Origin of the sequence: Brenneria izbisi (assembly GCF_025840185.1) — a bacterium.
In the GTDB taxonomy this organism is placed as follows: domain Bacteria; phylum Pseudomonadota; class Gammaproteobacteria; order Enterobacterales; family Enterobacteriaceae; genus Brenneria; species Brenneria izbisi.
The window spans coordinates 1-115,343 of record NZ_JAMPJU010000005.1 but is presented as its reverse complement, the minus strand read 5'-3'; the positions used below and the strand labels follow the sequence as shown (position 1 = coordinate 115,343).

Genomic DNA, 115,343 nt, shown 5'->3' with positions numbered 1-115,343 from the left:
ATCTCACCTTCACGTTCGATCAGCGCATCTGCCAGTGCAAGGGCCATGGCGGTGTCGTCGGTATATTCCGCCGTATTGAAATAACAGGCGGCAATATTTTCTTCAGGACCCGGTAAAAACCGATCAATCCAGCCGAAGCGAGCTTTAATGCGTGAACGCGGCCATAATTCCGATGGCATTCCCATTGCATCACCCAACATTTGTCCGTATAGCGCGCCGGTGATACGGCTCTTTTTATTGAATGGCATGGTACGTCCTTAATGAGATGCAATCATCTCGTCCCCGTAATCGATTTGCGTATAGCGTAACATCAAATAATACCAATGTAATACCTTTGCGCGGGTCTTTTGAGCTTCCTTCGATGTCCGGGGAAGGGCTGCGATATTTAATCGACCAGAATCACTTTTCTGTTTCCTGATAACGGAAGCAGTCGACGGTATGGTCGTTCACCAACCCTGCCGCCTGCATAAAAGCGTAGCAAATAGTGGAGCCGATAAACTTGAAGCCGCGCTTTTTCAGCGCTTTTGACATGGCATCCGAGGTGGCGGTTTTAGCCGGAACATCGGCAAGCGACGCGGGACGATGGATCTGCGGCTGATGATCGACAAACGACCAGATGAAATGCGAGAAGCTCTCTCCCTGATTTTCCAGTTCCAGCCAGGCGCGGGCGTTGGTGATGATGGCTTCGATTTTTCCGCGATGACGGATGATGCCGCGATCCTGTAGCAGCAGGGCGACGTCGTCCCCGGTCATGCGGGCAACGCGTTCAGGATTGAACTGATGAAAACAGCGACGGTAATTTTCCCGTTTTTTCAAGACGGTAATCCAGGATAGCCCAGCCTGCTGGCCTTCCAGACAAAGTAATTCGAACAGCGCCTGGCTGTCCGTACAGGGTTTGCCCCACTCATTATCATGATAGTTCTGATAGAGAGCATCCTGAGTCACCCAGCCACAACGCTTCATCTTGTTTTCCTATCATGCAATGGCCTGTCGGCAGGTTGTTATTTGGCAGTGTTGTTGTTATTGATAGTGACGTTGCCAACCATATGGCGCGATCATGACATTTGAAGTGCTGTATAAGCAACCAGCTTTTTATATTACGGATCACAGATATCATGCTGCCAACGTGAGCGTATTAAGCTGCCTTGCAAAAACGATAACGTATGACTGATTGGGGAACGGGGAATGGCGGTTGAGTGGGTTTTGGCCTATCTGATGTTAGGCGCGGTAGTGGGTTTTATGGCCGGATTATTGGGGATTGGCGGGGGCGGCATCATGGTGCCGATACTCACCGCGATGTTTGCGGCGCAAGGCGTGCAGAATACGCATCTGGTGCATATGGCGCTGGGAACCTCAATGGCGGCGATTGTGGTGACGGCGATCTCCAGTCTGCGCACGCATCACCAGCATCAGGCGGTGCTCTGGCCTGTCGTCTGGCGAATTACGCCGGCTATCCTGCTCGGTACGTTCGCCGCCACCTGGCTGGCGACGCTGTTGCCGACGCGGGCGCTGGCGATATTTTTCTCCTGTTTCATGGCCTACGTTTCCCTGCAAATGGTGTTGAACATGAAGCCCAAGCCGCAGCGTCAGTTGCCCGGCACGGCGGGAATGTCGCTGGCTGGCCTGGCGATCGGCGGCATTTCCGCGCTGGTGGCGATTGGCGGCGGTTCGCTGACGGTGCCGTTTCTTACCTGGTGCAACGTGCGTATTCAACAGGCGATAGGCACCTCGGCGGCGGTTGGGTTGCCTATCGCGTTGTCCGGGGCGTTGGGATATATGATCAACGGCTGGTCGACGACCGGACTGCCAGCATACTCGGTGGGCTATGTCTCGCTGCCGGCGGTCGTGTTGATTTCCGCCGTCAGCTATTTCACTGCTCCGGTCGGGGCGCGACTGGCGCATCGTCTGCCGGTGGCGACCCTGAAAAAAGCGTTTGCGGCCTTGCTGTTGCTGTTAAGCCTGAAGATGTTGCATACCGTGTTTATGGGGTAAAGCTTGCGGGCGTAATGCTAGTGGGCGTAATTAAGTGCGGGCAACCCTTGCCCGCATGAAAAATCATCACCGATATGAACTTGTTGCCGCATTCTGGCTGTATATCTTGCACTCAGAGGGTATACTGGCGCATTCATTGTAAACCCACTTGTATCGCGTGCGAATCCAACATGCAAAAGTTTGATACCAAGACCTTCCAGGGCCTGATCCTGACATTACAGGATTACTGGGCGCGCCAGGGCTGTACCATTGTCCAACCGTTGGACATGGAAGTCGGCGCCGGCACTTCACATCCGATGACCTGTCTGCGGGCGCTCGGCCCAGAGCCGATGGCTGCCGCTTATGTGCAACCTTCGCGCCGTCCTACCGATGGCCGTTACGGTGAAAACCCGAACCGCCTGCAACACTACTACCAGTTTCAGGTCGTGATTAAGCCATCGCCCGATAACATTCAGGAACTCTATCTCGGCTCCCTGAAAGAGTTGGGGATGGACCCGACCATCCATGACATCCGTTTCGTGGAAGACAACTGGGAAAACCCGACGCTGGGCGCCTGGGGGCTGGGCTGGGAAGTGTGGCTGAACGGCATGGAAGTGACGCAGTTCACCTACTTTCAGCAGGTCGGCGGTCTGGAGTGTAAACCGGTTACCGGTGAGATTACTTACGGTCTGGAACGTCTGGCGATGTACATTCAGGGCGTGGACAGCGTTTACGATCTGGTCTGGAGCGACGGCCCGCTGGGTAAAACCACTTACGGCGATGTGTTTCATCAGAATGAAGTCGAGCAATCGACCTATAACTTCGAATACGCCGATGTCGATTTCCTGTTTAGCTGTTTTGAACAATATGAAAAAGAGGCGCAGCATCTGCTGGCGCTGGAAAAACCGCTGCCTTTACCGGCTTACGAACGCATTTTGAAAGCGGCGCACAGCTTTAACCTGCTGGATGCGCGTAAAGCGATTTCCGTTACCGAGCGTCAGCGCTACATCCTGCGTATTCGTACCCTGACCAAAGCGGTAGCGGAAGCCTATTACGCTTCCCGCGAGGCGCTGGGCTTCCCCCTGTGCAATAAAAACGTGTGCAATAAGAAAGAGAGCTAAGAGGCAGCCATGACTGACAAGACTTTTCTGGTGGAAATCGGCACGGAAGAACTACCGCCGAAGGCTCTTCGTAATCTGGCGGAATCTTTTGCCGCCCACTTTACCGCCGAACTGGATGCAGCCGGATTGACGCACGGTGAAGTGCGCTGGTTCGCCGCGCCGCGCCGTCTGGCGCTGAAAGTGGCGGCGTTGAGCGCCTCGCAACCTGACCGAGAAATAGAAAAACGCGGCCCGGCGATAGCGCAGGCGTTCGACGCCGATGGCAAACCGACCAAAGCGGCCGAAGGTTGGGCGCGTGGTTGCGGCATCACGGTTTCTCAGGCTGAGCGTCTGACAACCGATAAAGGCGAGTGGTTGCTCTACCGCGCGCAGGTTAAAGGCGAGCGGGCGCAGGCATTGCTGACCGGAATGGTGAACGCGGCGCTGGCGAAGCTGCCGGTGCCGAAACTGATGCGCTGGGGCGACAAGGAAACACAGTTTGTGCGTCCGGTGCATACGGTGACCCTGCTGCTGGGCGACGAACTGATCCCCGGTCAGGTGTTGGGCATTGAGTCCGCCCGCACTATCCGTGGTCACCGTTTTATGGGTGAAGCGCAATTCACGATCGATACTGCCGATCAGTATCCTGACATTTTGCTGGCGCGCGGCAAAGTCATGGCGGATTACGAACAACGTAAAGCCAAAATCAAGGCCGATGCAGAAGAAGCGGCGCGCAAGATTGGCGGTAATGCCGATCTGAGCGACAGTCTGCTGGAAGAAGTCGCCTCGCTGGTGGAATGGCCGGTGGTGCTGACGGCGAAATTTGAAGAAAAATTCCTCGCGGTGCCGTCCGAAGCGCTGGTGTATACCATGAAGGGCGACCAGAAATATTTCCCGGTCTATGACCCTAGCGGCAAGCTGCTGCCAAACTTCATTTTTGTCGCCAACATCGAATCCAGCGATCCGCAACAGATTATCTCCGGTAATGAAAAAGTCGTGCGTCCGCGTCTGGCGGATGCTGAATTCTTCTTCAACACCGATCGTAAAAAGCGTCTGGAAGATCATCTGCCGCGTCTGGAAACCGTCCTGTTCCAGCAACAACTGGGGACGCTGCGCGATAAAACCGATCGCATTCAGGCGCTGGCAGGTTGGGTCGCCGCGCGGATTGGTGCGGATGTGGAGCACGCCGCCCGCGCCGGTTTGCTGTCCAAGTGCGACCTGATGACCAACATGGTGTTTGAATTCACCGACACCCAAGGCGTGATGGGGATGCACTATGCGCGTCACGATGGCGAGCCGGAAGAGGTGGCCGTCGCGTTGAACGAACAGTATCAACCACGTTTTGCCGGTGATGCTCTGCCGTCTTCTTCCGTGGCCTGCGCGTTGGCGATCGCCGACAAAATGGATACGCTGGCCGGGATTTTTGGCATTGGTCAGCATCCGAAAGGCGACAAAGATCCGTTTGCCTTGCGCCGTGCGGCGTTGGGGGTATTGCGTATCATCGTCGAGAAGCGTTTGCCGCTGGATTTACAGACGCTGACGGAACAAGCCGCGCGTCTGTACGGCGACAAGCTGACCAACGCCAAGGTGGTGGATGATGTGATTGAGTTTATGCTCGGTCGTTTCCGCGCCTGGTATCAGGAAGAAGGTCACAGCGTGGATACCATTCAGGCGGTATTGGCGCGTCGTCCGACCCGTCCGGCGGATTTTGACGCCAGAGTGAAGGCGGTCAGTCACTTCCGCACGTTGGAAGCGGCGGCGGCGCTGGCGGCGGCCAACAAGCGGGTTTCCAATATTCTGGCGAAGTCCAGCGATACGCTGAAAGAGAATGTGGATGCGTCCGTATTGAAAGATCCGGCGGAAATCACGCTGGCGACGCATGTGGTGGTGCTGACGGATAAACTTCAACCGCTGTTTGCCGCCGGCCAATATCAGGAAGCGTTAGCGGAACTGGCTTCCCTGCGCGAACCGGTTGACGCGTTCTTCGATCAGGTGATGGTGATGGCGGAAGATGAGCAACTGCGGATTAACCGTCTGACGTTGCTCAGCAAATTGCGGGAATTGTTCTTGCAGGTTGCGGATATTTCGCTGCTACAGTAAGCGCTTCGCGCTCCCTCTTCAGAATGAAGGGGGAGCTTCATCGTTCCGCTGTTATTAAATAAGATGGGTTGGCGCGCTAGGGTTTTGATTAAAAGAAATCAGAAGGAGATTAAATCCAATCTGTGTTCGTCTGCTTGAATTCGTTAATTTAATGATGTTGCAAAATAATGATGGAAATTTATTTAACCGGCAAGGAAATAAACCTCTGCCCAGCGATGTTATCACTCCCTGAGTGTATTATTGCTACATTAACACAGGGGTATAAATTAAATATCATTATATTAACTAAAAATAACAGTTAGTATTTCATTTCTTCAACAATGCGATAATTCTTTTTCTGTATATCAATCATTACTGTCTGATCTAATACCTATTCTGAATTAACCTGCGCTTTTTTATGCTATTTCATGTTTTGTGAAATAGAATAAAGATCACAATATTCAACCAATAGTGCTCTTATACTGAAAATAGTTTCCACTTGTGAGCAATGCCCGATAACGGATTATTGAGATAAATAAAGTTAATTATTTATTCAGCGCCTGTTGATTCAATTGCAGAGAGAGGGCTTTTTATTGTTTGCGCAGAAAAAAAGAGAATAAAATAATAATCACAGAATACTGCGCTGATAACATCGTTACACTCTGTCTGCTGTAATACGCTTCATAAAATTTATTTTTATTTTATTACAGGGGATTATTATGACTTCAATTAACTTTTCCATTCCGCGTGATATTACCTACGGTGAAAATGCGCTGCAACGGCTCGCCACTCTGCGCGGACGCAAGGCGGTGATCGTGACCGGCGGTAGTTCAATGAAAAGGCATGGTTTTCTGGCGCGTACCGAGCAACTGCTCAATCAGGCCGGGATTTCGTGTCTGATTATCGACAATGTTGAACCTAATCCTTCGCTTGCCACAGTACAACGTGGGGCGCAAGCGATGCTGGCATTTGAACCGGATTGGATCGTGGCGCTCGGCGGCGGTTCCGCCATTGATGCGGCAAAAATCATGTGGTGTTTCTATGAGCATCCGCATCTGACGCTGGAAGCTGTTTTACCGGTCGGTTCCATGCCAGCGCTGCGTAACAAAGCCAAATTTGTCGCCATTCCTTCCACCAGCGGTTCCGCGTCGGAAATTACCGCTTTTTCGGTGATTACCGATACCGAAAGCCATATTAAATATCCTGTCGTGGCAGCCGATATGGTGCCGGATATCGCGATCCTCGACCCGGCAATCCCGGCGACCTGCCCGCCGTGCATCACCGCCTATTCGGGCATGGATGTACTGACTCATGCGCTGGAAGCCTATGTGTCCAAGACCGCCACATCGTTTACCGACCCTTATGCGCTGGAAGCGATTCGGCTGGTTTTTGAGAATCTGGAAACCGCGTATCTGTCGCCGGATAATATGCAGGCGCGTTATCACATGCATAATGCGTCGGCGCTGGCAGGCATTGCTTTTACCAACGCGTCGCTGGGGATTATCCATTCGCTGGCGCATAAACTGGGCGGTGAGTTCGGCGTCACACATGGGTTGGCCAACGCCATTTTGTTGCCTTACGTCATCCAATATAACCGCCACTGGACTAATAAATATCAGCAGATCGAAAAGCGTTTAGGCATCCTTAATCTGGCCGCTGCCGTGCGGGATCTGAGCCGGCGGTTGAACATTCCCGACACCTTGCGGCAATGTGATGAAGTGGATTTCTGCGAAGAAAAATTCATCCAGGTTCTCGATCGGATGAGCAGCAATGCGCTGGCTGATCCCTGTACTTTAACCAACCCCGGTAATCCGCAGATGGAAGATATGCGGGAACTGTATACCGTCGCGTATTACGGGAAATAATTGCTCACGGGTAAAATAGCCGGAAATGGTTATGTCCAAATCAACGGCGATCATCCTGCTGGGTGATCGCCGTTTTGACTTGTGCGCGCTAATCCCGCCGGGCCATCCGGCATCTTGCGGTGCTGTCGCCCGCCATATTCTGACGTTAAGTGAACGGCAACCCGGCACAGGTGATGTGATCCGACTATGCTTAATCGTAACGGGCCGAACATTGAGCATGTAAAACAGGAGCATGGAATGAGGGAAGTGATGGAATATCGCAAACGCTGGCTGTGGCCGGTTTTGATATTTTTTATGGCGTTACAAATGGCAGGGTGCGGCGATAGCGAGTCTGATCAACGCAAAGCCTTTACGGACTTCGTACAAAATGTCCAATTGCAACCAGATGGCAAATTACCTGCGCTGACGGAAGAGCAAAAGAAGAACTTCGGGCCATTTGTTAACGATTACGCGATTCTGACGACATTTTCCCAGCAGTTTACTCAGTCTGTGACAGACAGTCTGACGCCAATGTTGGCGCAGGTTTCTCAAATCAGAGTACCCAGGGATTATTTGTCTCAGCGTGACGCGCTGCGGCAATCCATTGGCGCCATCAATATGCTGGGGCAGCACGTCCAGGCGGCAAAAGCGCAGGCGGATAATGCCCGCCGTGCGCTTAAACAACCGCAAGAATTACAGGTTGGTTACGATCGGTTATATCAGCGCGTGGTGACGCAGCCGACTAACACATTGTTGCCGATTATCCCTAACGCGATCGCCTTTGCCCAGAACCTGATACAAGTGGGAGATTATTTGCAGGCGCAAGGCGATCAAGTGATTTTCAACGGCGACTCGGTTCAATTTTATACGCCGCAACAGGTCGCTCAGTACAACGGTATGGTATTAGGATTACCCGCGCAGCAGCAGAACCTGTTGAACGCGCTTAAGTCACTGGGGGGCGCCGTCACGCCGTAAGCGCGACAGGGGAACCGCCGCTGAAGCGAAATTTATTGTGATGCTTATCACATAAATGACACAAAGTTACCGAGTGAAAGTGTGACGTTAGTCACAAAATTAAGTCGGTCGCACACGCAAATCGCATTATATTTGCGGTGTTTAATGTTTTTTTGTGAAGTAAGTCACCCATTTGTGGCGATGATGTCGGGTGATTGTGTGATTTTTGTCACGTTTAAGCCGTGGTGTTGCGGTACGACAACGGCGTGTTAGAGTCCGCGCTGTATACAGCAATGCTGATGGGGACACGCATGTGATCAACCCGTCACATCATCTCACGATAATTATCACGCGCTCTTATTGTCAGCGCGTCTCAATAGGGGTGTGTTTTTATGCTTTCTCCAGATTTTAAGGTCAAAGTGCAAAACTTTGGCCGCTTTCTGAGCAATATGGTAATGCCCAATATTGGCGCATTCATTGCCTGGGGTATTATTACCGCACTGTTTATTCCTACGGGTTGGATACCTAACGAGACGCTGGCGAAGCTCGTCGGCCCGATGATCACCTATCTGCTGCCGTTGCTGATCGGTTATACCGGCGGTCGTCTGGTGTTTGGCGAGCGCGGCGGCGTAGTCGGCGCTATCACCACTATGGGGGTAATCGCCGGGACAGATATCCCCATGTTCCTGGGCGCCATGATTGTCGGACCGCTGGGCGGTTGGACCATCAAGCGTTTCGACAAGATGGTCGACGGCAAAATCAAAAGCGGTTTTGAAATGCTGGTCAACAACTTCTCCGCCGGTATTATCGGCATGTTGTTGGCGATCCTGGCGTTTCTGGCGATTGGCCCGCTGGTTGAAATCTTCTCTCAGGCACTGGCGGCTGGCGTTAACGTCATGGTGCAAAACAACCTGCTGCCGTTTACGTCCATTTTTGTCGAACCGGCAAAAATTCTGTTCCTGAACAACGCCATTAACCACGGCATTTTCTCGCCGCTGGGTATTCAGCAGGCCACCGAAACCGGGAAATCCATTTTCTTCCTGATTGAAGCCAACCCTGGTCCGGGCATGGGCGTGCTGATGGCTTATATGTTCTTTGGCCGCGGCAATGCGAAAGAGTCTGCGCCGGGTGCGGCGATCATCCATTTCCTCGGCGGGATCCATGAAATCTATTTCCCTTATGTCCTGATGAATCCGCGTCTGATTATTGCGGTGATCCTGGGCGGAATGACCGGCGTGTTCACTCTGGGCGTACTGGACGGCGGTCTGGTTTCTCCGGCCTCTCCGGGTTCTATTCTGGCGGTGCTGGCGATGACGCCGAAAGGCGCGTATTTCGCTAATATTGTAGCGATTACGGCGGCATTTGCCGTGTCTTTCCTGGTTTCGGTAATTTTGCTCAAGAGCATGAAACAAAAGAACGAAGATGATCTGAGCGAAGCTACTCGCCGTATGCAGGACATGAAAGCCACGGCCAAAGGGCAGAGCGGCGTGAGTACGGGCGTCAGCGGCGATATGAGCACCGTGCGTAAAATCATCGTCGCATGTGATGCCGGTATGGGCTCCAGCGCGATGGGCGCAGGGGTGCTGCGCAAGAAAGTGCAGGATGCCGGGCTGACCAACATCTCTGTGACCAACAGCGCGATAAACAACCTGCCGGATGATGTCGATCTGGTGATTACCCACCGCGACCTGACTGAGCGCGCCATGCGTCATGCGCCGCAGGCTCAGCACATTTCGCTGACCAATTTCCTCGACAGCAACCTGTACAACGATCTGGCGGCGCGTCTGGTCGCCGCGCAGGGCAAGGACGACGCGCCGATGGCTGCGTCGGTCACCACCGCCTCGACCGCCGAACCGTCAAACCTGTTCCAACTGAGCGCCAGTAATGTTTTCCTCAATCAACAGGCGACCGACAAAGAGCAGGCGATTCGTTTCGCGGGTGAGCAACTGGTTAAGGGCGGCTATGTCGATCCGGAATATGTCGATGCCATGCTGGAGCGTGAGAAACTGACTTCCACCTACCTGGGAGAATCCATCGCCGTGCCGCACGGTACGATTGAAGCGAAAGATCGGGTGCTGAAAACCGGCGTGGTTTTCTGCCAGTATCCTGATGGCGTGCGTTTTGGCGATGAAGACGATGAGGTGGCGCGTCTGGTCATTGGCATTGCCGCTCGCAACAATGAACATATCCAGGTGATAACCAGCCTGACCAATGCGCTTGATGATGACGCGGTGATTGAACGTCTCGCGCATACCCAGGACGTGCAGGCGGTACTTGACCTGCTGTCCGGTAAAAAGAACGCCTGATTATACCCGTCAGCTTTCAAGTTGCGGATGCGTTGGCTTTGTTACTCGCCCCAGTCACTTACTTGCTTAAGTTGCTGGGGATTTACCCGATTGCCGCCTTGCCGCCCCTTGAATTCTATTGGGTGTATACGCTGCCGCCGTCTCCGGGCAGCCTCTTTTTATCTTTTCGTTTTTAAGGTTGAAGCATGATGAAAGCATTACATTTCGGCGCCGGTAATATTGGCCGGGGATTCATTGGCAAACTGTTGGCCGATGCCAATATCGAACTGACGTTCGCGGACGTCAGCCAGCCGCTTCTGGATGCCTTGAATAGTCGCAAAAGTTATCAGGTGCGGATTGTGGGAGAGCAAACGCATCTGGATACCGTGAGCAACGTCAGTGCGGTGCATAGCGGCAGCCCGCAAGCCGTTGCGCTGATTGCTGATGTTGATCTGGTCACCACCGCCGTCGGGCCGCAGGTTCTGGAAAAAATCGCCGGGACGATCGCCCAGGGATTGGTGAAACGTCATGCGAACGGCAATACAAAACCGCTTAACATTATCGCCTGTGAAAATATGGTGCGCGGCACCAGCCAGCTTAAGCAACACGTGGTGAAATTGTTGCCGGAAGCACAGCTTGCCTGGGTCGATGAACATGTCGGATTTGTGGATTCCGCCGTTGACCGCATTGTTCCGCCTTCCGAAGCCGGCAGTGATGATGTGCTGGCTGTCACGGTGGAAACCTTCAGTGAATGGATTGTTGATCAAACCCAGTTCTGTGGTGAACCGCCGGTCATTCCGGGCATGGAACTGACCGATAACCTGATGGCGTTTGTTGAACGCAAGCTGTTTACGCTCAACACCGGCCATGCCATTACCGCTTATCTGGGACAACAGGCTCGCCATCAGACCATTCGTGATGCGATCCTTGACCCGGAAATTCGTGCCGTGGTCAAGGGCGCGATGGAAGAGAGCGGCGCGGTTCTGATCAAACGCTACGGTTTTGATGCCGGCAAGCACGCCGCGTATATCAATAAAATCCTCAGTCGATTTGAAAACCCCTATTTGCACGATGATGTCGAGCGTGTGGGGCGTCAACCGCTGCGTAAGCTGAGCGCGGGCGATCGCCTGATCAAACCATTGCTGGGGACGCTGGAATATCAATTACCGCATGACAACCTGATTATTGGTATCGCGGCGGCGATGCGTTATCGCAGCGAACAGGATCCACAGGCGCAGGAACTGGCTGAATGGTTGCAGAATCTTGGCCCGCAGGCGGCGCTGGCGCAGATTTCCGGTCTGGATGCCAACAGCGAGGTTGTCGCGCAAGCCGTGAATGTGTATAACGCCATGCAATAATTGATGCGGCTGGTTCACGTTATGTCAGCCTCTGAATGCTGACATACGTTGATCAGGCGTGTTATCTGCGTGAATGAGGGGCTTTCCCATCAATGTCATCGGGTTAAAAGATGTCTGTGTGCGGGTTGAAGGTATGAGATGTGACGATGGAAGAAACACAGGCGTTTGAAAACCGGGTGCTTGAAGCCTTGAATTCAGGCACAACGGTGCGTAGCTTTATGCTCAAGGCCGTTGATCTGCTGGCCGAGGCTGTCAGTATCCTGATGTCGCAGGTGTTTCGCAAAGATGACTACGCCGTGAAATATGCGGTTGAACCCTTAATGACGGGAACCGGGCCGCTGAGTGATCTTTCTGTGCGTCTCAAGCTGATTTATGGTCTGGGTATGATCAGCCGTAAAGAGTATGAGGACGCCGAATTGCTGATGGCGCTGGGTGAGGAACTCACCCATGATGAGCATGAATATCATTTTACGGATGATGAAATCCTTGGGCCGATTGGCGAATTGCATTGCGTCAGCGCGCTGCCTTCCTTGCCTGCGCTACCGCCAGGCGGCGAGTCGGCGGACCCATTGTTGGTCAGCATGCGCCAGCAGCGCTATCAGCAGATGGTGCGCTCGACGCTGGTGTTGTCGCTCACCGAACTGATTGCCCAAATTAGTTTGAAAAAGGCTTTTTGAATCGAATTTCTCTACGCTCGTCCACTGCACTGACAAGACCTTTGGTGTATGCTTACGCCCCGCATGATCCTCCCGTTAAACAGGTTTATACGTTATGAAAGAGCAGGAAAAAGCAGAGATTAAACGCCTTAGCGATCAACTGGATGCGTTGAATCGTAAGCAGGATGCGTTGCTGACGCAGGGCGATGCCGAAGCGATAGCCGTTAATCAGGCGGCAAGCGAGAAGCTGGCGGCGGAAATCGAACGCCTGCGCAATGTACGGGTGCAGAAACTCAGTCAGGAAGCGCAAAAACTGTCGCGTCTACCTTTCAGCCGGGCTATCACCAAAAAAGAACAGGCCAATATGGGCGCGTTGAAGAAAAGCGTGCGCGGGTTGGTAGTGGTGCATCCTATGACGGCGCTGGGGCGTGAAATGGGGCTGAAAGAGATGACGGGCTACGCGCCGAAGCCCTTTTAAGCCGTTTGTGCCGTGGCCGCAAGGCGCGCGCAGCCCCAACGAGCTACGCGCGGCGCTCAACGCGGCGGGTTAGTGTTTATAACCCAGTTGCGTTGGCGATTGGGACGAAGCGATGGCTGCGGGCGTTGATTCATCCCGCATATTGGATAAACGGAACACGGAAACCGCCTGTTTGAGCAATGTCGCCTGTTCTTCCAGCGAGCTGGCGGCGGCGGCGGATTGTTCCACCAGGGCGGCGTTTTGCTGGGTGGTGCTGTCCATTTCCACAATCGCCTGATTAACCTGTTCAATACCGCGGCTCTGCTCATCGGACGCCGTGGCAATTTCCCCCATAATGTCATGCACCTGCGTAACTGACGTCACGATGTCATCCATGGTTTTACCCGCATTGCCGACCAGCACGGCCCCTTGCGATACCTGACGGACGGATTCGGCGATCAGGGTGTCGATTTCTTTCGCTGCCTGTGAACTTCGTTGCGCCAGATTGCGAACTTCGCTGGCTACCACGGCGAATCCTCGTCCCTGCTCACCGGCGCGAGCGGCTTCGACCGCAGCATTGAGCGCCAGAATATTAGTCTGGAAAGCGATGCTGTTAATGACAGAAGTAATTTCTGCAATGCGTTTTGAACTGTGCTCAATGTCATTCATGGTTTTCACCACGTTGTGGACTTGCTCGCCGCCTTGTTTTGCGGTTTGGGACGCGCTGATGACCAGCTTATTGGCCTGATGCGCGTTATCGGCGTTCTGTTTCACCGTGGCCGTGAGTTCTTCCATGCTGGCCGCCGTCTGTTCGACCGCCGCTGCCTGTTCCTCGGTACGTGAAGACAGATCGGTATTGCCGGCGACGATTTCGCCTGATGCGGTTGAAATCTGGCTGACGCCGAGACGGATTTCATCGATCATGTTATGCAGATTGTCGTTCATTTTCGCCATGCTGCTCATCAATTGGCCTAGTTCATCGCTGCGGGCGGTTTTAATGGACATGGAGAGATCGCCGGTGGCGATACGTTCAGCCATATCCAGCGTTTGATGCAATGGCGATGTAATTTGCCGGGAAATAAACCAGGAAATCAGCAAACCAAGCACCAGCGTAATCAGTGCGGTTATACCCAGTTGGATTTCGGAAATGCGGATGTCCTTCTGAGTCGATTGCAGTTGGCTGCTGAGCAATGTTTCGACGGCGTCGTTCATTTGGTTGGCGGTGGCGCCAATCTGCTGGGCCAACGCCATTTCTTCCTGATAGGCGGGCAGATAGGCCAGCGCTTGTTCTTCATAGGCATTCATGATGCTAAGCACCGGATTCAGCGTCGCCTGTTGCTCGGCAGGCAGACTTTGATACAAAGTGGTCAGCGATGTTTGCGCATCATTGATGGCGTTTTTCAGCTTTTCTTCCGCCTCGTTATCGCGAGAGAGGAGAAGGCCGCGCACTTGATAGCGAACTTCGGCCAGTTTATGAGTGAGATCGGCGGCCAGTAACTGCTGCGCAAAATTATCGCTGTCAGCTTTTAGTTGATCATCAAGCTGTTTTAGGTATTTATTACTTTCCGATAGATTCCAGCTTTCTCTGATGTCATCTTTTTTATTGATGGCTGCAATGTAGCCCGCCTGCATTTTCTGATATTCGGCAATGGTGGTCGTGATTTGAGAAAGCGTCGCGATGTCATGTTCACTCCAACGCCATTGATTTGCCTCCGCCACCAAATTTTTCATATTATTAATGTGCAGAATATTTTTCTCAATATGTTCAGGTTGGTAGCTCGCGCTGTAGAGCGCCCGATAATATTTCGCCTGGTTAATTTCATCACTGATATTATTGCTGAAATTAACTTTATCAATGCTTTGTTTTAACGCTTCAATCTGCATGATGCCTGCACCGGCAATGATCATCGTCATCATTAAGATCAAGCAGAAACCTAACCCTAATTTCTTACCTACTTTGATATTCTCAAATTTTATTGCCATTCCGTTTCTACCACGCTCTTAAGATTTGAACTATTCATCAATAATATCTGCAATTTGCGAGTGGTATTGGCACCATGAGATGACCATTTATAAAAAGATATCCTCACAAAAATCACACGATAAAACTCCAAGTGAGTTATCGGCAATTCATATATAAACTTTATATTCACGTGATAATTAAATAGTTAAAGAAGAAAGGTAAGAGGGAATGGGTGACATTTCTTAATAAAAAACCGGAATAACAGTAAGTTATCCCGGTTTATTTCATCACGGATATATTCCCTTCCCTTGCCGCTCGCTATCTTCAGCACCCCGGAAACGATGGAAAGATCTCCGCGCTAGTAGCGAAAAGATTATTTTTTCGCTTGTGCAAAGCGGCTGGTCGCTTCGTCCCAATTCACCACGTTCCAGAAGGCTTTGATGTAATCCGGGCGGCGGTTCTGATATTTCAGATAGTAGGCGTGTTCCCATACATCCAGACCAATGATCGGGTAGCCGGAGGCGCCAGAAATCGCTTCACCCATCAACGGGCTGTCCTGATTTGCGGTGGAAACCACGGCCAGTTTGCCGTCATCTTTCAACACCAGCCAGGCCCAGCCTGAGCCGAAACGGGTGGCGGCAGCCTGTTCAAATTTTTCTTTGAAAGCGTCAACGCTGCCAAAATCGCGCTCGATTGCGGCTTTCAGGTCGCCTGTCAGCGTCGTACCCAGCTTCAGACCTTTCCAGAACAGGCTGTGGTTGGCGTGACCGCCAGCGTTGTTGCGCAGAACGGTTTTTTTCTCTGTCGGCACTTTATCCAGTTGAGCGATCAGTTCTTCAGCAGACAGACTGGCAAGTTCAGGCAGGGACTCCAACGCTGCATTTGCGTTATTGACGTAAGTCTGGTGATGTTTGGTGTGATGGATTTCCATCGTTTGCTTGTCGAAGTGAGGTTCCAGCGCGTCATAAGCATAAGGCAGGGATGGCAGTGAATAACTCATGTTTAGCATCTCCATGGTTGTAGTACTAATGATTGTAGTACTAAAAAGTGGTCGTACCGAAAAAGCGTGGCCGTACCGCAAGGACACCGTAGTACGCCATATTCTGGTACATTTTACGGCGCTCTCTTTTGTTAGCTCCGCGTAAGCATTAGGTTCATTATAGTTAATTAAATGATATTGAAAATGATTATTCTCATGTCGGCATCAGAAACGACTCGCTTTTAGTCCGGTATAACAAGCGCTTATGTCATTATCTCTTCGGTTAAAAACAAATTGGTCTAAGATGCCAAAGCGCTTCTTCTGGATGCTCGTAACCTATTTCATACCACCGCTGTTTCAAACATCTTCTCCTTCAAACAATCGCTGCGGGTGAGAGTAAATGGTTGCGCGGCCCGGACGACAGAAGCCCACCAACGTCAGATTACAGCGTTCGGCAACCTCTACGGCCAGCGACGTGGCGGCGGATACCGCAAACAGGATCTCCACGCCGCACATGGCGGATTTCTGCACCATTTCATAACTCGCCCGGCTGGAAACCAGCACCGCTCCTTGCCGCCAGGGTTGTTTCGCCCGCATGCCGAGCAGTTTATCCAACGCCACATGGCGACCTACATCTTCACAGCCGCCTTGCAAGGCGCCATCCGGCGTTATCCAGGCGGCGGCGTGCGTACAGCCGGTTAGTTGTCCTACTTGCTGCACGTTTTTGAGTTGCGCCAGCGCGCTGTCAAGGCGGCTGAGCGAGAATGTCTGAGTGAACGGCAGCGGCGTGACGGGTTTGCCAATCTCAGATAGCTGCTCCACGCCGCAGACGCCGCAGCCTGTACGTCCATCCATCGCCCGGCGGCGTGCTTTCAGTCCGGCAAAACGACGGCTCGATAGCTCTATTTGTACTTCGACGCCGTTGCATACTGGTTGAACGTCTATCCCGTAGATATCCTGTGGCGACGCAATGATGCCTTCCGACAGCGAGAACCCCAGCGCGAATGCCGCCAAATCCTTTGGCGACGCCATCATAACGACATGTGAAATACCGTTGTAGACCAGCGCAACCGGCACCTCCTCCGCCAGCCAATCGTTTTGCGGCAGCGACAGGGCGTTCTGATGGCGCACGCTGCGTTGTGCTGCTCCGGCAGGGGCGGTAACCGCTTGTGGATGAGGGTTTTTCACCTGCAATACCCGTAAGTTGATAACCATAAATCGTGGATAGCATTATTTCACCACCGCCTGATGGATGCGAGTTTTTCTCCGCGAACGGTGAGCGTCCCCGCAATGCCATGTATTTCCGTGGCGAAACGAATAATAAATTGTGCGTCAACTCGAAGAGTTGTCATTCTCTCCGGTTTTTTCCTGTCAGAAATGCGGATCCCTGTATACGATTTATCCATGCTCTGTTATTCAGCGACGTTTTCATATTGGCTCTATTTTCACTGCGGCCCGACCGCGCATCGAGACAGCGAAAAGGAGACTGAAATGGTACAAGACACTTCCACAGGCCGGTTGAGCGCCGGCGAGTACGGATCTCTGAATCTGAAAACGCGCTATGACAACTTTATCGGCGGCGCCTGGGTGCCGCCCGACAGCGGTCAGTATTTTGTCAACCTGACGCCCATCACCGGCCAGCCTTTATGTGAAGTGGCCAGTTCGACATCCCGTGACGTGGATCACGCGCTGGATGCCGCCCACAAAGCTAAAGCGGAATGGGGGGGGATGTCCGTGCAGGATCGGTCGTTAATTCTCAACCGCATTGCGGATCGAATGGAGCAGAACCTAGACCTGCTGGCGAATATGGAAACCTGGGATAACGGCAAGCCGATTCGTGAAACCAGCGGCGCGGACGTTCCGCTGGCTATCGACCATTTTCGCTATTTCGCCGCCTGTATTCGCGCCCAGGAGGGGGCGATCAGTGAGATTGATGGCGATACTGTCGCTTATCATTTCCACGAACCGCTCGGCGTGGTGGGACAGATTATTCCCTGGAATTTCCCGCTGTTGATGGCTTGCTGGAAAATGGCGCCAGCGCTGGCCGCAGGAAATTGTATCGTCTTGAAACCCGCCAAGTTGACGCCAATGTCGGTACTGCTGTTGATGGAGCTGATTCAGGATATCTTGCCGCCGGGGGTGGTTAACGTGGTTAACGGTTCAGGCAGCGAGATCGGTGAGTATCTGGCGACCTCGAAGCGTATCGCTAAAGTGGCGTTTACCGGTTCAACGGAAGTGGGTCAGCAAATCATGGGCTATGCCGCTCAGAACGTGACGCCGGTAACGCTGGAACTGGGCGGCAAATCGCCGAACATTTTCTTTGCTGATGTGATGGATAAAGAAGACAGCTTTTTTGACAAGGCGTTGGAGGGGTTCACGTTGTTTGCCTTCAATCAGGGCGAGGTGTGTACCTGTCCGAGTCGGGCGCTGGTGCAGGAGTCGATTTACGAGCGCTTTATGGAACGAGCGATCAAACGTGTTGAATCTATCCGCATCGGCCATCCTCTGGACAGTAATACCATGATGGGCGCGCAGGTATCTTCCGGTCAGTTGGATACCATTCTGAACTATATCGATATCGGCAAGAAAGAAGGGGCGCGCGTCCTGACCGGTGGTCGCCGTAAGGAAATGCCGGCAGATCTGGCGCAGGGTTATTATCTGGAACCCACGATTCTGTTTGGTAAAAATAGCATGCGCGTTTTCCAGGAGGAGATTTTCGGACCGGTGCTGGCGGTAACGACCTTTAAAACCATGGATGATGCGTTGGAGATAGCCAACGACACCGAGTATGGCCTGGGCGCGGGCGTATGGAGCCGCAACGGGAATGTGGCGTACCGTATGGGACGTGGCATCCAGGCCGGACGCGTCTGGACCAACTGCTATCACGCGTATCCGGCGCATGCAGCGTTTGGCGGCTATAAACAATCGGGTATTGGGCGTGAAAACCACAAAATGATGCTGGAACATTACCAACAGACCAAGTGCCTGTTAGTCAGCTATTCCGACAAACCAATGGGCTTGTTCTGATGTCGGCGTGACGATATTGTGTTTCTCACCGGGCCGTTACACGTTAACGGCCTTTTTATGTTGGTTGCGCCGCTTGTCTCGGATTAGCCTGATTGTTGATTGTACCGACGTGGAACAGGCACTACTCTGTTGAATAGACGTCATATTTTAAGAGGTTGTGCATGACCGACAAGATCGGCTGGATTGATAATTTGCGGGCTGTGGCCTGTATGATGGTCGTTCTCATTCATAGCACTACCTATCCGATTACCGCCGGTGGGATGCCGGGTGAAGCGCATTGGGATGTGGCAAATATACTGAACTCGGCTTCACGGGTTGGCGTGCCGCTATTTTTTATGATTTCCGGTTATCTGTTTTTTGGCGAACGCAACGCCCAGAAAAAACATTTTCTGAGAATAAGTCTGTGTATCCTGTTTTATAGCGCGGTTGCCTTGATTTATATCTCGACGCTGACGCCGATTAATGGTTTGAACGCGTTGCGTTTTGCGTTACAGAAACCCATTTTTTATCACTTATGGTTCTTTTATGCCATTGTCGTGATTTATTTGTGTTCTCCATTGATTAATATCAAACCGGTTTCAGGTAAGTATTTGTTGGTATTTATCGTACTGTTGGCGGTAATTGCCAATCCGAATACCGGACGCGTTGAATTTTTCGGGAGCAGGCTATTGCCGGTCAATCTCTATATTTACGGCGATACCTTTTATTACCTGCTGTATGCCATGCTCGGACGTGCTTTGGGAATGTTGGAGATTCCACGTAAAGCCGTGCTTGCCGCCATACCGCTCTTTATTTTCTGCGTTGTGATGGTGGCGCTGGGAACCCTGTACCACACTTTGCGAAATGATAGCTTTACTCAGACTTTCTATCTTTATAGCGGACCGCTGGTATTTCTGGCCGCAATCAGTCTGTTGGTGATATTCAAACATTATTTCAATCATCGGGTGCTGCCGGGTTTTGCTTTGATATCGCGTCATTCATTAGCTATTTATGGCTTTCACGCGCTGATTATTCACTATATGCGCACCAACGGTCTGGATTTCTCCTCTCGCCCAGTGTTGGATATTTTCTATATTTTTACCGTTGCGTTATTGGGCAGTTTGTTGTTGTCGATAGCGGTACAGAAATTGGATACGCGGCGTCTGGTTTCCTGAAGCGTTGGCAGGACAACATGGCGCGGCATAGGCCGCGCCAGAGATAGGTTCAGGCTGGCACGCGCCAGTGATCGTAATCAATATGTTCAACCTGGAAGTTGGCGTTTTCCTTATCGCCCGTCAGACGGCTGGCGATGGTGAAAGCGAAATCGAACGCCACACCCAGTCCTTTACCGCTGATCAGGTTGCCATCTTCCACAACTTTTTCATTTACGTAGATGCCGTCGGTGACATCCAGCCATAATTCGCCTGAACAGACATAGCGACGGCCTTTTAGCAGCTTATTGCCGCCCAGTACGCGGGCTGCGGCGGAACAGATGGGGCAAATCAACTTGTTGGCTTCATCGTGGCGACGGATGAAATCCACCACCATTGGGTTTGCTGCCAGATTAACCGTTCCCTGTGGGCCGCCAGGAATGATCACGGCATCGAACAGAACATCCCTGCTTTTTTCCAGCAAGGCATCGGCAAATATACGAATATTGTGATAACTGCGCAGTTCCAGCCTGTCATGACAAGACAGCATGGTAACTTCCACATTCATGCGGTGCAGTACATCGATCACCATAATCGCTTCTGCTTCTTCAAACCCAGGAGCCAGCAGAATAGCGACTTTCTTAGACATAATCTCTCCAGCATCAGGTGAAGGAATCCATTAACCGGGAGAGGATAGCAAAGATTAATAATAAAATTGAAACAATGTTTTATTATTGAGGTTGAGGTCGCGTAAAGTAATTTTACCGCTTAGTCCACCTAAGAAATCGCGTTATACTCGTTAACTTGGGCCGATGATTGACCACGAATTTTTTTGCATAAAATACCACGGTGCTCTTCCGGTACCGGCAAAAAGATGTTTAAATTATCACTCACTTATTTTGCATAAATATGCATTTATGAGCGTGCTGATTCTGACGATAGTCCCGGCCAATTCGTTTTGCGAAACGGCAAAGGTATCACCTCTCATCAATGTATTGCGTAACATAATGGTGTGGCTGCTAAGCTTCTAACCATAGATCTTTCGAGCAGGGATTACATTTATGACAACGATTCTCAAGCATCTTCCGGTTGGTCAGCGTATTGGTATTGCGTTTTCAGGTGGTCTGGATACCAGTGCTGCGCTGCTCTGGATGCGTCAAAAAGGCGCGGTTCCTTATGCGTATACCGCGAATCTGGGACAGCCGGACGAGGATGACTACGACGAGATCCCTCGCCGCGCTATGGAATACGGCGCTGAAAATGCCCGTTTGATCGACTGCCGCAAGCAGCTTGTCGCCGAAGGGATTGCCGCCATTCAGTGTGGCGCTTTCCACAATACCACGGCGGGCGTGACCTATTTCAACACCACGCCGTTGGGACGCGCGGTGACCGGTACAATGCTGGTTGCCGCCATGAAAGAGGACGGCGTTAATATCTGGGGTGACGGCAGTACCTATAAGGGTAACGACATTGAGCGTTTCTATCGTTATGGTTTGCTGACCAATGCCGAATTGAAAATCTACAAGCCGTGGCTGGATACCGATTTCATTGACGAGCTTGGTGGCCGTCAGGAAATGTCCGAGTTCATGGCTCAGGCTGGTTTCGGTTACAAAATGTCAGCGGAAAAAGCCTATTCCACCGATTCAAATATTCTGGGGGCGACGCATGAAGCCAAGGATCTGGAATATCTGAATTCCAGCGTCAAAATCGTTAACCCGATCATGGGCGTTAAATTCTGGGACGAAAACGTTAAAATCGCGGCGGAAGAAGTTACTATCCGTTTTGAGCGCGGCCACCCGGTTGCCTTAAATGGCAAAACCTTTGCCGATGACGTCGAACTGATGCTGGCAGCAAATCGTATCGGCGGACGCCACGGTCTTGGCATGAGCGATCAGATTGAAAACCGAATTATTGAAGCGAAAAGCCGTGGCATCTATGAAGCGCCGGGCATGGCATTACTGCACATTGCTTACGAGCGTCTGGTGACGGGCATTCATAACGAAGACACCATTGAGCAATACCATGCAAATGGCCGTCAGTTGGGCCGCTTCCTGTATCAGGGCCGTTGGTTTGATTCGCAGGCGTTGATGTTGCGCGATGCTTCTCAGCGTTGGATTGCCAGCGCCATTACGGGTGAAGTCACGCTGGAACTGCGGCGTGGTAACGACTACTCCATCATGAATACCGTTTCCGACAATTTGACCTATAAGCCGGAACGTTTGACGATGGAAAAAGGTGATTCTGTATTCTCGCCTGACGACCGTATCGGTCAGTTGACCATGCGTAATCTGGATATCACCGATACGCGTGAAAAACTGTTCAACTATGTTGAAACCGGTCTGCTGTCGGCTTCCGCCAGCGCGGGTCTGCCGCAGGTTGGGCAGTTGCAGGATAAGTCTGATAAGTAACTGGTGATTAAAGTCTTGCAGAGAACCCGGAGCCGCTTGTCGCCTCCGGGTTTTTTTGTGCTGATGCCCGACCGAGTTTGAAATGCGCCAGCACGTAGTCTGGGGCGTACCTGCAATTCGCCTATAGTGTTGTTTTTTCTCACGGATTGTGGGGTTGCATCTGTACAACCGATGGCAAAAGGGACAAAATATAAAAGCGATAATCAACGGTAATAATCATTTTAAAACGCCAACAATGATGTTGAGTGGTTTGATCATTCTTGATATCTAGCAATAAATTTTTAATGGAGGAAAAATGTTAGAGATATTTGATGTGAGTTATTCGCTGTTGTCAGAAGAAAAATCCGAAGAACTATTTACCCTTAGAAAAGAGACATTTAAGGATCGCCTTAACTGGGCTGTACAGTGTACGGATGGCATGGAGTTTGATCAGTATGATAATAATAACACAACGTACCTTTTTGGTATAAAAGATGATTTTGTTATTTGCAGTCTGAGGTTTATTGAAACAAAATACCCTAATATGATTACCGGAACATTTTTCTCTTATTTTGAAAAAATAAATATTCCTGAAGGTAATTACATTGAATCAAGTCGGTTTTTTGTGGATAAAGAAAGAGCGAGAAATATCCTGGGCAATAACTATCCAATCAGTTCCATGCTTTTTTTATCAATGATTAATTATTCCAGAAAAAATGGTTATGAAGGCATATACACCATTGTCAGCCATCCGATGTTAACAATATTAAAACGCTCAGGCTGGAAAATATCTGTTGTTGAACAAGGCATGTCGGAAAAAAATGAAAGAGTCTATTTATTGTTTCTACCCGTTGATGATGAGAATCAGGAGATCTTAACCCGACGTATTAGTCGTAGCAGTATGGTTGTGAATGATGAATTGAAGCAATGGCCATTGCGACTTTCAGTTTCTAATGCACTGGCTTGATAAGGTGAAGTTCTATACCAAGCCTTATAGCGTGCTTGGCGTTTAACACACCGAGTTTTTTTATAACATTGCCGATATGAAATTTTACTGTGCTGGTTTTAATGCCCAGGATCAGCGCTACCTCTTGGTAGGTCTTACCCATGCTGGCCCAGTATAAAATTTCATTCTCTCGTGGAGAAAACATTATTTTATCATTTAATGTGTTTTCTTCACTATTCTTAGCCATCTCTTTACAAAGAGAGATGGTTTTTTCATAAGCAGTGATAAGCAACATCTGTAATGTGTCTTTTTCTTCTTCAATAATATTTTTCATACTTTCAACCTCTGGTCCATTCATGATTATGGACAACGTGACGAGATTATTACTATTGTCGTGAAGAACAAAGGTGTACCCATGAGTGACATTATATTTTTTTGATAAATTGAATATTTTTGAAAGTTTTATTCTTGCTTTAATAATCAGGCTTTCTTCCCAAAAAAAAGGGGATATTTTATTAAAGGCGGCAAAAATGACGGGGTCAATTTGCTGATAATTGTTTTCTTTATATATATTTACCCATTCATCTGGATAGTTGGTGGTTATTATTATCTCGGAGGGGTTTTTCTTATTCAGAATCATATAGGAAAATTTTATACCTTTATAAGGCATCAAATGTTCCTCAAAAAACTTTTTTGTTACCCTGCTTATAATTTCATTGTTGGAAAATAATAAAGACATATAATGACCTCTATTCGAAGGTTCAACATCCTTGTGGGGATAAAGTATATACTCATGCTTATGCCTAAGTCTAACGTTGATTTCCTGATGAAGTTATCTGTCATTTTCAAACAGAAATCACATTATGAAAAATAGATGAATGATTTTTCATAAAAAGGGGAGTGTGTATCTTCTCCCCGCTTAATGCCAGCGTCCCCAGATAACGATTAAGGCCAATGCGGTGATACACCAGCAAGCCAAAGCGCCGACCAATGAATAGGATAATTTTGTCACGCCACTTAAATACCAGAGAGACACAAGGTAGGCAAAATAAGGAATGATAGCCCACATGCCGAACAATATCGTGGTGCGCAATGCCGCGACATTGCGCTCAGTCGCAACAATGTAGTGGGCAATCAAGGCAAATGTAGGGAAGAGCGGAACCAACCCGGCAATATAATAATTTTTTGTCTTTGATAAATACCCGATGAGCAAAACCACAACCGCGCCTATCACTGCTTTAAAAACCAAGCCCATTTCGTTCCCCTGACATGATCCTTCTGGCGATATCCCATCATGAATAGGCTGATCTGTAAACCTTTAAAACAGGTCTTCCTCACTGATGACTTTGCGACTACCTGCTTATGTACAGATTACCACTATGTAGGCGGGGCGGTGTAATTCAAATACATCACCCCTCTTTAATATGGTGAGCATGAAAGCAATAATCATCGACCGATCAACATTGGTCGCGGAAATTCCATGCATATTTTTTATAAATAACAGATTTGCTGATTTTTATATAACGCTTTTGCAATGGCATTCCTGCAAATGAAATTTCTTCTGGATGAATAATGAGTGTTAATGTGTTCCGGCTTTATTGTGTTTTTAATTCATTTCGACTTGAAGTGATTTTTTTTAATTAGCCTGCTATGGGCGAATCTCGTTATTTATTATTAAAGTCAATGCTATTTTTTGATGCTGTTAGTGGTCTATTGTTATGATTTTTATAGGTATTTGTCGGATGGTGTAAATGCCTTGAAAGATAATTAGATGTTCGCTTCTCTTTGGAATAGATGCACTAAGGAACTTCTCTTCCATTTTTCCTACATAGAACTGGCCGGTTATTTTGGCCAAAAAGTTTATATTTAACTTATTAGCTAACAAAAGGACTTTTCTATGAGTGCTAAGTTACGTTTATTGGGTGCAATGATTGGAGTTGGCGCGCTATTGGCAAGTGCTGGCGCCAGCGCTGTGTCAGACCAGTATATTTCCGTTACGTCATCAAAAGAAGCGAAATACAAATACTCTGTCTATGCCGATCTTTATGACGGACAAGGTAACTTCGTCTATCACTGGCAGAATACGGGTAAAAAACCGGGATCTTCACTGCGCTGGAATTATACCGATGGCGGCGACGGTGGTTGGCTGCATATTTGGATCGACCCATCGCCTGCTCAAAGGGCTTCTTTTTTGACATTGCCACTGGGCGTTAATCATTGCTATGAAATTACTGCGCCTGTCGTCGGAACCATTTCGATGGTTAATGAAAAGCCCTGTTGAATAGTGAGCGATATCTTATCGCGGCAGATTATCCACCTATATAACATTTAAATGTTGGTTGAAGGCCCGGATTAATGGTTGAGCTTAATGATATTCGCCATGGTTATGGTGACGTGAACGTACTGAATAATCTTTCATTACGTGTGGCGTCTGGTGAAACCTGCGCTATTTTAGGTTCCTCTGGTAGCGGTAAAAGCACGCTACTAAGTATTCTCGGATTATTGGAACCGTTAGTGACCGGAGAGTACTGTTTGGATGGCGAGAATATGATGTCTTGTACATCGCATCAGCGCGCCGCATTACGTAACCGCAAACTGGGGTTTGTTTTTCAGCATTTCCATCTGCTACCGCGACTTAATGCATTAGATAACGTGGCCTTGCCGCTGTTGTATCGAGCTATGCCATTGGCAGTGTCCCGTCATCGGGCCGCTGCCGTTCTTGAATCCTTGGGTATGACGCCCTGGTTGCACTCTTATCCGGCCATGCTATCCGGCGGACAACGACAGCGGGTGGCTATCGCCCGTGCATTGGTGGGTGAGCCCTCTTTACTGCTTGCCGATGAGCCAACCGGCAATCTTGATACGAATACCGCGCACGACATTATGTCTCTTTTGCTGGAATTGAACCGCCGGAAGGGGTTAACCATGGTGATGGTGACTCATGATGAACATCTGGCCGAATGTCTGCATCAGCGGTGGCATATGCGTGGCGGAAAGCTCATTGAGGCGCGGTAAAAAAAATGACGCGATTTCAACAGTTAATCGAAGCATGCCGTAATCTATACGCGTTTCGTCAGCGCGCTACGCTGGCGATTTTGGGTATCGGGGTGGGCAGCGCGCTTGTCGTCACTTTGCTTATATTAGGAAAAAGCGCGCAGCATAATGCGCTAAGCGCCTTCGATACTTTGGGCGGCGATGTGATGGTGGCGGACATCGGTGTGAGAAGCGCGGAGAGATCGTCCCCCCTTCCCATTAATCTGGATTTTTCGTCATTGCGATCCCAGTTTCCTGATATCCGGCGGGTGGTTCCCGTTGCGCGTTGGGAGATTCAGTTGACGAAGAACGGTAAGGCGCTGTCGATTCCGATTATCGCCACTACGTCGGATTTTTTTGACTTACTGCGTTTAGATCCTGCTTGGGGACGCGGCCTGTCAAAATTTGATAGCCGCGCAAATTACGCTGTACTTGGCGCAAGTCTGGCTCAACGGCTTGCCCTTTCCGCAAAGCATCTGCAACTTAATCATTATGCGTTTGATGTTATCGGTATTTTACACCCAAGCGTCTCTCTGGCGCCTGGGGGCATGCAAATCGATGATATGGCGTTGGTGCCGCTGACGACAATTAAGAAAATCGCACCGTTCACAGAGCCGGATATGTTGCTGATACAAGCTGTTTCCCGTCAGCACATTGCATTACTGGAAACACCGGTACGCGATTGGTTGGAGAGTAACTTACCAGGGCGGAATATCCATTTGATGTTACAGCAACAACTGCTTGATGGCATCGAGCAGCAAACGCGAACATTCCGTTACTTGTTGAGCGCTCTTGCAGCGATAGCATTGCTGATGGGCGGGATCGGCGTAATGAACGTTATGGTGATGAGCGTCGCGGAACGACGTCATGAAATTGGTTTGCGTCAGGCTTTGGGAGCCACGTCGCAAGAGATAGGCGTATTGTTTCTTTTGGAAGCGTTGCTCCTCTCTCTGCCGGGGTCTTTGCTGGGCAGCGGGATCGGTGTGGCATTCTCCTGGATCTATGCGCGTTATGCAGACTGGTCCCTGGTGATCGACCTGTGGGTGCTGCCGCTGGCGATGGGGAGTGCCTTAACGCTGGCCGTGTTTTTTGGGTTAAAGCCTTCTTTGGCGGCTGCACGTCTTTCACCTGCGGAGGCGTTGCGTGATGCTTAATCGATGGAGTCAATTGCTGTTCTGTTTCATGCTGGTAAGTGTGAAATCTTATTCGTTTGATATTTCAGAAAAAAAATCAAAAATAGAACAAAGCATAACGATCACGCTGCCAGAAGCCGTGGCGCTGGGGATGCGTAACAGCAACGCGATCAAAAGTCAGGCGCTCCTGCGTTTGAACGATAAATTTGACCTGCGGGTGGCGCAAGATGGCTTTCGTCCCCAATTGGTCTTCAATAGTCAGTATCTGCGCAGTACACGCGGGAATCTTAATAGTCATGAGCGTTCATCAGGCGTTTCGGCAAGTCTGCTCACCCCTTTAGGTACTCAATTGACGCTGGATTGGTCTTATCGCCGGGAGGAGCAGGATATGTCCCCGCGTCAACAGGGGGGGAATGTCACATTTGCGCTGGTTCAGCCTTTATTGCGAGACGCGGGTACAGATGTGAATACTGTCGCGCTGCGTCTGGCGGAGATTGACGAGCGCATGGGGCAATTGCGCTATCAGCAGCAGGTTGCTGAAACCATTACGAATATCATTCTGGCGTATCATCGCTTACTCAAGGCGCAACAGCAGTTTGAGTTGTCGCGACAAGCGCTGCATCGCGCCAACACGCAGCGAGACGTCGTAGCCAAACTCATCAATAGTGGGCGTGTCGCATCGCTGGAACAATTGCAAAGTGATGCGGATATCGCCGAGCAGCAATTAAGGATCGCGCAGGAAGAGAATGAACTGAATGCCAGCCGTCTGGCGTTGTGCGGTCTACTGGGGATTGATAACCGCACGCTATTAAGCGCCAGCAAAAATCTTGAGATAAAAAAAGTCGCGCTGAAAACCGACTGGGCAATGGAAAAAGCCTTACAAACACAGCCGGATTACCTCATTCAGCAATTAGCGTCGCAAAAACAGAAATTTTACTTAATACAAGCGCAGAATCAGCGCCGCTGGGATGTCGATCTGGTGGCGGGCGCCGAGCGTAATGATATAAGAGGCAACGATATGCAGGACAATGATCGTTGGCAACGCTATGTAGGGTTGAATGTATCTATTCCTTTCAATGATATGCGCGCGCGTCAGGAAGAACTGCGCGCCGAGATAGCAGAGAAAAAACAGCGGTTGGACATGGCCGATTCCCGCCAACAACTTGAAGAGGCGGTGACTCAGCAGATTGATATGCTGAACAATAGCTGGCAGCAATATGCCATTGCCGATCGTCTTACCCGTCTGTCGGAAAAAAAGCTTCAGGCTGAGCAGACCAAATTAGCCGCGGGACGCTCTTCCAACTTTCAGGTGCTGAGTTATCAAAATGATCTGCGTTTCGCTCAGAATGCGCGGCTTAATGCGCAGGTAGATTATCTGAATGTGCAAGCGAATCTGGATATGTTGATAGGCTATACGCTCAGTCGTTGGGGAGTGGAATTGAATGATTTTTAATTTTCTCCGATCTCGAATTATGTTGTGCGTGCTATTGGCAATGATACTGGCTGTCATTGGCTGGCGGTTGTCATCCTCTGATGAGGCGGTCAACCATGAACCCATCTGGCGTTATGTGAAACCAACGCCTGTGGAAAGCCACCTGATATTGATGGCCCGATTGCAAGCGCAAGCGCAATATTCGGTCAATGCGCCTTTTGAAAGTCACATCACGCGAGTTGCGGTGCGGGAAGGTGATCAGGTGAAAAAAGGCGATGTGCTATTGGAACTGAGTACCGTATCGCAACAAATACCTTTCAGAGACGCACAAGCCCAATGGTTGAAAGCTCGTCAGGATCTGCAACGGGTACAAAACTGGTCAGACAGTACGGAGGTCACTTCGGCCCGTCGGTCTTTGCAAGGTGCGGAAATCAGCGTCAGAAGCGCAACACAAAAAGTTAAGGAAGCGAAGCCGTTGTTTCATGCCGGTATTATTCCGCGTATGGAACTGGATGTCTTAAGAGAGGAAGAGGAAAACCGGAAACTGGATCTTCAGGCTGCACAACAAACGTTGGCTGTGGTAATGGCACAAGGCGGTGCGCAAAACCTGGAGATGGCGGAGCTTGAATTACGTAATGCGGAGCAAAAACTTCAGGAACTACGCGATAGGCAGAGTAAGAGCATACTGTATGCGATGAATGATGGTTATGTGATCGGGGTACGCAACGGGAACAAAGAAAAGATGCCTTTTGCTCAGGAAGGGCAACAAGTCAGCCTTGGCGATCCTTTGTTGATGTTGGTGGGGATAGCGCGGTTTAACGCACAGGCGCGTGTGGACGAGTCTGATGTAGAGACTTTGCGGCCAGGCATGTCTGCGACCTTAAGTAATGATGCCTATCCAGATACTCAATGGACAGGCAAATTGCGCGCCATCAGTCCTCAGGCAAATTATATCGAGGGGCAGGCGGGTACGACCTATGATGTATCGTTCGATATTGATTGTTGTCGTAAAGGTGAAGCTGTACCTCGTTTGGGGATGTCAGCAATGGTGAAAGTCACGACCTTCTCAAATCCCGCGGGGATGGTGTTGCAACCTGATGAGATAACGCAGGACGAGCAAGGCCGCACCACTATCCTTTATCGACGCGATCTGCAATCGCCTCCTGTACGACAAAGCGTAGAAATAGTTAAATCTCTGCCGCAAGGCGTGGTTGTAAAAAATATGAGCGAAGGCTATGTGCAGAAAATCGGCGCGTCGCCATGAGGTTGCTATCAGGTAGATGGTTACAATCCGGGAATTTCTTAAACATACTCCGCAATTCCCGCCACGTTGGGCGGTGGTTTTTGATGGTTTTCAAGCGAGCTGAGTAGACGATGTTTTTGATTAAATTTTCTTAAAAACAGGGCGTTATAGGATCTGATAGACTTGAGTGGAATGCATATGAATATAAAGTGATGGTCTGTTGGTATTGATTTTATTGTGTTTTATTAATCTGTTTTGAGTTTAAGTACATGGGGAACGAAGATGCTTACGCGTTGAACCAAAATTTTCCACAAGTTCCCGTAAATGCTGCGCTAACTGGTCAACTGTCTTCTCTCCCGTTCTTGTTGGTTTGATAAACGCACTGTTCATGATTCGATAATTACTTCGGGAAGTCCTGCTTCAGTGGCCTGTTTACATACCTTGTCGATTACCTGTTGGACGCGATCTGGAGCACGAACAGCCGAGTGGTCAATTTTGAAAGCAGCCGCAGCTTTAACGCATTCGCTGCGTTGCGCGATCATCTTAACCAGTTCGCTATCAATCTGATCGACTCGATTTCTAACGTCTTCAATTGAAAAAAATTCATTTTCAATCCATCTAACGAGTAAATGAGTTTGTTAGGTTACATAAAATTTCGATTGAATACAGTATTGAACCTAAATACATAAGCCAATTTAACATGGCTTATGTATTTCTATAGACTTTGAAAGAATTTACTCAATGTTCTGAATCTGCTCCCGCATCTGCTCAATCAGTACCTTCAATTCAATGGCGGAGGCGGTAACGTCGGCGTTAATTGATTTAGAGGCCAGCGTGTTGGATTCGCGGTTGAATTCCTGCATCATGAAATCCAGACGGCGACCAACGGCTTCTTCTTTCTTCAGGATTTTGTAGGTTTCAGCGACGTGGGCTTCAAGCCTGTCCAGTTCTTCCGCCACATCGACGCGTTGCGCCATAATCACCAGTTCCTGTTCCAGTCGGTTATTTTCCAACTGAACCTGCGCCTCTTCCAGCTTGTTGAGCAGGCGTTCACGCTGCCATTGCAGTATGTTCGGCATCTGTGCGCGGACTTTGACGACTTCGGCGCTGACGCCAGCCAGACGCTGTTCAATCAGGGCTTTCAGGGCGTTGCCTTCACTTTCCCGCGCGGTGATGAAATCATCCAGCGCGTTATTCAATCCCTGTAACAACTCGGCGCTGATGGCGTCCAGATCCTGTTCTTCCGCGGCCATCACGCCAGGCCAGCGCAGAATATCGACCGGGTTGATTTCACCTTCATCGCTCTGCATTTTTACCCAGTTAGCCGCGCTCACCAGTTGTTTGGCCAGATTTTCATTCAAAATCAGCGAGCTTTGCGCGCGTGGGTCCAGATCGAAACGCAGATTGCATTCAATTTTACCGCGGGTTAGCCGCGCGCGGATGCGATCGCGAATAACGGGTTCCAGACTGCGGAATTGTTCTGGCAAACGGATGTAGGTTTCCAGATAGCGCTGGTTAACAGAACGCAGTTCCCAGGCTGCGCTTCCCCAGTTACCCTTGATTTCTCGGCGGGCGTAAGCGGTCATGCTGCGAATCATTGGTGCATACCTGTAGAGCAAATGATGAGGGGATTATAGCGTTGAGTCCCGGTACGCGGTAGGAGAAAATCCGTCGTCCGGTCAACAGACATAAGTGAATCATCTGATGAACGGCGGATAAGTGCTCATGATGTGCTGTCAGCCGCGGTCCGGCGGGCTATGCGGCGTGCAACAGCGCTTCGTTTTGACGTGCGATTTCCCAGCATTTACGCTTCATCATCTGTTTCAACTGTAAGGTTGCCTGCGACTGGGGATTGTCGCGGCGGCTAATCAGCGTGACTTCAAACGGCAGAGGCTGATCGATCGGGACGATTTTAAGCTGATCGGCGTAACGACAAGCCGTGAAGAGATCCACCACGCCCACGCCGCCTCCTGCCAGCACCATATCGGCGATGACGGAATACGTTTTGATGTACAACGAGGCGGCAGGCTTCAGGGCCTTGTCGCGCAATGCCCGGTGCAGCACCTGTCCGAGCGGGTCATGTAGTTGCATCATCAGCAGGTTGTTGTTGCATAGCCATTCCAGCGACACCGGGCCGTTTATCGGGCTGTCTTTGGGAAGCAGCGCCACCATAGTCGATTGAAACAATGGCTCCGCCAGCAGTTCCGATGGCACTTGCTGACCAAAAATCAATGCGAAATCAAGTTGATCTTGCAGGATGTTCTGGCACAGGGTACTGAAATGCTCCGTAACCAGTTCGACATTGACCCGCGTAGCCTGCTTGCGAAACTCTACCAGTGCGGGCGCAACAATCATTTGTCCAAACGCGTGGGCCGCGCCCAGACGAACCGATTGTTCTTTGCCGGTTTTGATTTGTTCGGTCAGCAGGCTGATGTTGTGTAACTGGCTGAATAGTTCCTGTACCTTGGGGATTAAGCGGCGGCCTTCCGACGTCACGACCATGCCCTGGGCGTGTCGCTCGAATAAGGCGAAACCAAGCTGTTGCTCGGCGTGGCTGAGCACCCGGCTGACATTCGGCTGGGAAACATTGAGCAGACGTGCGGCACCGCTGATCGTGCCAGCCTGAACAATGGCCTGAAAGATTTCGATGTGGCGTAAACGCATGATCGCATGCTCCGGTTTCAACGGGGTTTCTTCGGTGGGACACCGTGAGAAAGGCTCTGACAATCACCATGTCATGCAATTATTACGCCATGTTCGGTAATAGCGTGGTGCGCACGGATATCGCGCCGGAGTGAGGGGAAAGGGAAGGGCGATGAGTGATCGGGAGATGCTTATCTATGGAGCATGATGCATCATAATGGCGCGCCGCCATGATACTGGCGCCATTCATTCCGGTCCGCCAACCCGTGGCGGCAGACCAGAATGGAATGGCGCTAAACGGATATCAGCGGTAAATGGCCGCGACGGGGGCCTGCCCGACATAGCCATAACCGCGATACATGCCTTCACTGTTAAACGGCAGCGCAATATTGCCGTGATGATCGACCGCAATGAGTCCGCCGCTGCCGTCCAGTTGCACCAGTTTTTCCATCACCACACGATTACAGGCCTGTTCCAGCGTCAGACCGGCATAATCCATCAGTGCCGAAACATCATAGGCGGCGACGGTGCGCATAAAGATTTCTCCTGTACCGGTACAGGATACCGCCACCGTCTGGTTATTGGCGTAACACCCCGCGCCGATGATCGGGCTATCGCCTACGCGTCCGGCTTTTTTGTTGGTCATGCCGCCGGTCGAAGTCGCCGCCGCCAGATTGCCCGCGCAGTCTAGCGCGACGGCGCCTACAGTGCCGTACTTGCGGTCGGGATCGATGGGGTCGCCGTTGGTCTGACCATCATGATCCAGCACGACTTTTCCTTCTCCGGCTTGCGCATTATGCAATTGCTGGCGGCGCGCTTGCGTCGAGAAAAATACCGGTTCAACCATCTCAAGATTATGCTGGCGCGCGAACGCTTCCGCGCCCTCGGCGGTGAACATCACATGCTGGCTCTGTTCCAGCACGGTGCGCGCCGCCAACACTGGATTACGGATATGACTGACGCAACTGACGGCGCCGGCATCCAGACGGCGACCATCCATGATGCTGGCGTCCAGTTCGTGGGTTGCATTATGGGTGAACACCGAACCGTGCCCGGCGTTGAACAACGGACACTCTTCGAGCAACCGAACGGCTTCGGTCACCGCATCCAGCGCGCTGCCATGTCGGGCCAGAATGCTTTGTCCGCTGGCGACAATCTCCGTCAATGCAGCCAGATAGCGCCGCTCTTTTTCCGCGTTCATCGCCGAGCGCGTCAACGCGCCGGCACCGCCGTGGATCACAATCACGGGTTTGGTCATGCTGTCGATTCTCTTTTCAGTCGGTCAGCGCCAGAATCGGTCTGGCGGCTGCCGTCTTAGTTTTGGGTAGTTGCCAGATAGGAAAAAGCACTTAACAGGCTAACAATTTCTTTCATGGTTTGCGCGGTATAACTGACGGTAATCGCATCCTGACGATTGACGCCGGGGATCAGGCAAAACAGATCGGCCAGTACCGGCTTGGTCACCATTAATTCAAGCTGGTAGGGGGCCTGAATGCGCGAGACGATGGTGTGATGAGCGTTGCTGACGGCGTTCATCGCGGCCTTGCGGATCGTCTGACGGGCGGTTTCCGGGCTTAATGATTCCGCCGCGTGTTGGGAAATGGCGCGTTTAACGCAGACATAATGGGTGGTCGGATAATAACTGGCAATCCACTGTTGCAGCGTATCATCGCCGCTGACCAGCAACAATGGCGTGTGTTGCTCGGCACCAGCGGCGGCATAAATGTCACTCTCAGCCATCACTTCGCCGTTGATGCGCACCCGGTAAAACGCCCGGCCGTTAATCGTGTGGGCCAGTACCCCAAACTCGCCGGCGGCGCTGTGATAACCGATGAACAGCATGCCATCATACTGCTGCTGCTCCAGTCCTTCCACCATGGATAGCTCACGCGGTTTTCCCTGCACCAGCCGGGCGCGGGAATCCATATTTTCCGCCCGCAGATTCACCATGGCGGCGTGGCTGTCGGCCACCACCACGTCGGTCGCGCCGCCAGCGAAAGCGCCGTCGATAGCGGCATTGACTTCCTGCTCCATCAAGCCGCGCGCCAGTTGATACTCGGCGGCGCCGGGGCTGCATTGTTCCGGGCGCATGACGCCAGCAATGCCTTCAATGTCTGCGGAAATAAAAATCTTCATGTCCTGTTCCTTATTCAGATAAATCAGCGGCCAGACGATCCAGCACCTGACGCAATGCCGGACGATGATGCCCGCGAAAACCGGTTACCGCCTCCGCGCTGAGCATGGCGTCAAGCACCGCGTGCTCGGTGGCGTCGGCGGCGGCGCTCAACAACGGTTCCAGTAGCGTTTCTTCAGGTGGTTGCGGGTACGGATGGGTGGTAAACGCTACGGCAATATCACCAGAACCGTGGCCCCAATAGCTGCCCAGCCGTCCTAAACCGGCGCCGGCGCGTTTGGCGATACGCCCAAGCTGACGAGCATCCAACGGTGCGTCGGTTGCCATAATGATGATGATCGAACCCGCATCCTGCTGTGGCGCTAGTTCCGGCAACAGAGGCGCAATGGCATCTCCCACTTGTACGCCATCGAGCGTCAGCGCAGAAAGCGTGCCGAAATTAGCCAGCACCAAAACCCCCAGCGTCGCGTTGAGTTCAGGGATCCGGCGCGAGGCGGTGCCGATACCGCCTTTTAGCCCAAAGCAACTCATGCCGCGTCCGGCCCCAACGCTACCGCGAGCGAACGTCTCTCCCGCTTGCTGCAACGCGATTTGCGCCATATCTTCAGTGACGGCCAACGCCTGAATGTCATTCAACCAGCCGTCATTGCACTCCAGCACCAGCGGGTTGACGGTGGGCAGATCACGCCCCAGTTCGGGATTATGGGCGATGGCGTGACGCGCCAGCGCGGTGAACAGGGTGCCGACCGCCAGCGTATTGCTGAGCAGAATGGGCGTTTGCAACCGGCCAAGCTCTTCAATCTGCACCAGACCGACCGGCTTGGCGAAACCGTTCAATACCGCCGCGCCGCAGGGCAAGGGATGCGTGAACAGATTGGCGTCGGCGGGAATAATCGCGGTGACGCCGGTCTGAATGGCGCCATCCGCCAGCGTACTGTGACCGACACGCACGCCTGCGACATCGCAAATCGTGTTGCGCGGGCCGCTGACCGAACGCGGCGAACCCAGTTGTCGTTGCGTTCGCCAACGGCGCGCCAGCAGAGCGATTTGTTGCTGTTGGTAAGTTGTCATCATGCCCTAGCTTTTCAGTTTGGGATCAAGCGTATCACGCAGCGCATCGCCCAGCAGGTTAAAGGCCAGTACGGTGAAAAATATCGCCAGGCCGGGGAAAACGCTGACGTGCCATGCGCCCGCCATCATCAGGCTGCGGCTCATGGCGAGAATGTTGCCCCATTCTGGCACATCCGGCTCCGGGCCAAGACCGATAAAGCTCAGGCCCGCCGCGGTCAGGATGCTGGTGCCGATCCGCATGGTGAAATAGACAATAACGTTAGGCAGTGTGCCGGGAAGAATATGGCGCATCAGAATAATGCGATCCGGCGCGCCGGCGCAGCGCACTGCTTCGACATACGCCGCCTGTTTCAGCGACAGCGTGGATGCCCGCACAATGCGAGCGAATACCGGCACGCTGAAGATGGCGACGGCGATGATCACGTTGTTCAATCCCGGCCCCAGGATCGCGACCACGGCAATCGCCAGCAGCATACCGGGGAAGGCGAACAGCACATCGGAACCACGCATGATGAGCATATCCACCCAGCGACCGTAGTAACCGGCCAGCAGCCCCAGGACAATACCCGCCAGCATCCCCAACGTGACCGAAAAAATACCGATATACAGCGAGATACGTGCGCCGTAGATAATCCGGCTCATGATATCGCGGCCCAGATCGTCAGTACCCATCCAGTGAGCAGCCGATGGCGGGGAGGCGAGCGCCATCCAGTCAGGTTCCATCGGGTTCCACGGCGCCAGCCAGGGTGCGAATATCGCCACCAGCGCCAGCAGCAGGACAAAACCGCTGGAAATCAGCGCCATTGGATTGCGGATAAAAACCTGCACGAAATCGTGCCACGGCGAGCGGATCGCGTCGTTATCAAGCGTTACCACCGCCACGGCGGGCTCGGAAGGATGTTTCATGTTATCTCCTAACGTAAGCGGATCGCCGGATTGACCACCGCGTACAGCAGGTCCACCAACAGGTTAATTACAATGAATTCAAACACAAACAGCATCACCAGCGCCTGTATGACCGGCTGGTCCTGCGTTTTGATCGATTCAATCAACAACCAGCCCAATCCCGGCCAACTGAACACGCTTTCCACCACGATTGAACCGCCGAGCAGAAAACCGAACTGCAATCCCAACATGGTGATCACCGGGATAAGCGCGTTGCGCATCACATGTTTCCAGGTGACCAGCCGGTTACGCAGCCCCTTGGAGCGGGCGGTGCGCACATAATCTTCCTGCGCCACTTCCAGAAAGGCGGAGCGGGTAAATCGCGCCATCACCGCGGCGACCGATGCGCCCAGCGTGAGCGCTGGCAGAATAATGTCGCTGGGTTGATTAAAGCCGCTGACGGAAAACACCCCGAACGGCATCGCCACGAACTGAATCAACAGCAAGCCCAGCCAGAACGGTGGCATCGAAATGCCCCCGACGGCGAAACTCATCAGCGCCCAGTCCTGCCATTTACCCCGTTTGAGCGCGGAAACCACGCCGATCAACAGGCCCAGCACCACCGACCAGGCAAATCCGGCCAACGCCAGCCACATGGTGGGCATAAAGCTTTTGCTGATCACCTCGATGACGGGTTGCTGGGTACGGTACGTGACTCCCAGATCGCCCTTGAACAAGCCGCTGAGCCAGTTGACGTACTGTTGCGGCAACGGGTCGTTCAATCCTAATTGCTGACGCGCCGTTTCCACCGCTTCAATCGAGGCATCCGCGCCGGCGTAAATGCGCGCCGGGTCGCCCGGCAGCAGTTTGATAAAACCGAACACTAACAGGGAGACCACCAGCAGAACCGGGATCATTTCCAGCAAACGTCGGACGATATAGGCAAGCATGGTTTTCTCCCTAACGGATTACTTGAATTCCGCCTGATCGAAGATCAGCGAACCATCGGCTAGCATGTAAACGCCGGACAGGTTTTTGGTTTTCCCAACCAGATTGTCTGGCGTTCCCAGGAAGACGACCGGGGCGTCCTGCCAGATTTTCTGTTGCGCTTCGGCATAGGCTGCGCCACGTTTGGCGTGATCGGTAGTCGCCAGGCCCGCCATAATCGCTTTATCTACGTCGACATTGCTGTAATAGGAAACGTTATAGGCGGCCGGCACCCAGGATTCGGTGGCAAACAGCGGACGCAGCGCCCAGTCAGCATCGCCGGTAGACGGCGACCAGCCATTGTAGAACAGGTCGAATTCCGCCTGTTTCGGATCTTGTACGCCAAACAGTTTGGCGTTACGCATCCCGGAATCCATTGGCGTGACCGTGACTTTGATGCCGACTTGTTCCAACTGCTGTTTAAAGAACTGCGCGCTGCGCACATAGTCGGTGCGGTTGGTGGTCCAGAGTTTCAGGCTGATCCCGTTCGGATAACCGGCTTCTTTCAGCAAGGCTTTGGCTTTTTCCGGGTTATAGGTGTATTCCGGCGTACTTTGCGACTGGAAGAATTGCACGTTCGGCGACATAGCGGATTTAGCGGGTACACCCATGCCGCCGAAGCCGACTTTCAGCCAGATGTCGCGGTTGATCGCGTAATTCAGCGCCTGACGGACGCGGATATCGTTGAGCGGCGCGCGCAGGTTGTTCATGGCCAGCCAGAATTGATAAATGCTGGGGTCGCGCTGTACTTCCAGCTTGCTGTCGCTTTGCACCGCGTTCAGCAGATCGGACGGCAGCGGATAGATGGCATCCACCTGACCGGATTTCAACGAGGCGACGCGGGTGGAGTCTTCCGGCGCCGGGAAGAAGGTTACGCTATCGACTTTCGGCCAACCTTTCTGCCAGTAGTTGTCATATTTCACCAGCTTCACGTCCTTGCCTTGTTGCCAGGCGCTGAATTTGAACGGGCCGGTGCCGACGGGGTGGACGCGTAACTGCGCTTCATCCGGGTATTTTTTCAGGGCTTCCGGGCTGTGCATCACGGCTGAGGGGTGGGCCAGCGTATTCACAAAGGCGCCGAAGGATTTGTTCAACTCGATTTTGACCTGCGTCGGAGAGATGACGGTAACGGTTTTCACCATGTTAAACAAACTATTGCGTTTCAAGCCCTTGCTCTGATCCGCCAGACGATCCAGGTTGGCTTTTACCGCATCGGCATTGAATGGCGTACCGTCCTGAAAGGTAATGCCTTCACGCAGGTTGACGACAAATTCGGTGGCATCGGCATTACTGGTGTAGTCGGTTGCCAGTCTGGGAACCAGCTTCATCTTGTTATCGAACTGGAACAGTCGCTCGAAAATGCCGCTCTGGATGGAGTAACTCAGCGTGTCCGAGGTGTCGTGCGGGTCCAGTCCGGTAATATCGGCATACATTGAAATGCGCAGATCCTGTGCCTGGGCAGCCGCTGCCAGACACAGTGAGAGCCCGAGGGCGGCGGCGGAACGGCGAAGTAATGGCTTCATGGTGTCTCTCCTGGTTAGCAATAAAAATATCGTCGTTGGCGTCAGGCAACGGAGCCGCTGTCTGCAACCCAGTGGTGCGGCGCGACCTGTCGGTAGCGTGTTTTTGTTACGATCTCGCCCGCTTTACGCAGCGGAGAGGGAATTTCGCTGTCATCAAATTCGCGCAGGCCGCGCTGCGTGGGATCGGCAATGGGCACCGAAGCCAACAGGCGGCGGGTGTAAGGATGCTGCGGGTCGTTGAAGACCGACTGTCGCGGTCCGATTTCCACAATCTGTCCGAGGTACATCACCGCAACCCGGTTGGCGATGCGCTCAACCACTGCCATGTCGTGGGAGATGAAAATCCACGACACGCCGGTGTTTTTCTGCAAATCCATCATCAGGTTGACAACCTGCGCCTGGATGGACACATCCAGCGCGGAAACCGCTTCATCGGCAATAATGATTTTCGGCTGCAACGCCATGGCGCGGGCAATGGCGATACGTTGCCGTTGTCCGCCGGAGAATTCATGGGGATAACGGCGGGCATGTTCCGGCAGCAAGCCGACGCTTTTCAGCAGCGCCTGCACTTGTGGCGTGGCTTCTTCCAGCGATTTCACCAAACCATGCAGCAATAACGGTTCCGCAATGGTAAAACCGACGGTGAGACGCGGGTTCAGCGAGGCATAGGGATCCTGAAACACCATCTGCATTTCACGGCGCAGCGGCTGGAATTCACGATCTTTCATCAGGGAAATTTCTTGCCCCTGAAAATGAATGCTTTCCGCGTCGCTCTGCGTTAAACGCAGCAGCGCCCGCCCGGTGGTGGATTTGCCGCAACCGCTTTCGCCGACGATAGCCAGCGTTTCCCCCGGCCAGACATTGAAATCAATCTGCTCAACGGCGTGAACATGGTGGGTGATGCTGGATAAAATCCCGGTGCGCACCGGGTAATAAACGCGCAGACCACGGATATCCAGCAGCGGTTCAACGTCGTAGCGGGCAGTGGTCTGCTCGTCGTCATCCTGGCTGGCGGCCTGGCCGAGCAGCGGGAAACGTTTGGGCCAGCGGCTTGCGCGCATATCGCCCAGTTTCGGCACGGCGGCCAGCAGCGACTGGGTATAAGGATGCCGGGGATTTGCGAAAATCTGCTCAACGCTGCCTTGCTCCACCACTTCGCCGCGATACATCACCACCACGCGATCGGCGATTTCCGCCACCACGCCCATATCGTGCGTAATAAACAGTACCGCCATATCGCTCTGTTGTTGCAGATCGCGCAGGATTTGCAGAATGCGCGCTTGAACGGTGACATCCAACGCCGTGGTCGGTTCATCCGCAATAAGCAATTGCGGATCGCAGGCTAGCGCCTGTGCAATCATCACGCGCTGGCGCATCCCGCCGGACAGCGAATGCGGATAGCTTTTCATCACCCGGTCAACATCGGCAATCCGCACCTTACGCAGCAACTCCCGGGCTTTCCTGTCCGCGCTGGCGGCATCACAAATCTGGTGATCGCGCAAGGCTTCCGTCAATTGGTCGCCAACTCTCAGCACCGGATTCAGCGAGGTCATCGGTTCCTGAAAGATCATGGCGATTTCGCGGCCACGCAACTGGCGACGTTGCTCCGCTTTCAGAGCGAGCAGGTTGTGCTGCCGTCCGTCGCGGGCGGTGAAGTGGATGTCGCCCCGCTCGATATTGGCCGCATCCGCCAACAGACCCATTACGGTCAGCGAGGTCACGGATTTGCCGGAACCGCTTTCCCCAACCACGGCGACGACTTCCCCTTTATTCAGGGTAAAGGAGACGCCTTTTAGCGCTTTATGTGTGCCGGCGCGTCCGCTGAAGCTGACATTCAGATCGTTGATTTCCAGCACCGGTCTGGCGGCGTTACCGGGCGCTGCGGCGGTAACCGCCCCCGTTTGCGTGATATCCGTCATGGTCACTCCGGTTGGTTGCGTCATAGCCAGATACGGCCAAGATTATAGGACAGATAGGGAGAACTGTCGGAAGCCAGCCAGATTGGGCCATCGAGGTCGACATATTCCGCGAACGCGGTAAGAGGCAGCGCGGCTTCCATCGCCATGGACGACCCCAGCATGCAGCCGACCATGATCCGCAGACCGTGAAGTTTCGCCTCTTCCACCATAACAAGTGCTTCCGTAATGCCGCCACACTTGTCCAGCTTGATGTTGATCATCTCGTAACGGCTGCGCAATTTGGCGATATCACCGCTATGACGGCAGCTTTCGTCCGCACAGATGGGGATCGGATGGGTAAAGCGCAATAAATCGTCGTCTTTACCCACCGGAAGCGGTTGCTCCACCATAGCAATCTGGTAGCGGGTGAGCGCATTGAACAGGCTACGGAGATCCAGCCCGCTCCATGCTTCATTCGCATCGATAATCAGCGTGGCGAGCGGAGCGGCTTGACGAATCGCCGCCACTTTTTCCAGAATCAGTTCGCGATCCAGTTTGATTTTCAGTAATAACGCCCCGCGTGATACGGCTTGCGCGGCAGCTATCGCCATGTTTTCCATGTTGTCGAGGGACAGGGTTTGCGCGCTGATCACCGATGTCGGCGGCGGAATATCAAGACATTGCCATAGCGTCTGCTTCTTTAGTGCGGCATTAAGCCGCCAGAGCGCACAGTTCAGCGCGTTTCTGGCCGCGCCTGGCGGCAAGGCGTCCTGCAATGCGTCGAGCGTCAGCCCGCTTTCCACCGCCTGAGCGATGGCTTGCAATTGATGCGACACGCTTTCCGGCGATTCGCCGTTATAAAAATTGGGCGTGCATTCCCCTTGCCCGATAAATCCTTGTTCTTCCAGCGTGACTCTAACCACAGTAACCGCGTTGCGGGTACTGCTTGCAATAGAGAGAGGCAGCGCTAAAGGCAGTTTGACGGTTTCGACTTGCATATGGCGCATCGTTAACCTTCCTCCTGGCATACTGACGCTGCGTGTATCCCGCTGGCATCATACTCAGGCATTCCCATCAGACGCTGAGATGGCGCGACGGCGAAAGCCAGAGATTCAATCTCATTACCGGTGGCGTGCAGGTAAGGTGGTGGAATCAGCATGATGCTTTTCTCATCAAAATAAGGGTGATGAGAAGAATATTTCATGATGCATCATCGCTGACGAATACTTGTTCATTGGTAGGGTATAGCCTGAGGTTATACCCGGCGGCGGTATGATTTTGGGTTATTTTAATCCGTACGGCGTCAGCAGCAGCAGGTTAAGCAGGGCAACCAGTAACGCGGCGACAATAATCGCGGCGGTAAAAAACCGCACCATGCGGATGGATAGCCGTGAACACGGTGAATGGGCGTGCAGGGTGAATCGCAACCGGATGGCGGACCAGACATACATGGACAAGGTGACCAGCAAGAGCAACGCTCCGACGAGAATAAACACAAGGCTGGATAACGTTGAACCCGCTTTCAGCAACAGCAGGCTGTTCAACAACAGCAGGAATGCGGTCCGCGACCAGGCCAACGCGGTTCTTTCCCGTTGCAGGCCCGGATCGTGCGGCGCGGTGTCGGTATCGGTCGCCATGCTCATCCTTGATTAGACCATGAAAATCAGCAGCGTCAGAATCACGGCAATGCCGATGACGAATGCGGCGACCACCCAAAGCAGCCGGGTATAAGGCAGGCTTTTCCCGGTACGCATCGCCAGTTCGTTGGCGACCCAGCGGCGATAAGCCATCCAGGATAATAATGCGCAGGCCAGCGATAGGAATATCGCCATCCCCTGGCGGATGACGGGAGGTGCCAGCGTAAGGGCGAACTGGTCGATAGCGATAGCGCCGGCAAGAAATGCCAGCGCCGTTCTGATCCAGGCGAGGAACGTCCGCTCGTTCGCTAAAGAGAAACGATAATCAGGCGTATTTCCCTGTTGCTGCCAGGGCGTTTTCCGCGTCCGTTGTCCGGGCGGCTGCAAAGGTTCGCTCATGTCTGTACTCGATATCTTTTCTTTAATTATAGCCCTGTGCCGTAAGGCAAGATAGGCATTGTGACGGCGAGGCCGTATAATGCGCGCCAGTTAAACATTTTACCCGCCGGAGATGAGCCATGCGACCCACAGGCCGAAGTGCGCAACAAGTACGCCCCCTCACATTGACCCGCCATTACACAAAGCATGCCGAAGGATCGGTTCTGGTCGAGTTTGGTGATACCAAAGTTTTATGTAATGCCACGGTTGAAGAGGGCGTCCCCCGTTTTCTGAAAGGGCAAGGCCAGGGCTGGGTGACCGCCGAGTATGGCATGCTGCCGCGTGCGACGCACAGCCGTAATGCGCGTGAAGCGGCCAAAGGCAAACAGGGCGGGCGGACGCTGGAGATCCAGCGTCTGATTGCCCGCTCTCTGCGTGCCGCGCTTGATCTCAAAGTCCTGGGTGAGTACACCATCACGCTGGATTGTGACGTGCTGCAAGCGGATGGCGGCACCCGCACCGCTTCCATTACCGGCGCTTGCGTCGCATTGGCCGATGCGCTGAATCAGATGGTCGCCAGCGGTAAACTGAAGAAAAATCCACTCAAAGGCATGGTCGCCGCGGTGTCGGTTGGTATCGTCAATGGTGAAGCGGTCTGCGATCTGGAATATGTGGAAGATTCCGCCGCCGAAACCGACATGAATGTGGTGATGACCGAAGACGGGCGCATGATTGAAGTGCAAGGCACTGCGGAAGGTGAACCCTTTACCCACGAAGAGTTATTGTCCTTGCTGGCATTAGCTCGCGAAGGCATCAGGAACATCATCCAGGCGCAGAAAGCGGCGTTAGCCGATTGATTTTTTATGGCGGCCTGGCAATCCCAGCCCGCCTTTCAAAAGCGTTGCCGCGCACGCTTGACCCCCGTTCTTCCTTAATTTCACCGCCTAATGCCGTGATAAGCGATTCGATATCTGATCATTTCACGCCGGATAACACCGGTGTTTTAAAAATCTGGTGCGGCGTTTCCCGTTGCTTTTTCCTCGGACTGGCTATTTTTCCTTCATGCCGATTCCATGATGTCATCTTTTGAAGTCATTTTAGGCACTGTGCATAAGAGGTCAATTTATGAAGTCAAACGCACTTATCGCTTGCTTTGAACTGTCATTACCCGGCGGATGACCTTGACCGGATATAGACCGCTTTACCTCACATTTTCAAACTGCAAAAAATATCAGGGCATGCGAACATACGATAAACGATTAATTGTTCCGGTTTGCAGCAGGTTATTTGTCAGATGTGCTTTATCTAGCCCATTAGCCGATGCCAAAAAGTCGTGAGATGAGACGCTAACCGGATTAAATCTATTAACCCGTAAAACGAGGAGAAGCGTTAATGAAAGCCTATCAGCGCCAGTTTATTGAATTTGCGCTCAGTAAGCAGGTATTGAAATTCGGTGAGTTTACGCTGAAGTCAGGGCGTATCAGCCCCTATTTCTTTAATGCCGGGTTGTTTAATACCGGTCGCGACCTGGCATTGTTGGGGCGTTTTTATGCAGAGGCGCTGGTAGATTCAGGCATTGAATTCGATTTGTTGTTCGGGCCGGCCTATAAAGGCATTCCGATTGCCACCACTACCGCCGTAGCGCTGGCGGAACACCATGAACACGATATTCCATACTGCTTTAATCGTAAAGAAGCCAAAGATCACGGCGAAGGCGGCAGTCTGGTCGGCAGCCCGTTACAAGGACGAGTGATGCTGGTGGATGATGTGATCACCGCCGGCACCGCGATTCGGGAGTCAATGGAGATCATTACGACGCACGGCGCGACGTTGGCCGGCATCATGATCGCGCTGGATCGCCAGGAGCGCGGACGCGGCGAGATTTCGGCTATTCAGGAAGTTGAGCGTGATTATCAGTGCAAAGTGATTTCCATCATTACCCTGAAAGATTTGATCGTCTATCTGGCGGAAAAACCGGAGATGGCTGCGTACCTGACGGCGGTAAAAGCATACCGTGAGCAATACGGCATTTAAAAATAGCCTGCTGATAGGTTAGCGTTTCCGCCAGAGAGACTTCTGGCGGGAATGTGTCGGCAGGCAGAACGTTAATACAGTTGCGCGGCAAGCAGAGGCCAGCGGGTATCAAATTCCTGCGTCGGGCGATAGCGGAACTCGGAGCGAATAAAGCGCGAGAGCATGCCTTCACAAAACGCCAGCAACTGACTGGCCAGCAGCGTTTCATCATGTTGAAAGCCTTTGCCGTCGCGTAATTTTTGTTCGCGTAACACCTGTCGCAACTGCGACTCGATACGTTCGAACAGTTGATTAATACGTCCTTGCAAACGATCTTGTTCAAACATCAGCGCGTGACCGGTCATGATGCGCGTCAAACCGGGGTTACGTTCCGCAAACCCAAGAATAAGCAATAAAATCAACCGCAAACGATTAAACGTTTCTTTTTCATCTTGCAGGATCAGATTGATGCGCGTAGTCAGGCTGTCCTCGATAAACTCGATCAGGCTGTCAAACATCCGCGTTTTACTGGGGAAGTGCCGGTAAAGCGCGGCTTCGGATACCCCTACGTTGGCAGCCAGTTTCGCCGTGGTGATACGTTGGCTGCCGTCACTGGATTCCAGCATCTGCGCCAGCGCCTGCAAAATTTCCTCGCGACGATTCCTTTTCGTAGTTTCTTTTTCTGCCATGGTGTGAAAAGACCCTTGCTAAAAATTTGACTGACAAACAGCCGCTAGCGCCACAGTCACGATAACGTGCTGTGGCTTATACGAATTTTTTACATTGTCAGGCGGCTGATGTGTATCAGCGACGACCAGAATGGCCGAAACCGCCTTCTCCACGTTCGCTGCCGACAAAATCTTCGACCAGATTAAATTCGGTCTGAACAACAGGAACGAAAACCATCTGTGCGATACGTTCGCCCGGTTCAATGGTGAATGTCTGCTGACCGCGGTTCCAGACGGAAACCATCAACTGCCCCTGATAGTCAGAGTCAATCAGACCAACCAGATTACCCAGCACCACGCCATGTTTATGGCCGAGACCAGAGCGGGGCAGGATCATGGCCGCCAGATGGGGATCGGCGATATGAATTGCCAGCCCGGTTGGGATCAGCGTGGTTTCACCCGCTTTTAATTCAACGGCCTGATCCAGACAGGCACGCAAATCCAGCCCGGCGGAACCCGGCGTCGCATAGGTCGGTAAGGGGAATTGCTGACCAATTCGCGGGTCAACAATCTTTACGTCGATTTTTTTCATCATAACGGCTGACAATCTCGTCGATTAAGTTTTGGCCAAGAAGAAGCTTGTCGCATTGTGGCAACTGCTTGTCCCCGTCTTGCCAGAAAAGATGTAATGCATTGGTTTCACTGTTAAAACCATGCCCGGAAAGGGAAACATCATTAGCGCAAATCAGATCCAGATTTTTACGCGCCAGCTTTTGCCGCGCGTATTCTTCCACATTCTGTGTTTCGGCGGCAAACCCGACGACATAAGGCCGATTTTCATCCATCGCGGCGACATCAGCGATGATATCTGGATTTTTTATCATGGCGACAGTGATTTCATCACCCTGCTTTTTGATTTTTTCGTCGGCGATGAACTTGGGGCGGTAGTCCGCCACGGCTGCGCAACCGATAACGATATGTTGTTGCGGCGCCCCGGTCATCACGGCCAAATGCATATCCAGCGCGCTATCGACATCAATCCGCGTCACGCCTCGCGGCGTCGTCAGCGCGACGGGGCCGGAAATCAGCGTCACGTTTGCCCCTCTGGACGCCGCGGCCTGGGCGATGGCGAATCCCATTTTCCCGGAACTATGATTGCTGATGAAACGCACAGGATCGAGTGCTTCCCGCGTCGGGCCTGCGGTGATCATGATATTCAGATGTTGCAGATCGTTGACGGCGGTGAAATGACGCTGAGCGCGTTCAACGATCGCCAGCGGGTCAATCATCCGCCCAGGGCCGACATCGCCGCAGGCCTGGCTGCCGCTATCCGGTCCCCAGAGCATCAGGCCACGCGCCGCGAGCGTATTCAGGTTGTCCTGTGTGGACGCGGCGCGATACATCTGCTGGTTCATCGCCGGGGCGACGGCAATCGGCGCCGCGGTTGCGAGGCAAAGGGTGGTCAGCAGATCGTTGGCCATGCCTGAGGCCAACCGCGCGATCAGATCGGCGGTGGCGGGCGCAATGATCACCAAATCAGCCCATTTTCCCCACTCAATATGGCCCATGGAAGCTTCCGCCGCGGGATCGAGCAGATCGTCGGCAACCGGGTAGCCCGATACGGCCTGTAACGTCAGAGGCGTAATAAAGGCTTTGGCGGCAGGCGTCATGACCACGCGAACATCGGCGCCGCAGTCGCGCAGGCGTCTCACCAGTTCAGGACATTTGTAAGCTGCAATACCGCCGCTGATACCGAGAACGATTCGTTTGCCGGAAATACGTTGGCCAGAAACAGATTGGCTGGAAAGTTCCGTCATCATCATGATCCGATTGAAAACCGAAAGAGCGGTTATTTTACCATAACCTTGACGATAGCGAGGAGTCTTACGCGGTTGCGCGCTTTTACGGATAAAAATTGCGTAGCGCTTCGCACCCTGTTCCGTCTGCTGTCGTTCCGCTCCTGGGAGGCTGTCATAATGACCGCTGTCAGATGAGGAGGGTGGATGGACTGGGATAATAGGCTGGCGCCGCGTGAGAAACTAGTGAGTCTAGGGGTGGAAACGCTGACGGATGCGGAACTGCTGGCGATTTTTTTACGTACTGGGTTGCCCGGTATCCATGTGATGCAACTGGCCGAGAATTTGCTCGCGGAATTTGGTTCGCTTCATCAACTGTTGTCAGCCGATCAGGAAACATTCTGTATGGCAAAAGGGATCGGACTGGCAAAATATGCTCAGTTGAAAGCGGTAGCGGAACTGTCGCGGCGATTATTTTCGTCTCGTCTGGCGAAAGAGGACGCCATGCTCAGCCCGGAAGTTACCGGACAATATCTGCAATTATTGTTGGCGCGCCGGGAAAGGGAGGTGTTTCTGGTCATGTTTTTAGATAATCAGCATCGGGTTATTCGTCATCAGGAGATGTTTGCTGGTACTATTAACAGCGTGGAAGTTCACCCAAGGGAAATTGTGCGTGAAGCGCTGAAAGCCAACGCCGCCGCGCTGATTCTGGCGCACAATCATCCTTCCGGGAAAGCGGAGCCCAGTCAGGCTGACCGTGCGATAACCGAACAAATCATCAAGGCTTGTCTGTTATTGGATATTCGCGTGCTTGATCATCTGGTCATTGGACTCGGTGAATATGTCTCTTTTGCCGAGCGTGGATGGATTTAACAGATATTTCCGCGATCCTTCGGGATCTTTAGCTGTTCGGGACTTGAGCGCTAACGCTTCAGAGCGTATACTACGCCACCTTTGAGAATCTTGGGTGTGGCGTTAAGAGCCTATCTCAGCAGGTTTATCCTGATGACGGAGTCTTTTCAGTGAAGTTGCTGAGATGGGCTCTAGAGCCTGACGAGGCGGCCAACATCCTATACGAAGCTCGAGCTGATTTGATTTTTGGAGAATAGACATGTCCCGAGTCTGCCAAGTTACTGGCAAGCGTCCGGTGACCGGTAATAACCGTTCCCACGCACTGAATGCGACCAAACGCCGTTTTCTGCCGAACCTGCACTCACACCGTTTCTGGGTTGAAGGTGAAAAGCGCTTTGTAACGCTGCGCGTATCCGCTAAAGGTATGCGCGTTATTGATAAGAAGGGTATTGAGACGGTTCTGGCCGATCTGCGTGCCCGTGGTGAAAAGTATTAAGGAACTGAATCATGGCTAAGGGTGTTCGCGAGAAGATCAAGCTGGTTTCTTCTGCTGGTACTGGTCACTTCTATACCACCACGAAGAACAAGCGCACGAAGCCGGAAAAACTGGAACTGAAGAAATTCGATCCGGTTGTCCGTCAACACGTGATCTATAAAGAAGCTAAAATTAAATAATTTTAGTGGATGACTGAAAAACCCGGCTTCTGGCCGGGTTTTTTTATGGCAGAATTTCCGGCCTATTCCTATTGAGCGGTTGCTGAGGATGTGGTGTTTTTATGTTAACTTATCCGGCATTTCCCAGGAGATGAGTGATGCCTGAATTACCAGAGGTTGAAACCAGTCGTCGGGGAATTTCTCCCTATCTTGTAGGCCATACGATCCTCTATGCCGATGTTCGGAATACCCGCCTGCGCTGGCCGGTTTCCAGCGAAATCTTATCGCTCAGCGATCAGCGGGTTCTGGGCGTTCACCGGCGCGCCAAATATCTGCTGATTGAATTAACCACCGGGTGGATTATTGTACATCTGGGCATGTCCGGCAGCCTGCGTATCCTGCCGGAATATATTGAACCGGAGAAGCATGATCATGTCGATTTGGTGATGGATAGCGGCAAGGTTCTGCGCTATACCGACCCCAGGCGTTTCGGCGCCTGGTTATGGACAGAGAATCCAGAGGAAAGCGCGGTGCTTGCGCATCTGGGACCGGAACCGTTAAGCGAGGCGTTCTCGGGGGATTATCTGTATCAGCGATCGCGTGGGAAAAAGACGCTGGCCAAGCCGTGGATTATGGATAACAAGATCGTGGTTGGCGTGGGGAATATCTATGCCAGCGAGTCGCTGTTTATGGCGGGCATCAGGCCGGACAGGGCGGTCGGTTCATTAAGTGAAGCCGAAGCGCATTTACTGACCGCTACCATCAAACGTGTGTTGTTGCGCTCGATTGAGCAAGGTGGCACCACATTGCGCGATTTTCTCCAGTCCGATGGCAAACCGGGATATTTTGCTCAGGCGCTTCAGGTCTACGGACGGACGGGAGAGCGTTGCCGACGGTGCGGAACACCAATAGAAACGGCGAAGCATGGACAGCGCAGTACGTTCTTTTGTCGGATTTGTCAGCGTTAGTTTTTCCTGCAATCACCTTTATCAAATCAGGGGTGATGTATGTATAAAAATCGCGGTGTCGTCTTTTTCCTTGAAAGCTCGAAAAATATGGGAGGGCAAGAGTGGCAGCTTCTGCAACAGATGGAAGCATTGAATGCTCAGGGATTAGCCACCTGTTTATTGTGCAATCCTAAAGGACGCATTGATGGTGAAGCGCGATCACGCGGTTTATCGGTCATTAATCTGCCTTTCCGTAACAGCTTTCATTTACCGACGATCCTGGGTATCAGAAAAGCCATCAAGCAATATCGCCCGATGGCTTGTATTTGTCATAGCGGACATGATGCCAATAATTTGTGCATTGCTGCGATCATGTTGACAAGACGGCCTAAAATCATCAGATCGAGAACGTATTACACTAATAGAAAGCCGAATCCCCTCAATCGTTTCCTTCCTGTTGATTTGGTCATGGTGCCGAGTCTGTTCATGATCAACAAGATCAAGCCGCAGTTTCCGGGGAAAGAGATCCGTGTGGTTTACCCCGGAATTAATTTCGCCAAACTCGATAATGAGATCGATCTGCCTGTCAGAAAAGATTTATCTGATTGGCTTAATGAACATCAGGGAGATGTGATTATTCAGCTTGGTATGCTAAGAGAGGAAAAAGGACACAGCATCATTCTCTCAGCGATGAGCGAATTAATAAAAAGCAGACCCCAGCTAAGATATATTATTGCGGGTGGTGGCGACGCTGAAAAATTAAAAAAAGAAATTAATCAGCGTGGTTTGCAGAAAAATATCTGGATGGGAGAGTTAAAGTCGGTCGCCGCCGTATTGCAGCGAGCTGATGTGCTGGTTATGCCTTCAACGAAAGAACCGTTGGGAATGGCGCAAATCGAGGCGTTGGGGTTAGCCGTCCCGGTCATCATCAGTAATGAAGGTGGATTGCCCGAAACCGTTCAAGACCATGTTACCGGCCTTATCGTATCCCGTAATGAGCCTGAGGAATGGGTGAAAGCGCTGGATTTCGCGCTGGCAAATAAAGCGACCATGCAGTCTTATGCGCAAGCGGGCCAGAAGGATGTCCGGGCGCGTTTTGGTCTGGAGGCCAATACACATAGCCTGATGAGTATTATCAGATCCTGATGTGCTTTTAAGCGTCGGACAGCTTTTTCTGTAGAGCGTCAGCAATAGAAACGGGCAGGAAATGAGAAACATCGCCGCCATGACGGGCGACTTCCTTGACCAGCGAAGAGGAAATAAACGACCACTCTTCTGACGGCATAAGGAACACGCTCTCCAGTTTCGGCATCAGGTGGCGGTTCATTCTGGCGAGTTGGAGTTCGTACTCAAAGTCAGAAACGGCGCGCAAACCACGAACCAGAATGGTTGCCTGCTGACGCTGGGCAAAATGGGCCATCAACTCGCTGAAGCCGACAACATCGACATTCTTCAGGTGCTGGGTTGCTCTTTGGGCTAACTCGACCCGCTCATCCAGCGAGAACAACGTGTTTTTGCCTGGGCTGGCTGCAATGGCCAGCACCAGTTTATCGAACATGAGTGAGGCACGGGTCAGTAAATCCAGATGACCATTGGTTAATGGATCGAATGTGCCAGGATAAATCGCCTTGGTTGTCATGGTTGCCTCATACACGAAACAGGTTTTTATCGCTCAATGGGTTCGCTGCGGCAGATAAGGTTCCAGCAATGTCAGTAACTTCTGGAGTGCGCCCTGATTATGGTGCAACACTTCGACCGCATGCCGACCATAGTAGCGGCGATAATCTTCATCAGCGAGCAGATTGCCCACTTCTTTCGTGATGGACGCCACATCGGTTACGGTGATCAGACCGTCCGCCTGCTCAAGTTTGTTGCAGATATCTTTAAAGTTGAAAGTATGCGGCCCCATAAGCACAGGGATAGCGTGCGCTGCGGCTTCGAGTGGATTATGTCCGCCCCGCTCAACCAGACTGCCCCCTACAAATGCCAGATCAGCAATGCCATAGAGCAACATTAACTCGCCCATGGTATCACCAATAACGACTTGCGTGTCGGCAGTCGGTTGCTCTGTACCACTGCGTAAGGTGTAAGTGAACCCCTGGTTTTGCGCTAAAGCTTGGGTGGTCGCGAATCGTTCCGGGTGACGAGGCGCCAGGATAAGCAGCAAATCAGGGTATGTTGCCAATAGCTGACGATGTGCCGCTAAAATAATGGCTTCCTCACCCTCGTGGGTGCTGGTGGCAATCCACACAGGACGGTGTGGCGCCCATTGACGGCGCAGCGTCACCGCTCGCGCAGCCAACTCAGGGGTAACGGAAATATCAAACTTGAGGCTACCGGTGACAGTCAGACTTGAACGTTTCAAACCGAGATCAATAAAACGTTCGCCATCTTCCTGATTCTGCGCCGCCACCAGTGTGATACGGCGCAGCATGTGACGCGTCAAACGGCCAATTTTTTTATAACCCGCAGCAGATCGCGCAGATAAACGGGCGTTGGCGATCACCAGAGGAATTTTGCGCTTATGCAACTCCGCGATCAGATTCGGCCACAGTTCAGTTTCCATGATAATGACAACTTTTGGGCGTACTTGATTAAAGAAACGTTTTAATGCAAAGGGTAAATCATAAGGCAGGTAGACGTGGTAGACCGAATCGCCGAAAGCGGAGCGCACACGCTCTGAACCGGTTGGCGTCATGGTGGTGACGGTGATCGGCAGGTTTGGGTAACGATGACGCAATGCCCTGACCAGAGGAATGGCCGCCAGCGTTTCGCCCACGGAAACAGAATGCAGCATAATGCCATCGGGTTTTACTTTCTCGGCGCAAAATCCATAGCGTTCGCTCCAGCGCCTGCGGTAAGCCGGTGCCTTACGTCCCCGAAGCCACAGGCGAAGCCATATCAAGGGCTGGATAAGGTAGAGAAGAATGGTGTAGAGGGTTTGTAGCATGCGTTTTAGTGTCGTTAGTTATCGCTGGTGGCGATTTTATCGGGTTCAGTGGGATAAGGCTATTTGTAAAAGTTGGCCCGTGAGTGAATCGAATAACGAAAGTGCCGGAATCTTCGGTAAACAGGTGATTGTTTTAGGTGAAAATTATCGCTGTATGGTTGCAAACATTCTTCCTTGAACCGAAAATTATTCTATTGATCATCATAAGTGGTAGAGTAAATATATTGTAATAGCTATATTTATTCAGATTGATTTTTTATAAAACTATATTTTAAATAATTATATTAAATGTAGAAATGAAAGTAATTTTAATTTTCTTTTAAATGACTTATATAACTTCTCTCTATGACGTCGTGCAATTCTTTCTTCTCCTGAGATTAATTCAAGAGCATAAGTTTCTAAATAGGCTTTGGATAATCCAGAGTAAAGTTTGGCATGTTTAACATTAACAGATGCCATTTCCTGGTTTATATTGCATTTGTATTTTTCTGATGCGGAAATATTGTGGTTATGTATTCTATAGCAGGCTATTTTCTTCTCAGAAAATATAACATTGCACTGAGAAAGTAATCTGAGATAAAAGTCTCTGTCTTCTGCTTTCAATCCAATTTGATAGTTACCAATTCGATCATAGACGGATCTACGTAATAAAAGAGAAGGGCCGGGGACTGTCCAGTTCATTACGAGTTCATCTTTCATATATTTGGATTTTAACGCTACTTCGCTAGCATTCCTATAGTCAAAAAACGCACTTTCAAAAAGCAGTTTCCCTTCCATACTAACAACACGGCAATCACTTATTATGGCATCATAATTCCCCGAGTGTATGGTATCAACAGCTAGGTCAAGAGATTTTTCTATAAGGTAGTCATCGCTGGCAATTAGATAACAATATTCTGTTTTTATTAACTCTATACAACGGTTAAGACTGTAACAGATACCTTGATTTTTTTTATTTCTAAGAAGGGTATAATCTAATTTATCATGATATATATCCTTCAGCCTTTTTAATGTTTTTTCTGCTACGTTATAGGTGTTATCTGTAGAGGCATCATCACAGGCGACGATATATATTTTGTCACTATATGAGAGGCATATACTGGTTAAACATTTCTCCACATATGACTCATGGTTATACATTGGTACGAAAACACTTATTTTCATTCAAACTGTCCAAATTACAAATATCTATTTAAAAATACAAGTATAGCAGTTATTATCGTCTGGTATTATCAGTAGGTGTAGTGAAAATCATAAAGAAAAAGCATTAATAATGTTGATTATGTAATTAACGTCAGTAATCTTCATAGTTGGTGATATGGGTAAAGAAATGACTTCGTCATGAAGCTGTTCTGTAATAGGGAGAGTGTAGTGGTTAAACTTAGAATATGCTTTTTGCTTATGTGGTGGTATCGGATAATGAATAAGTGTTTGAATACCATTTTTAAGCAAGTATTCCTGAAAATCATGGCGTTTCTTACATTTTACAACAAATAAGTGCCATACATGACTTGTTTTTAATTCTACTACGGGAAGCGTAATGAGCGGGTTATTAATTTCTTGAAGATATATTTTCGCAATCTTCTGTCGACATAAAGTTTCTTTTTCCAGATAAGTCAGTTTTACAGAAAGCATTGCTGCTTGTATTTCATCCAGTCGGCTATTTACGCCACAATAAATATTCTCATACTTTTGATGCGAACCATAGTTTCTTAAGGCTTTTATCGTTTGCATCAATTCATCATCATTGGTTGTGACAGCGCCTGCATCACCTAAAGCACCAAGATTTTTTCCTGGATAAAAACTAAAGCCTGAAGCATGCCCCCAGTTGCCTGCCTTTTTTCCTGCGATATGAGCGCCATGTGCTTGAGCAGAATCTTCTAAAATCAGAAGATTATATTCTTTAGCTATATGTAATATTTCTTCCATTGGTGCCAATTGACCGTATAAATGTACGGGTAATATGACTCTTGTTCTGTTTGTTATAGCTGAACGAATGTTTTCTGGTGATAAATTATAAGTATCTTTGTTAGGCTCAACTAGAACAGGTATTAGATTATTTTCAGTGATCGCCAGTATTGAGGCGATATACGTATTTGCTGGAACAATAACTTCATCATTATCATTGAGTTTACCCAGCAATTTCCATGCTCGAAGTGTAAGAACTAGAGCATCTAATCCATTTGCTACGCCAATTGCATATTTGGTTCCACAAAAGGTTGCAAATTTACTTTCAAAATTGCTCAGTTCTTTTCCTGTAATATACCAGCCAGAATCAATAACTCGTGAGCAAGCCTCCTTGAGTTCTTTTTGATATTGTTTATTGATTTCCTGTAAATCTAGAAAGTTAATCATGATTGTTATCTATTTTTCCTGTAATTTTAGCCGGATTTCCTAAGGCAATACTATAAGCTGGTAGGTCTTTAGTTACCACAGATCCCGCGCCAATCATGCAATATTCACCTATAATAAGACCTGGCAATATTGTTGCGTTTGCCCCTATTGATGTTCCTTTCTTTATAATTGTTTTTAAAAATTTTTCAGGGTATTTTTTTGAACGAGGATTTTTATCATTTGTAAATGTCGCATTTGGGCCAATAAATACATTATCCTCAATTATAATGCCATCCCAAATATATACACCACATTTTATGGTTACGTTATCCCCTATGATAACATCATTTTCAATGAAGGTATGCGAGCAAATATTACAATTTGAACCTATTTTTGCTTTCTCCAGTATCACTGAAAATTGCCAGATTTTCGTTCGTAGACCTATATTTTTTGAATGAACATCGCTTAATGGATGAATAAACATTATGAATTTCCTCGAATAAAACTAAGAAAATCATTATAATTTCTTACGTAATCAGATTCATCATATAATCTATCCGCAAGAACCATTAATACACAGTCTTCTGAAAAGTCATACATTTCTCTCCAAATGAATGATTCAATTAACAGCCCTTGTGTTGGGTCATCTAATAGGACTTCTACCTGCTCTGTTCCGTTATTAAGTAAAAATTTACAGGATCCTCTTACAGCAATAGCAACCTGTTTTAACTCTTTATGTGCATGAAAACCTCTCTTGACTCCTTTTTTAGTATTAAACATGTAATAAACCCTTTTTATTTCAAAAGGGATATTATTATCTTGTTCCAGAGCGACAAGGGAACCTCGTTCATCGCCATGAGTTTGTAATTTTAGTAAGTTTATTTTTATCATGTATATATCCTATATAGATACGAGGCTAATATATTTAGTTATATAAAGTTATTCTATATTCTATGTGTTGGAACTGTTTTTTTATTTAAATCTATTTTTGATCGAGGATGCATATTACTCATTGTGAAAACGAGTAAATTCTTCATTCTGTAGAATTCTATTTTCCCTCGTAGAAAATCTCTTAAATATATAAATATTGTACTTATTTTGGATTTTTTTTGATATTCATTCCTTATAAAAGATTTATAGTAAAATAATTCCATGATACGGAATGAGTTTTTTTTGTTGGCTATGTTAAACATTGCGAAGGAGTGATGGATTTTGTTTGAACAATAGATGTTAAGTGGGGTTCTATTGTCAATCATTATGTTTATTATTCTGAAGAAATCACTATCGATGCCATAAAATGCTAATCTTTCTTCAAAGACATAACCTCTAAATGACATAATCTTGTCAATGCCGTTTTGAGATAGAGCCAGGCCAGACATAACAGAATCTATTTTTATGTCTACTTTACCTTCATCTATCATGATATTTATATCCCCGTAGATATGGGGATCTGTCTGTATATTAACACCATTTTTTTCTGCAAATATGATGGGGGAAATAATGTCTGCATCGTGATACAATGCTATATTTGTGTAATAATTTTTGGGTAAATGAGAGTCCTGATCCAGAATGGTAATAAATTCAAATTTTTCATTTTTAATAAAAAAGTTGTAAATTTTTGATAGGGATAAATTTTGGGTGTTCTGATAAATTCTTACCCCTATTCCTTTTTTTTGGCATATTGAAAAAAACTCTGATATATCATCTTCATTTAACAGTGATGGGCCATTATTCCAAATACAAAGATCTAGTTCTATATTTTCAAGTTCACATTTAGAAATATCATTCAGTGTGTCAGAGTTTTTTAGTGAAGAGTTGTAAATTATTACAATGGAGGTTATTTTCATATTATTAATGCCGAAATTTTTACTGTGAAATTGTGTTTAATCATTTCTCTATAGTATGTTTTATTCTACTAATGAGCCCCTTTATGAACATTCCTTTTTTAAATTCATGTTTTGACTTTTTCTTCCATTGAATAGGGCTTATGGGACCAACAAGTGGCATATCGGACCAGGTTGACATATTATAGGCTTTACTGAAATAGGCTGTTGATGGATATTGCCCCCACTCATTCCATGGTTTTGTGGTGCCGACATAGTGAATGAGAATAGATTCAGCATTAATCAGGTATTTATATTGCTGATGTGATTTATCACTCAATTCACTCTTGATACTGTATATGCAGTTGAATTTTCGAGGAAGAAGATATGTTTGATGAATTAATAATACATTCAAAGCATCTTGATCGGGATATTTCAGATGTGAATTATCTAATATAAATGAAATTGTTTTTGATGTTAGTTGCTTTTGATTCCATTTTTTTAGATTTACTAACATAACTCCTGAATTAAAATATACATCTTCTAGTTCAGGGCAGTTTAATCTTTCTACCGCTTTAGGATGCATTTCTTTTATATCTGGAACAACGGCGCATACATGGTCAATTAAGTCCAATTTTGCAAGATCGTCAAGATTTCCTTTACAGATTATATCGGCATCGAGGTATAGTAACTTATTGATATCTTTACCAAGATAATCAAAAGCGATAAGCCGGTAATAAGCAGAATAAGGCCAGTTGGTTACTGGGAGTTTCTCTAAGGGAGAGTTGTCAATATGATATATAATAATATCGATATGAAATTTTTCTGCCATCTTTTCAAATCGAGAGACGATTTCGGCGTCAATGAAATCGATAAAAAAATGTAGAGAAATAGACAGATCGTTATTTATTATTACTGATGTGGCGGAAATAGCTGCACCAAATAAAAAATTTTTATCAATGCCATATGCAATATGTAATGATTCTTTATTTGAATTTTTTTCAGGCGCTCTATATAGTTCTATTTTTTGTTTGATGATGTTTTCGTTAAAGTACATATATGTTTTGGCTGTGGATAATTAAAGGATCTTCCTTAAAAAGTAAGATACATAACTTTTTAAGCCCAAAAATAATTTACCATTGTGTAATTGATGTTTTGCACTATAGCGCAACTGGCTTGCTGAGTGCGCCTTAAGCAATTTTGAATCACACCACGGCGAGTTTTTCTTCGCCGTGAGAAAATAATTAGAACATTTATAATAACGAGCCCATTCATGCCATGGTTTGGTCGGGCCAATATAGTGAACAAGAATGCTATCTTGTGTAATAGGAATAATGTGATTTTTTGTTTTTTTTAGCTCGTAATTTATACTGTATTGTGTATTATACGCTTTACTTAAGAAAATGACCCGTTCAACAAAAAGTATATTTAATATATCCTGATCAAGAAATGATATCTTTTCCTTGACCTCATCTTTAGCAAGGAGTTCCATTGCAGAGCGGCTAATATCTTCATGTCCCCATTGTGTGATATTTATCAGTAAAAAGCCCGCGTTAAAATAACCATTACTGATCTTATGATCACCTAATGCGATAGCTCTTTTATCCCACCACTCTTTTTCACCTTCAGATACAACTGCTGCGAGATGATGCTCTAGATTTATTTTTTGCAAGGCTCGCAAACTACCTTTGCAGATTATATCTGCATCTAAATATAAAACAATATTCAGGCTCTTATAGAAAAAATCAGCGATAATGAATCTAAAATAGGTCGCGTATGACCAATTTTTTGTACTAGGTAATTGTTTTAATTCTTCGCAATTTATAATATAAATAATTATCTGTGTATTATATTGTTGGCATAGATCTTGGAATTCATTGATGTCTTGTGGTGAAAAGAAATCCGTAAAGATATGAAATGTAAATTTCATATCTTTATTGTGTAATAAAATAGAAGCGATAGACACGCCACAACCGAATATGAAATTTTTATCAATTCCGAAGGCAATGTTGAAGGTATCATTTTCAGGAGTGAGCGAATGATTATTATTCAGCGTTAATATTTTATTAATAACAGCTTCTTTATCAAAATACATTTTTCCGCCGATTTTATTTTTTGAGTGAATGATTTTTTTCTAAAACTAAATTTATTTTTTCAATGAAGTTGATATAATAATTTTTATCATAGAAGTTATAAATTGATTTTTTAATTTTTTCAGTGTCAGGCAAAGGCTTGTCTTGAATGAGAGAAAATAATATCTTTTGTAATGCTGATAAATCACCGGGAGGGTAGAGTTGTCCGTTAATTCCATTCCTGATGATATCCCCTGGCCCGGACGGGCAGTCACTGCTGACGCAATAAATGCCATACGACATTGCTTCAACCAACACCATGCCAAAACCTTCAAAGGAAGAGGTTAAAAGTAATGCACTGACAGAGGGGATATTTTCTTGTATATATCCCCAAGGATCTGCCTGCCATCCATGCCAGTGGACACGATCGCTTATCCCTTGTTCTCTGGCGTAATCTTGACAGATTGCCGCATCAGAACCATCGCCGATAAAATGGCACTCCCACTTGCCTCTCAGACCCGAAAGCGCATCAAGCATGTCTTTTAGACGCTTCTGGCCTTCAAACTTAAGACGTCCGACATAGATAAAGACGGTGTTTTCTGTACCGGCAGGGTGAGGGATCACGGTACTTTGCGGCGTCACCGGATTAAAAACTACGGAGATTCGTTCTGCTGGCACGCTACGGTTTATTAACTGCTGTTTAATTCCGGAGCTAATGGCAAGGTGATAATCAGCGTAAAGCACTTGCTCCGCGTGTTTTTTATGATCGAGTGAATAATGCATCCACGAGAGAAGCGGGATGGATTTCTGGCTACGCTGAATAGCTTGCGCAGCAATGCGGCAGGAAAGCGAGTCGAAAGCGATCACAACATCTGGCTTATTTTGCTTAATATAACGGGCCAGTGCGAAAATATGGCTGAGTCGCCTCAGGAAAGAAATTTTGATCCCTGAACGATGACAGACATTATGTTTTCCCTGTAACCAGGTTTTATCCATACGATCATCGCGGCAGAGAAAGTATAGGGTGTAAGCATGTTGTGCTTCGCTATCGCTTGCTAAAAAACCGGTCACTTTCTTAAGGACGGTTTCAATACCACCGAATCCAGAAACGGCTTCACCAACAAAGAGTATATTCATAAAATTAATCTAGGCGTGAATTACAATGCCTTGCGTTCCGTTCTTTCGCGTATTTTTTCTGCCCTAATACGAGCTTCCTGGAACAAAGGCTGTTCTTGTTGAAGAGTGGAACGCAATGACCGACGGTCAAAGTAGATCGTTAAGAACCAAAGTAGATCGTTTTTGGTTAAACCGATATCAAGTGACGAAAAATAAAGGCCGATAAGATCTTTGTTACGCCAACGTAGTGGAACTTTGCGGCGAATTTGCGCCCGATGTAAATCAATCACCGAAATTTTCAGTTGAGTATCCGTTGGCTGATAAGGAAGATGCAGCAAAAAATGACAAATATAACAGTCCCGGTGATTAACTCCGCCAGCATGCATCTTTCTAACCATCTCAGCGACCCGCTTAATGAGACGTCGTTTTTCTTTTACTGAAGGCGGTTTTTCCAGCCAGGCGGCGCAATAATCTTCCAGACTAATTGTCGGACTCAGGTCTTCGGTGATGATGAACGATTCCCGCTGCAACGGGTTTAGCCCGCGTTGACCAAACCCTGCGCCGATCATGGTATCGACGCCAAGCGATTGCAGACGGTGAATGGCATACCATTCACGATCGGCGCCCAGCACGGGAAGGCGCAATGAAAGCAAGTTTTTCAACGCTTCTTTCAGTGTGGTGCCGCGGTGTATTTTGATGAACCAGGAGCGTCCGGCCAATGTGAAGCGGAGAGTTTTACGGTTTTCCAATGCACGGAAAACATCACCGTCCAGTTTTTTTATTTCTTCAAATGGATCACGATCTTTCCATTGCGACGTAAACGGTTCTTTTAGTTCAATCATGCTATTCATTCACTCATGACCGCCTGAAATCAACATTGCTGCTTTCTCCGGCAAGCTGTATAAATCTTCGGTATCCGCGAAATGGCGGGCGTTTATCGACCAGTTTTGTAATATATCTGGCTGGCCCAGCGCCTCTCGCAAGACAGTATTTAATGACGCCTGACTAAAAGGCGAGGGGATGACGCACCCAGCCTGAGCCTTGCTGATATAAGGGGCATAGCCACACACATCGGTGACAATCACCGGTAATCCGGCGGTAATCGCTTCCAGTAGCACGATCCCCGCAGCCTCCTGATAGGCTGGATGTATCAGTAGATCGGCGGCAGTCATAAAGGCTGGAATATCATCGCGTCCTGAGAAAAAGCGGACATTTTCGCCAACACCTGACTGGTCGGCCAGCGACTGATAGCGTGCAGGTTTATCCTGCCCGACAATCAGAAAAACCAGCTTCTGGCGTAACATATCCGGCAGGCTGGCGATAGCTTGAATGCTGCGCTCCACACCTTTACGTTTAAAATCAGAACCAACCTGAAGCAAAACAATCGCGTTATCATCAATGCCTTGCGCATGCCGAAATGTCTGTCGGGCCTCAGGCGCTTGACGATCGTATTTTCTGTCGAGAGAGATGCCCGGCGGCAGAATAAAAAAGCGCTCGTCTTGCGTACCATAGTGTTTTTTAAAATCTGAAATCTGACGCGGCGTCAGCATCAGCATTTTTGTGTGGCTATTGCGTTCGAACACCGCTTTTTCAAAGAGGGCATAGTGCTTGTAACGAGGCGTTAAACGATAGAAAAAGCCTTTTTCTTGCGCCACTTTCTCTGCATAGCAAACATCGGCCGCATAGTAGAAATCCAGCCCCGGCATTTTATTAAAACCAACAACGCAATTGACAGGGTTGTGTTGAAGATGACGCTGAACCCACTCCGCATAGCGTTGGTTACGAAGATGATTACTCATGCCGGACACAGGAACATGAATAATCTCAAGATTGTTCGGTTTTTCACCTTGCCATGACGACACATAAACACGAACATGATGCCCTTGCTTTATACATGCTTGAGAAATACTGAAAAAGTCACGCTGTAGTCCGCCAAAGGGAAAATATTTATACAGGCAGATTGCGATGTTCATCGGCAATTCCTTCTTTTCCGTCAGAGAGTGGCGGGCGACTGTCGTGGTCTGCCAACAGGTTCTCTGCGGCCTGAATCACGTCCTTAGCGGGGATACAGGAGAGATATTTCTGGTTTCTGTCAAGATGGCGTCTCTCCGGCATGGTTTGATAGTCTCCGGCCCAGATGACAGTACTGTTATCTGACCAGGGACGCCATTTCTTATGGTCTGTCGGACCGAACAGACACACTGTCGGCGTGTTTAGCGCTGCAGCCATGTGCATGGGCGCTGAATCGACACCAATATAAAGGGCCGCTTTGTCAATTAACGCAGCCAATTCCAGAAAGCTGGTCTGGCCTGCGAAAGTGATATCTGGCTTGTGTTTGCACTGGGTATGAATGTCGTGGATCATGTCGAGATCGTTTTGCGAAGGGCCGCAGGTCAGTACGACTTCCAATCTCTTTTCTTTAAAATGATCAATTACCTGGGATAACTTATCGTTATCCCAGCATTTGAAAAGCTGTCTGGCCGTCGGCTGAATCACGATATATCGCTGTTCCAGAAGATGCGGGTGGGAACTGAAAACATGCTCGGCATCTTCCGGGCCGTAATAAAGCGACATTCGGTCTTTCTGTTGCGTCACAGGTAGATCCAGCGGCGCGAGTATTGAACGATTTTGTTCGATGACATGTTCCCCCTGTGGGATCACACACTCACTGAATAGCGAACGCCAACATCTGCCTTTATTATGACTGCCGCGAGCCAGGGCGATACTTTGACTGCCCAATGATTTGATTAATAGTGCTATGGGCCACTGGTCGGCCAGATTGATGATCAAATCATAATGGTTATGCTTGAGGATTTTCCGTATCCGATGAAAATCTTTTATTTTTTCCCACAAGGTCGCCGTTTTTCTTTTCAAGCCATAGAGACAATGAATGTCTGGATTTTTCGAGAGAATGGGACATGTATCTTCGTATAACAGAACATCGATCCTGGCATCATGATAATGAGTTTTTAATGTGCTGATGAGCGGTGTTGTAAGGAGCATGTCACCGTGAAAGCGCAGTTTCACAACCAGAATTCGATGATAGGGAAGGGCTTGTTGACTCACTCGCTTTCCTCATATAAACGCTAATGACTTGAATGAGGCAACGCTACCGCCCCTGGCTCAACAGCTACCAGTGGACTGCGTTATACAAGGCAATTTGCGCCCAGTACATGGCGTGCCATTTTATGCCGCTATGGTACTAAAACCCACTAGGCTCTCACAGAGAAAATTATGATTATCCCGTCATCTGATATAAGGCGCAGGCGGGCTGGCTTATGGACTCCGTACTGCTTAACCGTACTTCAGCCATTTGCCGGTTAATGTTGTACCAAGGCAAAATGTTATGAGCCAGGCTATGAGCATATCTCGTGAATACAGAATCACGTCGCTGAGTCCATACATCAACAGGGCAAACAGAAGCGCGGCCAATAAATGACTGCGTAGAATGAAAAAAGAGAAATAGAGCAATGCCGCATATAAAATCACCACGAATAGAACGCCAGGTAATCCTTTGAGTGAAAATGCATCAATTAATTCATTATGCAGATGGACGTTTAAATATTCTACCGCGCCGCTTAAAACGGGTTTTTGCTCAGCTAACATGATAATTCGTTCTGAGCGCTGTTCGGCGGATTGCCCCATAAGGGCCTTTTCTCCGGCCACCATGCCTGATTGATACATGGCTAGACGAGCACCCACTGAAGTCTTGCTATTGTTCATGCTGTAGTTGCGGATATCGTTTAGCAGGTCGTTGGTGCGTTTATTTATGGTGTCATGAAACAGCAGCGTACATAACAGGATAGTCATGACAGAACCCAGGAGGGCCTTGAATAACAGCTGCTTATCGTGGCGCACTTCTGATAAGAGGATCATGGCGCCGACAATGGGGTAGACAAAAATGGCCGCCCGCGTTTCTGTCAAAATGATCGCAATGGTGACAAGTAGGAAGTGAACCAGATAGAGATAATATTTATAACGTGAGTTGAACTTGAGCAGCGCCTGAGCACTGATTGCGCCAACAAATGTCATGAAATAAGCGGCGCTGGTTGCTGTGCCAAAGACAAGACTTATACGATGTGAACTGCCTAATAAGGACTGATAAAAGGAGTAACCTAATGTCAGAGCGCAGATCGCCATGATGCAGGAAAGTTGAAATTTTTGCTTTTTCTGAGCGACATGCAGTATCGCGAGCAAGATAAATGCGCCGAGAATACTGGCGTGGGCAGACGTTTGATATGCGTTATAAACATAGGGAAAGAGACTATCTGGCTGATAGTATTGGTGATACCAGATAAGGTTGGTTAGGCCGATAGCCAACAAACATAGCGGGATCACCAGAAGTTGTTTTGCCGCCACAATGGTTTTCAGGTGCGTCATCACGTAAAAAACGGCAAATGATCCGGTTAAATAGAAAAGCCATCCCGCAATAACGGTACTAAATGGCATAATCCCTAATGTCAGTAAACAACCGGGAAATAAGGCATAAAGAGCGAGCGTAGTGCTGATACCGGAAGGTTTTTCCAGATCATATCTTAATTCATTGATCATGCTATTTATTCAAATAATGGGAGAGCGGAATTACTCGCCGGATGCCCCTAATTCTACCATCTGCTCCAATTTCCGCTGGACTTCTCCAGCGGTAATCGTTGCCATTTGCTGATTTTCGGACAGTTCCGCCACCTGATTTAATCCGTATCCCCCAATTAATCCCGGATCGGTGGGGCCGTATAAGGTGAGGTTAGGACGATCCAGCGCCGCGGTTAAGTGACTCAGGCCCGTATCGACGGATACGACGGCTTTCGCGCCGGCCAGCACGTTCGCGATCTGTTGCAGGGGCAGACGCGGCAATACCTCGACATGGGAAAAACCTTCCGCCAGACGCAATGCTCGCTGATGTTCGTGCGTTGCTCCCCACGGAAGTTTGATCTTGAGTCCGCTGGGCTGCAACAGAGAAATCAGTTCGCGCCAGTGCGATTCCGGCCAATGCTTTTCATTGCGCGTGGTGGCGTGCAGAAAAACCAGATATTGATTGGCGTCCGCGGGTAACTGGGAAAGAAAACGCGCTGCAATCGCGTAATCGCCGCGTTCGGTCGGTTTTTTATAATGCAGGCTGGCGGCGAAGAGTTCCCGCACGCGTTCGACGGCATGCAACTGGCGGCTGACGTTGTGACGATAGTTATAGAACCAGCTTGCCAGGGGTTCACGGGCGCTTTTGTAGTCCAGACCGTGTTTTTTTCCGCGAGCAACTCGCGTTATCAAGGCGGCGCTTTTAATCAGTCCTTGAGCGTCGATTACCGCATCATAGCGATATTCACATAGTTGTTGTTTGAAATGCGCGCGTTCACGACGTGTTGATGGGCTGAACCAGCTTTTTCGCCAGCGTCGGATAGCAACCGGGATGACGCGAGACACCGCCGGGTGCCAGCCGGGGATCTGGGCAAACCCTTCCTCCACCACCCAGTCGAACTGGATGCCGGGGATGGTAAGCATAGTGTCCGTCAAGGCCGGTAATGTATGAAGTACGTCTCCCATGGAAGATGTTTTGACGATCAACACCCTCATGCATTTTCTCCCGGTGTCGGTAGGTATTTTTCCAGCGCGGTGAGAACACGTTCGGGCTGAATATCGATAAGGCTTTGATGGTATCCCTGTTCCGCCTCTCCCTTGCGCACACGGTGATAACCGCTAATCAGGCGAATAACTTGCGCCTGAGCCGATAAAGGAGGGGTAAAGTCCGGGCTGCTTGGTCCGTAAAGCGCCACTAACGGACGATTGAGCGCGGCAGCGACGTGCATCAATCCTGAATCATTACTGACTACCGCGTGACAGGCGGCAATGAGTACGACCGCCTGTTCCAGTGAGGTTTGTCCGGCCAGATTAGCGCAATATTGCCGCGCCTCTTCCGTCAGCGCCTGAAGGATATCGTCACCTGCGGGACGATCTTTGACCGAGCCGAACAAGGCAACCTGATAACCTCTTTCGATCAGCGCTTGCGCGAGTGCGGCATAGTGATAATGCGGCCAACGTTTGGCGGGGCCGAATTCCGCGCCAGGACAAAAGCCAATCAACGGCCGGACATCAGTCAGGTGGAAAGTTGACGTCATGTCGCTGATTTCCACCTGATTCACCTGTAGTTGCGGCCATAATAAAGGCTGCGGCAAATCCTGCGCGCTATGAATACGGCTGCGGTCAAAGGCCAGAGCGACATAACGTTGCACCATCAACGGGAACGCGGTTTTGTCGAGTACCCGCAGATCATTGAGCAGACCGTAACGCATTTCCCCGCGCCACCCGACACGATGCGGGATATTGGCGAAAAAAGGCACCAGCGCGGATTTAAACGAGTTGGGCAATACGTAAGCGCGATCGTAATGCGCATCACGCAGCGAGAAACCAAGACGGCGACGTTCGCCTAGCGCCAGCGCGCCGTGTCCCAGCGGCATGGCCAGCGCCTGATTGACTTCCGGCATGCGGGCCAGCAGCGGACGACACCAGGCTGGCGCCATTACGTCAATGACCGCTTCTGGATGTTCAGCCTTTAGCGTGCGATAAAGGCTGTGCGACATCATCATATCGCCTACCCATGAAGGGCCGATGACCAAAATTTTCATACCGCTTATCTGTTCCTTGTCCGATTAAACGGTACGATTCAACCAGGCCATGTATTCAGCAACACCTTCGGCAACGGTTTTAAACGGCTTGTCATAGCCTGCTGCACGGAGATTGGTCAAGTCTGCCTGAGTATACGCCTGATAGCGTCCTTTCAGTTTTTCCGGGAATTCGATGTATTCCACGCTGCCTTTTTTGTGGAAGGCCAATGTCGCATCGGCAACGGCCTGGAAAGATTCCGCGCGGCCAGTACCGCAGTTGAAAATACCGGAGACGCCGTTTTGCCAGAACCACAGATTGACGGCGGCGACATCGCCGACATAGATAAAATCACGTTTGAAGTTTTCGCTGCCGGAGAACAGTTTGGGATTTTCACCTTGATTAATCTGCTTATTCAGATGAAACGCGACGCTCGCCATGCTGCCTTTATGACCTTCACGCGGGCCGTAAACGTTGAAATAACGGAAGCCGCAAATCTGTGATTCCGCATGCGGCAGAATTTCACGCACGTATTGATCGAACAGGAACTTGGAATAGCCATAGACGTTCAGCGGCTGCTCGTACTGACGCGTTTCGATAAAGTTGTCGTTACGGCCGCCATAAGTTGCGGCGGAAGAGGCATACAGGAAGGGAATGCTGCGATCGAGGCAGTAGTGCAGGACATCTTTCGAGTATTGATAATTGTTGTCCATCATATACTTGCCATCCCACTCGGTTGTGGAGGAGCAAGCGCCCTCATGGAACACGGCATCAATATCACCCAGATCATCGCCCGCGACGATACTGGCGATGAAATCTTCTTTGTCCATGTAATCAGCGATATTCAGATCCGCCAGGTTGACGAATTTCGTACCGTCTTTCAGGTTATCCACCACCAAAATATCCCGATGGCCAAGGTCATTCAGCGCTTTTACGATATTGCTGCCAATGAAACCGGCACCGCCAGTAACGATAATCATGGGATCTGCCCTTGTTAATCTTGCGGGTGAGGCACCACGCCCCACTCATGTCTATGACCGCTATAATAGCATTTCATTTTACGGCAAGCAGCCTGGTGTTGCGTTATCCCCAAATTCTACGTCTGCGTTCGGCATCAAACACAGTTCGGCAAACCGCGACGCCTCTTTTTCACCGCTTTTATCGTACCTATCGCACCGCTTTACCGCCCGGTTTCGGGCGTGTCCGGTGTCACCCAGGTCTGCCAACGACGTTTGATGAACGTCACCGCGGCGCTTTCGCGAATGCTGCTGCTGACCAGTTTGAAGATGACATCATTCTTCACCGGCTCCGGCGGTTGTTTCGCCAGACATTGTGGTATGCCCCGGAACGGGTTACGCGGTTTGACCGGCTTCTGCGTTTCTGACGGAGGCACCGGCGCATAATATTGGGTTGGTTCGTTCAGTAACTGGCTGGGGCGCACCAAAACGATATCTGACGCCAGCGTCGGCAGCATTTGTTGCAACACCTTGATAGTGGCGGGATGCGGATGGCCAATGGCGATGGTGGAACCGTTGCGCCTGGCCATCTGCACGGCGCGGTTGAACTGGTTGCGAATATCGGCTTCATTTTGCGTGTCATCCAGAAACACTCTGCGCTTGATGACTTTGACGCCGGTTCCGGCGGCAGCTTGACGGGCTTTGCTGCTGCCGATCGTCATGCTGTCGAGAAAATAGAGCTCATAGGCGCTCAGCGCCTGCATCACTTTCTGCATACCCGGCAGGCTGGCGGTCATCGCGCTGCCCATATGATTATTCAACCCTACCGCGTGAGGCACATTGTTGACCGACTGGCGGATAATGCGCTGGATCTCTTCGCTGCTCATATCCGGGCGCAGCGTGTCGCGCTCCAGCGGCTGTTTGCTCATGGGCGCCATAGGCTGATGAATCAGGACTTCGCGCCCCTGATTGTGCGCTTTGGCGGCCATTTCCCTGGCATAAGGCGCATTAGGCAAGACGGCGATCGAAATGGCTGTCGGCATCGCCAGAATCTGATTTTCATTATGGGGGCGATAACCGAAGTCATCGATAACGATAGCGAGCTTCCCGGCGAGTGCGAAGGGCGCGAATGTCAGCAGGCCAAGCGCGTAAAGATATTTAGATATTGAATAAGACAAGACTACCTTCCCAGCCAAGGTTGTGGATTAACCGCCTGACCCTGGCGGCGAATTTCAAAGTAAAGCGCGGGCTGGCTTTGTCCGCCACTGGTGCCGACGAGGGCAATGGGCTGACCGGCTTTCACCTGGGCGCCAACGGATACCAGCGCGCTTTGATTGTAACCGTACAAGCTCATATCGCCTTTACCATGCTGGACGACCACCACCAGACCATAGCCTTGCAGCCAGTCGGCCATCAGGACGGTGCCGTCGGCGATGGCTTTGACTTCCGTGCCTTCCGGCGCGGCGATCACCAGCCCTTTCCAGCGAAGTTCGCCTTGCAGCGGTTCGCCAAAGCGATGTTCGATACTGCCGCGTACCGGCCAAACGGCCTGTCCTGACGGACGACCAAGACCGCCGGTGCGCGCCATCAGCGAGCGCTCATTTTCCGTGGGTTTGTAGCTGCCGCCTCTGCGTTTGGCTTGCTCCGCTTTCTCTCGCACTTTTGCGGCTTCACGGGCTTCACGTTCGGCTCGCGCTTTCGCTTCGCGTTCCGCGCGGGCGATTTGATTGCGCAGGCGTGCTTCATTCTGACGCAGTTCCGTCAGTTGTTGCTGATCTTTTTCCAGCGAGCTTTCGAGCGTTGAGAGAGTTTTCTTTCGTTCGGACCGGGCTTGTTCCAGCGCCTGTTGCTGTTGTTGCCGATCGTTCAACAGCGTTTTTTGTTGCGTTTGTTTCTGTTCCAGTCGCTTGCGCTGACTGGCAAGCTCGGCGCTTGTTTGCCGCAACTCGGTGATGGATTTCTGACGCGCCTCGTTCAGATAGCCGAAATAGGCCAGAATGCGTTCGCTGCGTTGGCTTTCCTCGCTGCTCAGAATTAGTTGCAACGCGCTGTGTTGCCCTTGACGGAACGCCGCGTCAAGCTGGCGGGAAAGGATACGCTGTTGTTCGTTCTGCTGGGCCTGTAATCGGGATATGGAGGCGTTTAGTGCGCTCATTTCTTTGTCTAATGCAGACAGGGTATTGCGCGTTTCATGCAATTGGCGGCTGGACTGCGCGATGGACTGTTCCTGTTTTTTCAATTGCTGAAGCAAGGCGCCACGCTGTTTTTGTTGCACTTGAACGCGTTTTTCCTTCTCGGCGATATCCTGTTGCAACGTTTTCAACTGTTGCTGATTATCCGCCCCCTGGCTGACGCCGGGCAATAACAAAACGCCGACGCAAAGGGCGCAGGCGCATCGGGTGAACAGCTTATGTAACGCAGGTGAACGGCGACGGGCGCTACATGCCACTCTTGACTGAACAGATAACGCTTTTTTACTCATAACGACGGATTATTCCACGATGAACAGCGGCTTGCCAGTTGTCTCTTGCCGGATTTCTATTTCCAAGCGTGACTATGGTGGCACGGAATTGGCGCAACAGGTGCATCAATAATAGATAAATGGGAACGGATACGCATAGAATGGTTGAATTACACCAATGGCGCAGTGATTTTTACGTATTGCGCCGCAGATTCAGTTCGCTATCTTGGCTTACTGGCTGTAATTGCCGTATCACGCAGGTATACTCAGGAACCTTATATTTTATCGCTTAACTGATTCGGGAGTCGTTACACCCCATGCAAGAGATTATGTCATTTATCAGCAGGAACCCTATATTGAGCGTGGCCTGGGTTGCTCTGCTGATTGCCGTTATTGTGCTTACTGTGAAGAGTAAACTGTCTAAAGTGAAAGATGTGGTTCGCGGTGAAGCGATCCAGTTGATCAACAAGGAAGATGCCGTGGTTGTCGATATCCGCAATCGTGACGACTATCGCCGTGGTCATATCGCCAACGCGTTTAACCTGTTACCTAATGACATTAAAAATGGCAGCGTGGGCGAGTTGGAGAAACACAAATCCCAGCCGGTTATCGTGGTTTGCGCCAACGGGTTATCCTCGCGCGATGCGGCGAACAATCTGCTGAAAGCCGGGTTTGAACGGGTCGTGGTACTGAAAGACGGTCTGGCGGGCTGGAGCGGCGAAAACCTGCCTTTGGTGCGTGGAAAGTAAGTAAAAGGTTGGTGGCAAGCGCGGAGAAACCGCATGCGCCGTAAATTTTCGCCGCATGATCCGTTGGTCTGGCTGTCGCGCTAAGATAATGTAATGTGCGGGCGTCTGTTCCTCCAGTGACGATGGAACGCGTCAGGGAAATCTAACAAAAGGTATGAGTTAACATGTCTGAACAAAACAACACTGAAATGTCTTTCCAGATCCAACGTATTTATACCAAGGATATTTCTTTTGAAGCGCCGAACGCGCCCCAGGTGTTCCAGCAGGAGTGGCAACCGGAAGTTAAACTGGATTTGGATACCGCCTCCAGCCAACTGGCGGAAGATATCTATGAAGTGGTGCTGCGCGTGACGGTAACGGCTTCTCTGGGTGAGGAAACGGCGTTTCTGTGCGAAGTTCAGCAGGGCGGTATTTTTACCGTTGGCGGTATTGACGGTACTCAACTGGCGCACTGCCTGGGCGCATATTGCCCGAATATCCTGTTCCCTTATGCGCGTGAGTGCATTACCAGCCTGGTATCGCGCGGTACATTCCCGCAACTAAACCTGGCGCCGGTAAACTTTGATGCGCTGTTCATGAACTATTTGCAACAGCAGGCCGACGGCGAAGGCGCTGCAACGCATCAGGATGCCTGATGAACGTTTCTGACGCTTCCATGACAGTCATTGGTGCCGGTTCATACGGCACCGCGCTGGCCATTACGCTGGCGCGCAACGGTCATCGCGTGGTGCTCTGGGGTCACGACCCCAGACACGTTCAGGCTCTGCAAGCCGCTCGCTGCAATCAGGCATTCCTGCCTGATGTCTCATTTCCCCATTCGCTGGAACTGGAAACCGATCTGGCGCAGGCCTTGGCCGCAAGCAGAAATGTGCTGGTGGTGGTGCCCAGTCATGTGTTTGGCGACGTGTTGCATCAGATCAAACCTCATTTGCGTGCGGATGCCCGAATCGTCTGGGCGACCAAAGGGCTGGAGGCGGAAACCGGACGTTTGCTCCAGGATGTGGCGCGTGAAGCATTAGGCGAGCAAATTCCTCTCGCAGTGGTATCCGGCCCGACGTTCGCCAAAGAACTGGCGGCAGGTTTACCAACGGCGATTGCGTTGGCGGCAACGGACAGCGATTTTGCCGACGATCTCCAGCACCTGTTGCATTGTGGTAAAAGTTTTCGTGTATACAGCAACCCTGATTTTATCGGCGTACAGCTTGGCGGCGCGGTTAAAAACGTGATTGCTATTGGTGCGGGCATGTCCGACGGCATGGGGTTTGGCGCTAATGCGCGCACAGCATTGATCACGCGCGGTCTGGCTGAGATGACCCGGCTTGGCGTCGCCCTGGGCGCCGAACCTGCCACCTTTATGGGGATGGCAGGGCTGGGCGATCTGGTCCTGACTTGTACGGATAATCAGTCTCGCAACCGGCGGTTCGGCATGATGTTGGGGCAGGGCATGGATGTGCAGGCGGCGCAGGATAAAATTGGTCAGGTTGTGGAAGGATACCGTAACACCAAGGAAGTGTTGGCGTTAGCTCAGCGCCATGGCGTTGAAATGCCGATCACCGAACAGCTTTGGCAAGTTCTGTATTGCGGCAAGGATGCGCGTGAGGCCGCGTTAAGTCTGTTGGGACGCACGCGTAAAGACGAAAGCGCCCGATTATAAAAACCTCGTTTTCTACTGTGCCTCCTGATTCGGGGCCTCGTCGTATCTTTCGTTTTTTTGTATACGAATGGCATTGGCGATAATCATTTTATAATAGCGAAAATGGTGTTGGGATGCGTGGTACTGCGGAGAGTAAGGCAATGTCGACAGAAGAACTGGAACTGGTCTGGAAAAATATCAAGGCTGAAGCGCGCAGTTTGGCGGACTGCGAACCTATGCTGGCCAGTTTTTTTCATGCCACATTGCTAAAGCATGAGAATCTGGGCAGCGCGTTAAGCTATATGCTGGCTAACAAACTGGCGAACCCGATTATGCCGGCGATTGCCATTCGTGAGGTTGTCGAAGAGGCTTACCATGCCGATCCGCAGATGATTATTTCCGCTGCCCGCGATATCCGTGCGGTGTGCCTGCGCGACCCGGCGGTGGATAAATACTCTACTCCATTGCTGTATCTGAAAGGATTTCATGCGTTACAGGCTTATCGTATCGGACACTGGCTCTGGTTACAGGATCGCAAAGCGTTAGCAATCTATTTTCAGAATCAGATTTCAGTCTCTTTTGGCGTTGATATTCATCCTGCCGCGACCATTGGTTATGGGATCATGCTCGATCATGCCACTGGCATTGTGATCGGGGAAACGGCGGTCGTGGAGAATGATGTTTCCATCCTCCAGTCCGTTACCCTTGGCGGTACAGGCAAAACCAGCGGCGATCGCCATCCTAAGATCCGTGAAGGCGTGATGATCGGCGCTGGCGCCAAGATTTTAGGAAATATTGAAGTAGGGCGCGGCGCCAAGATTGGCGCGGGGTCGGTGGTATTGCAATCGGTGCCGCCACATACCACGGCTGCGGGTGTGCCTGCCCGAATTGTAGGACGGCCAGAAACCGATAAACCAGCGATGGATATGGATCAGTATTTCAATGGCGTGAATCGCGGTTTTGAATACGGCGATGGTATTTAGTTGCCATTCATTTCAGTTTTTTATTTACCCAACCATCTGACTTTCAGATGGTTTCTTGTTATTTCAGATGAGAAATTTCTGAAACCTCCCCACTGGCTTAAATTTATTTAACACCTGTTGTCAATTGCAGCTACATAATAATGTGCTTTATTGTCGTCTTATCTGTGAAGGCAAAATAATTTGAGCTACATAATCCTGATGTTTGTGTGTTATCCAGCGAGTTAAAGCAGCAGACAAGGGGTAGACGAATGAATCCCGATGGGATTAGATAAGTAAATTATTAGAGATAAAATGGCTGACATTGCGGTAATTTGAAAGCCAGAATCGATAATGTTATTACGTGGCAGAGAGTCTTATATGTATTTAAAACGTCTTTTAATTACCTTGTATTTGGCTGCGTTATCTGGCATGTCGTTAGCCGTTCATGCTGCGGGGAATTCCTCAGATCTGGATAACAATGGCAGTGCGGCAAATAGCGATAACACCGTTGCGACGAGCCATAATGAAAGCTGGTGGCAGAGAAGTAAAAATAACTTATCTAAAACATGGTCGGCATCGCCCAATCACGATATCTACATTCCTGCGATCACCTGGCATAACCGCTGGACTTACGATAAAGAAAAGACGGATGAGTATAATGAACGTCCGTGGGGCGCGGGTTACGGTGTTTCTCGTCTGGATGAAGATCGCGACTGGCATTCACTCTATATTATGGCGTTCAAGGATTCCCATAATAAATGGGAACCTATTGGCGGTTATGGCTTTGAGAAACGCTGGCGACCTGCTCGCGATCAGGATTTCCAATTGGGATTGGGGTTCACCGCCGGCGTGACGATGCGCGACAACTGGAATTATATTCCTATTCCGGTTTTATTGCCTTTGGCATCAGTTAGTTATAAAAAATTATCTTTCCAGGCCACCTATATTCCCGGCACCTATAATAATGGTAACGTCTTTTTTGCCTGGTTCAGATGGCAAATTTAATCGGCGTATATACCGATTTTTTGAAGGGTGATTCGATAAAACCCCTGCCAGAATTATCTGGCAGGGGTTTTATTTTTGATATGGTGTACCACTTGAACGGTTGTCCGGCGACGATTTAAGCCTTCTGTCAGCTATCCTCTGTGTTACTGTTCGTTTGTTATTCATACGGATGTAAACTTATTTGTTTGAAATTTATTCACCATTCTCCATTACAATAAAGCCACTTTTTTATTGAGCGGATTTCACTGTGCCATTACTTGTTATCACCACCATCTTATGGGCTTTTTCATTCAGTCTGATTGGCGAATATCTTGCCGGTCAGGTGGATAGCTGGTTTTCGGTATTGATGCGTGTTGGGCTGGCGGCGTTGGTTTTCTTGCCATTCCTACGCTGGCGCGGCTATGCGCCGCGTGTCCTTTTCCTGTATCTGCTGGTGGGCGCGTGTCAGTTAGGGATCATGTATCTGTTTGTTTTCCAAGCTTATCTGTATTTGACTGTGCCTGAGTTTTTGCTTTTTACGGTCATGACGCCACTGTATGTCACGTTGATTTACGATCTGCTGCGACGTGAACGGCTACGTTGGGGATATGTCTTTAGCGCGCTATTGGCGGTGCTGGGGGCGGCGGTGATCCGCTATGACGAGATTAGTCCTCATTTTGTCTGGGGGCTGATTCTGGTGCAGGCGGCGAATATCTTTTTTGCTATCGGACAGGTGGGTTACAAGCGCCTGATGGAAGTACATCCGATGCCGCAACATACTGCGTTTTCCTGGTTTTATCTGGGCGCGTTGGCGGTTTCAGTCATCGCCTGGCTACTGTTCGGTAACCCCGATAAGCTCCCCACAACATCATTGCAATGGGGGATTTTGGTCTGGTTGGGCGTCGCGGCCTCAGGGTTGGGTTATTTCATGTGGAACTACGGCGCCACTCAGGTTGATGCCGGAACGCTGGGGATCATGAATAATTTCCATGTTCCCGCGGCGCTCCTTGTCAACCTGGCTATCTGGCAGGAGAAACCCCATTGGCCGAGTTTTATCATTGGCGCACTGATTATTATGTCCTCACTGTGGGTACACCGGCGTTGGGTCGTGACGCGTCCCGTACAAACGGCAAGTGTTCGCAAGCGTGCTGACGCGCCGAGCGAATAAAGGCTTCAAGCACCGGCTGACGCTGTTCTCCGTCCCTGACGGCGGCGTACAGCCGGCTCCAGAGTCCTTCGCCCAGAGTTTTGGTGACAACCAATCCCTGACGTTCAAAACTTTCCACCACCCAGTGCGGTAGTGCGGCGATGCCCATCCGCGCGGCCACCATTTGAATCAACAGTAACGTGTTGTCCACGCTTTTTAAGGTTGGGCTGATAGCCGCCGGTTGTAAAAAATGACGCCACACATCCAGCCGTTGGCGCTGTACCGGGTAAATCATCAGCGTTTCAGTGCTGAGATCGTCGGGTTCGATTTTTGCTTTTTCCACCAGTGGGTGATCGGGCGCCAGCACCAGCCGTACCTCAAAATCAAACAACGGCGAGTAATGCAATCCGCTGCGAGGCATGATGTCCGAAGTCATGACCAGATCCAGTTCGCCCTGCTGCAACGCGGGCTGAGGATCAAACGTCACGCCGGATTTGAAGTCCATGACTACCTGCGGCCAGCTTTGCTGGAACGCATCCAGCGCCGGCGTCAGCCACTGAATACAGCTATGACACTCAATCGCCAGACGCAGCGTGGTCTGGTGCGGCTCATGGCAGGCCTGTAATGCCTGCTGGATTTGCGGCAACACCTGTTCAGCCAACTGCAACAGAATCTCACCCTGTGGCGTAAAGCGCAGCGGCTGACTTTTTCGAACAAATAGCCTGAATCCAAGACGTTGTTCCAGATCGCTGAACTGGTGGGACAGCGCCGACTGAGTCTGATGGAGTGAGGCGGCGGCGGCGGCTAACGATCCCGTATTGCGCAGCGCTTGCAGTGTTCGCAGGTGTTTAAATTCGATCATGAGAGTCCTTCACAGTGACGGTGAATAAATTGCGCTTGTGCTTAATACACTACCTGCGGATTATGGATGTGTAAACATCTGGATGGCTAAATGAGGATTTAATGATGGCGATTTTGAATCACACACTGGGTTTTCCGCGCGTAGGATTACGACGTGAACTGAAAAAAGCGCAGGAAAGCTACTGGGCAGGCAACGCCACACAACAAGAATTGCTGGCGGTTGGACGTGAATTGCGCGCGCGCCACTGGCAACAACAGAAGGATGCGGGCGTTGATCTGCTGCCGGTGGGTGATTTTGCCTGGTACGATCATGTGCTGACCACCAGCCTGTTGTTGGGTAATGTGCCTGCGCGTCATCAGAATGCCGATAGTTGCGTCGATCTGGATACGCTGTTCCGTATTGCCCGCGGACGTGCGCCAACGGGGGAGCCTGCGGCGGCGGCGGAGATGACCAAGTGGTTCAATACCAACTACCACTACATGGTGCCTGAGTTTACCAAAGGGCAGCGGTTTACGCTGACCTGGACCCAGTTGCTGGACGAAGTGGACGAGGCGCTGGCGCTGGGGCATAAAGTGAAACCCGTTCTACTGGGGCCGGTCACCTACCTGTGGCTGGGTAAAGTAAAAGGCGAGCAGTTCGATCGCCTGTCGTTGCTGCGGGACATCCTGCCGGTGTATCAGCAGGTGCTGGACGAACTGGCTAAACGCGATATCGAGTGGGTACAAATTGATGAGCCTGCGCTGGTGCTGGAGTTGCCGTCAGAATGGCTGGCCGCGTTCAAGCCCGCGTATGAGGCATTGCAGGGGCGGACAAAACTGCTGCTGACCACCTATTTTGACAGCATCGGGCAGAATCTGGACACTATCAAGACGCTGCCGGTTCAGGGGCTGCATGTCGATCTGGTTCACGGTAAAGATGATGCGGCGCAATTGCATGCGCAATTGCCCGCCGACTGGCTTCTGTCTCTGGGGGTGATCAACGGGCGCAATGTCTGGCGCGCCGATCTGAGTAGCTGGTTTGAGCGGCTGCAACCGCTGGTAGGCAAGCGTAAGTTGTGGCTGGGGAGCTCCTGCTCGCTGCTGCATAGCCCGATTGATCTCAGTGTGGAAACGCGTCTGGATGATGAAGTGAAAAGCTGGTTTGCGTTTGCTGTCCAGAAATGTGCGGAATTGTCGCTGTTGTCTCAGGCGTTGAATCGCGGTAACGGGCAGGCGCTGGAAGCGTACAGCGCGCCGATTCGTGCTCGTCGCACCTCGACGCGGGTTAACAATGCCGCCGTTGCACAGCGTCTGGCGGCCATTACCCCGCAGGACAGTCAGCGTCAGCAGCCGTATCCGTTGCGCGCCAAAGCTCAGCGTGAGCGCTTCAATCTACCCGCATGGCCAACCACCACCATCGGCTCTTTCCCGCAAACCACGGAAATTCGCGGCTTGCGTCTGGACTTCAAACAAGGTCGACTGGATGGCAATAATTACCGTACCGGTATCGCCGAACACATTAAGCAAGCGGTGGCGGAGCAGGAACGCCTGGGGCTGGATGTACTGGTGCATGGTGAAGCCGAGCGTAATGACATGGTGGAATACTTCGGCGAACATCTGGATGGTTTTATCTTTACCCAGAACGGCTGGGTACAGAGTTATGGCTCTCGTTGCGTGAAACCACCGGTGATTATTGGCGATATCAGCCGTCCGCAAGCCATCACGGTTGAATGGGCGAAGTATGCGCAGTCGCTGACGGATAAGCCGATGAAAGGCATGCTGACAGGCCCGGTGACGATCCTGTGTTGGTCTTTCCCGCGCGAAGACGTAACGCGTGAAACCATCGCCAGGCAAATCGCGCTGGCATTGCGGGATGAAGTGGCCGATCTGGAAAACGCGGGTATCGGTATTATTCAGATCGATGAACCGGCGCTGCGTGAAGGTCTGCCGCTGCATCGCTCCGACTGGGATGCGTATCTGACCTGGGCGGTGGACGCGTTCCGCCTCAATGCGGCGGTGGCGCGGGACGCGACTCAGATTCATACCCACATGTGTTATTGCGAGTTCAATGACATTATGGATTCCATTGCGGCGTTGGATGCGGATGTGATTACCATCGAAACCTCACGTTCCGATATGGAGTTGCTGGAATCATTTGAAGAGTTTGAATACCCAAACGAAATCGGCCCAGGCGTGTACGATATTCACTCGCCAAACGTACCGAGCGTGGAGTGGATGGAGGCATTGTTGCTGAAAGCCGCGCAACGCATTCCTGCTGAACGTCTGTGGGTTAACCCGGATTGCGGTCTGAAAACCCGTGGCTGGCCTGAAACCCGTCAGGCGCTGGCGAACATGGTGCAGGCGGCGCAGCGTTTGCGTGCGGCACAGGCTCAATGATTGGCGGAGAGGTGGTAAAGTAAAAGTTATAGCAACAGGGAGGCGAGCGCCTCCCTGTTGCTATTCAGCTTGTCTAAACCACGCCAGCCGTCTTACGTGGGTTCGGCATGATGGTGATAAACGTTTTTACGCATGTTTAATTGTGATATCTATCGCATTTTTTATGTATTCTGTTTTTTGTTTCTTTTTTATGGGTGATGGCTGTCACTAAAAACGCATTGATGATGCGCTAGAGTCTTGCTTATCGCAGATCTTTTTCTGCCCGCCGTTTTGATGTGCCACCCTATTCATAAATTAATAATTTTCACAGCCAATGTGTTGCATGAAAACGCAATGTTGAAAAGCGATTTATCGCTTCTGACTACTTAACGAATTTGCCTGGAGGCGGTTATGTCTAAATCTGATGTTTTCCATCTCGGTTTAACAAAAAATGATTTACAAGGCGCTACGCTGGCGATTGTTCCCGGCGATCCTGAACGTGTTGAAAAGATAGCCCGCCTGATGGATAACCCGGTATATCTGGCATCGCACCGTGAATTCACGTCCTGGCGTGCGGAGTTGGATGGGAAGACCGTGATTGTCTGTTCTACCGGGATTGGCGGCCCGTCAACGTCGATCGCGGTGGAAGAACTGGCTCAGCTTGGGATTCGCACGTTCCTGCGTGTCGGCACCACAGGTGCGATTCAGGAGGGCATTAATGTGGGCGATGTACTGGTGACCACCGCCGCTGTGCGTCTTGACGGCGCCAGCCTGCATTTCGCGCCGATGGAGTTCCCGGCGGTCGCTGATTTTACCTGTACGACGGCGCTGGTCGATGCGGCGAAGGCGACGAACGTCGCGCTGCACATTGGCGTAACCGCATCATCCGATACGTTCTATCCGGGTCAGGAACGCTATGATACGTTCTCTGGCCGCGTCGTGCGCCGTTTTCGCGGCTCGATGGAAGAGTGGCAAAGCATGGGCGTACTGAACTATGAAATGGAGTCCGCCACGTTGCTGACCATGTGCGCCAGTCAGGGGCTGAAAGCCGGGATGATCGCCGGTGTGATTGTTAACCGCACCCAACAGGAAATTCCTGATACGGCGGCAATGAAACAGGCCGAGTCCACCGTTATCCAGGTGTTGCTGGATGCTACCCGCCGATTGCTGGCCGCCGGGTAGTTGCTTAAGGAGATATATGACCGAACCAACGTTGCTTCATCCTTCTTTATTACCGCTGGACGGCGGCATCAATTTTCGCGATCTGGGCGGGAACCGCGCCGCCGACGGGCGGCTTATCCGCCACGGTAAACTGTTTCGCGCAGGCTCGCTGGATTTGCTGAGTCATGCCGATTGCGAATACCTTGCTGGCGTACCGGTTTCCCACGTTATTGATTATCGGGATGAGGAAGAAATCGTCGTCAAACCCGATGTATTGTGGGCTGGCGCAAACTACCATGCGTTCCCGGCCAATCCGCTGCGACATGAAGTCACGGCGAATCTGGATTCATTGGGATCGGATGTGCTGGCGGCGTTTGATTCACGGGCATTTATGCTGGAGCTCTATCGCCGCTTGCCGTTTGATAATTCAGCTTACCGCCAATTGGTGGCGTTGCTGTTGCAGCCGGATGAGGGCGCGCTGGTGCAACATTGCGCTGTGGGTAAAGATCGCACCGGGATAGGCTCTGCCCTGGTGATGTTCGCGCTGGGCGCGGATGAGCAAACGGTGGTGGAAGACTATCTGTTAACCGATACTACGCTGGCGCCGTTTCGTCAGCACTTGATGGCACACCTGGCGCAGACGCTGAATGAAAAAGCGCTGGGGCAGTTCTCTTATGTGCTGTCGGTGCAGGAAGAATTTATCGTGACGGCGTTGCAGGCCATCAATGAACGTTATGGTTCCGTCAATGTCTGGCTTGAAGTCGAATATGGGCTGGACGACCAGACTCGTCAATGCTTGCAGGATAAATATCTGATTTGATTCCTGCTAAATGTACGCATTAAAAGGCCGGTCGCATGGACCGGCCTTTGTCCGTGATGTATCTGTAACGTCAGCGCCACAGGCGGCGGTTAGCCGGTGTTGCGCATACCGGCGGCGACGCCCGCAATGGTGACCATCAACGCCAGTTCCACCTCAGGACTCGGCTGTTCCTGCTGGCGCGAACGGTGCAGCAGTTCGGCCTGAAGCACGTTCAGCGGATCGGTATAGACGTTGCGCAAGGCGATGGATTCCGCAATCCACGGCAGGTCTTCCATCAGGTGATCGTCATTGGCTATCGTCAGCACCACGTTGATATCGGCGGCCAGTTGCTCGCGTAGTTGTTTGCCCAACGGCCACAGCTTTTTGTCAACCAGACGCTGATCATAGTATTCCGCCAGCCACAGGTCGGTTTTGGCAAACACCATCTCCAACATTCCGATACGGGTGGAGAAGAACGGCCAGTCGCGACACATGGTTTCCAGTTGCTCTTGCTGGCCGTCGTCCACCACTTTTTGCAATGCGGCGCCCGCGCCAAGCCACGCGGGCAGCATCAAACGGTTCTGCGTCCAGGCAAAGATCCACGGAATGGCGCGCAGGCTTTCAACCCCCCCGCTGGGGCGGCGTTTCGCCGGACGGGAGCCCAGCGGCAATTTACCCAACTCCAATTCTGGGGTGGCGGCGCGAAAATAAGGCACGAAATCCGGGTTTTCACGCACATAGCCGCGATACATATCGCAGGACACGCGAGAGAGCTCGTCCATCACCTCCCGCCATTCCTGCCTGGGTTCAGGCGGCGGCAACAGATTGGCTTCCAGAATGGCGCCGGTGTACAGCGCCAGACTGCTGATTGTGACTTCGGGCAGACCATATTTGAAGCGGATCATTTCACCCTGCTCGGTAACGCGCAGACCGCCTTTCAGACTCCCCGGCGGTTGAGACAGCAGGGCGGCGTGCGCTGGCGCACCGCCGCGGCCTATAGAGCCCCCGCGACCGTGGAACAACGTCAACGCAATACCCGCTTTCTCACAGGTTTTGATCAGCGCGTCCTGCGCACGGTATTGTGCCCATGATGCCGCCATCACGCCGGCGTCTTTCGCCGAGTCGGAATAGCCAATCATGACCATCTGTTTGCCCTGGATAAAACCGCGATACCAGTCGATATTCAGCAACTGAGTCATGACCTCATCCGCATTGTTCAGGTCATCCAGCGTTTCAAACAGCGGCGCAACCGGCAAAGCAAACGGACATCTGGCTTCTTTGAGCAGCAGATGAACCGCCAGCACGTCAGACGGGGTGCGCGCCATCGAGATCACATAAGCCGCAATCGATCCCTGCGGGGCTTTGGCGATAACGCGGCAGGTCTCGAGCACTTCTTTAGTGTCCGCGCTGGGTTCCCAGTCACGGGGAAATAATGGACGCTTGGAGCTTAATTCGCGGATCAAGAAGGCTTGCTTATCGGATTCAGACCAGCTTTCGTAGTCGCCGAGGCCCAGATAACGGGTAACTTCGGCCAGCGCGTCGGTGTGACGGGTACTTTCCTGACGGACATCAATGCGCACCAGCGGCACGCCGAAACAGCGCACGCGACGCAACGTGTCCAGCAACTGGCCGTCGGCGATGATGCCCATGCCGCAGGCATGCAGCGACTGATAGCAGGCGTGCAGCGGTTCCCAGAGTTGCTCGTTGCTAACCAGCAGATCTTTCGGCGCCAGCAACTGTTCGCCTTTAAGACGGGATTCCAGATAGCTCAGCGTGTTATTGAGTTGGGTACGCAGTGATTTCATGATGGCGCGATAAGGTTCCTGCACTTCATCGCCGCCAGCCAGCTTGCTCAATGCCGGCGTACATTCGGACATCGACAGTTCCGATACCAGGAACTGGATATCTTGCAGAAACAGGTCGGCGGCTTTCCAGCGGCTGAGCAATAACACATGGCGGGTCACTTCGGCGGTAACGTTCGGATTGCCGTCGCGGTCACCCCCCATCCAGGAAGTGAAACGTACCGGCACCGCTTCAACGGGCAGGCGATAACCGAAGGATTTCTCCAGCAATTCGTCAAGTTCGCGCAGAAAAGCCGTCACTCCTTCCCACAAACTGTTTTCAACCACGGCAAAACCCCACTTCGCTTCTTCTACCGGGGTAGGCCGTATTTTGCGAATTTCGTCGGTGTGCCAGGACTGGGCAATCAACTGACGCAGACGACGCATGATCCGATCCCGCTCGTAACCGGCCAGATCGTCATGATCAAGCTGTTTAAGGCAGGTATTCACTTCAACCAGTTTGTGGATCAACGTCCGGCGGGTGATCTCGGTGGGGTGCGCCGTCAGCACCAACTCGATGGAAAGCGATTCGACGGCATCGCGAATAGCCTGTTCTGTGAGATTTTCATTTGCTTTTAAACGCTCAAAGGCTTTGCCAAGTAATTCCGGGTTGCTGGCTGCCTCGCCATGAGGGGAAATCGTATGATATTGCTCAGCGGTATTGGTAAAGTTAAGAAACTGGCTAAATGCACGGGCAACCGGCAACAGTTCATCGTTGGACAGATTCTGTAGTGTGTCCAGTAGTGCCTGACGATGTTTCTCGCTGCCTGCTCTGGAAGACTTTGACAACTTGCGGATTGTTTCTACTTTATCAAGAATGTTTTCGCCTAACGCCTCCTTGATCGTATCGCCAAGTAGCTTGCCAAGCATACTGACGTTACTTCGCATTGCGGAATATTTTTCGTTCATTTTACCCTGACCCATCCCTCTACTTTTGTAAGTTTGTTTCACTTGACAGATATTCTGCGCTTCCTTCATCTAGCCATGACCAGCCTGATTCGTCAATTGACGATTCTTTGTTCTCGTTATTCTTTCTATCTGCATTGATGTGGATACGATAATTTGTGAAATTTAATTACAAACGGAAAGATATTATCTTTGCTTATCAAAATGGGAAAATAAAACGTCTCGAATCGAATGATCCACGTAGGTTTCGCAAGGCTCATTGTTAAGGTTTAACCGTGTCTGAACATGAGCGGATACGGCGTCATTCGCCAATTCCTTATTAACATTGTGGTCTTTAAGGAACTACGGCAAAGCTTGCTTTACTCACTAGGGCAGTACCGATCTTGAGTTGAGAATAGCAGGCAATTGATAATGAAAATTCGTGATTCCAACACCACATTCAATCCCTCCACGCTGCCTGAACCTGCCCCGGAGAGCCGGGCTGGTAAGGAGACAAGACGAAACGATGCGGAGCAACCCTCCACGTCTGAGGCGCGTGACAAAGCGGGGACGCTTCCCCGCCCCACCCATCGTCCTTCTCTCTGGTCGCATATCGTTGAACAGTCATATCACTCCGCGGCGTCATCGTCGCACGATGTCGGACGCCCTTCCCGCATGCATAGGGCGGAAACCTCGACCGGGCGGCAGGAGGAGGTTAACCAGAACAAACGCTATCGTTCGGAACCGCGCCCATCAGGGGCGAGAGTGGATGAAAAATTGCGTCAGGCGCTGCTCTACAGAGAAAACCGGCTACGGCCCGATGAGAGGAAAACGCTTCAGGCTCAGCGCAATATGCAATATCTCGCACTGGATCAGCGCTCCGACGGTGGTTTCCCGGAGCGTTGCCTTGAGATGGCAAGGAATAATGTGCTCGCCTTGCACAATGGCGCTGATAAGGCGCTGATCTTTTTGCAAGCCTCATCCGATATCCAGACCAACGTTCACTGGCTCACGCGTTATCTGATCAAACTGGCGCTTCCGCCCGCAGACGCTCAGGATCGTGTCGTTCAAAAACGGATCCAGGATTGCGCGGGACTGGCCGCGCACTATTTTCTGGTGCATCACGGCTGGTTTAAAGAGGCGTCGATGCAAAGTCATGCCGCGATAGCTAACCGCCTCAGCAAATTTCAGAGCAACGCGGCTTGTCTGGCGGCGATCGAGCGTATCGCGATCGATACCGCGCACGCCCATAATCTTCACGACGTCGATATGAAAACAGGAATATTGCTTGCCGGCGCGTTTGCCAAAAACGACAGAAGCGACTTTTGCTGTGAAGGCATGTTGAGGATCGTCCGGCATTTGCTGGCGCGGTTTCCATCCATACCTACCATTAAGAATGGTTCCATGTTATTGAATTCACTTAGCAAATGGCCCAAAAACCAACAAGTGGAAGGTGTCGCTTGCGCCCTGACGGAGAAGATCCTGAGAGATCCGCGTTTGCAGTTAAAGCAGAGAATAGATGTCTTTGAGATACCCGGCTATTTGCTGGCTTTCAGCAAATGGCCGCAGCGTCCCATGATGAAAGAGGCGGCTATCGATCTGAGCGAGGTGATCGTCGCTAATCCCGCGCTCCGCAAGAAAATGAATGCCGTCGGGGTGAGCAAGTCTCTGGTTGCGTTGAGCAAGTGGGCTGGGGAACGATGGGCGCGAGACGCGACGCTCGCTCTGGCGGGAGACATCGTCCCAAATCGCGTATTGCAGCGACAGATGAACGTGCAGGATATGAGCAATTCCCTGAATGCCTTAAGTAAATATGCCGATGAGCCGCTGGCGGAGAAGGCGGCGCATGCACTGGTGGACAGAATTGCCCGGGAGCGGCGACTATGCGGCGAAATGAATAGTCAGGCTGTCGCCATTATCCTGAATGCCTCCAGCAAGTGGCATGAGAAGCCGTGGGCGGGTAAGGCGGCGCTTGCTCTGGCGGACAGAGTGATTTCTGATCAGGTCCTGCGCCAGAAGATGGATACCAACCAGGTGGCAATGTCGCTGAATGCGCTCAGCAAGTGGCCGGAAGAGCCATTGATCCAGGAGGCGGTGTTTGCCTTGGCGGATAGGGGGGCTAAGGATCATCGCCTGCAAATGGAAATGGATGCGCTGGGCGTGGCAATAATCCTGAATGCGTTGAGCAAATGTCTTAACAAGGAACGCGTCTGGGAAACGGCTGTTGTTTTTGCGGACAGGGTGGTTGCCGATCACCGGCTGCGGGAGGATTTGGATGTCGGAAACGTAAGCGATATTTTGAACGCCATGAGCAAATGGGCCGGAAAACCGCTGGCCGGGGACGTCGTTTTCGTTCTGGCGGACAAAATAGCGGAGGATGAAGGGCTGCGGCGGAGAATCGACGCGGTATCCGTGGCGAATGCGCTGAACGGTTTTTCCAAGTGGAGCGAGGCGCCGCGAGTAGAGAACGCCGTGTGCTTACTGGCGGAGAGGGTCGCTTCAGATCAGGTGTTGCGCTTTAAGATGCAGTTTGTCGAGGTGGGCAACACCCTGAATGCCCTGAGCAAATGGCCGGAGAAACGGCAGATGCGTGAAGCGGCGGTGGAGATGGCGGATAGAGTCGCCTCGGATCGCCGGTTACAACAGCAGATGGATGCCCGGAGCTTAGCCATTATTCTAAATGCGTTTAGCAAGTGGCCTAAGGAAAAACGGCTCGGCAAGGCGATGGAGGGTTTAGCGGAAAAAGTGGCTGTAGATCATCAACTGTGCTGGCAGATGAGCTCGCAAGGGGTATCTAATTGTTTGAATGCATTCAGTAAATGGCCCGAAAATCGGCAGGTGCAAAAAGCGGTTTTCGCGCTGGCTGACCGTGTGATCGCGGACAAGAGTCTACTGCAGGACGCGGACGCCGAACATGTGTCCAATATCCTGAATGCGTTCAGTAAATGGCCTGGTAATAAGAAAGCCAAAGACGCAATGCTCGTGATAGCGCAGCAGGTGGTGGAGGATGAGGCGTTGCGACAGTCACTAAACGCCCTGGGAATGAGTAACTTGTTTAACGCGTTGAGCAAATGGCAGGCGGAGCCGCTGGCTGAACGCGCCAGCCTTGCCCTGATGGAAAGGCTGGTGACGGATAAGACGCTGAGACAGTCCCTGACGCCTGTTGGTCTTTGCGCCATATTGAACGCCCTGAGCAAATGGACTCAGCATAGTTTGGCCAGGGAAGCGGGCGGGATATTGATGGAACAACTGGGAACGCGGGGTTACGCCTGGCGGGATTTCGACCTCAGAGGGATATGCCAGATCGCGAATGCTGTGGCTCGTTTGTCCGGGAATGATGAACAAGATATCGCAGAGGGCAGAATAGTACTGGAGGGGCTATCCGCCTATCTGGATCTGCATCCTGAATGTTTCGCCGATGCTGATTTACCCGGCGTCGGCATCCTGTTCAAAGCCTACGGCAATATGCATATACCGCGCGCGCTCCGGCCGCTTGCTGAACCCGCGCTGGAGCGGGTACAGGCGTTGATCCAGCAGGATCAACTGTGCGATAACTCGCTTGAAGCCGTGGCGACGCTCAGTCTGGGGCTGCTGCCTGTGGCCCGCAGCCCGGAGTTGCAGCGCCATCGCGTTCAGGCGGTGAAGACGCTGGAAATGATGCAGCCCATCGTTGCGCGCAAGGTTGACGGCTATCTTCGCCTGGAGAATACGCAATCGGATCGTGGCGGCCTGGATTTGCAGGATAATGGGGAAGCGTGCGGCACCCGCTCCCCGGCGCTCAGTTTTTATCAGGTGCTAAAAACCTATAATGTGGTGGCCCGACAGTGGAATACGCGCAATATCGAAGGCGAGCGTAACGACATCAAGGCGCGGCAGACTGAGCTAAAACATTGGGTACAAGACCTGCTGGAACGGACGCAACAGGTCATCAATGCGGATCTTCAGGAGAGTAGCTGGAACCTGATCGCCCAGATTGAAGCGAATGATGAAATCTATGAGGCGCTGGATTTGCGTCTGCTCAAGGATTCGGCAACGCTCGTGGCGCGCCATCCGCCCATCACTTTCGACCTGACGCAGACCATGAGCCAAATGCGCACGCCGCCCGGTCGGATTAAGCCGCCGCCGCCCGGCGCCGGCGCCACGCAACATATTGTTGTCGATATTCGGGGGAAAGAGGTCAAGGCGCCGAAACCGGATGATGACCCGCCAGACAACTACTCTTTTTATACGCGCCTGACCGGACAACCGCTGGTGGAGGTCGAACTGCCCGGCGAGCTCAGCAGTTTTATGCTGGCGCGTACCTTTCAGTATCAGGACGACCTCTGGCGTTTTGATATCTTCGGCGGCAGCAGATTGAAGAAAGGGCGTCAGAATACGGTCAAGGATATCCTCACCGGATCGCATGCGGGTAAATCATTATTGCCCGCGATCCGATACGCCGATACCGTGCCGAACAGCGATTTTATGCGCTTTATTGAAAAGATCTCTCCGCAGCGCGAAGACTGGTCGCGCATACAGCGCGCCCTGTTGGAGATGGTGCCGCCGGATCATGTCGTCGAAGGCACGCTGCGCCTTGGATGGTGCGCGGACGTACCGGGGCCGCAGCATCCTTTTAAGTTGACCAGTCCGTCTGGCGAGCGGCTGGCTTTGTGTCCGAATGACGGTTGCGGTTTTTTGCGCTGGGAGGTGGCGCGGCGGATCCCGGTGGTCAGCGCGTATATCGACGCCTGGGAAGCATCGCGCGCCGGTCATGCCAGCCAGGAGCAGATTGGGCTGTTAAAAGGGCAGGATGCGGGACAAAACAACATCCCGCCTCAGGCGCTGATGCACTACCCGCGCAGCGAAAGCGTGCAGGCCGAGGCGCATGCGGTGTTGCAACGGCGGCTGACCGAATTACGGGCGCAAAAAGCGGGCCCGGATGCGGACGAAGCGCATGTCTCCCCGGACAGCGTGGATCGTCTTACCCTCTATCGGATGACTATCAGCGGCGGCTATCTGGGCCGACGGCTGCGCGCCGTGCCTTCGGCCAGCGACCGGCTCTACCTGCCGACGGTGCCGTTGCCGGGGTTTCAGCGACCGGAAAACGACCTGTTGCTGGGCAAGCCGCCTTATGACAAGGAATACCTGCTGCCGTTCGCCGCCGAAAAGGTCGCCACGCCCGCCAGTGGAGACGCCACCGCGCGTTTTCTGGATCAGTGCTTTGCCATCCAGTACAGCTACAGCGGGGTTGACGAAGATTCCGGCGAGGATGCCGATATGCTGCACAGTAAAGGCATGCTGATTATTCCCCCGCCAGGCCACTGGTCGCCCGCGCATGCCGATCAGGATATGGTCTGTTCGCGGGAAGACTTGAAGATCTTGTCGCGTTGGCAGCATGGACGCGAGCGCGACAAGCTGCCGGAACAGATGCTCAGCACCGGCAGCCTGAGAGTCAAGGATGTTCTGGTGCCGGGCCGGTTGGCGGGTTTGCCGATAGCGGAACTGCGCAAGCGCAACATGGACACCGATGGCGATGACGCCTTTGTCTATGCCGGGTATCCGCAACTGGCTGCGCATATCCGGGAGGTGATGGACGACCGGGCGCGGCGGCGCGGGGTGGAGAAATCCTTTAAGCCGCCCAAAACCGCGACCGCGGCGATTGATGAACAAGGGCGCTATCATACCGGTCGCGCCCAGGAGATCCTCAACGATCAACGCGGCGGCAAATTGATTGGCGCCGCCAGCCAAGCGGCCAACCGTTTTTTGGCGCAGCCGGATGAGTTGCGTGAAAAAATGGCGCGCAAAATGATGTTCGGCATCTACGACGGGGTAGAGCGCAGCCTGCGCAACGGTTTGCGCCAATTGCTGGCCGGCGACCCTGACGCGCCGCCGTTGGCGGCGTTGTGTACGCAGAGCGAAGCGGCGATTGGCCGGGCTCATCAGCCGGAAGCGCGGGAGGTCGCCGGGCTATTGCATCATCTGACGCAACAACTGGCGTCGCCTGACGCCCCAGCGACGGCGCCCGCCATATCAGCCGCCGTCGCTGAGGCGAATTCCCGACTGGCGGAAGCTTATGCGAAAGCGCCGGATACCGCGGGGCGCATCCACGCCGTGTTGAACAACTATCCGGTTTGTCGGCTGTCTCACGAACAGTTCCCCGACGGTCAGCCGGGGCTGGTGCCGGGTGAGCCGGAACTGACCATCCGTAACCTTTTTACGCTGGCGGTGAAAGTCGGCACCGATGCGCTGAAATCGGATACCGGTACGGTGCTGTTCAGTAAAATTCTGGATAATTGCGTTCAAACGGAACGCCTCTTCCCTGAGAGGGTACGCCATGTCCCTTATACCAAGCAGACGGCGCGTGTGATGCAGGAAGGACGTTTTAATCCTGAAGAAGCCAAAGCCGCGCTGGTCGGGATGCCCACGCTGGCGGCGGCGGTCATGGAAGATGCCGTGGACTCGTTACAGAAGGTGGGGTTGCTCCATGTGCCGCCCACATTGCTGGAGCGTACCCAGTCGCTGTCGCCGCAGGCGCTGAAAGCGGCGGCGCAGGCCTTAAACAGTCAAGCACGGCAGGCACAGCAGCGCATCACCGATCTGTTGCAGCGACTGCTGCCCGCTCAGGCGCATTTAGCGGGACTCAACCACAACATAAAATCCGTGGGATCGATAGAGGAAAAACTCAGGTATCTGGTCGGTAAAAAGCAACTGGATTTACCGCAGGCGGTGACTCAATTCAGCGATGCCCTGCGCTACAGCGTGGTGATGCCGGGTGAATCTTTTACCGAGTCATACCGCAAGCTGCTTGCGGCATTGGACGCCGAAGGTCATACGCTGCTCCAGCGGACGAATTATTTTACGAAACCGTATATTCCGTTCCGCTCGATTAATGCGACTCTGCGGGGCGGCGCTGGCGAACCGAGTTGGGAGATCCAGTTTCATACGGAAGAAACCTTCATGCTCAAGGAACGTTATCACGACAGCTACAAGGATGAACAACGGCTTAAACGTGAAGGGATGTTGCCGGGCGGGTTGCAGGAGGCCCGGCAAGCATTCAGCCAGGTGCAGGTCCCGCCGGGGTGTCTGGACATTGACGACTTACAGCAGGCCGGCGGCGCGGAGAGCGCAAGAACATCCGCGCCGCGCCAATTGCAGCGCCCCTTATCCGGCGCCGCGTCCACGCCGTTGTTGCGTCAGGCTGGAGTGGTGCTGGAACAGGCGCGGGCGCTTGAACGCCGTATCTCTCCGAAATTACAGCCGCTATTACAAGAGCATGACGGCCAGTTACGTATGGATAAACAAGGCGACTGGCGCCCCTTTATTTTCAAAAAGCCGGGCTCTATCGCCCGCAAACTGGCTGAACGCCAGCAGGATGATGCTGTGCGCCCGAACGTGGTGCGCGACGCGCTCAGGTACGAGGTGATCCTGGCGCCGGAACGATTCGCGGACAAAGCGAAAGCCATTGTGAACGGGCTCCGGCGTGATGGCCTCGAAATGGTGGCGGTGCGCAACGGCTTTCTGGAGGCGGATACCACTTACGCGGGCGTTAACGTCAAATTGCGCGATACCAAAGCGTCGCCGGGAGAGGGTTATTTTGAGGTGCAGTTTCATACCCGCGAAAGTCTGAGAGCCAAACTTGATACGCACAGAGATTATGAAGCGCACCGGAAGCTGCCGGCAAACCGCTCAGCCACCGATACCGACGAAACGTGGGCAAATATAGAGGAAAAACGGGGATCTCAACTGAGAAAAATGCGCCAAATTGCGGCTGGTGTCCCGTTGCCGGAGGGTATCGAAAAATTGGCGGCATTTAAGCACTATACCGATAATTAAGCGGAAACCGACCGGCCCTTTCGCCAACCTTATTTGCAGAAATGCCGAACCAACTGGGCGATCAGATCGCGGGTTGGCGTAATAAAGGCGGTATCGATATATTCGTCCGGCTGGTGCGCCTGATCGATAGAACCAGGCCCCAGCACCAGCGTTGGGCACAGTTCCTGAAGAAAAGGCGCTTCGGTACAGTAATTCACTACCTCGGTTTTTGTTCCCAGCAATTTTTCCACCACCGACACTAAGCGATGGTCGATTGGGCATTCATAACCGGGGATGGGCGGATGCAGTTCACTGATGGTCAAACGGCCTGGCCAACGCTGGCTTACCGGCGCCAGTGTTTCCGCCAGCAGGCCGTTCAAGTCGTTGAGCGTCAGCCCCGGCAGCGGACGAATATCCATATGCAGTTCACAGCAGGCGCAGATACGGTTGGCGGCATCCCCGCCGTGAATATGGCCCAGATTCATGGTGGGATAAGGAATATTGAACGCCGCGTTGTGATAGCGATCTTGTAGCGTATTGCGCAGCACCAGCAGATGCGAGATAGCTTCATGCATCAGTTCAATGGCATTAACGCCGCGCGACGGATCGCTGGAATGACCGGACTGCCCCTGAATACGGATCGCGCTGGACATGTGGCCTTTGTGGGCGCGCACCGGCTGTAATGAGGTTGGCTCGCCAATAATGGCGCAGTCCGGGCGGATGTGTGTGGATTGAGAGAAGTATTTGGCGCCCGCCATGGTGGTTTCTTCATCGGCGGTGGCAAGAATATACAGCGGTCTGGTCAGTTTCGTCGCATCAATGTCGCGCAGCGTGTCGAGAATGAAGGCGAAAAACCCTTTCATATCGGCGGCGCCCAAGCCATAAAGCTTATTAGCCTGTTCGGTCAGCGTGAAGGGATCACGCGTCCAGCGTCCGTCATCGAATGGCACCGTATCCGTATGTCCGGCCAGCAGCAAACCGCCTTTACCTTCACCAATCCGCGCCAGCATATTAAATTTATGCTGTGTGCCGGGAACGGGTTGCACCTCGATGTGAAAACCTAAATCGCCAAACCAGCCCGCCAACAGGTTGATTAATGCCTGATTACTTTGATCGAGTGCGCTGTCGGTGGCGCTGATGGACGGAGTCGCGATCAACGCCCGGTATAGCTCAATAAAAGGGGGTAAATTCATCTTCACTGTTGACAGCCTCTGGTTAGGATAGTATCAATATTCATGCATTTATTTTGAATAAAAATACAATAACGCTAAGTGAAAGGAAACCATAACATACCGGTGGCGAGGAATTCATCGCTTCGCTTAGCTCTTCGGCTCAACAGCGTATTTACGTTGGTGAGCCCGGTTACCTGTTCCATAGATAAATAAGAAGGTATACGGATCTCATGCTGAATACGTTGATTGTCGGCGCCAGTGGTTACACCGGCGCTGAACTGGCACTTTACCTGAACCGTCACCCACAGATGAACATAACCGCTTTGGCGGTTTCAGCGCAAAGTGTTGATGCCGGAAAATTGATTTCCGATTTGCATCCACAGCTGAAAGGCATTATCGATTTACCGGTACAACCGTTGACCAATGTTGCCGAAGCCGCCAAAGGCGTTGATGTGGTGTTTCTGGCGACGGATCACAAAGTCAGTCATGATTTAGCGCCTGAATTTCTGGCGGCTGGCTGCGCTGTTTTTGATTTATCCGGCGCCTACCGCGTTCAGGATGCTGATTTCTATACCCGCTACTATGGATTTGAGCATCAACATGCGGACTGGCTGGCGCAGGCCGTCTACGGTTTGGCCGAATGGCGAGCCGAAAGCATCAAACACGCGCAACTGATTGCGGTGCCGGGCTGCTATCCAACCGCCGCGCAACTGGCGTTGAAACCGTTGGTGGCGGGGCAGTTGCTGAATCCGGCGCAATGGCCGGTGATCAACGCTGTCAGCGGCGTGAGCGGCGCGGGGCGTAAAGCCTCTCTCACCAGCAGCTTCTGCGAAGTCAGCCTGCAACCTTACGGCATTTTCAACCACCGCCATGCGCCTGAGATTTCAACCCACCTCGGCACGCCGGTCATCTTTACGCCTCATCTCGGTAATTTCGCCCGCGGCATACTGGAAACCATCACCTGTCGCCTGAATCCGGGAGTGACGCGACAGGATATCGCCGAGGCTTATCATAATGCCTATCACGATAAACCGCTGGTGCGTCTGTATGATAAAGGCGTTCCGGCATTGAAATCCGTCGTCGGTCTGCCATTCTGCGACATCGGTTTTTCCGTGGATGGCGAACACCTGATCATCGTCGCCACGGAGGATAACCTGCTGAAAGGCGCGGCTGCTCAGGCGGTGCAATGCCTGAATATTCGTTTTGGTTTCCCGGAAACCCAGTCTTTACTCTGATTAAAAATTCATCACTCTGAGGCGTGAAAGCATAATGAATCCGTTAATTATCAAGCTCGGCGGCGTTTTACTGGATAGCGAAGAGGCGCTGGAGCGCCTGTTCACCGCATTGGTCACTTATCGTCAGGCGCACCAGCGGCCCTTATTGATTGTGCATGGTGGTGGATGTCTGGTTGACGATCTGATGAAAAAACTGTCGTTGCCAGTCGTGAAGAAGAACGGCCTGCGCGTCACACCCGCCGATCAGATCGATATCATCACCGGCGCGCTGGCCGGTTCCGCCAATAAAACGCTCTTATCCTGGGCGAAAAAACACGCGATTAACGCGGTCGGCTTGTGCCTGGCGGACGGCGGCAGCACTCGTGTCACGCAACTGGATGAGGCGCTGGGTTTTGTCGGCAAAGCGCAGGCGGGTTCTCCGGCATTGTTGAATAGCCTGCTTTCCGCGGGTTATTTGCCGGTCGTCAGTTCTATCGGGATCACCGATCAAGGCGACCTGATGAATGTGAATGCGGATCAGGCCGCGACTGCGCTGGCGGCGACGCTGGGGGCGGATTTAATCCTGTTGTCTGATGTCAGCGGCATTCTGGATGGAAAAGGTCAGCGCATTGCCGAAATGACTGCGCAAAAAGCGGAACAACTGATCGCACAGGGCATTATCACCGATGGTATGATTGTGAAGGTCAATGCCGCGCTGGACGCCGCGCGGACGCTGGGGCGTCCGGTGGATATCGCCAGTTGGCGTCATGCGGAGCAACTACCGGCGCTGTTCAACGGCGTTGCCATCGGCACGCGTATTTTAGCGTAAGCTGTTTCTGGGTATGGCATGATGCCTTATCTGCATTTATTTGAATTCCGGGAGTAATGGTTATGGCTTTGTGGGGCGGTCGGTTCAGTCAGGCGGCAGATCAACGGTTTAAACAGTTCAATGACTCACTGCGGTTTGATTACCGTCTGGCGGAGCAGGATATCATCGGCTCGATTGGCTGGTCGAAAGCGTTGGTGACGGTTAATGTGCTTAGCGAGCAGGAGCAACAGCAACTGGAGCAGGCATTGAATGCGCTGTTGGTTGAGGTGCGGGCGGATCCGGAAATGATCCTGCAAAGTGACGCGGAAGATATCCATAGCTGGGTTGAACAGCGTCTGATTGAAAAAGTCGGCGATCTGGGCAAGAAGCTGCACACGGGACGTAGCCGCAACGATCAGGTCGCAACGGATCTGAAGCTGTGGTGTAAGACGCAGGTCGCCGAACTGCTGTTGGCGGTGCGTCAGTTGCGTCAGGCGCTGGTCGCCACGGCGCAAGCGAATCAGGATGCGGTGATGCCGGGCTATACCCACCTGCAACGCGCCCAACCTGTGACGTTTGCCCACTGGTGTCTGGCTTACCACGAAATGCTGGTGCGCGATGAAAGCCGTCTGGAAGATACGTTGAAACGTCTGGACGTCAGCCCGCTGGGTTGCGGCGCATTGGCCGGCACCGCCTATCCGATTGATCGCGAACAACTGGCGGGTTGGCTGGGATTTGCCTCGGCGACCCGCAACAGTCTGGATACGGTATCCGATCGCGATCATGTGCTGGAACTTCTGTCTGATGCGTCAATCGGTATGGTGCATTTATCGCGTTTCGCTGAAGATCTGATTTTCTTCAACAGCGGCGAAGCGGCGTTCATTGAGCTTTCAGACCGTGTGACGTCCGGTTCATCGCTGATGCCGCAGAAGAAAAACCCGGATGCGTTGGAGTTGATCCGCGGCAAATGCGGCCGTGTTCAGGGCGCGTTGACCGGGATGATGATGACGCTGAAAGGCTTGCCGCTGGCGTATAACAAGGATATGCAGGAAGACAAGGAAGGCCTGTTCGATGCGCTGGATACCTGGCATGACTGCCTGATGATGGCGGCGCTGGTGCTGGAAGGGATTCAGGTGAAACGTCCGCGCTGTCAGGAAGCGGCGCAGCAGGGTTACGCCAATGCCACGGAACTGGCTGACTATCTGGTCGCAAAAGGCGTGCCATTCCGAGAAGCGCACCATATTGTCGGCGAGGCGGTGGTCGAAGCCATTCGTCAGGGCAAAGCGTTGGAAGCGTTGCCGCTGGCTGACTTGCAGAAATTCAGTGCGGTTATCGCGGATGACGTCTATCCGAGCCTGTCGCTGCAATCCTGTCTGGACAAACGTGCCGCGCAGGGCGGTGTTTCGCCGCAGCAGGTAGCGAAGGCGATCAGTGATGCGCAACAGCGTCTGGGCTGATTAATACCGATCTTCATTAGACCGTCGATCGCTACTCTCAGGCCGGTAATGTACCGGCCTGAGAAGTTTCATAATTACCTTGAATGCTGCTCGCACTTTTCCTCTTTTTTCATCGAATTTCATGCCAAACCGCCCTGCAAACCGAATTGCCTCTGGACATCCATACAGTATCATTTTACTTTGACGCACAGTGACAGGCGCAGCGGAGGCATGGTGGATATCAATATACTTTATGGATTGGGCGGCGGCGGAATCGGCTTGCTGGCGGGGTGGCTGCTTGCCAGCCTGATGCAGCAACAGCGATTGTCCCGTCATGATACCGAACAGCGTCTGCTGGAGCAGACGCTCCAGCAGACGCAGACATTGCTGGCAGAAAGCCAACTGGCCTTGCAACAGGATGAACAACGTCTGCGGCAAAATGAGTTGGAATTACGCAACGTCCACGTCCAGTTATCGGCCAGTCATGAAAGGTTGCAGCAGTTGGGACAACTGCGTGACGAATGCAGCCAGTTAAATCAGGAACTGCGCACGCTGCGGGAGATTAACCGCGCCCAGGAAGCCGAACTGCGGGAAGTTACCATCCGGCTGGAAGAAACCCGCATGGCGGCGGAAGAAAAGCAGCGGTTGCTGGTGAATAGCGAACAGCGCCTGACGACTCAGTTCGAGAATCTGGCTAACCGGATTTTCGAACACAGCGGGCGCAAAGTGGACGAGCAGAACAAACAGAGTCTGGATCGCCTGCTCATGCCATTGCGCGAGCAGCTTGATGGTTTTCGCCGTCAGGTTCAGGACAGTTTTGGCGCGGAAGCCCGTGAGCGGCATACGCTAGCGCATGAGATCCGCAATCTGCAACAGTTGAATGCTCAGATGGCGCGTGAGGCCATCAATCTGACCAAAGCTCTGAAAGGTGATAATAAAACGCAAGGCAACTGGGGCGAGGTGGTATTGAGCCGTGTGCTGGAAGCCTCTGGTCTGCGCGAAGGGTATGAGTATCAGACACAGGTCAGTGTACAGACCGATACCAACAGCCGTATGCAGCCTGATGTGATTGTGCGTTTGCCCCAGGGCAAAGATGTGGTCATCGACGCCAAAATGTCGCTGGTGGCCTATGAGCGCTACTTCAACAGCGAGGATGAGATGGCGCGTCAGACGGCGCTAAATGAGCATCTGCTTTCCGTTCGCAGTCACATCCGCATGTTGGGCAGTAAAGATTATCAGCAATTGCCGGGGCTGCGCTCGCTGGACTATGTCCTGATGTTTATTCCCGTCGAACCGGCTTTTCTGGTGGCGATCGACAGGCAGCCTGAGTTGATCAGCGAAGCGCTAAAGCACAATATTATGCTGGTAAGCCCGACGACATTGCTGGTCGCGCTGCGCACCATTAATAATCTGTGGCGTTATGAGCAGCAGAGCCGTAATGCGCAGCAGATCGCGGAACGGGCGTCGCGGTTGTACGATAAACTGCGTTTATTTGTGGGTGATATGGAAACATTGGGGCAAAGCCTCGATAAAGCGCAAGGCAGTTATCGTCAGGCAATGAATAAACTTTCATCCGGGCGTGGTAATCTCATCGGTCAGGCGGAAGGTTTTCGTCATCTGGGCGTGGAAATCAAACGTTCCATCAGCCCCTCCCTGGCGGAACAGGCAACGGCGCCGGAAAGCGCCGCACAGGACAAGGGCGCGGAGACGTCAGGTGGGACGAAAGCAGAAGATTTGCCTGCAAAAGTCGATATGAAAGAAGACTGAACGATGCGATTGAACAGAGCGCGTACGGGGTTTTTTGATCTGTCGTCTTGATCATCCTTCACCGATAAGCATTAGGCGGTGGGCTTTTTATACGGGTCTGTTACACTCTTCCCATCAACCAGGTAGACCCGACATTTGACTGAATAGTAGGCGGATAAAATGGCTAATGAGCAGGAGAAAACAACCGACTTTGGTTTTCGTACTGTCGCCAAGGATGAAAAAGAGGTCATGGTGGCTGACGTTTTTCATTCTGTAGCAGCAAAATACGATCTGATGAACGACCTGATGTCTTTCGGTATTCATCGTATCTGGAAGCGTTTCACTATCGAGTGCAGCGGCGTGCGGCGCGGTCAGCGAGTATTGGACGTTGCTGGCGGCACGGGCGATCTGACGGCGAAATTCTCCCGTCTTGTCGGCGATGAAGGCGAAGTAGTGCTGGCGGATATTAATGCGTCAATGTTGAAAGTGGGGCGCGAGAAACTACGTAATAAAGGTATTATCAATAATATCAGCTATGTACAAGCCAATGCAGAAGAGTTGCCTTTCCCTGACGATTTCTTCGACTGCATCACCATCTCTTTTGGCTTACGTAACGTAACAGACAAAAACAAAGCGCTGCGCTCCATGTACCGCGTACTGAAGCCGGGAGGACGTCTGCTGGTGCTGGAGTTCTCTAAACCAACGCTGAAGCCATTAAGCAAGGTCTACGACCTCTATTCGTTCCATGTTCTGCCGCGGATAGGTGAAATGGTGGCCAGTGATGCCGGTAGCTACCGTTATCTGGCGGAATCCATTCGTATGCATCCCGATCAGGAAACGCTGAAGGGAATGATGAACGACGCCGGTTTTGACAATGTGAATTATTACAATCTTACCGGCGGGATTGTTGCGTTACACCGTGGCTTTAAATTCTGATTGGAAACGCCAATGCTGATAACGTCTGTCCTGACCGCCACGCTGGAAACGGCGCTGAATCAGTTGCTGTTTCGCGATCGCAGCATGAAAGCGGCGCGTCAGCGTCTTCAGGGAAAAACGCTGCAAATCGAGTTGGCCGAACTGGATGCGCCTTTGGTGCTGATCTTCAATGAGCAGCATCTTGATGTGATAAGTCAATGGGGAGAACCGGCTGACTGCCAGCTTAAGACCCGCTTATCCGTCCTGATGAAACTGCGTGATCGCCAGCATCTGTCCGCTCTGATGCGTGGCGGCGATCTGGTGATCGAAGGCGATATTCAGGTGGCGCAGCAGTTTATCGGCTTGCTTGATTTGGCCGAGTTTGATCCCGCGGAATGGCTCGCCCCTTATCTTGGCGACATTGTCGCTCAGGGCCTGAGCCAGACGGCGCAAAAGACACTGCGTTTATTCGGCCAAACCCTGTGCCGAACGCAGCAGACATTCTCTGAAACGCTCACGGAAGAGTGGCGTTTAGCGCCAGGTAAACTTGAAAATGCCTGGCTTCATGATGAAATTGCCGCCCTGGAGAAATCAGTCGAACGGTTGTCCGAACGGCTGGCGAAGTTGGAGACCCTACGATGATGCCTGGTGAACTGATTCGCCTTTACAGCATCGTTCGCGTTTTGCTGAGTTACGGCTTGGATGAACTGATCCCCAAAATGCGTTTGACGATACCGCTGCGTTTGGGACGCCGTCTGTTGTTCTGGTTGCCGAATCAACATCGCAACATGCCATTGGGAGAGCGCCTGCGCTTGGCGTTGCAGGAACTAGGCCCGGTCTGGATCAAATTCGGTCAGATGATGTCGACGCGACGCGATCTGTTTCCGCCCGCCATCGCCGACCAACTGGCGATGCTGCAAGATCGTGTCGAACCTTTTGACGGCAAACTGGCGCGCCAGCAAATTGAGCTTTCGTTAGGGGGGCCGCTGGAAGGTTGGTTTGATGATTTTGACATCAAACCGCTGGCCTCCGCCTCAATTGCCCAAGTGCATACCGCGCGGTTGAAAAGTACGGGAAAAGACATTGTCATCAAGGTGATTCGTCCCGATATTTTACCGATCATCAAGGCAGATATGTGTCTGATGAAGCGGCTGGCGGGCTGGTTGCCAAGGCTTATGCCCGACGGACGACGTCTTCGCCCGCGGGAAGTGGTGCAGGAATATGAAAAATCCCTGCTTGATGAGTTGAATTTGCTGCGTGAAGCGGCGAATGCGATTCAACTGAGGCGCAACTTTGAAGCAAGTCCGATGCTGTATATTCCAGAAGTATATTCGGATTATTGCAGCGAAAGCATGTTGGTCATGGAGCGTATTTATGGTATTCCGGTTTCGGATATCGACGCGCTGCAAGCCAACGGAACGAATATGCAGCTTCTGGCGGAGCGCGGCGTACAGGTTTTCTTCACCCAGGTATTCCGCGACAGTTTCTTTCATGCGGATATGCACCCCGGCAATATCTTTATCAATCATGAACATCCCGAGGATCCGCAGTATATCGGGATCGACTGCGGTATTGTCGGTTCGTTGAACAAAGAAGATAAGCGCTATCTGGCAGAGAACTTTATTGCCTTCTTCAATCGTGATTATCGCAAAGTCGCCGAGTTGCATGTGGATTCAGGCTGGGTGCCTGCGGATACCAACGTGGAGGATTTTGAGTTTGCTATCCGTACTGTCTGTGAGCCTATTTTTGAAAAGCCGTTAGCGGAAATTTCATTCGGACATGTATTATTGAATCTGTTTAATACGGCACGTCGTTTTAACATGGAAGTCCAGCCGCAATTGGTGCTGTTGCAGAAAACCTTGCTCTATATTGAAGGCATCGGGCGACAACTCTATCCCCAGCTTGACCTGTGGAAGACGGCGAAACCGTTTTTGGAAACCTGGTTGAAAGAGCAGGTTGGATTACCGGCGATGATTCGTGCCTTAAAAGAAAAAGCGCCGTTTTGGGCGGAGAAACTGCCCGAAATCCCGGAATTATTTTATGACGGCTTGCGCCAGCATAAGATGTTGAAACAAAGTGTCGACAAGCTTGCCTGCGAATTACGGGCTCAGCATGTTCGTCAGGGACAGTCCCGTTATCTGCTGGGTATTGGCGCAACGTTGCTGATCAGTGGTACGGTGTTACTGGTAAGCCATGTGGAAGCCAATATCGTTCCTTCGGGATTGATGGCTGCGGGAATTGTCGCCTGGATTATTGGCTGGCGTCGAACTCGTTGAAACAGATCATATACCCTGGATAATTCGAGCCGCAGGAAGGCGGCAACCGAATGACCCCCAGGAGCTACACAAGTAAGTGGCTGGGGTGATTGAGGGCAGCCAACGTACATGCAACTTGAAGTATGACGGGTATAATGCATAGCAGGATGACCATATAGAATGATGGTCATTTTTATGACCCCCTTTTTTGCAAGAGGTAAACGATATGGGCGGCATTAGTATTTGGAACTTGTTGATTATCGCGGTGATCGTCGTATTGCTGTTTGGCACCAACAAGTTGAGAACGCTGGGTTCCGATCTGGGCGCCTCAATTAAAGGCTTTAAAAAAGCCATGGGCGATGATAAACCGTCTGGCAGCGCGGATAAGACGGAGCAAGATGCGGATTTTGCGACCAAGTCTATCGCGGAAGAACAGCCGGAAACGAAGCAAGACGACGCCAAGAGCCAGCATAAAGAGCGGGTATAATCGGTGTTTGATATCGGGTTTAGCGAACTGTTGCTGGTTATGGTGATCGGCCTGGTGGTGCTTGGGCCTGAACGATTACCGGTCGCAGTAAGAACGGTGGCTAGCTGGATTAGAACGCTTCGTTCGCTGGCGTCCACGGTTCAGAATGAGTTGTCGCAGGAATTGAAATTGCAGGAGTTGCAGGAAAGCCTGAAGAAGGTGGAAAAAGCCAGTCTGCAAAATTTGTCGCCGGAATTGAAAGCGTCCATGGATGAACTCAAAGAAGCGGCGGAAGCTATGAAGCGCAGTTATTCAACATCACCGACCGACGAGAACCCGTCAGCAAATCAGCCGCTGAATGACCCGGAAGCGATTCATGACGGTGTGGTTGAGGTTGAAAAAACGCCATCATCAACGTCGGAAGAGCATATTCCGCACAGCAGCCCGGTTGCGGCAGAGCCGGCTACACAGGCCAAACCCAAATCTGAACAGTCTCCAGCTGTTTCTCTCCACCAAACAAGTGATGATCGTTAGTTTATGGCTACTGAAGATACTCAACCGCTGATTAGCCACCTGATCGAACTGCGTAAACGGTTATTGAACAGTATTATTTGCATACTGGCGGTGTTCGTGTGCCTGGTGTATTTCGCTAACGACATTTATCAGATGGTTTCCGCTCCGCTGATTAAACAGCTTCCGGTCGGGGCTAGCATGATTGCCACCGATGTCGCCTCGCCGTTTTTCACGCCCATCAAACTGACGATGATCGTATCGGTATTTGTCTCCGCGCCGCTGGTGTTGTATCAGGTTTGGGCATTTGTTGCCCCGGCGCTATACAAACATGAACGCCGTCTGATGATGCCATTGCTGGTTTCCAGTAGTCTGCTGTTCTACGCGGGTATGGCGTTCGCCTACTTTGTGGTTTTCCCGCTGGCGTTTGGCTTTTTTGCGAAAACCGCCCCGGAAGGGGTGCTGATTGCGACAGACATCAACAACTATCTCGACTTCGTCATGGCGTTATTTATGGCCTTTGGCGTATCGTTTGAAGTGCCCATCGCCATTGTCTTGCTATGCTGGAGCGGTGTGATTACCCCGGAAGATCTGAAAAAGAAACGCCCTTATATACTGGTCGGAGCGTTTGTCGTCGGCATGTTATTGACGCCGCCGGATGTGTTTTCTCAGACGCTATTAGCGATCCCGATGTATCTGTTGTTTGAAATCGGCGTATTTTTCGCCCGGTTTTATGTGGGGAAAGGTCGTCAGACGGAAACCGAAGAACCTTCGCCGTAATGTGATTGTTCCTGTATGTGGATGTGGTAAAGAAAATGGCCTCTCTTTGAGAGGCTTTGTTTGTCAGGGTAGCGGCAATAGACGGATAACCAGTTCATGTTTGATATCGGCGTCAATTTAACCAGTTCTCAGTTTGCGAAAGATCGGGAACAGGTCGTCGCTCGCGCAAAGCAGGCTGGCGTCGGCGGCATGCTGATTACCGGGACAAATATTGCGGAAAGCCATCAGGCATTGGTGCTGGCGGAGCAATATCCGGCTTACTGCTGGTCGACGGCGGGTGTCCATCCTCATGATGCCAGCCGTTGGGATGGAGCCGCCGCCGAGCAGATTTATCGTTTGGCGCAATCGGATGTCGTGGTCGCTATCGGTGAATGTGGTCTCGACTTCAATCGCAATTTCTCGACGCCCGTCCAACAGGAGCAGGCTTTCCGCGACCAGTTAGCGTTAGCGGCTGAGCTCGCTTTACCCGTTTTCCTGCATTGTCGCGATGCGCATACCCGTTTTATCGCCTTGCTGACTCCCTGGCTGAACAAACTCCCCGCTGCGATTGTGCATTGTTTTACCGGTAGTCGCGCTGAGTTGGATGAATGCCTCGCTGCGGGATTAATGGTGGGTATTACCGGTTGGGTGTGCGATGAGCGTCGGGGCCTTGAGTTGCGTGCGCTGCTAAAACATATTCCAGAAGATCGGTTGTTATTGGAAACCGATGCGCCTTATCTGTTACCCCGGGATTTAAGTCCTAAACCTGCATCCCGCCGTAACGAGCCTTGTTTTTTGCCGCATATTATCCGCCAGGTCGCCAGTTGGCGCGGAGAAGATGCCATATGGCTGGGGCAGAAAACAGATGAAAATGCTCGCCGGGTTTTCCGGCTGGCTTGATTCAGGAGAATAATTATATGAGCAATGTTTTTCCCGGCACCTTTCCTGGTCGGCGTATGCGCCGTATCCGTCGTTATGATTTCAGTCGTCGCCTTGTTGCTGAACATCAACTGACCGTCAATGACCTGATTTACCCGGTGTTTGTTATGGAAGGTACGAATCAGCAGCAGGAAGTGTCCTCCATGCCGGGGGTTTTCAGAATGTCGATTGATGTGCTGCAAAAAGAGGCGGAGGCGATTGCTAAACTGGGGATCCCTGTTTTGTCGCTGTTCCCGGTTATTGAGGCGGATAAAAAATCGTTACATGCCGAAGAAGCCTATAACCCGGATGGCCTGGTACAACGGGCGGTGCGCGCACTTAAGGATGCGGTGCCGGAGTTGGGCTTGCTGACGGATGTGGCGCTCGATCCGTATACCACCCACGGGCAGGATGGCATCATTGATGACACTGGTTATGTGACGAACGATATCACCAAAGAGATTCTGGTCAGACAAGCGTTATCACATGCAGAGGCCGGGGCTGAAATTATCGCGCCCAGCGATATGATGGACGGACGGATCGGCGCAGTCCGTGAGGCGCTGGAGGCGCAGAATCTGATCAATACCCAGATTATGGCGTATTCGGCCAAATATGCTTCCTGTTACTACGGTCCGTTTCGGGATGCCATTGGTTCGGCGGGACATCTGAAAGGCGGCAATAAAAAAACTTATCAAATGGACCCTGCTAACAGTGATGAGGCCTTGCAGGAGATTGCTTTGGATCTTCAAGAAGGGGCGGATATGGTGATGGTCAAACCCGGTATGCCTTATCTGGATGTGGTGACGCGGGTAAAGGCGTCGTTTGGGGTGCCGACATTCGCCTATCAGGTTTCCGGCGAATATGCGATGCATATGGCGGCTATCCAGAATGGCTGGCTACAGGAACAGCCTGTCGTCATGGAATCGTTGCTGTGTTTTAAACGTGCGGGAGCGGATGGGGTCTTGACCTACTTTGCCAAGCGTGTCGCACAGTGGCTGCATAATCAGCATTTACAGCGCTGATCGGGCTGCGCCATGTCAGAGCGGCCCACTGTCGCTCTGACGAGATTACATTTTCTGAAACTGGCGATTATCAATACTTTGCCGAACCTGTTTGTTCAGAAAATTCAACAGCAGCATCGAACGGGCTTCACCATCTGGTTCGGTATAGATTGCTTGCAGGCCGCTGAAAATCCCGTCGGTAATCAACACTTCATCACCCGGTTGCGGGGTCTGAGGATCGGTAATGCCTTGCGTTGGATTTAATAACAGATCATCTATCACCTGTTGAGGGATGATAGCTGGCACATTGCCGAAGCGCACGAAATTACTAACGCCACGAGTGGCGCTGATCGTGGTGGTGTGGATTCGCTCAGGATCGAATTCGACAAACAGATAGTTCGGAAAGAGCGGTTCGCAGACCTCGGTACGTTTACCCCGCACAATTTTATCCAGTGTGATCATGGGGCTCATGCAGGCCACATCCTGGCGTTCCAGATGCTCTTTCGCCCGAAGCAGTTGACCACGTTTACAATACAGTAAGTACCAGGCTTCCATAATTTCGCAGACCCATGATTATGACAGGCAAGCATAACAAAAGCGGAGCCGGATAAAAAATTTTTAACATGGTTTTGCCTTCCTGATGGGGGATGCCTGGGGGCTTGCTATAAATAGCCGCATGAAGAAGCGACAGGCTGAACAAGAAACTTTATAATGGTCGCCTCGACAGACTGCCCCGATGATCAGCATGAAATACCGTGATTTACGCGAATTCCTCTCGTTGCTGGAAGAGAGGGGTGAATTGAAACGAATTAGCCAGCCCATTGATCCCTATCTTGAAATGACGGAAATTGCCGACCGTACCTTGCGTGCGGAGGGGCCGGCATTGTTGTTTGAAAACCCGAAGGGTTATGACATGCCGGTACTGTGCAATTTATTTGGCACGCCGAAGCGTGTCGCGCTCGGTATGGGGCAGGAAGATGTCAATGCCTTGCGCGAAGTCGGAAAATTGCTGGCATTTCTGAAAGAGCCTGAGCCGCCAAAAGGATTTCGTGACCTGGTGGATAAAATGCCGAAGTTCCGTCAGGTGTTGAACATGCCGACCAAGCGATTATCGTCAGCGCCGTGTCAGGAACAAGTGTGGCAAGGCGATGATGTTGATTTGCATCGAATACCCGTAATGCAGTGCTGGCCGGAAGATGCTGCGCCGCTCATTACCTGGGGGTTGACTGTCACGCGCGGGCCGAATAAAGAGCGCCAGAATCTGGGGATTTACCGCCAGCAATTGCTGGGGAAAAACAAGCTGATTATGCGGTGGTTATCGCATCGCGGCGGGGCGCTGGACTTTCAGGAATGGTGTCAGGAAAATCCCGGACAGCGTTTTCCGGTTTCTGTCGCGTTGGGTGCTGATCCAGCGACAATTTTGGCGGCGGTAACCCCTGTCCCGGATACGTTATCCGAGTATGCTTTTGCCGGTTTATTGCGCGGTCATAAAACCGAAGTCGTGCAATGCTTGTCTAATGATCTGGAAGTGCCCGCCAGTGCGGAAATCGTTCTGGAAGGCTATATTGAAGCGGGTGAAATGGCACCGGAAGGGCCGTATGGCGATCATACCGGTTACTATAATGAGGTCGATAATTTCCCGGTGTTTACGGTCACTCACATCACCCAGCGGCATGACGCGATTTATCACTCCACCTATACGGGGCGTCCGCCCGATGAACCGGCGGTCTTGGGCGTGGCGCTGAACGAAGTTTTTGTTCCTATTCTGCAAAAGCAGTTTCCTGAAATTGTCGATTTTTATTTGCCCCCTGAGGGTTGCTCTTATCGTCTGGCGGTAGTTACCATGAAGAAGCAATACGCCGGTCATGCGAAACGCGTCATGATGGGCGTCTGGTCTTTTTTACGGCAGTTTATGTACACGAAGTTTGTTATCGTCTGTGATGATGACATTAACGCCCGTGACTGGAAAGATGTGATCTGGGCGATCACCACGCGTATGGATCCGGCACGCGACACCGTAATCGTGGAAAATACACCAATAGACTATCTGGATTTCGCCTCGCCGGTTTCCGGTTTAGGTTCCAAAATGGGACTGGACGCTACCAATAAATGGCCGGGCGAAACACAACGCGAGTGGGGACATCCGATCAAGAAAGATCCACAGGTATGCGCCCGTATTGATGCCATATGGGACGAGCTTGCCATTTTTAATGACAGAGAACCCCGGCGTTAAGCGGTTATTGCTCTGTTCTCAGTTTTGCTTTTATGACCCTACAGAGGGAATGCATGACAACATTGAGCTGTAAAGTGACCTTGGTAGAGGCCATAACCGACACGGTTTATCGCGTTCGCTTGTTACCTGAGGCACCTTTTTCTTTCCGTGCAGGTCAGTATCTGATGGTGGTGATGGACGATCGCGATAAGCGTCCTTTCTCATTGGCGTCAACGCCGATGGAACAGAATTTCATTGAGTTACACATTGGCGCATCCGAACTGAATCTGTATGCGATGGCGGTGATGGAGCGCATTCTTAAAGAGAAAGTTCTGACCGTGGATATCCCGCATGGTGAAGCCTGGTTACGGGAAGACAGTCAGCGTCCGTTGGTGTTAATTGCCGGCGGAACCGGTTTTTCATATGCCCGCTCTATTCTGCTGACGGCGCTGGCGCAGCAGCCTGAACGCCCTGTTTCGATTTACTGGGGGGGAAGGGAAAGCAAGCATCTCTATGACCTTGGCGAACTGGAAAAACTGACGCAACAACATCCTAATTTACAGGTCATTCCGGTGGTCGAGCAGCCTGAAGAGGGTTGGCGTGGCCGAACCGGTACAGTGTTAAGCGCGGTATTACAGGATTACGGTTCATTAGCCGATCAGGATATTTATATTGCCGGTCGTTTTGAAATGGCGAAAATCGCGCGGGAGCGTTTCTGCAATGAACGTGGTGCGCTTATCGCCCACATGTTCAGCGATGCCTTTTCGTTTATCTAAACATATCTCCATGATCTGTAAATATAAAAACCCCACTTATCATCAGCGGGGTTTTTATGTCGGCGAACTCAGGGACGTTCAAAAACCGTCGCGATGCCTTGTCCCAATCCAATGCACATGGTTGCCACGCCAAACTGAACATCCCGGCGTTCCATAAGGTTGACTAGCGTGGTCGATATGCGGGTGCCTGAACAACCCAACGGGTGACCGAGTGCAATGGCGCCGCCGTTGAGGTTAACTTTCTCATCCAGTTGCTCCAGCAGGCCGAGATCTTTGATGCACGCCAGGGATTGGGCTGCGAAAGCTTCATTAAGCTCAACAAGCCCAATATCCGGCAGACTCAGTCCGGCGCGCTTCAATGCCAGATTAGTAGCGGGGACGGGGCCATATCCCATAATCGACGGATCGCAACCGACCACGGCCATTGATCGGATCCGCGCTCGCGCCGTTAATCCCAGGGAAGCGGCGCGTGATTCGCTCATGACCAACATGGCGGAGGCGCCATCGGCAAGGGCGGACGAACTACCAGCGGTCACGGTGCCGTTGACGGGATCAAAGGCCGGTTTTAAGGCGGTCAGGCTGGCTACGCTGGTTTCCGGGCGAATGACTTCGTCGTAGTCGAAACGCTGTAACACACCGTCAGCGTCATGGCCGGAGGTGGGGACGATTTCATGGTGAAAAGCGCCCGATTTGGTCGCGTGATCGGCTTTCTGATGGGAGCGTGCGGCGAACTGATCTTGCATTTGCCGACTAATATTATGCATACGCGCCAGCATTTCGGCGGTCAATCCCATCATAACGGCGGCTTTGGCGATGGTTCGGCTCAGCCCAGGGTGGAAATCCACACCGTGATTCATGGGAACATGCCCCATATGTTCAACACCGCCAATCAGACAAACATGAGCATCGCCGACCATGATGGCGCGAGCCGCATCATGCAGCGCCTGCATGGATGAGCCACATAGCCGATTCACGGTAGTGGCAGGGACGCTCGCCGGAATTTCCGCCAGTAATGACGCATTACGGGCAATGTTGAAACCCTGCTCCAGGGTTTGTTGCACGCATCCCCAATAAATATCATCAATGCTGGCGGCTTCAAGCGCTGGGTTACGGTTCAGCAGGCTACGCATCAGATGGGCAGACAACTCTTCGGCCCGTACCTGACGGAACGCGCCGCCTTTAGCGCGTCCCATCGGGGTGCGTATGGCATCAACAACCACTACGTTTTCCATATTGTTTGCCCTCATGCCGGTTGCCCGTGGGAAACGTCCGCGTGCGGCGCGACGGGTGGGTAAAAACTTTCATTACCGTGAGCTTTTTGCCTCAGGCTGTCAGGAACCTGATAGAGTGGCCCAAGCGATGATAATTGCTGCGCCATTTCCAGATAACGGGCGCTGCCGAGCGTATCCAGATAGCGGCAGGCACCGCCGTGGAACGGCGGGAAGCCGAGGCCGTACACCAGCGCCATATCAGCTTCTGCCGGACTCGCAACAATGCCTTCCTCCAGGCAACGCGCCACTTCGTTAATCATAGGGATCATCATCCGGGCGATAATCGCTTCCACGCTGAAATTCTCTCTTGGCAGGCTGACTGAAGACAGTAAATGCTCGATGGTCTCGTCCCGCTCTTTACGTGGTTTTCCTTTATGGTCGGTTTGATAGCGGTAGAAACCCCGACCGTTTTTCTGACCAAAACGCTGATTGTCGAACAACACGTCGATGGCATTCCGATAATCTTTTGCCATGCGTTGCGGGAACCCTTGAGACATCACGGCTTGCGCATGATAGGCCGTATCAATGCCGACCACATCCAACAAGTAGGCCGGACCCATCGGCCAACCGAACTGCTGCTCCATAACGTCATCAATTTCACAAAAATCCGCGCCGTCGCGCATCAGCAAACTGAAAGCGGCGAAGTAGGGAAATAGCACGCGATTAACAAAGAAGCCCGGACAATCGTTGACGACAATGGGGATTTTCCCCATTTTACTGGCGTAAGCCACCACGCGGGCAATGGTTTTGTCATCAGTTTGCGGGCCACGAATAATTTCCACCAACGGCATACGGTGAACCGGGTTAAAGAAGTGCATACCGCAAAAGTTTTGCGGCCGCTTTAGGGATGCAGCCAACTGTGCAATGGGAATGGTTGATGTGTTGGAAGCCAGCACGGTGTGTGGCGTGACGTGAGATTCGGTTTCGGCCAGTACACTGGCTTTCACTGCCGGGTTTTCGACAACGGCTTCAACCACCAGGTCCATGCGCTCAAAACCGGCGTAATCCAGCGTTGGATAAATATTGGCGAGTATCTGCGCCATTTTTATCCCATCCAGCTTGCCGCGTTCCAATTGTTTATTCAGCAGCTTCGCCGCTTCGTTCATGCCAAGGGCGAGCGGTTTCTCATTGATATCTTTCATGCGGATCGGGATGCCTTTGTACGCCGACTGATAGGCAATTCCACCGCCCATAATCCCTGCGCCCAGTACAGCGGCTCGCTCCGGCGGCGGCAGATCGCCGACAATTTTTTTCGCTTTCGCTTTTACATATTGATCGTTAAGAAAAATGCCAACCAGCGCACGGGCGGCGTCTGAGCGCGCCAACGGCACGAAGTGTTGCGTTTCAAGCCGCAGCGCCGCATCGCGCGTCATGGATGCGGCGGCTTCGATGGTTTTTACGGCTGTCATGGCGGCGGGGTAATGTTTGCCTGCGGTTTGCAATACCGTGGCCTTCGCCGTGGCGAAACTCATGCTTGCTTCAATCCTGCTCAGCTTTAATGCTTCCAGTTTGGGACGTCGACAGGCTTGCCAGTCGAGATCACCCTTAATCGCCTGCTTCAATATTTTTATTGCGGCCGCGTTAAGTTTTTCCTGTGCGACAATCGCCTGCACCAAACCTATCTTTAACGCCTCATCTGCACCGATATCTTTACCTGCGATGATTATTCCCAGCGCACCGTCCGCTCCCAGCAGACGTGGCAGACGCACCGTGCCGCCGAAACCCGGCATAATGCCCAACCGGGTTTCGGGCAAACCGATGCGTAAATCGGCGGCGGCAAGGCGAAAATCGGTCGCCAGTACACATTCACAACCACCGCCCAGTGCATAACCATTTATGGCGGACAGCGTGGGTATCGGTAAATCTTCCAGACGATTAAAAATATGGTTCGCGAAGGTTAACCACTCATGAAGTTTATCGGCGGGGGCGGCGAACAGAGAAAGGAATTCTGTAATGTCCGCACCGACAATAAATGCGGGCTTGTCCGAACGTAATAACAATCCTTGCAGTGATGTTTGCTGTGCCAGAACATCAAGCGCATTGCCCAGGCTGGCAACGGTGCGGGTATCTAACTTATTCACGGCGCCCGGCGCGGCAAAGACCAACTCGGCGATGCCATCTTCAAGCCAATTAAGGTAGAGGGTTTCACCTTGATAAAGCATGTTCATCTCCAGAGACAGGGGTAAACGATCTGGTACGACCAGATAATTTAATTGTGATTATAATGTTAATTTTTTGCAAACGAGAGATTGGTTTTTTGTCAGTGAGATCACAAAGCACCAGAAACTGCCGTTGAGTCGCGGCTGTGTTAAAATAGAAAGATCGTGTTGTGACGAACAGGGATCTACATGGAAAAGCTGGCTTCTTTATATCACCATCATCTGGCGACGTTGCAGCAGCGCACGCAGGCCGTGCTGGAACGACATCAGCTTGATGCGTTGTTAATTCATTCTGGTGAGCGCTTGGCCGTATTTCTGGACGATCACGACTACCCCTTTAAAGTCAATCCGCAGTTTAAAGCCTGGGTACCGGTTACACAGGTTCCTCATTGCTGGCTATGGGTGGATGGGGTCAATCCTCCCAGATTGTGGTTCTATTCGCCGGTCGATTACTGGCATAACGTCGCTCCCATACCAGACAGTTTCTGGACCAACGATATTGATATTTCGGTTTTACGTCATGCCGACGATATCGGCGCATTGCTCCCGGCGCAGCGCCAACGTGTGGCTTATCTTGGCTATACTCCACAGCGAGCGCTGGATCTGGGTATTCAGGCGGAAAACATCAATCCGCAGGGTGTGCTGGATTATCTGCACTATTATCGCGCTTATAAAACCGACTATGAACTGGCTTGCATGCGGGAAGCGCAGAAAACCGCGGTGGTCGGGCATCGTGCCGCGCATGAAGCCTTTCTGTCCGGTATGAGCGAGTTTGATATCAATTTGGCCTACCTGACGGCGACCGGTCATCGCGATACCGATGTGCCTTATAGCAACATTATCGCGCTGAATGAGCATGCTGCAGTGTTGCATTACACCCAGCTAGAGCATCAGGTTCCATCGGAAGTGCGCAGTTTTCTGATTGATGCGGGCGCGGAATATAACGGCTATGCGGCTGATTTGACGCGCACGTACTCTTCCCTGAGCGATAATGCGTTTGCCGCGTTGGTCAAAGATTTGGATCAGGAACAGCTCAGCCTGATCGATACCATTAAGGCTGGCGTTCGCTATACCGATTACCACTTGCAAATGCATCAACGTATTGCGAATTTGTTGAAATCACATCAGTTGATTCAGGGGATCAGCGCCGAAGCGATTGTGGAAAACGGACTGACCGCGCCTTTCTTTCCACATGGATTAGGTCATGCATTAGGGCTACAAGTCCACGATGTCGCGGGTTTTATGCAGGATGATTGCGGCGCTCATCTGGCGGCACCTTCTCAACATCCTTATTTGCGTTGCACCCGGATTCTTGAGCCGGGCATGGTATTGACTATCGAACCCGGCATTTATTTCATCGAGTCGTTGCTTGAACCCTGGCGTGCTGGCGCATTCAGCCAGCATTTCGATTGGCAGAGGATCGATGCGTTAAAACCGTTTGGCGGCATCCGCATTGAAGATAATATTGTCATTCATGAAAAGCGTGTTGAGAACATGACTCGCGATCAGAATCTGGCCTGATGCAGCGTTATTCGGTTCCCCTTGAGACAGTGAGTTTCACGGAGGAAATCAAAAAAAGCCGTTTTATTACCATGCTGGCGCCTACGCAAGGGATTGAGGCCGCAAAAGGCTTTATTCAGCAGGTAAGGGAATGGCATCCCGCGGCGGGTCATCATTGCTGGGCATTTGTAGCAGGCGCCCCGGATGATTCTCAGCAACTAGGCTTTTCTGATGATGGCGAGCCATCGGGAACCGCAGGCAAGCCGATGCTGGCGCAATTGATGGGAAGCGGTGTCGGCGAAATTACTGCGGTCGTCGTTCGTTACTATGGTGGAATACAACTGGGTACTGGCGGGCTGGTAAAGGCCTATGGCGGTGGTGTTCAACAGGCTTTGAGGTTGATGCCGCAGCAAGAGAAAGTGTTACAGAAAGAATATGAGTTACGATGTGACTATGCGCTGCTAGCTCAGGTCGAGGTGCTGATATATCAACTCGGCGGACAAATCCTGCATAGTGAATACGGTGCGGAGGTGGCACTGCGTTTGTCTATTCCTGTTCACGGGGTAGAGGAAGCGGCGGTAAAATTGCGCGATCTGAGTCGTGGTTCGTTGCATTTATTGCCAATTTCACAATAATCCCAGCGCAGTTTTATGAATCACTAAGGAATTTTCTGCAATGCATTTGCGTGCCATAACCCGAATTGTAGGCCTGCTGGTTATCCTTTTTTCCGGGACAATGTTTATCCCCGGACTGGTGGCCTTAATCTACCGTGATGGCGCTGGTCGGGCTTTCATCCAGACATTTTTTGTCGCACTGGCTATCGGGATAATGCTTTGGCTGCCTAACCGCAAGCAACGGCATGAGTTGAAATCGCGGGAGGGATTTCTGATAGTGGTCCTGTTCTGGACCGTGCTTGGTAGTGTCGGGGCATTGCCTTTCCTATTTGCCGAACATCCGAATCTTGGTTTTACGGATGCTTTTTTCGAGTCTTTTTCCGGTCTGACCACGACAGGGGCGACAACGCTGGTGGGGTTGGATTCACTGCCCAAGGCAATACTCTTCTATCGGCAGATGCTGCAATGGTTCGGCGGTATGGGGATCATCGTTCTGGCGGTCGCCATTTTGCCTATCCTGGGCGTTGGTGGTATGCAGCTTTATCGCGCGGAAATGCCGGGACCGCTGAAAGACAACAAGATGCGACCGAGAATTGCTGATACGGCGAAAACGCTATGGTTAATCTATTTGTTACTTACTGTTGCCTGTGCCCTCGCGCTGTGGCTGGCTGGGATGTCGGTTTTTGACGCAATCGGTCACAGTTTCTCAACGGTATCGGTAGGTGGTTTTTCTACTCATGATGCGAGCATCGGCTATTTTAACAGTCCGACGATTAATACCATTATTGCCATCTTCTTGTTGATATCCGGTTGTAACTTTGGTTTGCACTTTGCCGCATTAAGCGGGGGCAGCCTGCGGGTTTATTGGCGCGATCCAGAATTTAGGATGTTCATTTTTGTCCAGATGTCCCTGGTGGCGGTATGTACTGTCGTACTGTGGTTTCACAATGTCTATGCCAGCGGTATGCAAACGCTAAATCAGGCGTTTTTCCAGGTTGTCTCTATGGCGACGACGGCAGGTTTTATGACCGACAGTGTTGCTTCATGGCCTTTATTTTTGCCGATACTGCTCCTATGTTCAGCTTTTATTGGTGGTTGTGCGGGCTCGACCGGCGGGGGATTGAAAGTCATTCGTATTCTGCTGCTTTTTCTGCAAGGTTCGCGTGAATTGAAACGACTGGTGCACCCCAATGCGGTTTACACGATAAAATTGGGCCATCGAGCCTTGCCCGAACGGATACTTGAGGCCGTATGGGGATTTTTTTCCGCCTATGCGCTAGTTTTTATCGTCAGTATGTTGGCTGTTATCGCGACAGGTGTTGATGATTTTTCTGCGTTTACCGCTGTCGCGGCAACGTTAAATAATTTGGGGCCTGGTCTGGGTGTCGTCGCGGACAACTTCACTTCCATGAATGATGCCGCGAAGTGGATTTTAATTCTGACGATGCTGTTTGGTCGTTTGGAAGTGTTTACTCTTTTAGTTTTATTCACGCCGACATTCTGGCGGGAATAAAGTTGCAAAGGAATAGCGTAATGAAAGCGTTGATTTTATTTTCGAGTAAAGATGGACAAACAAGAGCGATCGCCTCTTATATTGCCAACATCTTAAAAGAAGGGCTGGAGTGTGATGTCATTAGCTTACTCAGTGCGCATGATATTGATTTGAAGAAGTACGATCGTATTCTGATCGGTGCTTCTGTCCGATATGGTCGGTTTCATCCTGCGGTTAATCAGTTCATTCGTCATAACCTTGCATATTTACAATACATACCCAGCGCTTTTTTCTCTGTCAATCTTACGGCGCGCAAACCAGAGAAGCGCTCAATTCAAACGAACGCTTATACGCGTAAATTCCTGTTAAACTCTCCCTGGCAGCCGGACTTATGCGGTGTTTTTGCGGGAGCGCTGCGTTATCCGCGTTATCGCTGGTTTGATCGTTTAATGATTCAACTCATTATGCGGATGACCGGAGGAGAAACGGATAGCAGTAAAGAAATTGAATATACAGATTGGCAGCAGGTAACGCGATTCGCGCAGGCGTTCGGGCAATTGACGGCGAAAAAGTCTTCATAACGCC

General features: G+C 51.3%; 103 protein-coding genes and 2 pseudogenes (1 of these 105 running past the window's edge). 54 read left to right on the top strand and 51 right to left on the bottom strand.

Annotation, left to right across the window (positions count from 1 at the left end):
* Positions 1 to 248 carry the start of an ADP-ribosylglycohydrolase family protein gene (locus NC856_RS08710; RefSeq protein ID WP_264090038.1) on the bottom strand. Its footprint begins 769 nt before the window's first position, so the window shows 248 of its 1,017 coding nt (coding positions 1-248); its start codon is at positions 246 to 248; its stop codon lies beyond the left edge, outside the window.
* A 151-nt stretch (positions 249 to 399) separates the two neighbouring features.
* Positions 400 to 963 (bottom strand): DNA-3-methyladenine glycosylase I, encoded by a 564-nt coding sequence (locus NC856_RS08705; protein WP_264090037.1) that lies wholly within the window; start codon positions 961 to 963, stop codon positions 400 to 402.
* A 222-nt stretch (positions 964 to 1,185) separates the two neighbouring features.
* Between NC856_RS08705 and NC856_RS08700 the strand changes: the two genes are divergently transcribed.
* The 10 genes from NC856_RS08700 (at position 1,186) to NC856_RS08655 (ending at position 12,725) form a co-directional block, all read left to right on the top strand.
* The gene (locus tag NC856_RS08700) at positions 1,186 to 1,992 is read left to right on the top strand and encodes a sulfite exporter TauE/SafE family protein (RefSeq protein WP_264090036.1); all 807 of its coding nucleotides are present in this window, start codon (positions 1,186 to 1,188) and stop codon (positions 1,990 to 1,992) included.
* Positions 1,993 to 2,162: 170 nt separating this feature from the next.
* Positions 2,163 to 3,092 carry a glycine--tRNA ligase subunit alpha gene (gene glyQ, locus NC856_RS08695; RefSeq protein WP_264090035.1) on the top strand — a complete coding sequence of 310 codons (930 nt, stop codon included), beginning with the start codon at positions 2,163 to 2,165 and terminating at the stop codon, positions 3,090 to 3,092.
* Between the two features lie 9 nt (positions 3,093 to 3,101).
* Positions 3,102 to 5,171 carry a glycine--tRNA ligase subunit beta gene (gene glyS, locus NC856_RS08690; protein WP_264090034.1) on the top strand — a complete coding sequence of 690 codons (2,070 nt, stop codon included), beginning with the start codon at positions 3,102 to 3,104 and terminating at the stop codon, positions 5,169 to 5,171.
* 698 nt (positions 5,172 to 5,869) lie between these two features.
* Complete coding sequence (locus NC856_RS08685) at positions 5,870 to 7,015, top strand: iron-containing alcohol dehydrogenase (protein WP_264090033.1); 1,146 nt, start codon at positions 5,870 to 5,872, stop codon at positions 7,013 to 7,015.
* 31 nt (positions 7,016 to 7,046) lie between these two features.
* The gene (locus tag NC856_RS08680) at positions 7,047 to 7,238 is read left to right on the top strand and encodes a hypothetical protein (RefSeq protein WP_264090032.1); all 192 of its coding nucleotides are present in this window, start codon (positions 7,047 to 7,049) and stop codon (positions 7,236 to 7,238) included.
* A gap of 26 nt (positions 7,239 to 7,264) precedes the next feature.
* A complete protein-coding gene (locus NC856_RS08675; protein ID WP_264090197.1) occupies positions 7,265 to 7,969 on the top strand; it encodes a DUF3053 domain-containing protein in 705 nt (234 codons plus the stop codon).
* 371 nt (positions 7,970 to 8,340) lie between these two features.
* Positions 8,341 to 10,254: a PTS mannitol transporter subunit IICBA gene (locus tag NC856_RS08670; protein ID WP_264090031.1), complete on the top strand. Its 1,914-nt coding sequence runs from the start codon at positions 8,341 to 8,343 to the stop codon at positions 10,252 to 10,254.
* Positions 10,255 to 10,442: 188 nt separating this feature from the next.
* The gene (locus tag NC856_RS08665; RefSeq protein WP_264090196.1) at positions 10,443 to 11,591 is read left to right on the top strand and encodes a mannitol-1-phosphate 5-dehydrogenase; all 1,149 of its coding nucleotides are present in this window, start codon (positions 10,443 to 10,445) and stop codon (positions 11,589 to 11,591) included.
* A 146-nt stretch (positions 11,592 to 11,737) separates the two neighbouring features.
* The gene (locus tag NC856_RS08660; RefSeq protein WP_264090030.1) at positions 11,738 to 12,268 is read left to right on the top strand and encodes an MltR family transcriptional regulator; all 531 of its coding nucleotides are present in this window, start codon (positions 11,738 to 11,740) and stop codon (positions 12,266 to 12,268) included.
* Positions 12,269 to 12,362: 94 nt separating this feature from the next.
* A complete protein-coding gene (locus tag NC856_RS08655) occupies positions 12,363 to 12,725 on the top strand; it encodes a YibL family ribosome-associated protein (RefSeq protein WP_264090029.1) in 363 nt (120 codons plus the stop codon).
* 69 nt (positions 12,726 to 12,794) lie between these two features.
* On the opposite strand, the gene NC856_RS08650 is transcribed toward NC856_RS08655, so the two are convergent.
* The 3 genes from NC856_RS08650 to fdhD form a co-directional block, all read right to left on the bottom strand.
* Positions 12,795 to 14,687 (bottom strand): methyl-accepting chemotaxis protein, encoded by a 1,893-nt coding sequence (locus tag NC856_RS08650; protein ID WP_264090028.1) that lies wholly within the window; start codon positions 14,685 to 14,687, stop codon positions 12,795 to 12,797.
* Positions 14,688 to 15,040: 353 nt separating this feature from the next.
* The gene (sodA, locus tag NC856_RS08645; protein ID WP_264090027.1) at positions 15,041 to 15,667 is read right to left on the bottom strand and encodes a superoxide dismutase [Mn]; all 627 of its coding nucleotides are present in this window, start codon (positions 15,665 to 15,667) and stop codon (positions 15,041 to 15,043) included.
* A 336-nt stretch (positions 15,668 to 16,003) separates the two neighbouring features.
* Positions 16,004 to 16,861, bottom strand: coding sequence for a formate dehydrogenase accessory sulfurtransferase FdhD (gene fdhD, locus NC856_RS08640; RefSeq protein ID WP_264090026.1), 858 nt, complete (start codon positions 16,859 to 16,861; stop codon positions 16,004 to 16,006).
* A gap of 276 nt (positions 16,862 to 17,137) precedes the next feature.
* On the opposite strand from fdhD, the gene exaC reads away from it, so the two are divergent.
* Both exaC and NC856_RS08630 read left to right on the top strand, forming a co-directional pair.
* Positions 17,138 to 18,673 (top strand): acetaldehyde dehydrogenase ExaC, encoded by a 1,536-nt coding sequence (gene exaC, locus NC856_RS08635; RefSeq protein WP_264090025.1) that lies wholly within the window; start codon positions 17,138 to 17,140, stop codon positions 18,671 to 18,673.
* A gap of 161 nt (positions 18,674 to 18,834) precedes the next feature.
* A complete protein-coding gene (locus NC856_RS08630; protein ID WP_264090024.1) occupies positions 18,835 to 19,827 on the top strand; it encodes an acyltransferase in 993 nt (330 codons plus the stop codon).
* Between the two features lie 49 nt (positions 19,828 to 19,876).
* Here NC856_RS08630 and NC856_RS08625 read toward each other — a convergent pair whose 3' ends face one another.
* Positions 19,877 to 20,452 (bottom strand): DJ-1/PfpI family protein, encoded by a 576-nt coding sequence (locus NC856_RS08625; protein ID WP_264090023.1) that lies wholly within the window; start codon positions 20,450 to 20,452, stop codon positions 19,877 to 19,879.
* 412 nt (positions 20,453 to 20,864) lie between these two features.
* Between NC856_RS08625 and argG the strand changes: the two genes are divergently transcribed.
* Both argG and NC856_RS08615 read left to right on the top strand, forming a co-directional pair.
* On the top strand, positions 20,865 to 22,211 hold the full coding sequence (argG, locus tag NC856_RS08620) for an argininosuccinate synthase (RefSeq protein WP_264090022.1): 1,347 nt from the start codon (positions 20,865 to 20,867) through the stop codon (positions 22,209 to 22,211).
* 295 nt (positions 22,212 to 22,506) lie between these two features.
* A complete protein-coding gene (locus tag NC856_RS08615; RefSeq protein WP_264090021.1) occupies positions 22,507 to 23,157 on the top strand; it encodes an acyl-homoserine-lactone synthase in 651 nt (216 codons plus the stop codon).
* Here the strand turns inward: NC856_RS08615 and NC856_RS08610 are convergent.
* The gene (locus tag NC856_RS08610; RefSeq protein ID WP_264090020.1) at positions 23,141 to 23,875 is read right to left on the bottom strand and encodes a helix-turn-helix transcriptional regulator; all 735 of its coding nucleotides are present in this window, start codon (positions 23,873 to 23,875) and stop codon (positions 23,141 to 23,143) included. The genes NC856_RS08615 and NC856_RS08610 overlap by 17 nt on opposite strands.
* A gap of 180 nt (positions 23,876 to 24,055) precedes the next feature.
* Complete coding sequence (locus NC856_RS08605) at positions 24,056 to 24,391, bottom strand: GlpM family protein (protein WP_264090019.1); 336 nt, start codon at positions 24,389 to 24,391, stop codon at positions 24,056 to 24,058.
* 642 nt (positions 24,392 to 25,033) lie between these two features.
* Here NC856_RS08605 and NC856_RS08600 point away from each other — a divergent pair.
* The 5 genes from NC856_RS08600 (at position 25,034) to NC856_RS08580 (ending at position 29,998) form a co-directional block, all read left to right on the top strand.
* Positions 25,034 to 25,417, top strand: coding sequence for a hypothetical protein (locus NC856_RS08600; RefSeq protein ID WP_264090018.1), 384 nt, complete (start codon positions 25,034 to 25,036; stop codon positions 25,415 to 25,417).
* 74 nt (positions 25,418 to 25,491) lie between these two features.
* Entirely contained in the window at positions 25,492 to 26,151 is a 660-nt protein-coding gene (locus NC856_RS08595) for an ABC transporter ATP-binding protein (RefSeq protein ID WP_264090017.1), read from the top strand.
* 5 nt (positions 26,152 to 26,156) lie between these two features.
* Entirely contained in the window at positions 26,157 to 27,323 is a 1,167-nt protein-coding gene (locus tag NC856_RS08590) for an ABC transporter permease (protein ID WP_264090016.1), read from the top strand.
* Positions 27,316 to 28,755: a TolC family protein gene (locus NC856_RS08585; protein WP_264090195.1), complete on the top strand. Its 1,440-nt coding sequence runs from the start codon at positions 27,316 to 27,318 to the stop codon at positions 28,753 to 28,755. The genes NC856_RS08590 and NC856_RS08585 overlap by 8 nt, the downstream gene beginning before the upstream one ends.
* Positions 28,756 to 28,795: 40 nt before the next feature.
* Entirely contained in the window at positions 28,796 to 29,998 is a 1,203-nt protein-coding gene (locus NC856_RS08580; protein WP_264090015.1) for an HlyD family secretion protein, read from the top strand.
* A gap of 371 nt (positions 29,999 to 30,369) precedes the next feature.
* Here the strand turns inward: NC856_RS08580 and NC856_RS08575 are convergent.
* The 14 genes and pseudogenes from NC856_RS08575 to NC856_RS08510 all read right to left on the bottom strand — a co-directional run.
* Positions 30,370 to 30,591, bottom strand: a pseudogene (locus NC856_RS08575) (chorismate mutase); the annotation flags it as partial.
* A gap of 120 nt (positions 30,592 to 30,711) precedes the next feature.
* Positions 30,712 to 31,575: a YicC/YloC family endoribonuclease gene (locus NC856_RS08570; RefSeq protein ID WP_264090014.1), complete on the bottom strand. Its 864-nt coding sequence runs from the start codon at positions 31,573 to 31,575 to the stop codon at positions 30,712 to 30,714.
* Positions 31,576 to 31,732: 157 nt separating this feature from the next.
* Positions 31,733 to 32,641 carry a LysR family transcriptional regulator gene (locus NC856_RS08565; RefSeq protein ID WP_264090013.1) on the bottom strand — a complete coding sequence of 303 codons (909 nt, stop codon included), beginning with the start codon at positions 32,639 to 32,641 and terminating at the stop codon, positions 31,733 to 31,735.
* A gap of 283 nt (positions 32,642 to 32,924) precedes the next feature.
* Positions 32,925 to 33,878 carry an isoaspartyl peptidase/L-asparaginase family protein gene (locus NC856_RS08560; RefSeq protein WP_264090012.1) on the bottom strand — a complete coding sequence of 318 codons (954 nt, stop codon included), beginning with the start codon at positions 33,876 to 33,878 and terminating at the stop codon, positions 32,925 to 32,927.
* A 56-nt stretch (positions 33,879 to 33,934) separates the two neighbouring features.
* Positions 33,935 to 34,756 (bottom strand): M55 family metallopeptidase, encoded by an 822-nt coding sequence (locus NC856_RS08555; RefSeq protein ID WP_264090011.1) that lies wholly within the window; start codon positions 34,754 to 34,756, stop codon positions 33,935 to 33,937.
* 10 nt (positions 34,757 to 34,766) lie between these two features.
* Positions 34,767 to 35,825 (bottom strand): DmpA family aminopeptidase, encoded by a 1,059-nt coding sequence (locus NC856_RS08550; protein ID WP_264090194.1) that lies wholly within the window; start codon positions 35,823 to 35,825, stop codon positions 34,767 to 34,769.
* A gap of 6 nt (positions 35,826 to 35,831) precedes the next feature.
* Positions 35,832 to 36,731, bottom strand: coding sequence for an ABC transporter permease subunit (locus NC856_RS08545; protein ID WP_264090010.1), 900 nt, complete (start codon positions 36,729 to 36,731; stop codon positions 35,832 to 35,834).
* A gap of 8 nt (positions 36,732 to 36,739) precedes the next feature.
* Positions 36,740 to 37,660 carry an ABC transporter permease gene (locus tag NC856_RS08540; protein WP_264090009.1) on the bottom strand — a complete coding sequence of 307 codons (921 nt, stop codon included), beginning with the start codon at positions 37,658 to 37,660 and terminating at the stop codon, positions 36,740 to 36,742.
* Positions 37,661 to 37,678: 18 nt separating this feature from the next.
* On the bottom strand, positions 37,679 to 39,220 hold the full coding sequence (locus NC856_RS08535; protein ID WP_264090008.1) for a glutathione ABC transporter substrate-binding protein: 1,542 nt from the start codon (positions 39,218 to 39,220) through the stop codon (positions 37,679 to 37,681).
* Positions 39,221 to 39,261: 41 nt separating this feature from the next.
* The gene (locus tag NC856_RS08530) at positions 39,262 to 41,139 is read right to left on the bottom strand and encodes an ABC transporter ATP-binding protein (RefSeq protein WP_264090007.1); all 1,878 of its coding nucleotides are present in this window, start codon (positions 41,137 to 41,139) and stop codon (positions 39,262 to 39,264) included.
* A 20-nt stretch (positions 41,140 to 41,159) separates the two neighbouring features.
* Positions 41,160 to 42,125 carry an L-Ala-D/L-Glu epimerase gene (ycjG, locus tag NC856_RS08525; protein ID WP_264090006.1) on the bottom strand — a complete coding sequence of 322 codons (966 nt, stop codon included), beginning with the start codon at positions 42,123 to 42,125 and terminating at the stop codon, positions 41,160 to 41,162.
* Positions 42,126 to 42,127: 2 nt separating this feature from the next.
* Positions 42,128 to 42,322 carry a hypothetical protein gene (locus tag NC856_RS08520; protein ID WP_264090005.1) on the bottom strand — a complete coding sequence of 65 codons (195 nt, stop codon included), beginning with the start codon at positions 42,320 to 42,322 and terminating at the stop codon, positions 42,128 to 42,130.
* Between the two features lie 79 nt (positions 42,323 to 42,401).
* Positions 42,402 to 42,755, bottom strand: coding sequence for a DUF202 domain-containing protein (locus NC856_RS08515; protein WP_264090004.1), 354 nt, complete (start codon positions 42,753 to 42,755; stop codon positions 42,402 to 42,404).
* 12 nt (positions 42,756 to 42,767) lie between these two features.
* Positions 42,768 to 43,154, bottom strand: a complete 387-nt coding sequence (locus tag NC856_RS08510) for a YidH family protein (protein WP_264090003.1) — start codon at positions 43,152 to 43,154, stop codon at positions 42,768 to 42,770.
* Positions 43,155 to 43,273: 119 nt separating this feature from the next.
* Here NC856_RS08510 and rph point away from each other — a divergent pair, with 119 nt between their 5' ends.
* Positions 43,274 to 43,990: a ribonuclease PH gene (rph, locus tag NC856_RS08505; RefSeq protein ID WP_264090002.1), complete on the top strand. Its 717-nt coding sequence runs from the start codon at positions 43,274 to 43,276 to the stop codon at positions 43,988 to 43,990.
* A gap of 58 nt (positions 43,991 to 44,048) precedes the next feature.
* Here rph and NC856_RS17775 read toward each other — a convergent pair.
* A pseudogene (locus tag NC856_RS17775) lies at positions 44,049 to 44,216 on the bottom strand (type II toxin-antitoxin system HicA family toxin); the annotation flags it as partial.
* Between the two features lie 309 nt (positions 44,217 to 44,525).
* On the opposite strand from NC856_RS17775, the gene pyrE reads away from it, so the two are divergent.
* Positions 44,526 to 45,167 (top strand): orotate phosphoribosyltransferase, encoded by a 642-nt coding sequence (gene pyrE / locus NC856_RS08500; protein ID WP_264090001.1) that lies wholly within the window; start codon positions 44,526 to 44,528, stop codon positions 45,165 to 45,167.
* 71 nt (positions 45,168 to 45,238) lie between these two features.
* Here the strand turns inward: pyrE and slmA are convergent, their stop codons facing one another.
* The 3 genes from slmA to coaBC all read right to left on the bottom strand — a co-directional run bounded on the left by slmA (position 45,239) and on the right by coaBC (position 47,634).
* Positions 45,239 to 45,835, bottom strand: a complete 597-nt coding sequence (gene slmA / locus NC856_RS08495; RefSeq protein ID WP_264090000.1) for a nucleoid occlusion factor SlmA — start codon at positions 45,833 to 45,835, stop codon at positions 45,239 to 45,241.
* 115 nt (positions 45,836 to 45,950) lie between these two features.
* Complete coding sequence (gene dut / locus NC856_RS08490) at positions 45,951 to 46,409, bottom strand: dUTP diphosphatase (RefSeq protein WP_264089999.1); 459 nt, start codon at positions 46,407 to 46,409, stop codon at positions 45,951 to 45,953.
* Complete coding sequence (gene coaBC / locus NC856_RS08485; protein WP_404802320.1) at positions 46,378 to 47,634, bottom strand: bifunctional phosphopantothenoylcysteine decarboxylase/phosphopantothenate--cysteine ligase CoaBC; 1,257 nt, start codon at positions 47,632 to 47,634, stop codon at positions 46,378 to 46,380. The genes dut and coaBC overlap by 32 nt, the downstream gene beginning before the upstream one ends.
* A 183-nt stretch (positions 47,635 to 47,817) precedes the next feature.
* Here coaBC and radC point away from each other — a divergent pair, with 183 nt between their 5' ends.
* The 5 genes from radC (at position 47,818) to NC856_RS08460 (ending at position 51,209) form a co-directional block, all read left to right on the top strand.
* Entirely contained in the window at positions 47,818 to 48,483 is a 666-nt protein-coding gene (gene radC, locus NC856_RS08480; RefSeq protein WP_264089996.1) for a RadC family protein, read from the top strand.
* Positions 48,484 to 48,721: 238 nt separating this feature from the next.
* Positions 48,722 to 48,958, top strand: coding sequence for a 50S ribosomal protein L28 (gene rpmB, locus NC856_RS08475; protein WP_009110942.1), 237 nt, complete (start codon positions 48,722 to 48,724; stop codon positions 48,956 to 48,958).
* A gap of 11 nt (positions 48,959 to 48,969) precedes the next feature.
* Positions 48,970 to 49,137, top strand: coding sequence for a 50S ribosomal protein L33 (gene rpmG, locus NC856_RS08470; protein WP_004392084.1), 168 nt, complete (start codon positions 48,970 to 48,972; stop codon positions 49,135 to 49,137).
* Between the two features lie 137 nt (positions 49,138 to 49,274).
* Complete coding sequence (mutM, locus tag NC856_RS08465; protein WP_264089995.1) at positions 49,275 to 50,084, top strand: bifunctional DNA-formamidopyrimidine glycosylase/DNA-(apurinic or apyrimidinic site) lyase; 810 nt, start codon at positions 49,275 to 49,277, stop codon at positions 50,082 to 50,084.
* A 39-nt stretch (positions 50,085 to 50,123) separates the two neighbouring features.
* On the top strand, positions 50,124 to 51,209 hold the full coding sequence (locus NC856_RS08460) for a glycosyltransferase family 4 protein (protein WP_264089994.1): 1,086 nt from the start codon (positions 50,124 to 50,126) through the stop codon (positions 51,207 to 51,209).
* Between the two features lie 7 nt (positions 51,210 to 51,216).
* Here NC856_RS08460 and coaD read toward each other — a convergent pair whose 3' ends face one another.
* The 19 genes from coaD to envC form a co-directional block, all read right to left on the bottom strand.
* Positions 51,217 to 51,702, bottom strand: coding sequence for a pantetheine-phosphate adenylyltransferase (coaD, locus tag NC856_RS08455; protein ID WP_264089993.1), 486 nt, complete (start codon positions 51,700 to 51,702; stop codon positions 51,217 to 51,219).
* Between the two features lie 33 nt (positions 51,703 to 51,735).
* Positions 51,736 to 53,013, bottom strand: a complete 1,278-nt coding sequence (gene waaA / locus NC856_RS08450) for a lipid IV(A) 3-deoxy-D-manno-octulosonic acid transferase (protein ID WP_264089992.1) — start codon at positions 53,011 to 53,013, stop codon at positions 51,736 to 51,738.
* Between the two features lie 279 nt (positions 53,014 to 53,292).
* A complete protein-coding gene (locus tag NC856_RS08445; protein ID WP_264089991.1) occupies positions 53,293 to 54,177 on the bottom strand; it encodes a glycosyltransferase family 2 protein in 885 nt (294 codons plus the stop codon).
* Positions 54,178 to 54,264: 87 nt separating this feature from the next.
* Positions 54,265 to 55,368, bottom strand: a complete 1,104-nt coding sequence (locus NC856_RS08440; protein WP_264089990.1) for a DegT/DnrJ/EryC1/StrS family aminotransferase — start codon at positions 55,366 to 55,368, stop codon at positions 54,265 to 54,267.
* Positions 55,361 to 55,831, bottom strand: coding sequence for an acyltransferase (locus tag NC856_RS08435; RefSeq protein WP_264089989.1), 471 nt, complete (start codon positions 55,829 to 55,831; stop codon positions 55,361 to 55,363). The genes NC856_RS08440 and NC856_RS08435 overlap by 8 nt, the downstream gene beginning before the upstream one ends.
* Positions 55,831 to 56,238 (bottom strand): sugar 3,4-ketoisomerase, encoded by a 408-nt coding sequence (locus tag NC856_RS08430; RefSeq protein WP_404802319.1) that lies wholly within the window; start codon positions 56,236 to 56,238, stop codon positions 55,831 to 55,833. The genes NC856_RS08435 and NC856_RS08430 overlap by 1 nt, the downstream gene beginning before the upstream one ends.
* A 53-nt stretch (positions 56,239 to 56,291) precedes the next feature.
* Positions 56,292 to 57,194, bottom strand: coding sequence for a hypothetical protein (locus NC856_RS08425; protein ID WP_264089988.1), 903 nt, complete (start codon positions 57,192 to 57,194; stop codon positions 56,292 to 56,294).
* A gap of 40 nt (positions 57,195 to 57,234) precedes the next feature.
* Positions 57,235 to 58,227, bottom strand: coding sequence for a glycosyltransferase family 8 protein (locus tag NC856_RS08420; RefSeq protein ID WP_264089987.1), 993 nt, complete (start codon positions 58,225 to 58,227; stop codon positions 57,235 to 57,237).
* Positions 58,228 to 58,248: 21 nt separating this feature from the next.
* Complete coding sequence (waaO, locus tag NC856_RS08415) at positions 58,249 to 59,265, bottom strand: lipopolysaccharide 3-alpha-galactosyltransferase (protein ID WP_264089986.1); 1,017 nt, start codon at positions 59,263 to 59,265, stop codon at positions 58,249 to 58,251.
* Positions 59,266 to 59,278: 13 nt separating this feature from the next.
* Positions 59,279 to 60,379: a lipopolysaccharide 1,6-galactosyltransferase gene (waaB, locus tag NC856_RS08410; RefSeq protein ID WP_264089985.1), complete on the bottom strand. Its 1,101-nt coding sequence runs from the start codon at positions 60,377 to 60,379 to the stop codon at positions 59,279 to 59,281.
* 20 nt (positions 60,380 to 60,399) lie between these two features.
* Positions 60,400 to 61,200: a lipopolysaccharide core heptose(I) kinase RfaP gene (gene rfaP / locus NC856_RS08405; protein WP_264089984.1), complete on the bottom strand. Its 801-nt coding sequence runs from the start codon at positions 61,198 to 61,200 to the stop codon at positions 60,400 to 60,402.
* 9 nt (positions 61,201 to 61,209) lie between these two features.
* On the bottom strand, positions 61,210 to 62,331 hold the full coding sequence (locus tag NC856_RS08400) for a glycosyltransferase family 4 protein (RefSeq protein ID WP_264089983.1): 1,122 nt from the start codon (positions 62,329 to 62,331) through the stop codon (positions 61,210 to 61,212).
* Positions 62,306 to 63,424: a lipopolysaccharide core heptosyltransferase RfaQ gene (gene rfaQ / locus NC856_RS08395; protein WP_264089982.1), complete on the bottom strand. Its 1,119-nt coding sequence runs from the start codon at positions 63,422 to 63,424 to the stop codon at positions 62,306 to 62,308. The genes NC856_RS08400 and rfaQ overlap by 26 nt, the downstream gene beginning before the upstream one ends.
* Positions 63,425 to 63,652: 228 nt before the next feature.
* Complete coding sequence (locus NC856_RS08390; protein ID WP_264089980.1) at positions 63,653 to 64,909, bottom strand: O-antigen ligase family protein; 1,257 nt, start codon at positions 64,907 to 64,909, stop codon at positions 63,653 to 63,655.
* Between the two features lie 30 nt (positions 64,910 to 64,939).
* Complete coding sequence (gene rfaC, locus NC856_RS08385) at positions 64,940 to 65,923, bottom strand: lipopolysaccharide heptosyltransferase RfaC (protein WP_264089979.1); 984 nt, start codon at positions 65,921 to 65,923, stop codon at positions 64,940 to 64,942.
* Positions 65,920 to 66,972 (bottom strand): ADP-heptose--LPS heptosyltransferase RfaF, encoded by a 1,053-nt coding sequence (gene rfaF / locus NC856_RS08380; protein WP_264089978.1) that lies wholly within the window; start codon positions 66,970 to 66,972, stop codon positions 65,920 to 65,922. Before rfaF ends, rfaC begins: the two co-directional genes overlap by 4 nt.
* A 24-nt stretch (positions 66,973 to 66,996) precedes the next feature.
* Entirely contained in the window at positions 66,997 to 67,929 is a 933-nt protein-coding gene (gene rfaD / locus NC856_RS08375; RefSeq protein ID WP_264089977.1) for an ADP-glyceromanno-heptose 6-epimerase, read from the bottom strand.
* Between the two features lie 200 nt (positions 67,930 to 68,129).
* Positions 68,130 to 69,083 (bottom strand): divergent polysaccharide deacetylase family protein, encoded by a 954-nt coding sequence (locus NC856_RS08370; protein WP_404802318.1) that lies wholly within the window; start codon positions 69,081 to 69,083, stop codon positions 68,130 to 68,132.
* A gap of 2 nt (positions 69,084 to 69,085) precedes the next feature.
* Positions 69,086 to 70,387 (bottom strand): murein hydrolase activator EnvC, encoded by a 1,302-nt coding sequence (envC, locus tag NC856_RS08365; RefSeq protein ID WP_264089975.1) that lies wholly within the window; start codon positions 70,385 to 70,387, stop codon positions 69,086 to 69,088.
* Positions 70,388 to 70,683: 296 nt separating this feature from the next.
* Between envC and NC856_RS08360 the strand changes: the two genes are divergently transcribed.
* The 6 genes from NC856_RS08360 (at position 70,684) to NC856_RS08335 (ending at position 75,862) form a co-directional block, all read left to right on the top strand.
* Positions 70,684 to 71,115 (top strand): rhodanese-like domain-containing protein, encoded by a 432-nt coding sequence (locus tag NC856_RS08360; RefSeq protein WP_264089974.1) that lies wholly within the window; start codon positions 70,684 to 70,686, stop codon positions 71,113 to 71,115.
* A gap of 164 nt (positions 71,116 to 71,279) precedes the next feature.
* Complete coding sequence (gene secB / locus NC856_RS08355; RefSeq protein WP_264089973.1) at positions 71,280 to 71,750, top strand: protein-export chaperone SecB; 471 nt, start codon at positions 71,280 to 71,282, stop codon at positions 71,748 to 71,750.
* Positions 71,750 to 72,769 (top strand): NAD(P)H-dependent glycerol-3-phosphate dehydrogenase, encoded by a 1,020-nt coding sequence (gpsA, locus tag NC856_RS08350; RefSeq protein WP_264089972.1) that lies wholly within the window; start codon positions 71,750 to 71,752, stop codon positions 72,767 to 72,769. Before secB ends, gpsA begins: the two co-directional genes overlap by 1 nt.
* Positions 72,770 to 72,909: 140 nt before the next feature.
* Positions 72,910 to 73,731, top strand: a complete 822-nt coding sequence (cysE, locus tag NC856_RS08345; RefSeq protein ID WP_264089971.1) for a serine O-acetyltransferase — start codon at positions 72,910 to 72,912, stop codon at positions 73,729 to 73,731.
* Positions 73,732 to 74,088: 357 nt separating this feature from the next.
* Positions 74,089 to 74,715, top strand: a complete 627-nt coding sequence (pagP, locus tag NC856_RS08340) for a lipid IV(A) palmitoyltransferase PagP (protein ID WP_264090191.1) — start codon at positions 74,089 to 74,091, stop codon at positions 74,713 to 74,715.
* Positions 74,716 to 74,962: 247 nt separating this feature from the next.
* Entirely contained in the window at positions 74,963 to 75,862 is a 900-nt protein-coding gene (locus NC856_RS08335) for a carboxylate/amino acid/amine transporter (RefSeq protein ID WP_264089970.1), read from the top strand.
* Here the strand turns inward: NC856_RS08335 and metR are convergent.
* On the bottom strand, positions 75,768 to 76,703 hold the full coding sequence (metR, locus tag NC856_RS08330) for an HTH-type transcriptional regulator MetR (protein WP_264089969.1): 936 nt from the start codon (positions 76,701 to 76,703) through the stop codon (positions 75,768 to 75,770). The two genes, NC856_RS08335 and metR, sit on opposite strands and share 95 nt — an antisense overlap.
* Before the next feature lie 104 nt (positions 76,704 to 76,807).
* On the opposite strand from metR, the gene metE reads away from it, so the two are divergent.
* The 3 genes from metE (at position 76,808) to NC856_RS08315 (ending at position 81,038) form a co-directional block, all read left to right on the top strand.
* A complete protein-coding gene (gene metE, locus NC856_RS08325; RefSeq protein WP_264089967.1) occupies positions 76,808 to 79,078 on the top strand; it encodes a 5-methyltetrahydropteroyltriglutamate--homocysteine S-methyltransferase in 2,271 nt (756 codons plus the stop codon).
* A gap of 390 nt (positions 79,079 to 79,468) precedes the next feature.
* Positions 79,469 to 80,239, top strand: a complete 771-nt coding sequence (gene udp, locus NC856_RS08320; RefSeq protein WP_264089966.1) for a uridine phosphorylase — start codon at positions 79,469 to 79,471, stop codon at positions 80,237 to 80,239.
* Between the two features lie 16 nt (positions 80,240 to 80,255).
* Positions 80,256 to 81,038, top strand: a complete 783-nt coding sequence (locus tag NC856_RS08315) for a tyrosine-protein phosphatase (protein WP_264089965.1) — start codon at positions 80,256 to 80,258, stop codon at positions 81,036 to 81,038.
* A gap of 89 nt (positions 81,039 to 81,127) precedes the next feature.
* On the opposite strand, the gene ppc is transcribed toward NC856_RS08315, so the two are convergent.
* Positions 81,128 to 83,767: a phosphoenolpyruvate carboxylase gene (gene ppc, locus NC856_RS08310; RefSeq protein ID WP_264089963.1), complete on the bottom strand. Its 2,640-nt coding sequence runs from the start codon at positions 83,765 to 83,767 to the stop codon at positions 81,128 to 81,130.
* 408 nt (positions 83,768 to 84,175) lie between these two features.
* Here ppc and xopAD point away from each other — a divergent pair, with 408 nt between their 5' ends.
* Positions 84,176 to 91,555, top strand: coding sequence for a XopAD/skwp family type III secretion system effector (gene xopAD / locus NC856_RS08305; protein ID WP_264089962.1), 7,380 nt, complete (start codon positions 84,176 to 84,178; stop codon positions 91,553 to 91,555).
* A gap of 29 nt (positions 91,556 to 91,584) precedes the next feature.
* Here the strand turns inward: xopAD and argE are convergent, their stop codons facing one another.
* Positions 91,585 to 92,733: an acetylornithine deacetylase gene (gene argE / locus NC856_RS08300; protein ID WP_264089961.1), complete on the bottom strand. Its 1,149-nt coding sequence runs from the start codon at positions 92,731 to 92,733 to the stop codon at positions 91,585 to 91,587.
* 203 nt (positions 92,734 to 92,936) lie between these two features.
* Between argE and argC the strand changes: the two genes are divergently transcribed.
* The 12 genes from argC (at position 92,937) to hemB (ending at position 104,755) form a co-directional block, all read left to right on the top strand.
* On the top strand, positions 92,937 to 93,941 hold the full coding sequence (argC, locus tag NC856_RS08295) for an N-acetyl-gamma-glutamyl-phosphate reductase (RefSeq protein ID WP_264089960.1): 1,005 nt from the start codon (positions 92,937 to 92,939) through the stop codon (positions 93,939 to 93,941).
* A 31-nt stretch (positions 93,942 to 93,972) separates the two neighbouring features.
* Positions 93,973 to 94,749: an acetylglutamate kinase gene (gene argB, locus NC856_RS08290; protein WP_264090190.1), complete on the top strand. Its 777-nt coding sequence runs from the start codon at positions 93,973 to 93,975 to the stop codon at positions 94,747 to 94,749.
* Between the two features lie 62 nt (positions 94,750 to 94,811).
* The gene (gene argH / locus NC856_RS08285) at positions 94,812 to 96,185 is read left to right on the top strand and encodes an argininosuccinate lyase (RefSeq protein ID WP_264089959.1); all 1,374 of its coding nucleotides are present in this window, start codon (positions 94,812 to 94,814) and stop codon (positions 96,183 to 96,185) included.
* 213 nt (positions 96,186 to 96,398) lie between these two features.
* Positions 96,399 to 97,931 carry a DNA recombination protein RmuC gene (rmuC, locus tag NC856_RS08280; RefSeq protein WP_264089958.1) on the top strand — a complete coding sequence of 511 codons (1,533 nt, stop codon included), beginning with the start codon at positions 96,399 to 96,401 and terminating at the stop codon, positions 97,929 to 97,931.
* A gap of 159 nt (positions 97,932 to 98,090) precedes the next feature.
* Positions 98,091 to 98,846, top strand: a complete 756-nt coding sequence (gene ubiE / locus NC856_RS08275; RefSeq protein WP_264089956.1) for a bifunctional demethylmenaquinone methyltransferase/2-methoxy-6-polyprenyl-1,4-benzoquinol methylase UbiE — start codon at positions 98,091 to 98,093, stop codon at positions 98,844 to 98,846.
* A gap of 12 nt (positions 98,847 to 98,858) precedes the next feature.
* A complete protein-coding gene (gene ubiJ / locus NC856_RS08270; RefSeq protein ID WP_264089955.1) occupies positions 98,859 to 99,467 on the top strand; it encodes a ubiquinone biosynthesis protein UbiJ in 609 nt (202 codons plus the stop codon).
* On the top strand, positions 99,464 to 101,101 hold the full coding sequence (gene ubiB, locus NC856_RS08265) for a ubiquinone biosynthesis regulatory protein kinase UbiB (protein WP_264089954.1): 1,638 nt from the start codon (positions 99,464 to 99,466) through the stop codon (positions 101,099 to 101,101). Before ubiJ ends, ubiB begins: the two co-directional genes overlap by 4 nt.
* Before the next feature lie 205 nt (positions 101,102 to 101,306).
* Entirely contained in the window at positions 101,307 to 101,567 is a 261-nt protein-coding gene (gene tatA, locus NC856_RS08260) for a Sec-independent protein translocase subunit TatA (protein ID WP_264089953.1), read from the top strand.
* Between the two features lie 3 nt (positions 101,568 to 101,570).
* Positions 101,571 to 102,080: a Sec-independent protein translocase protein TatB gene (gene tatB, locus NC856_RS08255; RefSeq protein ID WP_264089952.1), complete on the top strand. Its 510-nt coding sequence runs from the start codon at positions 101,571 to 101,573 to the stop codon at positions 102,078 to 102,080.
* A 3-nt stretch (positions 102,081 to 102,083) separates the two neighbouring features.
* Positions 102,084 to 102,836, top strand: a complete 753-nt coding sequence (gene tatC / locus NC856_RS08250; protein ID WP_264089951.1) for a Sec-independent protein translocase subunit TatC — start codon at positions 102,084 to 102,086, stop codon at positions 102,834 to 102,836.
* Positions 102,837 to 102,932: 96 nt separating this feature from the next.
* Positions 102,933 to 103,715 (top strand): 3'-5' ssDNA/RNA exonuclease TatD, encoded by a 783-nt coding sequence (gene tatD / locus NC856_RS08245; protein ID WP_264089950.1) that lies wholly within the window; start codon positions 102,933 to 102,935, stop codon positions 103,713 to 103,715.
* A 17-nt stretch (positions 103,716 to 103,732) separates the two neighbouring features.
* Positions 103,733 to 104,755 (top strand): porphobilinogen synthase, encoded by a 1,023-nt coding sequence (gene hemB / locus NC856_RS08240; protein ID WP_264089949.1) that lies wholly within the window; start codon positions 103,733 to 103,735, stop codon positions 104,753 to 104,755.
* Positions 104,756 to 104,800: 45 nt separating this feature from the next.
* Here the strand turns inward: hemB and rfaH are convergent, their stop codons facing one another.
* Positions 104,801 to 105,289: a transcription/translation regulatory transformer protein RfaH gene (gene rfaH / locus NC856_RS08235; protein ID WP_264089948.1), complete on the bottom strand. Its 489-nt coding sequence runs from the start codon at positions 105,287 to 105,289 to the stop codon at positions 104,801 to 104,803.
* 181 nt (positions 105,290 to 105,470) lie between these two features.
* Here rfaH and ubiD point away from each other — a divergent pair, with 181 nt between their 5' ends.
* Complete coding sequence (ubiD, locus tag NC856_RS08230) at positions 105,471 to 106,967, top strand: 4-hydroxy-3-polyprenylbenzoate decarboxylase (protein ID WP_264089947.1); 1,497 nt, start codon at positions 105,471 to 105,473, stop codon at positions 106,965 to 106,967.
* A 53-nt stretch (positions 106,968 to 107,020) separates the two neighbouring features.
* Entirely contained in the window at positions 107,021 to 107,722 is a 702-nt protein-coding gene (fre, locus tag NC856_RS08225) for an NAD(P)H-flavin reductase (RefSeq protein ID WP_264089946.1), read from the top strand.
* Between the two features lie 68 nt (positions 107,723 to 107,790).
* Here fre and fadA read toward each other — a convergent pair whose 3' ends face one another.
* Positions 107,791 to 108,954: an acetyl-CoA C-acyltransferase FadA gene (fadA, locus tag NC856_RS08220; RefSeq protein ID WP_264090189.1), complete on the bottom strand. Its 1,164-nt coding sequence runs from the start codon at positions 108,952 to 108,954 to the stop codon at positions 107,791 to 107,793.
* An 11-nt stretch (positions 108,955 to 108,965) separates the two neighbouring features.
* A complete protein-coding gene (gene fadB, locus NC856_RS08215; RefSeq protein WP_264089945.1) occupies positions 108,966 to 111,155 on the bottom strand; it encodes a fatty acid oxidation complex subunit alpha FadB in 2,190 nt (729 codons plus the stop codon).
* A gap of 186 nt (positions 111,156 to 111,341) precedes the next feature.
* Here fadB and pepQ point away from each other — a divergent pair, with 186 nt between their 5' ends.
* The 4 genes from pepQ to hemG are packed head-to-tail and all read left to right on the top strand — an operon-like array spanning position 111,342 to position 115,339.
* Positions 111,342 to 112,673 carry a Xaa-Pro dipeptidase gene (gene pepQ, locus NC856_RS08210; protein WP_264089944.1) on the top strand — a complete coding sequence of 444 codons (1,332 nt, stop codon included), beginning with the start codon at positions 111,342 to 111,344 and terminating at the stop codon, positions 112,671 to 112,673.
* A complete protein-coding gene (locus NC856_RS08205) occupies positions 112,673 to 113,287 on the top strand; it encodes an IMPACT family protein (protein ID WP_264089943.1) in 615 nt (204 codons plus the stop codon). The genes pepQ and NC856_RS08205 overlap by 1 nt, the downstream gene beginning before the upstream one ends.
* A gap of 40 nt (positions 113,288 to 113,327) precedes the next feature.
* Positions 113,328 to 114,779 carry a Trk system potassium transporter TrkH gene (gene trkH / locus NC856_RS08200; protein ID WP_264089942.1) on the top strand — a complete coding sequence of 484 codons (1,452 nt, stop codon included), beginning with the start codon at positions 113,328 to 113,330 and terminating at the stop codon, positions 114,777 to 114,779.
* A 20-nt stretch (positions 114,780 to 114,799) separates the two neighbouring features.
* Positions 114,800 to 115,339: a menaquinone-dependent protoporphyrinogen IX dehydrogenase gene (hemG, locus tag NC856_RS08195; protein WP_264089941.1), complete on the top strand. Its 540-nt coding sequence runs from the start codon at positions 114,800 to 114,802 to the stop codon at positions 115,337 to 115,339.
* Positions 115,340 to 115,343: the final 4 nt, after the last annotated feature.

Bases quoted from the DNA above. Each gene is read 5' to 3' on its own strand.
- trkH (WP_264089942.1), top strand. From the start codon at position 113,328: ATGCATTTGCGTGCCATAACCCGAATTGTAGGCCTGCTGGTTATCCTT.
- NC856_RS08590 (WP_264090016.1), top strand. From the start codon at position 26,157: ATGACGCGATTTCAACAGTTAATCGAAGCATGCCGTAATCTATACGCG.
- NC856_RS08605 (WP_264090019.1), bottom strand. From the start codon at position 24,391: ATGGGCTTGGTTTTTAAAGCAGTGATAGGCGCGGTTGTGGTTTTGCTC.
- ycjG (WP_264090006.1), bottom strand. From the start codon at position 42,125: ATGCGCCATATGCAAGTCGAAACCGTCAAACTGCCTTTAGCGCTGCCT.
- tatD (WP_264089950.1), top strand. From the start codon at position 102,933: ATGTTTGATATCGGCGTCAATTTAACCAGTTCTCAGTTTGCGAAAGAT.
- gpsA (WP_264089972.1), top strand. From the start codon at position 71,750: ATGAACGTTTCTGACGCTTCCATGACAGTCATTGGTGCCGGTTCATAC.
- NC856_RS08670 (WP_264090031.1), top strand. From the start codon at position 8,341: ATGCTTTCTCCAGATTTTAAGGTCAAAGTGCAAAACTTTGGCCGCTTT.
- NC856_RS08705 (WP_264090037.1), bottom strand. From the start codon at position 963: ATGAAGCGTTGTGGCTGGGTGACTCAGGATGCTCTCTATCAGAACTAT.
- NC856_RS08510 (WP_264090003.1), bottom strand. From the start codon at position 43,154: ATGAGCGAACCTTTGCAGCCGCCCGGACAACGGACGCGGAAAACGCCC.
- rfaH (WP_264089948.1), bottom strand. From the start codon at position 105,289: ATGGAAGCCTGGTACTTACTGTATTGTAAACGTGGTCAACTGCTTCGG.
- NC856_RS08390 (WP_264089980.1), bottom strand. From the start codon at position 64,909: ATGATCAATGAATTAAGATATGATCTGGAAAAACCTTCCGGTATCAGC.
- NC856_RS08360 (WP_264089974.1), top strand. From the start codon at position 70,684: ATGCAAGAGATTATGTCATTTATCAGCAGGAACCCTATATTGAGCGTG.
- NC856_RS08535 (WP_264090008.1), bottom strand. From the start codon at position 39,220: ATGAAGCCATTACTTCGCCGTTCCGCCGCCGCCCTCGGGCTCTCACTG.
- mutM (WP_264089995.1), top strand. From the start codon at position 49,275: ATGCCTGAATTACCAGAGGTTGAAACCAGTCGTCGGGGAATTTCTCCC.
- fdhD (WP_264090026.1), bottom strand. From the start codon at position 16,861: ATGGTTATCAACTTACGGGTATTGCAGGTGAAAAACCCTCATCCACAA.
- tatA (WP_264089953.1), top strand. From the start codon at position 101,307: ATGGGCGGCATTAGTATTTGGAACTTGTTGATTATCGCGGTGATCGTC.
- cysE (WP_264089971.1), top strand. From the start codon at position 72,910: ATGTCGACAGAAGAACTGGAACTGGTCTGGAAAAATATCAAGGCTGAA.
- NC856_RS08555 (WP_264090011.1), bottom strand. From the start codon at position 34,756: ATGAAGATTTTTATTTCCGCAGACATTGAAGGCATTGCTGGCGTCATG.
- coaD (WP_264089993.1), bottom strand. From the start codon at position 51,702: ATGACAACCAAGGCGATTTATCCTGGCACATTCGATCCATTAACCAAT.
- pyrE (WP_264090001.1), top strand. From the start codon at position 44,526: ATGAAAGCCTATCAGCGCCAGTTTATTGAATTTGCGCTCAGTAAGCAG.
- NC856_RS08565 (WP_264090013.1), bottom strand. From the start codon at position 32,641: ATGCGTTTACGCCACATCGAAATCTTTCAGGCCATTGTTCAGGCTGGC.
- NC856_RS08685 (WP_264090033.1), top strand. From the start codon at position 5,870: ATGACTTCAATTAACTTTTCCATTCCGCGTGATATTACCTACGGTGAA.
- ubiE (WP_264089956.1), top strand. From the start codon at position 98,091: ATGGCTAATGAGCAGGAGAAAACAACCGACTTTGGTTTTCGTACTGTC.
- NC856_RS08420 (WP_264089987.1), bottom strand. From the start codon at position 58,227: ATGTACTTTAACGAAAACATCATCAAACAAAAAATAGAACTATATAGA.
- NC856_RS08700 (WP_264090036.1), top strand. From the start codon at position 1,186: ATGGCGGTTGAGTGGGTTTTGGCCTATCTGATGTTAGGCGCGGTAGTG.
- fadB (WP_264089945.1), bottom strand. From the start codon at position 111,155: ATGCTTTATCAAGGTGAAACCCTCTACCTTAATTGGCTTGAAGATGGC.
- exaC (WP_264090025.1), top strand. From the start codon at position 17,138: ATGGTACAAGACACTTCCACAGGCCGGTTGAGCGCCGGCGAGTACGGA.
- udp (WP_264089966.1), top strand. From the start codon at position 79,469: ATGTCTAAATCTGATGTTTTCCATCTCGGTTTAACAAAAAATGATTTA.
- rfaP (WP_264089984.1), bottom strand. From the start codon at position 61,200: ATGATTGAACTAAAAGAACCGTTTACGTCGCAATGGAAAGATCGTGAT.
- NC856_RS08550 (WP_264090194.1), bottom strand. From the start codon at position 35,825: ATGACAACTTACCAACAGCAACAAATCGCTCTGCTGGCGCGCCGTTGG.
- slmA (WP_264090000.1), bottom strand. From the start codon at position 45,835: ATGGCAGAAAAAGAAACTACGAAAAGGAATCGTCGCGAGGAAATTTTG.
- NC856_RS08315 (WP_264089965.1), top strand. From the start codon at position 80,256: ATGACCGAACCAACGTTGCTTCATCCTTCTTTATTACCGCTGGACGGC.
- NC856_RS08540 (WP_264090009.1), bottom strand. From the start codon at position 37,660: ATGCTTGCCTATATCGTCCGACGTTTGCTGGAAATGATCCCGGTTCTG.
- NC856_RS08665 (WP_264090196.1), top strand. From the start codon at position 10,443: ATGAAAGCATTACATTTCGGCGCCGGTAATATTGGCCGGGGATTCATT.
- secB (WP_264089973.1), top strand. From the start codon at position 71,280: ATGTCTGAACAAAACAACACTGAAATGTCTTTCCAGATCCAACGTATT.
- NC856_RS08660 (WP_264090030.1), top strand. From the start codon at position 11,738: ATGGAAGAAACACAGGCGTTTGAAAACCGGGTGCTTGAAGCCTTGAAT.
- rfaC (WP_264089979.1), bottom strand. From the start codon at position 65,923: ATGAGGGTGTTGATCGTCAAAACATCTTCCATGGGAGACGTACTTCAT.
- rfaF (WP_264089978.1), bottom strand. From the start codon at position 66,972: ATGAAAATTTTGGTCATCGGCCCTTCATGGGTAGGCGATATGATGATG.
- metR (WP_264089969.1), bottom strand. From the start codon at position 76,703: ATGATCGAATTTAAACACCTGCGAACACTGCAAGCGCTGCGCAATACG.
- rpmG (WP_004392084.1), top strand. From the start codon at position 48,970: ATGGCTAAGGGTGTTCGCGAGAAGATCAAGCTGGTTTCTTCTGCTGGT.
- NC856_RS08595 (WP_264090017.1), top strand. From the start codon at position 25,492: ATGGTTGAGCTTAATGATATTCGCCATGGTTATGGTGACGTGAACGTA.
- fadA (WP_264090189.1), bottom strand. From the start codon at position 108,954: ATGGAAAACGTAGTGGTTGTTGATGCCATACGCACCCCGATGGGACGC.
- NC856_RS08400 (WP_264089983.1), bottom strand. From the start codon at position 62,331: ATGAACATCGCAATCTGCCTGTATAAATATTTTCCCTTTGGCGGACTA.
- NC856_RS08560 (WP_264090012.1), bottom strand. From the start codon at position 33,878: ATGACCAAACCCGTGATTGTGATCCACGGCGGTGCCGGCGCGTTGACG.
- NC856_RS08425 (WP_264089988.1), bottom strand. From the start codon at position 57,194: ATGAAAATAACCTCCATTGTAATAATTTACAACTCTTCACTAAAAAAC.
- fre (WP_264089946.1), top strand. From the start codon at position 107,021: ATGACAACATTGAGCTGTAAAGTGACCTTGGTAGAGGCCATAACCGAC.
- NC856_RS08460 (WP_264089994.1), top strand. From the start codon at position 50,124: ATGTATAAAAATCGCGGTGTCGTCTTTTTCCTTGAAAGCTCGAAAAAT.
- argC (WP_264089960.1), top strand. From the start codon at position 92,937: ATGCTGAATACGTTGATTGTCGGCGCCAGTGGTTACACCGGCGCTGAA.
- metE (WP_264089967.1), top strand. From the start codon at position 76,808: ATGGCGATTTTGAATCACACACTGGGTTTTCCGCGCGTAGGATTACGA.
- glyS (WP_264090034.1), top strand. From the start codon at position 3,102: ATGACTGACAAGACTTTTCTGGTGGAAATCGGCACGGAAGAACTACCG.
- waaB (WP_264089985.1), bottom strand. From the start codon at position 60,379: ATGAATATACTCTTTGTTGGTGAAGCCGTTTCTGGATTCGGTGGTATT.
- NC856_RS08615 (WP_264090021.1), top strand. From the start codon at position 22,507: ATGTTAGAGATATTTGATGTGAGTTATTCGCTGTTGTCAGAAGAAAAA.
- NC856_RS08580 (WP_264090015.1), top strand. From the start codon at position 28,796: ATGATACTGGCTGTCATTGGCTGGCGGTTGTCATCCTCTGATGAGGCG.
- ubiB (WP_264089954.1), top strand. From the start codon at position 99,464: ATGATGCCTGGTGAACTGATTCGCCTTTACAGCATCGTTCGCGTTTTG.
- sodA (WP_264090027.1), bottom strand. From the start codon at position 15,667: ATGAGTTATTCACTGCCATCCCTGCCTTATGCTTATGACGCGCTGGAA.
- ubiD (WP_264089947.1), top strand. From the start codon at position 105,471: ATGATCAGCATGAAATACCGTGATTTACGCGAATTCCTCTCGTTGCTG.
- xopAD (WP_264089962.1), top strand. From the start codon at position 84,176: ATGAAAATTCGTGATTCCAACACCACATTCAATCCCTCCACGCTGCCT.
- NC856_RS08570 (WP_264090014.1), bottom strand. From the start codon at position 31,575: ATGATTCGCAGCATGACCGCTTACGCCCGCCGAGAAATCAAGGGTAAC.
- NC856_RS08520 (WP_264090005.1), bottom strand. From the start codon at position 42,322: ATGAAATATTCTTCTCATCACCCTTATTTTGATGAGAAAAGCATCATG.
- NC856_RS08625 (WP_264090023.1), bottom strand. From the start codon at position 20,452: ATGTCTAAGAAAGTCGCTATTCTGCTGGCTCCTGGGTTTGAAGAAGCA.
- waaA (WP_264089992.1), bottom strand. From the start codon at position 53,013: ATGCTACAAACCCTCTACACCATTCTTCTCTACCTTATCCAGCCCTTG.
- NC856_RS08610 (WP_264090020.1), bottom strand. From the start codon at position 23,875: ATGTCTTTATTATTTTCCAACAATGAAATTATAAGCAGGGTAACAAAA.
- NC856_RS08675 (WP_264090197.1), top strand. From the start codon at position 7,265: ATGGAATATCGCAAACGCTGGCTGTGGCCGGTTTTGATATTTTTTATG.
- NC856_RS08515 (WP_264090004.1), bottom strand. From the start codon at position 42,755: ATGGCGACCGATACCGACACCGCGCCGCACGATCCGGGCCTGCAACGG.
- ubiJ (WP_264089955.1), top strand. From the start codon at position 98,859: ATGCTGATAACGTCTGTCCTGACCGCCACGCTGGAAACGGCGCTGAAT.
- NC856_RS08445 (WP_264089991.1), bottom strand. From the start codon at position 54,177: ATGAAAATAAGTGTTTTCGTACCAATGTATAACCATGAGTCATATGTG.
- NC856_RS08585 (WP_264090195.1), top strand. From the start codon at position 27,316: ATGCTTAATCGATGGAGTCAATTGCTGTTCTGTTTCATGCTGGTAAGT.
- argH (WP_264089959.1), top strand. From the start codon at position 94,812: ATGGCTTTGTGGGGCGGTCGGTTCAGTCAGGCGGCAGATCAACGGTTT.
- coaBC (WP_404802320.1), bottom strand. From the start codon at position 47,634: ATGATGACGGAACTTTCCAGCCAATCTGTTTCTGGCCAACGTATTTCC.
- NC856_RS08545 (WP_264090010.1), bottom strand. From the start codon at position 36,731: ATGAAACATCCTTCCGAGCCCGCCGTGGCGGTGGTAACGCTTGATAAC.
- waaO (WP_264089986.1), bottom strand. From the start codon at position 59,265: ATGTATTTTGATAAAGAAGCTGTTATTAATAAAATATTAACGCTGAAT.
- NC856_RS08530 (WP_264090007.1), bottom strand. From the start codon at position 41,139: ATGACGGATATCACGCAAACGGGGGCGGTTACCGCCGCAGCGCCCGGT.
- pagP (WP_264090191.1), top strand. From the start codon at position 74,089: ATGTATTTAAAACGTCTTTTAATTACCTTGTATTTGGCTGCGTTATCT.
- NC856_RS08630 (WP_264090024.1), top strand. From the start codon at position 18,835: ATGACCGACAAGATCGGCTGGATTGATAATTTGCGGGCTGTGGCCTGT.
- rpmB (WP_009110942.1), top strand. From the start codon at position 48,722: ATGTCCCGAGTCTGCCAAGTTACTGGCAAGCGTCCGGTGACCGGTAAT.
- NC856_RS08655 (WP_264090029.1), top strand. From the start codon at position 12,363: ATGAAAGAGCAGGAAAAAGCAGAGATTAAACGCCTTAGCGATCAACTG.
- hemB (WP_264089949.1), top strand. From the start codon at position 103,733: ATGAGCAATGTTTTTCCCGGCACCTTTCCTGGTCGGCGTATGCGCCGT.
- NC856_RS08205 (WP_264089943.1), top strand. From the start codon at position 112,673: ATGCAGCGTTATTCGGTTCCCCTTGAGACAGTGAGTTTCACGGAGGAA.
- dut (WP_264089999.1), bottom strand. From the start codon at position 46,409: ATGATGAAAAAAATCGACGTAAAGATTGTTGACCCGCGAATTGGTCAG.
- tatC (WP_264089951.1), top strand. From the start codon at position 102,084: ATGGCTACTGAAGATACTCAACCGCTGATTAGCCACCTGATCGAACTG.
- NC856_RS08680 (WP_264090032.1), top strand. From the start codon at position 7,047: ATGTCCAAATCAACGGCGATCATCCTGCTGGGTGATCGCCGTTTTGAC.
- NC856_RS08600 (WP_264090018.1), top strand. From the start codon at position 25,034: ATGAGTGCTAAGTTACGTTTATTGGGTGCAATGATTGGAGTTGGCGCG.
- argG (WP_264090022.1), top strand. From the start codon at position 20,865: ATGACAACGATTCTCAAGCATCTTCCGGTTGGTCAGCGTATTGGTATT.
- NC856_RS08430 (WP_404802319.1), bottom strand. From the start codon at position 56,238: ATGATAAAAATAAACTTACTAAAATTACAAACTCATGGCGATGAACGA.
- NC856_RS08435 (WP_264089989.1), bottom strand. From the start codon at position 55,831: ATGTTTATTCATCCATTAAGCGATGTTCATTCAAAAAATATAGGTCTA.
- glyQ (WP_264090035.1), top strand. From the start codon at position 2,163: ATGCAAAAGTTTGATACCAAGACCTTCCAGGGCCTGATCCTGACATTA.
- envC (WP_264089975.1), bottom strand. From the start codon at position 70,387: ATGAGTAAAAAAGCGTTATCTGTTCAGTCAAGAGTGGCATGTAGCGCC.
- rfaD (WP_264089977.1), bottom strand. From the start codon at position 67,929: ATGATTATCGTTACTGGCGGTGCCGGTTTCATTGGCAGCAATATCGTA.
- hemG (WP_264089941.1), top strand. From the start codon at position 114,800: ATGAAAGCGTTGATTTTATTTTCGAGTAAAGATGGACAAACAAGAGCG.
- NC856_RS08440 (WP_264089990.1), bottom strand. From the start codon at position 55,368: ATGATTAACTTTCTAGATTTACAGGAAATCAATAAACAATATCAAAAA.
- pepQ (WP_264089944.1), top strand. From the start codon at position 111,342: ATGGAAAAGCTGGCTTCTTTATATCACCATCATCTGGCGACGTTGCAG.
- ppc (WP_264089963.1), bottom strand. From the start codon at position 83,767: ATGAACGAAAAATATTCCGCAATGCGAAGTAACGTCAGTATGCTTGGC.
- radC (WP_264089996.1), top strand. From the start codon at position 47,818: ATGGACTGGGATAATAGGCTGGCGCCGCGTGAGAAACTAGTGAGTCTA.
- NC856_RS08650 (WP_264090028.1), bottom strand. From the start codon at position 14,687: ATGGCAATAAAATTTGAGAATATCAAAGTAGGTAAGAAATTAGGGTTA.
- rph (WP_264090002.1), top strand. From the start codon at position 43,274: ATGCGACCCACAGGCCGAAGTGCGCAACAAGTACGCCCCCTCACATTG.